Raw genomic sequence first — 115,343 nt, 5'->3', positions numbered from 1 at the left:
ATGGTTCTGTATTCTATGATTATGTATTAGTCAAAGGCATGCTAAATCGCCTTGATTATGCTGCAAGTGCTCATATTCCTGTGGAAAATAATAATAATTTTTTAGAAAAAGCATTAGAACATATGATGAGCTCTTGGCAGAAGAACAATCCAAAATCAGATTGGAATGCACTTCAAAAGTATTTAAAATCACATCAAGATGAAAACGTTATTGTAATTGCACAAACTGGAATGGGAAAGACCGAAGCTGGGCTCCTTTGGATTGGTGATCATAAAGGCTTTTTTACTTTGCCCCTTAAGACTGCAATAAATGCCATGTACAAGAGGATTTGCTCAGAGATTATTTTGAATGAACATGGACGTAGGGTTGGACTTCTGCACTCGGATACTTACAATGAATACAATATAAGCAATTTTTTAGAAGAAGATGTAGATGACTATTACAATAAGACGAAACAATTATCGTTACCACTTACAATCTGCACTTTAGATCAAATATTTGATTTTGTTTTTAGATTTAGGGGATTTGAGCCTAAATTGGCAACGCTCTCCTATTCAAAAGTGGTCATAGATGAAATTCAAATGTATTCATCTGATCTATTGGCATATTTAATTTATGGCTTAAAAATGATCACTCATATGGGCGGAAAATTTGCGATCTTAACAGCGACATTGCCTCTTGTGTTAGTAGATCTATTAGAATCTGAAGGTATTGAATTTATACCATCAAAGACTTTTGTCAATAATACGATCGTCAGACATCACTTAAAAACAATTCATAGCAAAATAAATCTTCATGATATTTTAAAATACTATAGATCCCAAAAAGTACTGATTATTTGTAATACTGTAAAAGAAGCACAGCGCATTTATGATGAACTAGTTGAAAATGAGGTCAGTGATTCTATCAATTTATTTCACAGTCATTATATTAGAAGAGATCGAAAACTAAAGGAATCACAGATTTTAGAATTGGGTGATAAACATTTTAATGGAACGGGCATATGGGTGACAACTCAAGTCGTGGAGGCGTCTTTAGATATTGATTTCGATATTTTATTTACGGAATTATCGGATTTAAATAGTCTATTTCAAAGAATGGGGCGATGTTATCGTGGGCGTGCATATGCTGGAAGCGCACATAACTGCTATGTCTTTGATGGTGGAGAACAATTCTGTTCTGGTGTGGGATTTGTAGTCGATCAAGACATTTTCAACATGTCCAAAGTAGCTATTTCTGGCTGGAATGGTATCATAACGGAATCGCAAAAAATGAATTTAGTGGAGGCCTTGTATACAACGAGCAATCTTAAAGAAACGGAATACTATCAAAAAATAGTGCTTAATTTGAAACATTTGAAAGAGATTGATGATCATGAAATGAACAAGAAAAAGGTTCAGGAAATTTTTAGAAACATCAATTCTGAAATGGTGATTCCTATGTCTGTCTATAAAGAAAATCGCTTGGAAATAGATGAAATTTTAGAGGTGATTACAACTAAAATTGAAAGAGATTTAGAACCTCAAGAAATAAAATTACTTAGAAAGAAAAAAGCAGATGCTAAAAATAAATTGTCGGATTTTACGACGAGCGTGGCAATGCATAAAATTAAAAATAGTGTTGATTTTTATTTAGAAGTGAGTAAATTTTGGCGGATACCGGTTATAGATTGTCAATATTCTTTTGAATATGGTGTTGAACATGTTAAGAGTAAGACCATTAATAGATTTATTGATGACGAAGGTTAATGTGAGGATGAGTTATGAAAAATATAACGGGTGTGATGATCTATTACAATTTAGTGTGCAAAAGAAAATTGTGGTATTTTTTAAAAGAAGTAACTTTAGAGCATAATAGTGACTTAGTCGGAATTGGTAAACTTCTGGATGAATCATCTTACTCGCGCGAAAAAAAGCATATTTTAATTGATGAGACTATTAACGTTGATTTTTTGAAAAATTGGGAAGTGATTCATGAGGTTAAGAAATCTAGAAAAATTGAGGTGGCTTCTGTATGGCAAGTCAAATACTACATCTGGTACTTGCAAGAAAGAGGTGTGGATATAAAAAAAGCTGTTTTAGACTACCCATTACTGAGGGTGAGAGAGGATGTTTTTTTAACAGATGAGGATGCAAGTAGAATCAAAGCTATTTTGGTTGAGATTGAAAGTATTAATGGTTTAAAGAGTCCACCTAAAGTTGCCGAAAAAAAGGCTTGTAAAAAATGTGCTTATTTTGACCTTTGCGCTGTATAGGAGGAGGTGATTGTATGGGTGAAACATTTTATATTTTGAATGATTGTAATTTGAAGCGTAAAGACAATAATATTGCACTTGATATGACATCGGGAGTAAAAAAGTATATAAAATCGGAAGTGACTGACGAAATTTATTTGTTTGGAGAAACGACTTTAAATACAAAAGCACTCAACTATATCTCTCAGCAGAAAATTATTCTTCATGTCTTTAATTACTATGGATTTTACTCCGGGACTTTTTATCCAAGGGAAAGCAATGTGAGCGGTTACTTGTTAGTAGAGCAAGTTAGAAAATATGATAATAGTGAAATGAGAGTGGAGATTGCAAGGGAAATAATAAGAACTGCAGCTCATAATATTTTTAGAAATTTGCGATATTATAATGGTCGGGGTCTAGATTTAGAGGATTCTATAAATAATATCCAAAAGCTTATATTAAGGGTTGATGATTGTAATAGCATTCAAGAAATTATGGGGATTGAGGGCAATATCAGAAAACAGTATTACAGTACATGGGATAAAATCATCAAAATTGATATAGATTTTACCAAACGCGTTAAACGCCCTCCAGATAATATGATCAATTCATTACTTTCTTTTGTCAACAGTTTAGTTTACACAACAGTATTATCAGAAATATATAAGACACAATTAAACCCGACTATAAGTTTTCTTCATGAACCAGGGGCTAAAAGATTTTCACTTTGTCTAGATGTAGCAGAAATATTTAAACCATTGATTGGCGAAAGAATGATATTTTCTTTGTTAAATAAAAAGCAAATTACAAGTGATGATTTTGAATCAAGTTCAAACGGACTGTATTTAAAAGATTTTGGAAGAAAAATAATTCTCAAGGAATATGATTCTAGACTTGAAAGAACAATTATGCATCGTGACTTGGGAAGAGAAGTTTCTTACCGTTATCTCATCAGATTAGAATGTTACAAGCTCATTAAAGACATAATTGGTGAAAAAAAGTATCAAGGATTTAAGATTTGGTGGTAAAATGAGGTGAGTAATGTATGTTGTGTTAATTTATGATATTAAAATGGACTTAGATGGTCCAAGGATCTGGCGCAGAATTTTTAAAATTTGCAAGCGTTATATGTCTCATATACAAAAATCTGTTTTTGAGGGTAATTTGTCCGAACTTGAATTGATGAAATTAAAAAATGAACTAGATCAGTACACTCGTATGGATAGAGATTCAGTCGTGATTTTTATAAGTCGAAATGAGCGATGGTTAGAAAAAAGATTTTGGGGTGTTGAGGATGAAAAAACCTCTAATTTTTTATGAAAGATCATTGTCGACCTGTAATAGCGTATATTTTCTAGGAGATCGACAATGTGATGTTTAAAGGTCTTGAAGATTAATAAGGAAATGTGGCGCTATTAAATGACTGTTATGGATACTCAAACTTTATGATCGACAATTTTAGTGCTTGAATGCCTGTCTTTTCAATGCGTAAAATGCGACGGGTCTTAATTGAACCATATTGGAATGTAAATTCTAAAATTGTGGAACAAATTGCAAAAGAAATGCATGTCTTAATTGAACCATATTGGAATGTAAATGATGGAATTAAGACGTTTGGTCCGGGTCTTACAGGGTCTTAATTGAACCATATTGGAATGTAAATTTCACAACAGCGTTATACCAAGTAGCCCCGCCAAATGTCTTAATTGAACCATATTGGAATGTAAATAGATGAATCTGTTCCGGAAAATTGCAAACTTATAAGTCTTAATTGAACCATATTGGAATGTAAATTTACTTCTCTATCTTCCGTAATAGCTTCATACAACGGTCTTAATTGAACCATATTGGAATGTAAATGATGTTATAGGAGATTTTAGAAACATGAATTTTGAAGGTCTTAATTGAACCATATTGGAATGTAAATAACACTCCTGTCACAGTAGATTCAATATCAATAGGGTCTTAATTGAACCATATTGGAATGTAAATTTTTATAAACCTTTAACGGGCATATCGCAAAATTACGTCTTAATTGAACCATATTGGAATGTAAATGTATGAATGTGGTTTGTTTACCACAATTGTTACATAGTCTTAATTGAACCATATTGGAATGTAAATTCTACCATTTCAATTCCTGTTTTAGGAAGTTTATCGTCTTAATTGAACCATATTGGAATGTAAATAAGAATGCTTCGTTGGCTACGCTATTAAGAAGTGTTGTCTTAATTGAACCATATTGGAATGTAAATATAGTTAAATTATCTATCCCCGTTGGTGTTATTCTGTCTTAATTGAACCATATTGGAATGTAAATTGAACTCGTTTTGTTATAACAGACTGCTTTACTGCGTCTTAATTGAACCATATTGGAATGTAAATGCAAAAAAAGGCCCCGGATCTATTGAAAACGGAATAGTCTTAATTGAACCATATTGGAATGTAAATAAGGTTAACGGATCAAATAAATTCCCAAAACTTAAAGTCTTAATTGAACCATATTGGAATGTAAATAAAGATGAGGTTAGTATCACTGTTAACGCACGTAAGTCTTAATTGAACCATATTGGAATGTAAATAACTATTGCCAGCATTGTGGGACTAAAATAGATTGGAGGTCTTAATTGAACCATATTGGAATGTAAATAATGTTTTGTCGTAATTGCTTGTTAACCATGAAAGTGTCTTAATTGAACCATATTGGAATGTAAATGAAATTTTCTTTGCTATTAGAAGATACGCTGTTGCAGTCTTAATTGAACCATATTGGAATGTAAATTGGTTAAAATATTCAAAGGAATGATCGGGTTGACTGGGTCTTAATTGAACCATATTGGAATGTAAATTTTATTATGCTTGTTCTGTCGTTTATAGCAGTTTATGTCTTAATTGAACCATATTGGAATGTAAATGTTGAACTTTATTAATATTCTTGATACATAATACTAGTCTTAATTGAACCATATTGGAATGTAAATATATTTTAGCTTTAAACTCATCAAACCATTTCTGTCGTCTTAATTGAACCATATTGGAATGTAAATACTTTTAGAAGGAATTATAACAGAAGCTCAATGGATGTCTTAATTGAACCATATTGGAATGTAAATTTCATTTTTACCTGTTTTTACTACTTGTGAGGCGTGTCTTAATTGAACCATATTGGAATGTAAATAGAGTTAAACGGTCTATAGACAAACTTGTTGAGTGCGTCTTAATTGAACCATATTGGAATGTAAATATAATAACACTGCTAAAGAATTGATCATAACAAATGTCTTAATTGAACCATATTGGAATGTAAATGCATTCACAAGGATCTTTTCAGCCACTTTTGACACAGTCTTAATTGAACCATATTGGAATGTAAATGACCTTAAAGGCTACCACGAACCCATCAAAAAAGCCTGTCTTAATTGAACCATATTGGAATGAACTACTTAAAACATTTAAGAAATTGGGATTACTGAGCAAAATGATCTAATCTATATATCAATAACTGATAAGGTTGTTGCTAAAGTAAAATTTTGAATTGTCATGTCAAAACTAAGTTCATCAAAAATGATTGAATTGAAATACAAGATGAAAAGAAACTTAAGATAATAGACTATGTAAATATTTATTGATGTAAACACAATCAACTTAGATTTTTCCCAACTCATGGATAGATTGTGCTAGTTATTGGGTAAGAATATTTTGAGACTTATGAACGTATAGAAAGGGAGGTGTACATGGAAAAATTATTTATACTTGGAGACAGTGGACTTGTGGGTAGTGCTATTATAGAGCTTCTAAAAGAGGACTATGATATTACGGGGGTTTCAAGGGATCAAATACCGAAAGCCAAGTGGAAGCATTTGAAATTTGATCTTGAATCGGACCAACTGTTGCCTATATTAGAGGCGACGCAGCCCAGTGTTATTATTTCATGTACAAGAGGCGATTTTGAAAAACAGTTAGAGACACATCGTGAAATTGTTAAATATGCATCTCAAACAAATGCAAAAGTGTATTTCTTTTCAACCGCAAATGTTTTTGATGGGATTCCTAATTCAGTAAAGATAGAGACAGATTTGGTTAATGCCACTTCTGCATATGGTCATTTTAAAATCAACTGCGAAAACCTTTTAACAGAGGGGTTGGCCCAAAATGCAATTATCTTGAGATTACCTATGGTCTTTGGCAAAAAGTCTCCTAGAGTTAAAGAGATTGTCGCAGCGCTTAGAAATGAAAAAAGCATAGAGCTCTACGAAAATTTGATTTTTACATCTATCTGGGATACACAAATCGCCTTTATGTTTAAGCACATATTGGAATCTGATTTGAGAGGCATCTTTCATCTTACCTCAAAAGATGTGATGGATCACACCACTTATTATAGAAAGTTCTTACACAATAATGTCTTAATAGAAAAGGGCAATATAAAACATCAAGAACCTTACTATCTAGCTCTAGGAAGCACTCGGCAGGAACTTGTGGATTATGAATACTCAAATGATGATGTGATTAGGAAGATCAAAAAAGCCCTTAAGAAGTTTAAGCAATGAAACGTGGAATAGATAAAAAATGAAAGAACAGAAAAGAATTAAAGTGATAGAATCTATTACTTTGCAATGGAAGAAGTATGAAAAAAAAATTCTGAAATAGAAGAAGAACCCTGAATGTTTAAGTCAGGGTTCTTCTTTTGTAAATCAAGAATGCAAATGATGACGCGGTTGCAAATCACGATTTTCATGGACTGATTCTATAAATTTTTTTTCATGGATTTTGAAAATATAAGAATGATTGAATAGATGACACAAAATCGTAAGAAGTAATGCATGCTGTAATTAATAATACCAGATGAAAGAGAAATCATGGAGTACTCTAAAAAATTATCTGTAGAAGCTATAAAGGCCATAAATAAAGCTAGCAGAAAAAAGAATCTTTTCCTTGTCTTTTCTGATTTTGCATTGTCATTTATCAAATGTTCAATGGCATCGTTAAATTTGAGCGCAACGACAAACATGATGGGGTATATCGTCAGCATAAAAACAATGTTATAGAGGTTGAAAAAATGCCGAGAAATAGCATAACAGTCCAATATAAAGAAAATTGATAAAGCAAAGAGGAGTATTTTAAGAATTTGCTTCTCCGCGTGTGAGTCTGATCTATCCATAGTGCCTCCGAAATTTATTGTAAATCCATTTATAATAAATCTATTATACTAAAAAGTTATGTTAAAGCCATAGCATTTGTATTAAAATTTGGCTACAAAACAAGTGGGCATGCGGTGCCATAAGCCTATTGAGCTTTTAAAACAACTTTAGCGAATAAAAAGACAATGCGCTGTACAGAAGTTGCCACTTTTATCAGGCATATATTTGTTCCGATAGACCTTGAATCTATTGAAATTTCAAAATATAATGAGTATGAAATACGACATGTCAAGTTAATTAATTTCAACCACATTAATGTGGCAAAAGGTGATTTAAATGAATGCTCGAGCAATAAAACTCTTAAAGCTATTAATGGAAAATGAAAGTTATACAACTGTGGAAGCGTTGGCTAAACAGCTGGGTGTTAGCAAGCGGTCTATTCGATATGATCTTGAAGCAATCAATGCATGGTTGGAGATGAATGACCTGCCAAAGATCGTCAGCACGCCCAGAAAGGGTGTTCTCTATGAGCTATCAGAAGCATTTCTTGAAAAACTAGAAACAAACCTGCTTCGAGAACATAGAGCAGAACCGGAACTCGATATCGATGCGAGACAGCAAATTGTCTTGTTTAATTTATTGATTTCAACAGGTGTTATTTCACTTGAATCTTTGGCAAAGAAAATCAAAGTGAGCAAGACGACCATTGCAAATGACATTAACGCGATTCAAGAACAGATTAAACCGCAAGGCCTCACCATAGAGAGAACTCGGGGCGTAGGGATTGAAATCAATGGCGATGAAGCGAATAAACGCAATAGTCTTGTGAAATTGCTCCGAAGTTTAGCCACCAAAGGTACGTTACAAGAGAATATGACGACTCTAGAAGATGCATTTCAATCCATAAAAGCCTATTTTCCCAAACTGGATATTGATTTTATCATAAAACTGATTGAAACACTTGAAAAGGAAAGTGGCTATCACTTTACAGCAGAAGGGATTATAGATCTTATTACACATATTGCACTTACCGTTGAGAGACTAAGATTTGATAAGAAAATTATTATTGATAAAGACAGATTGCACGAACTTCAAAAGAACCCATTCTATAGCTCTGCTAAAAATCTTGCAGAGCAAATAGAAGCACATTTTAAAATCAGAATCCCCCAAGATGAAATTGGTTATATTACAATTCATCTTATGAGTACAAAGCTTACAGGGATTGACCATATGGATGTTGGTTCAGATTCCCAGCATAATCTGTATAGCTTAATCTTGGATGTAATCAAGCGAATCAGTGAGTATTTAAGGGTTCAGTTTTTAAATGAAAAAGAACTGGCAGATGATTTATATTTGCATATGAGTTCTACATTAGAAAGGCTGAAGTCAAGACAGACTATTATAAATCCTATATTCGATGAAATTGTTCAAAAGTACTCCAGCGTTTTCAATGCCAGTAAAAAGGCCATTAAAATACTAGAATCTGCTTATGATGTGCATTTTACAGATCATGAAATATCATATGTCGCTATGCATATTGGGGCGGCCCTTGAACTCAAATCATATAAGGAACAATTGAAAATTAATGTTTTGTTGGTTTGTGCAAGTGGTATTGGCACTTCTAGGCTCTTGAGAACAAAATTGATATCTAATTTTACGAATTTTAATATCGTTGCAACGGTTTCTTACTTTGAAATGGAAAAATTTTTATGTGACCATACAATTGATCTGATCATTAGCACATTGCCACTGGATAGCAAGCATAAAAAATCGGTCACTGTAACGCCACTTCTGAGTGAAAAAGATGTTGAAAAGTTATCATCCTATTTAAAAGTGAACAGGCAGTCTGAAAAAAAATTAAATGAAGTAGAGCCTTTAATTGAAGATATGATGAAAATTATAGAGAGTCATGCACAGGTTCACAGCTCTGAAAATCTAAAACGAGATCTTGTCCAACTGTTAAATAAGCAGAAAAACAGAACGGCCAAATCGCAGTTAATAGATAAAGATCTGATCATGACTCAAGTTAAGTGCACAGACTGGGTGAGTGCCGTTAAAAAAGCGAGTGAGCCCTTTATAAAGCAACAATATGTGACGAAGTCCTATGTTGAAAAAATTATTGAAAACAGCACCACATATGGTCCTTATATGGTGGTGGCACCTGGTATCGCCATGCCGCATGCAGGCACAGAAGATGGTGTTTTTAAAACAGGCATTGGCATTATGACGTTAGAAAAGCCAATAAAATTTAATCATAAGAGCAATGATCCTGTTAAAGTTGTTATTTTCTTATCTGCGATAGACAATACGACTCATATTGGCCAACTGAGTTCTCTATTGGGTTTTCTATCAGAAGAGGGAGAATTAGATAGATTGTGTCAAAAAAAATCACGTGATGAAGTCATTGAGTATTTAAATCATAATGAGGTGTTTTATGAAATTTGATCTAATAAAAGAGAATTGCATAAGGGTAAATGTATCTGCCGAGGGCTGGGAGGATGCTGTCACAAAGGCGGGTAATCTTCTTGTTGAAGCAGATATTGTTGTGGAAAGGTATATTAAAAAAATGATATCGAATATCAAGGAAATGGGACCCTATCTTGTGATTGCGCCAGGCATTGCCATGCCACATGCAAGACCAGAAGATGGTGTTAATGAGAGTGGCGTCTCACTTATGACACTTGAAAAGCCCGTACGATTTGGTCATGAGATCAACGATCCTGTGAGTTTAATCGTAACCTTGGCGGCAAAAGATACCACAAGCCATATAGAGGCTCTGGCAGAGCTTATGGATTTACTTGGAGATCAGAACAAGGTTGAAAAGATGTTGAATAGCAAAAGTGAGGCAGAAATTATAGAGATTATTAGAAATTAGGAGGTTTTTAATCATGTTGAGAATATTAACAGTATGTGGTGCAGGCGTTGGCAGTAGCATGATGCTAAAGGTGTTCACACAGCAAATTTTAAAGCAAGAACAAATTGAAGCATCTGTCAATGCCACAGATATCAGTTCAGTGGATCCTAAAAGTGCGGATATTATTATTACAACAAGTGATTTTGCAAATGTGATCCGAAATAGTACCTGTCCAATTATTAGAATTGATAATCTGACAGATAAAGTTAATTTAAAAAATCAATTGCTTGAGACCATATCGAAGATTAAATAGTTTAAATAGGGGGCTTTTATGAAATCAATACTACTTTATATAGCAGGTTTTTTTAGTGAAGCCGTTTTTCTTATCGGATTTGTGGCTTTATTGGGGCTTTTATTACAAAAGAAAAAGTTTAATGAAGTGCTTTCTGGAACTGTCAAAACGATGATTGGTTTTCTTCTGATCACTAATGGCGCCCAAAGCATGGGGATGACTTTATTACCGATCCAGCCTCTAATTCAAAAGATTATGGGATTGTCGATATCAACTATTGATATAGGCGGTTCAATTGGTTCGAGTATGTCTGTTTTCGGGGCTTCTGCAACGCTCATATTCGCTTTTGGATTTTTGACGAATGTTTTGATTGCAAGAGTGACACGATTTAGATATATTCATTTATCTGCACATGTCTCATTTTTTTATGCAGGTCTTATATCAGCGCTATTAACTGTTGGGACCGATTTATCTGCACTTTGGATTACCGTGACCGGCTCCTTGCTATTGGGGATATACTTGACTTTTACGTGTGCCTATATTGCACCTCTAATGAAAAATATACCTGGCGGCGAAGGGTTTACAATTGGGCACTCTTCATCAATCGGATGCTGGATTTCAGCTCAAATTGGCAAGATTGTCGGTAAGAATAGCAAGAGCATCGAAGAGATTAATTTACCTGAATCTCTGAGCTTTTTAAGGGAAACCAATATTGCGTTGAGCGTTATAATGACACTTATTTTCTTCATAGCTTCACTATTTGCAGGTCCATCCTTTGTGCAGGAAAATATTAGTGGTGGGAAAGATATCGTTATATTCTCAGTGCTTAACGGGTTGATGTTTGGACTTTGGATGACTGTAATCGTAACTGGGGTAAGAATGATGCTTTCTGAAATAGTGCCTGCTTTCCACGGGATTTCAGAGAAACTTGTACCCAATGCAGTGCCTGGATTAGATGTGCCTTTACTTTTTCCACTACACCCAACTTCTGTCATAGTTGGATTCTTGTCAAGCTTGACCGCTGGGATTATAGGAATGTTGATATTAGGTGCAATCAAGTATCCTGTTGTGGTTTTCCCAGCATTGATTCCTACATTCTTTACTGGTGCTGTCACGGCGATTTTCGGGAATTCAACTGGAGGGAGAAGAGGGGCAATTATAGGCTCTTTTGTAAATGGGCTCATTCTCATCTTTGGTCAAGCATTGCTTATTCCATACATTGGAGGATTTGAACCAGTTATGAGAGTTCTCTGTGAAACGGATTATGCATTTTATGGCCCATTATTTGGCTGGATCATAGGGGTATTTTAATGGTTTTTAATAAAAAAAATTGGATTACTTTCTATATGACGGCAGATTATCCAAATCGGGACCGATTTGTTGAGGTCTTAGACATTTTAGTGGAACAGGGCATGGACGTGCTTGAACTGGGCATTCCAGTGGAAAATCCAGTATTAGATGGTGTTTTAGTGAGGGAAACACATCGAAAAGTACTCAATCAAGGATTTAACGGTACCACTTTAAGCGCACTTTTACAGCTCATTAGAAATCGCCATGTGACTTTAAAGGTGGTAGTGATGTCATATGAAGCAGGTGTTAAAAAGTACGATTTGCTCAAAGCGTCATCTCTCTATGATGCGTTGCTTTGTCCGGATGCATTTTATAGTGAAAATGGAGAGACGACAGCTCTTGTACAAATGTATAACACGCAGATGTCCGATCAAGAAATCGACTTGAGATTAAATAATAATTCTTTTTTTGCTTACGTGATGTCATATGTTGGCGTTACAGGAAGTTTATCTCATGAATGTGATGATGACTATGGCCTGCTGATAGAAAAGTTACAGCAGAGAACCGATATTCCTATTCAAGTGGGATTTGGCATTAAGACGCCAAGTCAGGTAAGCACATTGTTTAAAAGAGGGGCAGATGGTGCGATTATAGGCAGTGAATTGATCAAAATTATAGATGAAAATAATGATGAGAAGTTAAGAAACTATGTAAGTGCGATTTGTAGTGAAAAAAGATACCCCATAAAGAGGGAAGCCTAAATAGAAATGGGAAGACTCAGCAGAAACTTAAAATTCAGCAGAAACTTGAAGAATCATCAGAAATTTAAAGATTAAATAGCAATATATAAGATTAAATGTGAAATTGAAAATGGATTGTACTAAAAAACAAGTTATAACTTTTTAAGCTACTAATGCTCAAAAGTCATAACTTGTTTTATTTTATAGCATGGTAGATCGGGATGAGATACTTTCTTACTCAGCAGTTGTAAAGTCAGTAGTCTCAGGGGCTTCTTGGGCAGCTAAATCCAATTCCGGTGCCGTAGATTTTTGAACATCTGCATGTGCTTTACCCAAATAACTTGGGATATCAAGTCCAGCCATGTTAAACATTTCATTTAGCGGTGGTATGGATTGCATCATACCAGACATAAATTTAGCTGTATTTGTTTTGCCATCATCACCGCCGAGATTGTCCCAAACAGTGATTTTATCAATTTTAATGTTTTTAATGGCTTCAACTTGTTTTTCAATGAGTTCAGGTAATTTGTCAACAACCATTAATTTCATAGCTTGATCAGCATCTCCTGCGGCTTCAACGATAGCCTTGAAACCATCTGCTTGTTTGACGAGCATTTCGTTAATACCTCTAGCTTGCGCTTCGAGTTTTAGGTAGATGGCATCCGCTTCACCTTTAGCATTGATTCTAATACGACTTGCTTCTGCTTCAGCGGCAATTTCAACACGTTCTTTCTCAATTTTAGCTTGGACGATTTGATCGGCTTCACGTGTTGCTTTTTCAAGTGCGGCACGTGCATTTTCAGCATCTTTTTGAGCCACATAGGATTCTTCAAGCGCTTTGGCCTGTTGTACTTTTTCTGCAGCCACAGCGTGTTTATTAGCAATGGCTTCCATTTCACGACGTTTTGCATCCGATTCAGCAACTTTAATTTTAGATTGGTTTTCACCTTCTACTGCGGTTGCATTGGCGTCAGCGACTTTAACCCTTTGATCCATCAAGGCCTGTGCTTCACCGATAGAACCATCTCTTGTTTTTTGAGATACAGAAATCTTGGCGTCATTCACAGCTTTTGCAGCGGCTTCTTTACCAAGTGCATCTATGTAACCAGATTCGTCGCTAATATCCGTGATATTTACGTTAATAAGTCTCAAACCAATTTTCTTAAGTTCAGATTCAACATTTCTCGAAACTTCTTCTAAGAATTTGTCACGGTCTGTGTTGATTTCTTCAATATCCATTGTTGCAACAACAAGACGTAATTGACCGAAGATAATGTCTTTAGAAAGCTCTTGAATCTCTTCATTTTTTAGCCCTAAAAGTCTTTCAGCGGCATTTTGCATAATATCAGCTTCTGTACTAATACCTACGGTAAATCTTGAAGGTACGTCAATACGAATATTCTGTTTTGAAAGTGCATTTTGAAGGTTGACTTCAATGGACATTGGCGTTAAATCTAAATAGCGATAGGATTGAATAACTGGCCAAACAAGCGTTGCGCCACCATGAATACATTTGGCACTTTTACTGCCAGTAGAACTTGCACCAATGAAGCCGTATTTGACAAGAATTTTATCAGAGGGACATTTTTTATAGCGCGACAGAATTGCGATGAGCAATCCAAATATAAAAATTGCTGCCAAAGATGTAAATATGACACCTGAAAAATTTTCAATGAACATTTTTTTCTCCTTTATTTTTAATAGTTGGGGAATAAGTTTCGACCAATAGCTGATTTGTACCGAATATAGCTACAACCTTTATTTTGATTCCCGTTTTGATCACACTGGATTCATCCGTTATTGCTTCAAGTTCTTTTAATGAACCTTGAACAGCGATCATGACCTTACCTACACCTTGTCTGTTCGGTGGGATGGGAATATAAACTTCACCAACCTGACCCAGTGCGTTATCAAAATTCAAGGTACCATTACGCTGCATTTTACTGATGAGTAAAAACATGCCCATGGAAATCATAACGAATATAAGTCCAATGACAATGGAAAATAACAGAGTCAGTATAATAGACATATTTTTGGAGAGTAACCAAAGACCACTCCAACCAAAAAAAGTGAAAAAGGCAACGATGTTTCTCACTGAAAATATGGTTATATGACTTGCTCCTGTGATATCAACATCGCCATCGGCATCGAAATCAGCATCCACTTCTCCAGAAAGACCAAAGATTGTCATGAGTGTTTGTATGACTAAAATGAGCGATGCGGGAATAGCGACATATAGATATACGTTTTCCAATGTAAATTGCATAAAATAAATCCTCCTTTCTATGGGTTTACCATCCAAAAGTATGATACCATAATTAAGAGGATTTGATATTAAAATAGTATTAAGTTAGACTTAAACAAATTATAATCAAGAGGACTATTTAAATGTAGTTAAGCTACTTTAGGTGTATTTTAGCGTTTCACTCAAGCGTATGCTTTACCCAGTACGCGGAACCATTAGGTTTTCTAATGAGGTATCCAGATGTAATTAAGCCACGTCTTAACAAGAAATAATCATTGAAAGTGTGCGCCGATGCAAGGATCAGATTTATTTCGTGTTCCGTATAAATGCGATTTGGTTCTAGATGGGTTGCGAGGAATTTATAGATAATTTCTTGTTTAAGCTTTTTTGTAGGCCAGGTCTTAATGCGACCTTCAGCGTCCAAAAATCGATTTAAGATGATTTGTTCTTCTTTGCTGAGCATGTTGTCCTCCTTTATAAATGTATTGATTTGGTAAGCCCTAAAAGTGCATGAGCGTTTTGAGTGCATTCTGTGTCGCCAGTTACTGTGAAGAGCGTATCAAAACCCAGTTTATGCCAAAATTGAAGTCCTTTCCAGTTCTTTAAGCTGACACCGACACCTATTTTACTAATGGGGTATTTAATATAAAGGGTTTCCATAAAACCGATTATTTTTAAAGGTCCTTTTTTAGTCAGAGGTGTAAATGAAGGCGTTATGACTTAAGCCAGTATTCTGCGCCATCTTTGGAGCGATCCATAAAGCCGTATTCGATGAGATAGCGTCTTAAAGTAACAAAGTCAGGATAGATGGCTTTCAAAATGGTATTGAGTTCTTTTTCAGTGTAGTGTTTTTGGGGATCAAGCGTGGCTGCTATTTGTTTTAAAATGACGAGCTTTTTCTTTTCTTTTGTGGAGAAGGTCTTGAGTTTCAAAGGTTCCAGTGAAGTAAACATGTGCTTAAGAATATCATTGGCTTCTTCCGTGGTAACTTGGTAACGGTCATCAATCATTGTGGCATGTGCGTGAATTGGTAAGAGTTCTGGACTGGATGAGCTTGCTTCAAATGCCAGCTCGTAAATGGCAAGAAAAACTTTAGCCTGCTTGGCTTTTTCTCTCATGGTAAAGCGAATATGCCGTATGGTGGAGGGGGAAAGGTTTAATGATTTTGCAATTTCCTTGTCAGGAATGCCCGAAGCCATGAGCATTAAAATTTCCTTTTGATTGTCCGTGATGGAAGTGAGTTTTTTATCTAGTGTCAAAAGCGCTTTGAGCCTTTGACCATGCTCATGTAAAATATGGTATTGGATTGCTTTCTCGGCTGTGAAAAAACGATTTTCAATTGGGAAGATTTCACCTGATTCGAAAAGTGCACCGCAGGTTATGCACTCGTAGCCGTCTTGCTCTACTACGTAACGATATCCTTTTTTTATGTTTTCTATATTGGCATAATGGTCGTTAATGTTCATTGGATCACCTCTATTTTTTTTGGTCAAGCTGTGAACAGCTTGTAAAATGAATTATCTAAGAAAAATATGTTTAAAGAATAAGTATGATCAAATATTAAATAAGTTTTAAAATGAAATACGATTACAAAATATATAAACATATTATACTAAAGTTTATTAATTTGATCAACTTATATCTAAAAAAGCTTGTACAGTATCTTTTTAAGAGTGACGATGGTCTTGATCTGTAGTATAATCAGTTGAGGATGGACAAAGGGGATGTTGAGATGGCAAGAGATGAAAATCTTGAAGTGGCCTATAAGGAGGCTGCAGAGGCAAGTGGATTAGGAAAAAGTTTCTTGAAGAAAAAAGGATTTCTTTATGCGATAATGGCCTCAAGCATTTATGCTTTTAATTCGATTCTAGGCAAAATGATTCTTGTGGAAGGTGTTGAACCTCTGTTACTCAGTTTTTATCAATATTTGATGGGAACAATAATTATATTAGTTGCTATTTTGCTGGTCGATAAAGATAAGTTTAAAATTACGAGGGTACAACTTAAGCAAATGGCTATTCAGGGCATCTTTGGCGCCTTTGGAACCAGTTTGTTGTTTTACTTGGCATTAAATCACTTAAATGCTGGAATTGCTTCAATGCTTCTGTTTACGAATCCAGTTTTTGTAACTGTTTTTTTCGCTATTACAGGCAAGAAAAAACTTGGAAAGGCAAATTATGTTGCACTTGTCTTTGCGATGATTGGCATTGTTCTTGTTTTGGATATCTTTGCAGTGAAGGGTTCAGAATTCTCGGTAATGGGTGTTGTATTTGGATTAGCGAGCGCATTGACGTATACGTTTTATAACCTCTACGCGGATTTTAAAATGGTTAAGATAGATCATTATGCCGTGCTTTTTTATACTTCTCTATTTGGCTTATTTGCTTCATGGATTTGTGTGATGGGCATACATGGCGCTGTTCCAATTCTGAGTTTGCATGTCCTCAAGTACATATCTATCATCGCGATATTTGCAGGTGTTTTACCCGTTATGTTTCTTTATAAATCCATTGAGCTTATTGGTTCAGAGAGGACGAGTATTGTGGCAACTCTTGAACTGCCTATAACGCTGATTATAGCTTTTCTGGTTTTAAAAGAACATCTCAATGGGATGCAAATTGGAGGGGCTTTACTGGTAATCTTATCTGTGATCTTGTTGCATCGTGGAGATTAGAGTGATTTTGCATTAATGTTCGATATAGAATGGATGGTATTTATAGATCAAAGAACTACAATCAAGAGGCTTTAGATAGATTTTCATCATATCAATTACAACTTAGAAGTAGAAGGGATTCAAAAGAATGAGTTTAGAGAACAAGACAGTTCAATTTTCGGATGTTCAAAAGGAAGTGGACGAGGTTATCCTTGCACTTAAAAGGCGTCATATAGCATGTCGTTATTTTGAAGATGCAGAGGCGTTATTAGAATATATAAGTAAGGCCGTTAAAGGTAAAGTTGTCGGTGTTGGAGATTCGATCACGTTTGAGGAAATTGAACTATACGATTTATTGAAAGTGCACAGTGGACGGTATTTAAACAAATATGATGAGCGTTTAACGAAGATAGAGAAACGCAAGCTTTATAGGGAAAACTTTTCAGCAGAAGTGTTCTTTTCAGGGATCAATGCACTGAGTATGTCAGGTAAAATTTATAATCTCGATGGCAACGGCAGTCGTGTGGCGCCGATTATTTATGGACCGGATAAGGTGTTTTTAATCTGTGGTACGAATAAACTGTGTCGCACTGATGAAGAAGCCGTATTGAGAGTGAGACAAAAAGCGGCACCGATGGATGCCGTGAGATTGGGGAAAAAGACGCCGTGTGCCATCACTGGAAAATGTGTGGACTGTCGTTCAAAAGAACGTATTTGTAATTACATGACGATAGTTGAAGGACAGTTTGATCCTGACCGAATAGAAGTCATTTTGCTTAAGGGTAGCTATGGGTACTAAAATTGTTTATTAAATTATGATTACTAAATGGCCGCAAGAATTGAAAAAGTGAATGGTTTATGCTAGAATGACAAGGTTCGGTAGATTAAATGCACTGTAAAGGCAATATAGTATATGCAACATGAACGCACTGTAAATGCGACGTATGTATTTGAAAGGAGGTAGCCTATGGCTGAATTTAAACTTATATCCAATAACAAAAAAGCCAGACATGACTACTTCATAGAAGATACCTATGAAGCTGGTATTGAGCTTTTTGGAACAGAAGTGAAATCCATCAGAGGCGGTAAAGCAAGTATTAAAGAGGCTTATGCTGAGATTAAAAATGGTGAAATGTTCATCGTCGGTATGAATATTACACCTTATGACCACGGCAATCAGTTCAACAGAGACCCTCTCAGAACAAGACGGCTTTTGTTACACAAGCGCGAGATCATCAAAATGGAAGATCTTAAAACACGTGATGGCTATACGCTTGTGCCACTTAGACTCTATATTAATCCAAGAGGTCTGGTCAAGCTTGAAATTGCGGTTGCTAAAGGGAAAAAGAATTATGACAAGCGTGATACAATTGCAAAGAAAGATGCTGAACGCAAGATTCAAAAAGCCTTGAAAGAGTATAACAGATAGGCAAACTCATTCATGGGGCCGTCTAGGTTTCGACAGGGATGATGCACTATTGTAAGCGAGCCGTGTTTCTTGGTCTGGGGTACACGTTAATGAACTGGACTACTTAAATATAATTGCAAACGAAAATTTTGCACTAGCTGCCTAATCGCAGCGTCACCCCTAGGCCTTATCTCAGCCGCCTAGGATGCTGACCTAAACCCTGCTGAGGTCTCTGTATCAGATGCTTTTCTAATTTGATATGGTAGTATAATAGAAATAGCTTGCTAGCGTGTGTGTCGTTAAACGTGCTTGTGAGCGAATTTTATGAAGCGACTGCGCTCGGAGAAAGTGATAGGAATTTGTTTTTGGACAGGGGTTCGATTCCCCTCGGCTCCACCAATAAAGAACGAACCTTTGCAAATGCAAGGGTTCGTTTGTTTTTTTGTTTTAATTCCCGCATAATTCCCGCACAAGTTTTTAGAAGCTGATAATTTCACTTAGAAGGTCGATGGCTTCAACCTGAGATTGCTTGTCAACGTGCGTATATATTTGAGCGGTGGTTTCGATCTTTTCATGGCCCATTAAGACTGCAGCTGTTTTTAGAGGCACACCTTTTTCTGCTAGAAGCGTACAGAAGGTATGCCTTAAACCATGAAAGACAACGACAAACTCGAAATTGAGTTCTGCTTGTTTTCTCTTCCAGTAATCATTAAGATGATCACCTCTTATAGCTGTGCAAGTATTAGAGGTAAAGAAAAAATTAGAGGGTTCAAACTTGATCCCTAACTTAAAATGTTTTTTCTTTTCTCTCAATACATGCTCTTTAATGGGTGCGATTAGATTCGTGGGAATGGGGATTTCTCTAATGCCTTTTTTAGTTTTAGGGTTGCTGATAACAATTTGGCTTGATTTAGTACCGTCATCCGCATACATAGTCACGCGATTGAGGGATTTGGTAACATGGATCAGATTATTTTTTAAGTCCACATCAGCATGTGTCAATGCACACAACTCTCCAATCCTAAGTCCAGTCATGAGGTCAAAGATATAGATGAATAGTTTGGCATCGTCTTTGTAAGCTTCTAAAAGCTTTGTTCTATCTTCTCTTGAGATATACTTTTGAGACGCCTTAGAGACGTATTTAGGCCGATTGACATTATCCAGAGGATTGAAAACGATTAACCTTTCTTTGATGCAATATCTGAAGAAGGTCGAGAGTAAAAGATAAACTCGATCGGCTGTGTAAGCACTGGGTATGCTGTTGATAAACTTTTGAAGCTCAATCGTTTTGAGATTAATAATCTTTGTTTTTATAATGGCACTGCCTTTAATCCAGTTTCGATAAATGCCTTCATATCCGGTTATAAGTGTTTTGAGTTATGGTTGGTTTGTGGATGACTTCAAGCCACTCGATGAAGTAATCGCCAAAGCCGATTTTATCAAAATCCAGTCCAAGCCCCTTTTTAACGTTTTCAAGGTACTGATCCCGTTTTAACTCCGATTCTTTTTTGGACTTGCCTAAAAATTCTTTTCGAATACGCTTTCCATCTGCATCAAATCCAACTGTGGCACTGGTACGAAAGTATTCAAAACCATTTTTCTCATAATTCGTCTTCTTTGCCATATGATCAACTCCTTTCGTAAAAATACTATAATGGTGTATACATATAAATAGAGGGTAGGGAAGTGAGTACCAAACTTCTTTTATCATCAACTTTCCAGTAAAGCCTTTCAAGACTCATGATGGTGAACTTCATGGTGATCATTTCCTCTGTGACTTTAAATGCCAGGGCAATATCTGCTATAGAGACACCCTTTTGTGACTTTAGATAACCTAATAGATCATATGTAGGGATAAGGTAATCACATGCCCATCTAATCGCACGAGATTCGTTTCTGTGGGTATTAAGTATATCCAGATATGACGAATAAGGCGAGAGCGATTTAGTCGTGATAGTGGTGAAGTAGTGACCTAGTTCATGCGCTAGGACGTGACGGAACTCTGTTTCGTCTTTGATGTCTTCATTCATGACGATGATCTCATCGCCTAAGTCCTTATAATAAAACCCTCTGATTTTAGAGGGAGGATCGGGGCGGTATTCGATGTGGATGCCTAGGGTGGTTATTATGTCTAGTAGTTTGGTCATTGATGTGGAACCTCCTAAATAAAAAAAGAAACAGAACACACGTTCTACAAAAATGATACTCTTTTTCCAAATGATTGTAAACAGCAAACTTAAAATTGTGCCCAAAAACAATCAAAAGCCCATCATTGGATGGGCTATAGGTTTGCAGCATCATAATTTGTTATGATCAGTTCACCATCGATATCATTTATCACTTCAACTTTAGAAGGTTCCTTTCCAAGGTAAACCCACCCAGCACCGGTGAGGCGATGAGACTTGCAGACAGGGATATAAAATTTTATAAAGAAAAAATACAACCGACAGCACGGATATTCACCAACATACCGGGAGCACCAGCAGATGTGCAATATCAGTTCACTATCGGTTGTAAAGTACAAAATTGATAAACTTAAAGCTCTTGGTTATATTGATAATACAATAAAAAACCTCGAACGATTAAAATGTTGTAATTTTATTGTATCCAGCTTTGTGGGATTAGTTTTGTACCATCCCACCACTTTTCTAAGACTGCATCTTGAAAATATTCTTCATCAATGTCAGCATGATCAACTATTATTACTTGAAGTCCACCATTTAGATCATTGACTTTATCAAAGATAAATCTATAAATCTCACGGATTTCACTACTATCGACATTTTCATGTCTAGTTTCTGGCGGAAAATAGACTTGAGAAGGTTGATCTAGAAATAGAAATCCTGGAACAGGACGTTTGTATGAAATAAAATATTTATGGAACGCAAATAGTGTAATCAGATGACTTCCCAGCCAGTTTGCACCGCTACCTAACTGCTCTAGCGGAACTGGTCTATCTCTGTCGACAATAATTGTGAGCTTATTCATATCAAATCTATATGGGAATTCAGAGTGCTCTAAGTTAAGCTCTTTTGCCCATACATTAATCCAAGCTGAAATAATGCTATTGCAGGACTCTTTTCTTTCTAAAACATCTTCTTGACTCAGAGCTTTGTCGATCTCATTAATCTGATATTCAAGTTCGGCCAATCTATCTAAATCCGATTGTCCTATGGTTTCTATGACTACACTTTCTAACCATAGGCTAATTCTTCCCAAAACTTTACTACGACGAGAATTTAAGTCCTTCATACTAAGAGCGTCATTATTGGCATTATAAAATGCTTCAATTTCGGACATCAATCTATTTCTAGCTTCTTTAAAATTTTCTCTCGCATCAATTAAACCATCAATATGTTTTCTAATATTAGGTCTTTCAGTTGTTACTGATGAAAGGCTTTCTGAAAGTTGTTCAATTGAATTCTTAATATCATGTGTAATATTTATAGAAGCATCAGTTGGCCTAGAACAAAATGGACAATGATTTTCATTAAAGTCAAGAGCGTCAAATAATCCTATTGAGGCTAATCTGTTTTTTTGATGGAGAATTTCAGTATTATACCCTTTTACTTGTCCAAGGTATTCCTCAGAGTTCCGAATTTCAATACTGATACGATCAATATCAGCTTGTACTTTTTCTAACTCAGTTTGTAATGCGGATAATCTGTCTAGTCCAGCAATTTCAACATCAGTTGGTTCCCAGTTTTGAATATCCAGCAATACAGATCGTAAAGAATCAAAATCAGTGTAATCAATGATCGTTGTAGAGGATAATAAACCTACATTTCTTGCCTCTTCAATTAATTGAGTAGCTCTATTAAGTCCATTACCTCTAAGAAGTTCGTTTTCTCGAATACTTTTTTGTAGTAATGTAGTCTCTCTTTTCAATCGAGTTCGTTCGGATTCTAGGGTCATAGCATTTTCATTTATGATTCCCAAAAAGTAGAGGATAGTATCCTTGATTGCCTGTGGCTGAAACGGTTCAGATTGACGATGGAATATAAATTTTTGAGATGCAATTTCATCTTGATTTTGTAACAAATAATACATGGTATGTTTAATATTTGCAGATAATGGATTTCTAGTTTGATTACTTGCTGGGATAAACTGATTTTCTGAAATCCCAAGTTCTCTAGTGAGAACGTTTACAAGAGATTCATTATCAATAGGCGAGAGCAACTTAAGATCGGTTGGAACAGAACTCATGTTTAAACTATATAAACAGGTGTTTGTGCTTGAATGGCCCCTGCTGGGATTCTCACGAGCGATAAATAAATATTTGTCACCATGACACAGATGTAATCCATACCATGCAACAGTATCACGAACAACACCTTCAGCGATATTACATGAGTTTCTACCAAAGCAGTATTCAATAATATCTCCTATAACAGATTTGCCCGTCTTAGACATTCCAGTAATGATATTAACTTGACCTAATTTAAAATCTAATTGACGAACTTCATTGTTCTTACCATAAAGGACTAACGATTTAATCTGCACTAAGGTCTCACCCCCCAAGCTATATAAATATTCTCAACTGAATTCATTCGGTAAAACCATTTTGCAAGATGTGATGATTTGCTTATTATTGAATCAATTTCGTCATCATCTTTAGAGTATCTTTTTATACTTGTACCTAGACTTTTAATAATACTCATCCCGTCAGAATTAATTGTAATAACATTTAATCTAAGCAGGAACTCTATTGCTTCATTTGTATAAGAAACAAGGCTTTTTGTTCTATGAGAAAACCCTATAAGTAAATGAGGGTTGCTTTCTATCCAAACAGACATTTTAGTTCGAGAGTTTATTACGTCTCGAGTACTTTTATGAAGAATTATCGGTAAAACAAGATATGCCAATGGAAAAGGAAAACTCATTTCTGATACTTTCTCATACTCAATAATCACAGAATAGAGAATCACTGAACAAAAAGATGGGTTTAATAGGTTTGCAACTTCTGGCGAGCGTTCATTCCAATCAATCATTTAGGACTCCTTTAGCAAGTGACATAATCTTTCATAGAAATCAAGATTCCAGCCTACTTTTAGTTTGTTGGATAGGGCATGGTATGTTCCACGCATTATGAATGCTTGATTTACTTGAGGTCTTATAGGTTTATTAAGATCTTCAACAGTTTTCAATAATTGTCTACCAGCTCTAGTTTTATCTGTTTCAGTGATACTATCACCATAATCTTCTAAATCTTCTTTCATTATTAGAAATAGACGTTTCCATTCATCTACTAATAAGTTTTCATATTTTGATAAATCATCGAGGTAAAGTAGGCTCTCTCTTACCCAGCGACTTCTTTGCATATAAGCATTATAATAATCTCTAATACATAATTTAAGACGATCATTTGAAACTGAAATTAGTTTTAACTGTTCAATGAATATTCTGTCCTGCTCAGGTAATGCACTTAAATCTTCTGCAGTAGGCTCGTAATAGATATCAATGTCAATTGGAAGAGAATCTGCCTTATATTCGCTTCCAATATCAAAAATTTGTTGCTGGAGCATGCTTTGGTGAATAAATACAGGCGTATCTGAACAAAGACCTTTAATCATCAGATTTATCCACCACCCAATCAGTTTATCGTATACCTTGGATTGGTATTGGGGAAGTGTGGCATATTTTACATATTTCAGTATTTTCTTTTCGATACCAGTAATATTTACTGATGAGTCGTGTATATGCATATTTGACACAAATTTTTCTTTGGTTTTATCATCAAGATCAGAAAATCTTTTGTAATAACTTAGATTTGTTTTAGATGTATTTGTTGTTGCAATTGTAATTAAATCAGCTAAAGCTTGTTGCGTATTTCTTGATGGATTATCTGTTAGATAATATGGGATTGAATCAAGAGTAGATTTAGCCGTTGTAACTATAACAAATTTTGTATTCTCAACATCAGCACTTGTGGACGAAATGTAATCACACCAGCTGTTTATTGTTCTCCAAAGATCGGTACTAGTATTGGTTAAAGTACCTATTCTATTAATTTGGTGCTTGGTTTGAACCAATGTTGAGGGGATATCATCTTCTCCGAATGAAACATCGTCAAACTTTTCAATGCATAACTTCGAGTTTGGGTTGACTTCTTCCAGAAGCAATAGTAAAGCCATGTATAATTGATATAAGTAGCCGATCAACTGACCTGATGCATCATGAGTAATATTTGACATATGCTTCTCCTTTCTTACAGTATTTAAAGATATTTTGATTATACCAGAAAGAACGAACGTATGTTCTTTTGATTTTAAGAAAGGATATACTTATTTTTTCTTTGTTGCTATTGTCACATCATATCCATGTCGGTTGAACATGTGAATCAACTCAGCGCCACTTATCAAAGTTAAAGGCTTGTCTTTTACAAACTCGATTGAGTCTTTACCATATGTGGATGTAGTAACTAGAATGCCCTTAACAGCGCCTTCATTCATAACGGTACCATATAAATCTCTAACAGCACTTACTCCAACTACGTTATTATAACGTTTTGCCTGGATGACATACTTTCCACCTTTAATTGGATCTGGATCAAAGATGATAGCATCAACTCCTGCATCTCTAGACGCCTGAGTGACTTTAACATCAACACCTTCGCCAGAGAATCCTTTCGCGAAAAGATCACGGACAAGAACCTCAAATTTTTGCCAGTCCATTTCAGCCAAATTATTAGAAGGATCTATACCGTCAATTACCTCATCAGATTCAATGATTCTGTGATCATTTCTATCAAGTTGGAGAATTGGTTTAACCGGTGCCAAATTGATAAATTCACTTGCAACAATACCTTTAAGTCCATGGATGCAATCTCTAGCAGATACATTTTTCAGATTTAATGAATTAAAATATTCTTTCTCAGCTTGAATTGACACGATACACGAACGCACGTCTTGACCGGTTTTTGTGTCTATGCTATCCACATAACCATTAAAAACTACAAAATCAAGTGCATCAATGTATACGGATTCAAATACTTCATGGATAGTACGAATCGTAATTTGAGAAACAACTTCATCGTAGAGTATTTTGAAATCATTTTTTTTCATTACTTTTTCTGTAATTTCATTCCTTGACGCCACGTATTTATACTCAATCACTTTAGGTAAGGTATCTGGATTAGGTAAATCCACATTTAAAATTACTGTTCGGCGATCGGGAATATAACTTATATCGTAATTAAGTGATAGTGACTCAGGATATACAGAACGAGAAAAAACTTGATCCAAATAGTGTTCAATAGCCTCTGGATCATGTGAATCAAAAGCAGCTTGAAGTTTTTCAATATCATCATTATGCTTTGCTTGATCTTCATAGTACTCAGACTTCTCTAAATCATGGGCTTCTTTTGCTTTTTTCTTTTCCTCATCATACATTTTCAGATCATTAAGATAGTTTTCTGCAGCTTCAGCTTCAAGTTTTTCTCGTTTAATAGTTTTAGATTTAAAGAGGATTTCCCAAAAACTTTTTTTAGGAACATTTAAGTAATATGAGCTCTCAACAGGAGGTGATATTTTATAGTTGAAGTTCTTGAAACGAGTAAAGTCCTTCAGCTCATCCCAGTCAAAGCGATCGTCAATACTAAGTGTATCCATAAGAATATTGTTCAAAGCGTAAAACTCGTCATTTGCTTGTTGCGTAAGTTCAGCTGCTTGACTCAAACCATTTTCTTTAGTCTGTTGTTTCTGCATTCTTTCAGCACGTTTTCGCCAAGATTCATATTTGTTTGCTTTTCGAGTCTTGAAAGTAAAAAGATCATTAGACTTGATTAATGCAATTTCTCCAGTGTAAGGATCGCGTATTTTTTCCTCAAAATTTGCCATAAAATCTCCTCTTAAAATTTATATAATTGTGCCTAAGTAAAAATGACCATAACAATCCGTACCCATTCCGGTGTACGACACCAAAAGAGGTACTTTATTAAGAGTGCTTATTCTCAAAGTGGTTCGTATATAGTGGTATAGTTGTAAAAATTAAGTCAATTACACAAATTAAACCATATATAAGGATAAAAAGCTTAAATATTCCATTGGCTTTATTTAGTGATTGTTCTGTATTAAAAGTAAATATGAATGTATTTGAATTTTCTAATATCATATTTGTAAAAAATAGCAAAGAAGAAAATATTATGCGTTTTAAATTTAACCCTAAAGTGCTTTTTATAACGGACAATTTTTCTTTTAAAAGATCATCATCAGAACATAATTCATAATACTCTTCAAATTTCTCAGATGAGGAAAAAATAATTGTTAGTGCTATTGCCCAAAATGTGCATAAGGTAATGTTGAAAATATTGTAGTTATTAATTAATTCTAAGTTAATAATTGAAGGATTAATTATAATGAGGGAAAAACTTATTAATAACACAGCAAATACGTCAAACAGTCTACGACCAAAAGTTTTTATGTTTTTTAGAGTGAATAGTTTTTGATGAGGTTTTATCATACTTAGCAAAAATTCTTTTAATAAAGGGATCATATGTTACTCCTTTATAATATCAACTATTTTCCCGAAAACTTGAATGGCTTTCTTATCTTTATTTTTAAAAGCTTCTTGAATGTCGTCGTCCCCAATTATTTTTTGGATATGTTTTTCACTCTCAAAGGTAAATCGTTCTTGATCCTTTATACCTATCATTTTCCACCGACCACCACCATTAGCTATATATTTTATAGCGTCTTTAAGCTCTTTATTTTTGTCTTCAATACACAATGATTCGGTTTTGTTTTTTAAACTTATATTAGAAAAAGTGTTATTATATTTCTTTTTTATAGCTTTCAAAAAATCGTTTGTAGAGAGCCAACCTTCAAATAAATTAGGTGAATTTAAACTCATTGATAGTTCATTTATTTTTTCAAATGTTTCTACAGACGCCCAAAAGTCATCTTCAACAAGCATAGGATTTAAGGTGACTTCATAGGAGTAAAATCTCGCTTTTTCATTTAAAAACAAGGAAATAATATTTGCGCAAATACCAGTATATTCAAAAATCAAGTAATTATGTTCAATCAAAAATATTTGTTTTTTGGTATCAAGTAACACATTGACATATGGAAAATCAGGTACATTCGATTCTTCAATGTCTCGTTCTTTAGGTTCATGAAGTTCTATTTCTTTTTCTTTACAGATTTTTAATAATTGATATCTATCGTCAAAAGCATCAATACTGTATATCCAATATGATTTGTTATGATAAATGATCTTTTCTTTTATTTCAATTTTTAAATTAGAAAAATAGTCGATAACTAATTGTTCTTTTTTTTCAATTGGATATTTTCCACTTATGTAATCAATGGAGATTTGATCATTGCAAGGAACTATAAAATATCTGTAGGGATTAAATAGCATTTTTGATACCTCCAGTACTACTGAATTAAATAGTTAATAATAGCAAATATAACCATGAATAACTTCAGAAAAAGAGCCTTACAGCTCCTATTCTCAATTATTAAATTCTATTTCTTGCTCAAGTTCTTATCACGCATGTTTTGGATCATCTGATGAACCAATTTGAGATCATCTTCTGTTAAACCTTCAGTAGAGTTGAAAGCGAGAATATCTTCGGTATATTTCTTAATATCAGTTCGTCCCAAAAGATAATCAAGTGACACGTCAAAAAAATCAGCTAATGATTTTAATGTATCATTATCAGGCTGCCTTTTATCAAGTTCATAATGAGCATTAGTCCCACGAGGAATTTTTAGCAATTGAGATATCTCATTTTGGGTTAAATTTTTTTCATTACGAAGTTCTCGAAGCCTTGTTCCTAACATATTTTCACCTCATATATAGTATAAATAATAGAGTCGCAAACTGCAACAAATGTAACAAAAAGGAATAAAAACTGATTTACAGTAGCTAAAAGCGACATTGCAATAAAATTGCAGTAGTGTTTTGGAACATTGAAAGGAGGGGGGATACTTAATCTTGAAGAGTTAAGAGAAAAGATGGAGTTGACTCAAAAAGAAGTGGCAGACGGTTGTGAGATATCTAGAAACTATTATTGTCAGATCGAAAATGAAGTTCGAAAACCATCTGTTCCTGTGGCAAAAAAATTGCTGAGTTTTTTAAAATTGAGTAGACCTTTTTTAAAATTAGAATTGTAGCGTATTGCGATAATTTCATAATAAAAGGAGGTCGATAAAACCATCCACTTCTACAAACTGTTGAAGTTCGCAAGGGATAAAGAAGGTCTTTCACAGGATGTTAGTTGGGCATGAGTCAGAGCAATTACAGTAAGTGTGAGCGCGGTACTCAGGAGTTTCCATCTGATTTAGTCGAAAAAGTCATAGAAATTGTGAGAGAGGCGAGGTTAAAGGTTGAATATACCACTGATAGAGAGCTTGGTCTTTTTAATATGCCACTTCTTGAATAATGTGGATGAAAATTATACCACTGTTCTGGATTGTTTGATCGAGGAAATGAAAAAGGCGAGTGAGAGTGCTAAGGCGATCAAGAAGATGACGAGAAATAAGAGGGCTTGTCAATATTTGTCGGTGAGTGAGCAGGATGATTTTTTTTATCATCAGTTACAGATTGCTGATCTACATATGGCACTGAGTTTTAATTTCTTGAAGGCTGCTGAGGTGTTTGATCTTGATTTGACGAGGGTTCAGAAAGAGTTGGTGATGAAGTATAAGGATAGGCGGTGTTATGCTGAAGAGTAGGAGATTTGAGCGTTTGCTTTATATGTTGATTTTAGGAAAAAACCAACGTTGACAGATACACAAATTATTGACTCAAATGTAATATTCAAAATAACTCAAAGTAAATACAAAGAAATTTTTTATAGGTTGATTGAGTCAAATAGAATCAGAATTCTTGTACATTCATTCCAAATCTAAGAGTGTTAATGAATATTATTCAAACACTCTTAGATTTGGAATGAATGAAAATGCTGAGTTTTACAACTATTCTTCGATTCCTTTTTTAAACGAGTATGAAGCAAAGGAGAGAATTCATGTACAAAAGAAAATGATTGATGCGTTAGCACAAGGAACATACAAGATTGACTCAAATGATATTATTCCGCTACATAAGGAATACTTGAATGAAATTCTCCTTATAATTGGAGAACTGAATTTAAAAACTCGAAAAACTAAGACAATGCAAGTAAATTCAAGTAAAAGGCTAGACTTATATATGAACCATAATTACATAATAGCCGGAAACTATTTTTAGGTTATTATTAGTCAAAAAAATAAAAATAAGGTATAATATGATCATATTATACCTGTTGCATTGAACAGTTTTTTGATAGATTGGAGTGACTAAAATGCTTCTAAGTGAAATATTAGAAAAAAAAGATGAAATTCATAAAATAGTCCAGAAGAACAAGGGAAATCAAGTGAAAGTTTTCGGTTCAACTGTTAATGGTAATGCAACTGATCAAAGTGATTTGGATTTTTTAGTGAAGTTCAGAGACGATGCCTCATTATTTGATCTTGTCGAAATCAAGCTTGAGTTAGAAGAATTGTTTAATAAAAAAGTGGATGTTGTCTCTGAAGATGGGCTAAAGGACAATGAAATCGGTAGAAATATTAATAGGAGCGCTTTGTTAATATGAGTAGAGATTTTGTTTATATCGGACAGATATTAGAAGCTATAGATAAGGTTCAAAAGTATACCATTGAAGGACGGGATGTTTTTTATGAAACGCTCATCATCTAGGATGCAGTTATTTGGAATATCGAAATTATTGGAGAAATTGCCAAAAGGATATCAAGTGAGTTTAAAGACAATTACAATGAAGTCCCTTGGAAAAAATGGCAGATATAAGGGATGTATTGATCCATGATTATGACAGTATTGATATGAGTATTGTTTGGAATGTTATTTCAATAGAGCTTCCTAAAATCAAAGAGATACTCAACAATATTAATTTGATAGAGAATGATTTATAATATATGATTCATCTTTTCACCGTTTGTGCAAAAGTTGGGAGCCCCTCGGCTCAATCAAGAAAGACGGTCAAGAAAGCTAACATGGCTAAAGCGCCACTGTTATCAAGCTTTCTTGGCCTTTTTACTTTAATTTACGAATTTTAAACTGGAGTCAAATAGTTAGCTCTGATTCTATGGAAGTTAAATGTAAATATATGAATTGGTATTGGTGGGCGACACCAGAAGAAGCAAAAATTATCTTCACAATTTATTAAACAGACATCATGGACTCAAAAACAATTGCCAGTATAATTAAGCGACAAGTCTTAGTTTGACTTAACAGTCTACAGATTTGCCGTTTTTTTTTGACTCAAAACAGAAAGAGAGGAAAAAGAGATGGCTAAATTTTTATATATGATTTTGAATTAAAGTGCTAGGGCAGTTTTACTCATTCTACCGTCTTGTTTAAAAATAATCTTCAATCAGACTCTCCTATTTTTGTTAAGATATGCTGCATTAAATAACACAATAAGTAAAAGATTTGTACTATAAAGTGGTTTTAATGTGTTAAATGCATTAAAACCGCTTTTTAAAAATATCATTTGACTGTATAATTAGCCCTACTAAGAAGTAGGCTATCATTTATTTAGGATGAAATATTTTAAAGCCTTGCAATATAAGGAGAGAAAAGATGATCAAATTGAATTTAAAAAAGAAATCTACCCCAGATAATTTTTCTGTTTTGTTGATGGTTTTGATTTTAGCACTTTCACTTACAGGCTGTGGCAAAACATCTGAGGAATATCTCGCTGAAGCACAGTCATTCTACGATGAGGAAGATTACGAAAGAGCACTACCACTATTGGAGCAAGCTTTCAAAAAGGATAACACAAACCTCGATGCAATTTCTCAACTTACAGAATGTTATATCATGCTCGACAGATGGCAAGATGCGGCACCAGTCATGGAAAGTGGTGTAAAAGTAGACCCTGAAAATTTTAGATTCTGGTTTAACCTTGGTTCAATATACAAGTATCTTGGAAAATACAGTGAAGCCGTCAACGCTTTTGACAAGACAATCTCGCTTGATTCTTCAAAAGCTGTTCCGTTTTACTTAAAGGCAGATGCACTGTTCCAGCTTGAAAATTACGAAGGGGCATACCAAGCAAGTAAGAACGCATATGAAATAGATCGCAGCTTCACTGACAATATAAAGCTCTATGTATACACTTCCATTTTGACTGGGAATCCCAATGACGCAATCTTAGATCTAGAGCTTTACGCTTATGGCACGGACGATTTGGATCTTCTGGCAAAGTTGGCACATGCTTATCTTATGTCAGGCGATTTTTCAAGTGCATCTACAATATACTTTGAACATCAGTCTGATTTAGATGAAGCCAATAATGCTTTTAAGGACATTGTTCTAAACGATATTGAGCGATTTAAGAAAAATGGCATTGATCATGAGGACTTCGAAAAAGTAATTGAAATCATGTCTGGAAATCCTATTTTTGCAAAAGTGGATGAAAATGAACTTGGAAACTTGGCTAGTACACAAGATTATCGAAGTAGTATGATCCTCAAGCCTGATATCACATACCTTTTTATGGATTTAGAAGGGTATACTTATCTCTACAAAGTTGACAATAGTTCCCAAACTTTAACAGCCTTTTCGACATCTCCTCTGAAAGGATATTCTTCGGATTCAGCACTTGTAGGTGCTCATCTGATTACAAATGATAGAGACGGCATTGCTAAAATTAGCCGTTCAGCATCCGGAGTCTTTTATGAAAGTACCCTTGTAGAGGATTCTCAGATAGAAAGCATTTTGGCAATGGGAAGCCGAGTCTATTTTTCCAAGAAATATGATGACAAACTAACTATTGAAAGCATCGACTTGGATGGACAGAACCAAAAAATATTGAAGGAATTCGGTAATGATGACTATTTTGCACCAACTTTGATTACAATTATTGGTGACAATCTTTTCTATACCTTGTCGAGAGATCGATTTTTAAAGTTGAATCTTAAAAATGGTAATGAAAGCGAATTCATTTTAGGCGACGAAAGGGAAGGCTATATCTCACTTTCTAATTGTGCATACAGCGATGGTTCACTTTATTTTACTCAGGAAATCATCAGCGATGATAACTTGATAAAGATCAATGGTGTCTATTGCACCGTTAATAAGCTTTATAAATATGATTTAGCCTCTGGCAAAACGACCTATCTCAGTCAAATAAATCTTCCGGCAAAAGATGTTGAAGATGATGGTTTCTTTATCAGCTTTTATGATGAAGAGATTGATCACATTTATAATGCCGGCGAGTATATCTATTTCACAACTGAGGACGATAATCTATATGTTATGAAGAAGACTGGAGAGGGATTGACTTATCTCGGTAATTCTGAAAACTTCGACTTTGTGTCTGACAACCAATACCTCTATTTTACAGAAAATGATGGCACTAAAAATATCCCTTACCGCGTGAAAAATGGTTCGACATTGGATAAAAAGGAAGCCTTGATTGTAAAATAATTAGATTGACCTGATAAAGTATTTTTTTCGCAAAACAAAAAGGATATTTCAAAGAAATGTCGAATAAGTATAATAAGAAACCTTATTGAAAGGACGTTTATTATGCTTATACTTGACTATCCAAACTGGGAACAGCCCACACTATTTGAAGAATTTTTACCGAAGGCTCTTTTTGAACTGACACCTGAATTATCTGAAATAGACCAACTGCTTCAGAATCCGGTCTTTGAAGAGCCTATTATAGAAAGATATCATACTGCTCTAGGCAGACCAACGGTTCCAGTCCGTGTGTTCATTCGTATGATGGTATTGAAGTTTTATCTTTGTATAAGCTTTGAAGATCTATCTGTGGTCGTGACCAAGACACCGATGTATAAAAAGTTTTGCCATATTCCAATGGATCAAGAAGCGCCAACAGACACTGCGATGATGAAAATTACCAAGAAGTATGGCGAGGAAATCATACAGCAGCTCAATGAAAACTTTATTTTGGAGCTTCGAAAAAACAAAGTGATCAAAGGCAAAAGAGTCAGGGTTGATTCTACAGTTGTAGAATCAAATATTGCCTATCCGACTGATGCAGAACTTCTTTTCAAAGGTGTCCAAAAGCTTGAAAATCAAATGACACAGGTTAAAGAGCGATGTGGTCACAAAGTTCGTAAATCAAGTAAAAAAAAACGAAAGAAATGAAACAAACACTCTTGAGTATCAATAAGATAGTAAGACGCAGAACAAATGAAACCATCAAAGAAGTTAGGGATATTACAGGGAAAATGGCTGCGATGGCAAAAGACACCCTGAAGCAAGCAACTGCATTGCTGAAAACACTCGTCCCAGAAACAAAGTCAGATGAAAAACTCAAGCTAGATTTAATTGAAACCGTTCAAACAGTGGATCAAATCATTGAACAAACTGAGTTTGTAAATTCAGGTGGTAAGCCAGAAAATCGAATTGTCAGCATAATTGATACAGATGCAAGACCCATTTCCAAAGGAAAGCTTGGGAAACGTGTTGAATTCGGCCATGTTCTTCAATTGGAAGAAATCTCAGAGGGCTTAATCACGGGCTATAGCGTCCATCAAGGGAACCCTTCTGATAAGACCCTTCTCATAGATGCAGTTGAACATCATATAGAGATATTCGGGAAGGCACCGACAGAAGTAGCGGGTGATCGTGGTTATTACTCTTCGTCAAACGAAACCACGTTGCAGGAATTGGGTGTTAAACATATAAGCATTCCAAAACCCGGCAAAAAGACAGCCAAACGTCAAGAACAGGAGCAAAAACCGAAATTTAAAAAGCTACAAAAGTTCAGAGCAGGCATTGAAGGTCGAATTAGTTGTCTAAAACGATCCTTTGGCCTACGCAGAAGCTACCTAAGAGGTTCCAAAGGAACCTCTACTTGGTGTGGGTATGGTATCTTCACTCACAATCTGAGGAAAGTAGCTCAGATAAATTTGAGCTAAGAGGCATGAAAGCGAGGGAAAACACCTTCGACTGATTGTCGAAATACAACAAATTCCTGAGGCGTCTCAAATTATGATGCTATTTATCAGGTCAATCTAATTAAAGTCCCTCAAAGTGAATTTGATATTAAAGAAAATAATCTTGATAAATGAAACATAAGAAGGATCATATGAAACAATTTTTAAAATGGTTGAGCAATTTAGGAAGACAGAATAAAACCGATGATATCAAAGATGAAATGAATCAGATCACAATGGAAAAAAAACGAACGCTACTCCCCTTAATCCAAAACTTTATGGTTCTAACTGAATCTGCACGGTATCAAGGGTTGTTAGAGTTAGAGAATTTCACTAGAAGTCCTGAAATGCCAATGCTTTTAAGAAAAGGTCTTAAATTGGGGATTAATGGCATTCCTACAAAAGACGTTGTACGTCAGCTTAAAGAAATGGCAAAAGCAGATAAAGGAACTTCTTACGAACAATTAGAACAAATTCTTATTATTGAAGGAATTGAAAGTATTTTAGAAGGGACTCCACCTGAAGTATTAAGAGAAAGATTAGGGGCTTACCTTGGTTCAAGTCTTTATAATGATTTATTGACTTTGGAATGCCCAGAAGAGTTGACCGCCTATGGATATACCTGTGATAAAAATCTTAAGCAACCGAAAACAGAATTTGAATTTGAAATTAATAATTTAAATATATACATGATCTGGGATGATGAAATGTTCGCTCAGTTTTTAGAAAACATGTTTGATGATCCTATAGCAGTACTTATAGCAGTGGCAGATGCACCTTTAAAGAAAAAAATATTAGACTGTCTCCCACTAGAGAGACGGGCGGTTTTAAAAAGTGCTTCTGGAAATTACAACCCCTATCTAAAACAGGTACAACAAGCAGCAGATGCATTATCACAAGCGATGAACGAGTGGCCTCCAGTACAGACCATTAAATATGAAGTTTATGTGGATGATAACTATGAAAATTTCAGCTGTGACGGTGGCAGTGGTCAAGCACAAGTTGGTACTTATGATTCCTTGGAGGAAGCGGTTGAAACGTGCAAAAGTATTATCGATAAAAGTCTTAAAGAAGGTTTAAAGCCCGGTGTTAGCGCCGAATCCCTTATGAACAGCTGGAAGTTTGGTGGACCAACAGCTTTCATAAGGGGAAATAGCATTTTTAATTCAGATGAATATGTAAAAAGATGTGCAAAGGAAATTAGTGAAGGTCAAAAAGTCAGATGAATGCAAAATATATAGGGTCAAAAAGGAGTGCAAATTCAATGAACGAGGAAAATATAAAACAGCTAGATGAGTATTTTAAAGTAATTGAAAAATATCCAAGCAACACTGTATCGCTTGCTTTTATTCAATTATCCATTCCCAATAGAATTGTAGCATTAACGGTGGCCCCCATCAGTTTGTATAAAAAATTTGTGAATCAGCTCTCATTAGAGGATGTCATCACCTTGACCAAACACCTTTACAGTGAATTGATTAGATACGAGGATAATATTATACTTGGCGTATATGGACAGCTTCTGAGCTTAATTTTACCTAATGATACGATTGAGGAAAAAGAGCAGAAAGCTGAAATTTTGATCAATTTATATCATGCTATTGACGATGAAGATAAAAAGCGCTCATTGCTCGATGTTTTAGAAGTAATGAATGTGGATGCAGCAGAGGTGATTCGAGAGTCTGTTATAGATGAGAACACATTTATTGATTCTGATGATCGGTCAATTCAGAGATTGATTCGGGAAATCGATAATTCGGAGCTTGCAACATACTTATCTAGAGGGTCTGAGAGTTTAAAAGAGAAATTTTTAACCAATATGTCCTCAAGAATGGCAGAAATGTTGAGAGAGGATATGATATTTTTAGGTGGCGTTTCAGATAATGCATACAAGAAATCTTCTGAGAATATTTGTCGCATTTATAGTTTACTGGTTGAAGCCGGAGAAATCATTAAAAATAAAAGAATGAGCGGGGGTTAAGAATGAATAAATTAGAGTGTCTAAATGAAAATATCGTATTTGGGGATGTTCAGGAAACCATTAAGGCGATAAAAATTTGTGCAAAAGAGGCTCGGATTTCGGGACTACTATCCATGGACGATCTGATAACCAATACACCAGAGGCCCCTCTTCTTTTTAGGATTGGAGCCCAGTGTGTCATAGATGGGTTAGAACATAAATCCATCAAAGCAGTATTGACCAATCCTGTGGAAGCTGAAAATCTTCAGGGAGAAGAATTGGTAGAATCAAGAGTGATTATTACTGGACTCCTCGATATTCAACAGGGAGAACATCCAAGGCATATTATTGAAAAATGTACTTCACACCTCGGTATAAATGCATATGTGGCTGTTGTACAAATAACGAATTGGTTTACTCAATTACCCGAATCTCGGATTGAAATATTAGAGGATACTTTGTTTGGCGGTCTTTTTACTGGGTTTTGGAATGATTAGATGTTTAACACCTAATTCCTGTAACGTGGTTTCGTTTGACGAAGAGTAATTGAAGGAGCAATAGAATGAAAGGTTCACTGTTTGAATATCGATTTGTTTTGGCAGTCATGGGGGCTGTTTTTTTATTTGCTATTTTGGAATGGCAGAAGTTTAAGGGTATTTTGTATCGGATGTTGGAGAAGTGAATTATAGTTTATAATTCACTAAAATAGCTTTATAGCCATTTTTTAAAATCGCAATAGAACATAAAAAAATAATAATATCATATGGGTACGATTAATAATCAATTTTTGTTGTAAATAGATACAAAGATAGATAAAATTGTTTTAAGCATAAATTCTGAATTGACAGAATTATACTTAAAATATTGAAAAGAGAGATGGCTATTGATGCTTAACATTGAAAAGTACTTAAAAATAATGAATGACTACCCCGAATTTTACGTTGAGTCAGAAAATCTAAAAATTATAAAAGATGAAAGTATCATTATCGAATATCAAATTAAAAATAAAATAGATTTGGGGATCATTTACGAAAATGAATATTTTTTCATTATTAATGACTTAGTGGAAAATAGAGCACAGATAAGGTTCCCCTATTTTAGGTTGATTAATAAAGCGGGATATAATGGTGTAGCAATAATTCCGATGTATGAAAACAAGTTTGTTCTATTAAAACACTTCAGGCATGGCACGAGAAATGTCGAGTATGAGATTCCTAGAGGTTTCTCTGAAATAGGCTTATCGATAGAGAATAATGCAAAAAAAGAAATTTTTGAAGAATTAGGAAGCAAAGTTGCAGATATACAATCACTTGGGTCTGTTATTTCAGACTCTGGATTATCTGGTGGTGAAGTCTTTACATTCTTATGTTCATTAGAATCTATCGGAAAAATTAATGAGATTGAAGGTATTGAATCATATGTTCTAAAAACAAAAGGAGAACTGAAAGACATGATCAATAAAAATATCATAAGAGATGCATTTTCACTATCTGTTATTTGTAAACTATTTTGTAGGGAGGATTAAGTCATGTATTTGGATCTGTTCGATACTGTAAAAACATCACCATTATTTAATTCTTCTTGTAAATTAAATGATAATTTTGAAAGAAGTGAATTATATTTGCTTTATATGTTGATTTTAGGAAAAAAACCAACGTTGACAGACACACAAATTATTGACTCAAATGTAATATTCAAAATAACTCAAAGCAAATACAAAGAAATTTTTTATAGGTTGATTGAGTCAAATAGAATCAGAATTCTTGTACATTCTTCCAGTAGTAGTGTTAATGAATATTATTCAAACACTCTTAGATTTGGAATGAATGAAGATGCTGAGTTTTACAACTATTCTTCGATTCCTTTTTTAAACGAGTATGAAGCAAAGGAGAGAATTCATGTACAAAAGAAAATGATTGATGCGTTAGCACAAGGAACATACAAGATTGACTCAAATGATATTATTCCGCTACATAAGGAATACTTGAATGAAATTCTCCTTACAATTGGAGAACTGAATTTAAAAACTCGAAAAACTAAGACAATTCGAGTAAATTCAAGTAAAAGGCTAGACTTATATATTAACAGTACAATAGATTCCGTTATTAATGATGTTCGTGAGACTGAAACTTATGAGTTGTTTGAAAGAATTAAGCGACTTAATGGTGAGAACCGAAGATCAATGTATTATAATTTTCTGTCAAGTCTAAAGAACGAGTATAGGTCTGATTCTTTAGAGTATGCAAGGGAAATCATAGATTTTAGCTATAATACTATAAGATCTGAAATGATTTCTGATGTCGAAGGTACAAAACTCACATTACCAACCTTGGTTAGTAAAAATAAGATTAATCATGAACTAGAGAACAAATTGTTTCCAATAGAGAAAAATATAATAACTGAAAGCGCCAATACACATTCTGTAACATGGGAAAATATTATAGATATATTGGATGACTTGGAAAGTATAGAAAAAGAAATGGCATGTACTAGAAGAGAGGCAATTGACATATATATTGCTAAAATATCGAAAGCGCCATTCTTACAAGTTGGGAAATATATTGGAATAACTGCTACTACAATTCCATTTTTGGGATTGCCCATTTTTGAAATAATACCAGATCTAGTGACAAATGTTTTTGGTGACGCGATTAGCGAAAAGTATAAAAAACCTTCAATATCCGAGATTATAACTACATTTAAAAATACTGATGATCAAAAGCGCATAATTAGAAATGCGGATATGTTTGATTCAATTGTATTTGGCAATGAGCATAGTGACTAACTTAAGAAATTGTTGTAGATTTGTTCTTTAATAAATGACAGATTTTACGGAAAGTTATAAAATTAATCCGACAAAGTTGATAAAAATCAATTTCTTTTCACCGTTTTTGCAAAGGATCATGAACATGGCTATGTTTTGGCTAAAACCAGTGACAATGAACTCCTCTATGGTACTCTTACAGATGGGTATTTTATTGAGGCAGTTGTGTTCGATATCATCTTGTTTATGAAACTCCTCAAGGGTGGATTAGCTTATGGATTTTAAAGATAGGAGGCAAAAATGAGTGCAGTAACAATTGGCATAGTGCTACGGAAGCAAAATCTTGATATAGAGCGGCTTGAGGAAGGCTTAAAGGCGAAGAAATGGAATAGCTACATGATTGATCTCAATGAGGATTCAGAAGCATTGCTCTTGGATTTTCAAAAGATCGAGTCTGAAGAGGCTTTGGTTTGGATATCGAAAGAACTCGGAGTGCCTGCCCTGTTATTTTACGAAACGGATTTTAGTTGGGGATTTGAGCTTTATCGTGATGGAGAATTGGTATCTATCATGGAGCTGTATTATGAGACAGGCATGATAACCAGTCATGAATCCGTTATAGATATAAAAGAACTGATAAAATTGGGATGCGATAAGAAAGCGATCCATGAGTTTCAGCAGATGATTATTGAACGTGAAACCAATTCAGAAGCCTTATACGACACCTGTGAGAAGTTTGTTGAAGCGTTTAAGCTTGAACGGTTAATGAACCTATATTACACCAATGTGAAAAATGAATCCAAGGCCTTTTTAGATAGCTATGGCATTCGCGTTATTCATAAGGAGAAAAGGGTAAGGCCACAGAGCCTTGTAAAACGTATTTTCAAAAAACCACTTGCAGCAAAGGGCTATACTATGATAGAGCCTAAAGTTGATTTATATGATCTTAAGTTCGTTAAAATCAATGAGGGACAACCCGTAGGGATTATGTTTAGTTTTAATGGACGGGGAAGTATTCAAAGAAGTTTAAGCATCCCAGATGAACAGGACCCTTTGCGTTTATACAAGCTGTTTCCATCTGTGCGATCGCATGATGGTGATATGTCACAAGAGGAAACGGAGGCAATTTTAAACGAGTGGTTATCCATTTTTCTAGATTTTGTAGATCCTTATATAAACGAACACTGGATACAGCCGATAGATTATGAACGCGTCAGACGAGAGTATATAGATATTGAGATGAAGAAGCGTGGATTTGACCGAGTGGCGTCAGATGATCAAGAGAATATCATTGATACTCAGTATACGGATGGAAAACGGATAATAGGGTGGAAGCGGAATGTGGAAGGAAAAATGTTTTGCAATATGATTGAAGGTGAAAAAAAATATTTCATTAGTTCAGAGCTGCATCAAATCTTAAAAGAGAATAACAATGAGTGGATGAATCACTACGTGAGGAGTGATTCAGATTTCAAAACAGTTGTTCAAAGACTCTTAGAATATATGGATGAGTATTATTTTTTTAAATAATATCCAATTTTAAATTTGAAAAATGATCCAACACATGATAATGGTTTAAATAGAAGGGCAGGTGACCAATCGAATGAGTGCAGTAACAATTGGCATAGTGCTACGGAAGCAAAATCTAAATATAGAGCGGCTTGAGGAAGGCTTAAAGGCAAAAAAATGGAATAGCTACATGATTAATCTCAATGAGGATTCGGAAGCATTGCTCTTGGATTTTCAAAAGATCGAGTCTGAAGAGGCTTTGGTTTGGATATCGAAAGAACTTGGAGTGCCTGCCCTGTTATTTTATGAAACGGATTATAGTTGGGGATTTGAGCTTTATCGTGATGGAGAATTGGTATCTATCATGGAGCTGTATTATGAGACAGGCAAGATCACCAGTCATGGATCCGTTATAGATATAACCGAACTGATAAAATTGGGATGCGATAAGAAAGCGATCCATGAGTTTCAGCAGATGATTATAGAACGTGAAACCAATTCAGAAGCCTTATACGATACCTGTGAGAAGTTTGTTGAAGCGTTTAAGCTTGACCGGTTAATGAACCTATATTACACCAATGTGAAAAATGCATCCAAGGCCTTTTTAGATAGTAATGGTATTCGGGTCATTCATAAGGAGAAAAGGGTAAGGCCACAGAGCCTTGTAAAACGCATTTTCAAGAAACCACTTGCAGCGAAGGGCTATGCTATGATAGAGCCTAAAAATGATTTATATGATCTTAAGTTCATTAAAATCAATGAGGGACAATCTGTGGGAATTATGTTTTATGTTAATGGATTGGGAAGTATTCAAAGAAGTTTAAGCATCCCAGATGAACAGGATATTTTGCGTTTATACAAGCTGTTTCAATCTATGCGAGAGCATGATGGTGATATGTCACAAGAGGAAACAGAGTTAATTTTAAACGAGTGGCTATCCATTTTTCTAGATTTTATAGATCCTTATATAAACGAACACTGGATACAACCGATAGATTATGAACGCGTCAGACGAGAGTATATAGATATCGAGATGAAGAAGCGCGGATTTGACCGAGTGGCGTCAGATGATCAAGAGAATATCATTGATACTCAGTATACGGATGGGAAACGACTAATAACATGGACACGGCATGTAGAAGGAAATCTGATTTGTCACATGAATGATGGTGAAAAAAATATGCCATTACATTAGAAATGAATCGGTTAATGTATGAGAAATACAAGAAGTCGATGAATCACTACGTGAGGAGTGAATCGGATTTTAAAACAGTTGTTCAAAGGCTTATAGCCTATATGGATGAGTATTATTTTTTAAAATAATATTCAAATTTAAATAGGTTATAACACATGTGAATTGAAGTAACTCTTAAATTTTTTAATCCCAATTTCCTTTGAGAACCCCATGTTCATCTAGGTTGTTTGGGTTGACAATGACATTAATACGCTTTCCTTGATTTTCAATTTCAAAGACGTAACCATAATTAATAACTTCGTAAAAATGAATAGATGTGAGCATAGATTTGGGTCTTAAATTAAGAATTTGCTCTTGATTATAAATTTTTAAAATTTCTGCTTTGGCATCTTCATAAGTATATTTTGGAAACAGTAAAGCGGTTAGTAATATTTGAAGAAGAATGATCCCCAGTAAAATCATAGGGATATGTTTTTTTATGCGCGAAGTAAAAACCATAAAAAAAAGAAAAAGGCATATAATATATAATAGATTTAATGTTCCAGCATAGATAAATATATCCATAAATATACTTCCCAGTGTAACTAGAGTTATCAGAATATAAACTAATTTTTTTTGCATTTTTTTCCCCTTTTAACTAAGATGTCGTTATTCGTTCAAGAGTAATGTATGATATTATATTTTCAAACAATCTTCCTAAAGTAGAAAATACAATAATTATTGTAACATAATGGAATTGTATATTATTTACGCATATTTATCAACAGAGAATAAAGGAATAATATAAAAAATCAAGTACAGAGTCATATAACCCTCTAAAAAATATATATATTTGTATAAAAAAATATGCTTTTGAAGCCAGTTACACGAAAAATAAGTTTATAGTTGACTTAATAATTTGTGTATAGTAAACTACGTTTAGACTATTGGTCATGAAGACTAAAGAGACTTGTGAATTACGGATTAGATTATAAGATAAAACGAACCACGAAGGTTGATAATTCTGCAGAAGCAGATATTCATCTGACGTGGTTTTTTGTTGTAAAAACACAATCTTCATTTTATAAATAAGGAGAAAAAATTGGATATTCAGAATAGGATTGAGAATTATTGGGAAGATGCAGCGCCATCATTTAACAGCTGGATTCAATATGAGTTGGGGAGTTTTAAAAAGAATGCATGGATGAAATTGATTTCTAAAAATATCCCAGCGAATGATAGGCTTGAAGTCCTTGATATTGGAACGGGACCTGGTTTTTTTGCCATTATCATGTCAGAAATGACACATCATGTTACTGCAGTGGATTGTTCACCAAATATGATTCACTACGCTTCTCATAATGCAAAACAAGCTGGCGTCAGTCCTAAATTTCATATGATGGATTCTCATATGTTGGACTTTCCAGATAACCAGTTTGACGTGGTAATGTGTAGAAATTTGACTTGGACTTTAAAAGAGCCTGAAAAAGCATATGGTGAATGGAAGAGAGTCTTGAAGCCTGGGGGGACACTATTGATTTTTGATGCCAATTGGTATTTGCGTTTTTTTAATAGTGAATTAAATGAATCCTTTAAGGAAGATATGAGAAGGATTGAAGCCATGGGATTGATTGATCCCTATGATTATGAGGACACGCAGGAATGCGACAAGATCAGTTTGGCACTTCCTCTCAGTAGACAATATAGACCGCAATGGGATTTAAAAGTATTACAAGAATGTGGATTCACAAATATAAGGCAGAATCCTGATATCACAGAGCTGGTATGGGATGAAGATGAAAAAATTCGTTATAGAAGCACACCATTATTTATGGTGAGAGCACAAAAATAAATTTTAAAGAAAGTTGGGGATAAGATGAAAGTTTTGTATTTTGACTGCTTTTCCGGAATCAGCGGAGATATGGCAATAGGGGCCTTAATAGAATTAGGGATTGATGTGGAAGCGTTGAAAAAAGAGCTACAGAAAACTAATGTTACAGGATACGAATTGCTGGCAGAAGAAAAACTGCAAAAAGGCATAAGTGGAACAGATGTAACTGTATTATTGGAATCTGAACAGATGCCACATGACCATCACGATCATGACCACCACCATGAGCATGACCACGATCACAGCCATGAGCACGATCACAGCCACGATCACGATCACCATCATGGGCACAGCCATGACCACCACGATCACGACCATGATCACAACCATCACCATCATCATGATTCAAGAAATTTAAGAGATATCGAAACAATTATAGAGAAAGGCGAATTCAGTGACAAAGTAAAAGTGTTGAGCAAGAAAATTTTCAGAGAAATTGCTGCTGCGGAAGCTAAAGTACATGGGAAGGATATTTATAGCGTACATTTTCATGAGGTTGGCGCTGTAGACTCCATAGTGGATATTATTGGAACTGCCATCTGCCTAGATATGCTTGGCATTGACAAAGTTTATGCTTCACCGCTACATGAGGGCAGAGGCTTTATAGAATGTCAACATGGGTTTATGCCTGTTCCAGTACCAGCAGTCATGGAAATGCTTACAGATACCAACATACCGTTGATACAGGAAGACATCAATACTGAACTCATTACACCAACAGGGATGGCGATTATCAAATCCATCTCATCTGGATTTGGCAATATGCCTACAATGCATACCCAAAAAGTAGGATATGGATTGGGTAAAAGAGAAACGGGCAGACTCAATGCCTTGAGAGTTGTGCTCGGTGAAATGCCTGATGAGAACTAGAAATAAGATTGTTTAAGAAAATAAGATCATATAAGAAAACTAGAGTAGAAAATTTGAGTGCGTTTTTACGTTGTGAAAGATATTGTGATAGCATAATGCTATCACAGTATTTTTTAAGGGGTATATCCGCATTTCAGGTTGATATTTTATGGGCGCATTTCAAAAGAATCACTTTAACACAGGAAGGAACATAGAAATGGAAAAAAAAATAGAGAACAGAGTGATGGACTATTGGACAGAAAGAATCGAAGAATTTGGTAAGGTAAGAAAAAATGAGCTCAAAGATGGTTTGGCAGAACGTTGGTGTGACGTGCTGGAAAAGTATTTACCTGCCCAAAAACCCCTAAAAATACTTGATGTTGGCACTGGAATCGGTTATTTCTGTATTTTGCTGGCCAAACGCGGACATGAAATGACTGGCGTTGATTTGACACCTGTCATGATTGAAGAAGCTCGAAAATTGGCTGATAATGAAGGCCTCAAGATCAGCTTTGATGAAATGGATGCTCAAAACCTCTTATTTGAAGACGAAAGTTTCGATGCGGTTATATCTAGAAATCTCACATGGACTTTACCTGACCCGGAAAGGGCTTATGGCGAATGGTTCAGGGTTCTAAAAAAAGAGGGCGTACTCATCAATTTTGATGCCAACTATGGCAGCGGCATACTTTCACATAAAGCCGAAAAGAAAGGTGCTGGCAATGAAGTACCCTATGGACATACAGGTGTAACACATGAGTTGGAAAAGGAAAACCGAGAGATCACACTTGCCATGAAAATCAGCCGGGAAGAACGTCCCACTTGGGATACAGCCGTTTTAAAAAAGATTGGCTTTTCCTTCTGCACTAGTGATGTTCATGTTGGAAAATCTATTTTGGGAGAACTCAATGATCCAGCTGCACCCATTTTTCTTGTGGCGGCTAAAAAGTAGGGGATCTAGAGCTGGATTAGATAGAAAACATTGAAGAAGACATCAAGAGTTAGATATTAAAAAAGGATATCCCAAATGGGGATCTAAAATTTAAATGAGGGAGATCTACCACATGAAAAGGTATATTTTAAACAGAATTATTCAGTTGATTCCTATTTTGGTGGGAATTACACTGTTTTCTTTTTTGCTTATGAATATAGGGTCGACAGATGCCGTCGATGTAATCGAAAGTAACACCGGGGGCGCTATGTCAGCTTTGGAAAAATCTCAACTCAGGGCAGAACTAGGACTGGACAAGTCGCTGATGGAACAATATGTGGTCTGGCTTAGCAATGTCCTCAGAGGCAATATGGGGACATCGTTTATATCTTCAAAGCCTGTGATGCCCATGTTTTTATCCAAACTTCCAGCAACGATTTACTTGGCATTCACGTCTATCTTGCTTACCCTGATGATCTCCATCCCCATGGGGATATTTGCGGCAGTTAAGCAAAATAAATTTTCCGATTATCTCATACGTTTTTTGTGTTTTTCTGGAAATGCTTTGCCAAATTTTTTTGTATCGTTACTGTTAATCTATTTCTTTGCTATAAAGCTAAAACTATTTCCTGTTATGGGAAATAACGCTGGATTCAAAAGCGTGATATTACCCGCACTTACACTTACTATTGCCATGGCTTCTAAATACACTCGAATGATTAGAACGACAGTTCTTGAAGAACTCAATAAGGATTACGTACAAGGTGCTCGAGCTAGAGGCATTCATGAACGCAAAATTTTATTTTTTAGTGTATTAAAGGCATCTATGCTAACCATTGTGACTTTAGTTGGCCTTTCAATGGGTTCGCTTCTTGGCGGCACAGCCATTGTAGAATCTATTTTTATGTGGGATGGTGCTGGGAAGATGGCCATAGATGCTATTATCATGCGTGATTATCCAGTGATTCAGGCTTACGTGATTTGGATGGCCATCATTTATATCATGATCAATCTTTTTACAGATATAATTTATCATTATTTAGATCCAAGAATTCGTCTGGGACAGGAGCATGAATGATGGAAGAGAGAAATGTGACTATACGCAGTCAAAAAATTGAAAAAGATTTTACGAAACAAAAAGTGCTACTTTTTGGGATGATGGTGGGATGTCTCCTTTTGGTGGCGGCATTTGCACCGCATTTGACGCCTTATGATCCTTACATACAAGATTTGGAGAATTCTCTTAAACCACCGAGTGCAAACCATCTGATGGGCACTGATCTATACGGAAGAGATATGTTTTCTCGCGTGATTATGGGCTCTCAGACAACAATTTTTGCGACTCTTTTTCTCGTAGCGATCGTTTCAGTAGTTGGCAGTGCGATAGGGGTACTCTGTGGTTATCACGGCGGCAGATTGGATTCTATTTTGATGCGGTTTTCCGATGTATTTCTATCTTTTCCAGGCATGGTGTTCGCCATTGCAGTTGCAAGCGTAATGCGTGGTGGTCTCATAAGTGCTATTATAGCACTTTCATGTATCTCTTGGCCCAAGTACGCCAGAATTGCAAGAAGTCAAGTCATGATGATTAAGAATACAACTTATATAGCGGCGGCCAAACTTGCTGGATCAAGTACAGGCAAGATTATTTTTAAGCATGTGCTACCGAATATTGTCAGCACGATTATAATAACAGCTGTTTTAGATATTGGCACCATGATGATGGAAATCGCAGGATTGTCTTTTCTGGGACTTGGCGCATCACCACCTGTTGCTGAGTGGGGCTCTATGATGAGCAATGGAAGAAGTATGATTCAAACGGCACCTTGGACCATTATGGGAACCGGATTAGCGATCTTTCTTACGGTTATGGTTTTCAACCTTTTCGGTGATGCAGTGCGTGATGTGCTTGATCCAAGACAGAAAAAAGGAAAGTGGTGAATATGATGACAAAACCATTGTTGGATGTACAACATGTTGAAGTCAGCTATTCAGGAAGGCCAGTCGTTCATGATGTGTCTTTCCAGATGAAGCCAGGAGAAGTCCTTGGAATCGTCGGTGAGTCGGGTAGCGGTAAAAGCACCCTCATCAAAGCGGCCATGGGACTTTTGGGGAATAATGGCGTGATCACAAAAGGGGACATTTACTATAAAGGTCATAATGTGATTGATGCAAAATATGATGACATTCGAAAAATGAGAGGTCCTGAAATGGGCATGATTTTTCAAAACACAGAAGCCGTACTCTGTCCTATCCGTACTATTGAAGAGCAACTTTATGAAAGCGTTACTCAGCATGAAAGAGTCAGCAGAGCAGAAATAAGAACGCGTGCACGTGAGATTTTTGATAAAATGAATCTCACTGACAGCGATCGAATTTTAAAAAGTTATCCATTTGAGCTCTCAGGCGGCATGAACCAGAGAGTGGGGATTATGATGGCCATGATTTTAAAGCCAGACTTACTATTTGCAGACGAGCCCACCAGTGCACTGGATGTAACTGTGCAAGCGCAAATCGTACGAGAGATGATGAAGATGCACGAACTTTATGGTATGGCCATTGCAATGGTTACTCATAATATTGGCGTGGTGGCACATATGGCAGACAAAATTGCTGTGATGTATCAAGGCCGATTAGTTGAATATGGTAAAAAGGAGGATGTTATTTATCATCCACAAGAACCGTATACAAAGAAATTAATTGGAGCGGTGCTTCGCATAAATAGAGGAGAAGATTAACTTGGGGGGCAACATGCAGACGGTTTTAGAAGTAAAAGATCTTAAAAAAACATTCTATAAGAACAAAGTCCCTTTTGTGGCAGTAGATGGCATAAGCTTTGATTTAAATAGGGGTGAATGTCTTGGCCTTGTGGGCGAGAGTGGCTGTGGAAAAAGTACTATTGCCAGAATCATTACACAGCTCACGGTTCCAGATGCAGGCAACGTGTTTTTAGATAAGCAAGAAATCCTTTCTTTAAAGGGGCGAAAAAGGCGTGAAATTTACACCAAGATACAGATGGTGTTTCAGACGCCTCAGGATTCTTTTGATCCCAGATGTACGTTGGGCGATGGCATTATGGAGAGTATGATCAATAATGGCATTAGGAGAAAGCAAGCCAAAGAGCGTATGTACCAATTGCTTGATAGGGTAGAACTGACACCTGAGTATGCGATTAGATATCCTCATGAAGTCAGTGGTGGTCAGTGTCAGAGGGCGGCCATTGCCAGAGCGCTTGCGGTAGATCCCCAGCTAATTATTTGTGATGAGGCGACTAGCGCGCTGGATGTAACTATACAGGCTCAGATTATGGCGCTTCTTAAAAGACTTCAAAGAGAAAAGGGACTTTCACTGGTTTTAATCTGTCATGATTTGGCTTTAGTGCAGAAGGTTTGTGATCGTGTTCTTGTAATGTATAAGGGGAGAATTATAGAACAGGGCGTACCAGATCAGATCATTCAGCATCCAAAGGCGGATTATACGAAAATTTTGGTGGATTCTGTTTTTTAAGCGATGACATCTTTTGAGCGTTGGTTGTCGTAATTTCAAAAACATTGCTAGAAAAGCATGTAAATAGGAGGACATAATATAATGAAAAGCAAACATTTATTGAAAAGAGTGAGCACCGTTTTATTGGCAGTAGTTTCGATTGCATTGTTAGTGGTGGGTTGTAGTTCGTCAGAAGCTAAAGGCAATTCTTCTGAGAATCAGACGGGAGAAGTCGATACAAAAATTGCAGAAGAGAAAATTTTCACTTACGGAGACACCACATTTAATGCGGAAAATGATGAGGCAAATGTAAATCCACATAACGGTTATGCAGGATGGGCTTGCATTCGATATGGTATTGGAGAGACACTTTTCAAGTACTCTGACACAATGGCATTAGAGCCTTGGCTTGCAACTGAATATAAAAATGTGGATGAGAATACTTGGATGATTACATTGAAAGATGATGTGACGTTTAGCAGTGGTCGAAAGTTAGATGCAGCAGCAGTTAAAGCATGCATAGAGGATCTCGTTGCCGTTCATAAGCGTGCAAGTGGTGACTTAAAGATTCAAGAAATTATTGCAGATGGACAAGTTTTAACGATCAAGACCACAAGTCCTGTTCCAGCGTTGATGAATTACTTATCTGATCCATATGGCTGTATTATTGATATGGAAGCAGGGATCACAGAAGACGGTAATGTATCCGGTACTGGTCCGTATATAGCAACGAAAGTTGAGACGGATAAAGGGGTTACTTTAATAAAAAATAAAAATTATTGGAATGGGACACCTAAACTGGATACCATTTATGTAAAGACGATTAGTAATGGCGATACTTTGACGATGGCAATGCAGTCTGGTGAACTAGACGGTGCTTATGGACTGCCTTATGCAAGTTTACCATTGCTATCTAATGAACCCTATAGCATTTCTTCAGTTGCAACTTCAAGGTCGTTTTTTGGACAGATCAACTATAAGACAGAGGCGCTACAAGATGCGAATGTACGTGCAGCCATTGCAGGCGCCATTGATAAAGAAAGTTTTACGAAGGTTTTATTGAATGGAAATGGCACAGCAGCTGTTGGACCGTTTCCTGCAAGTTTTGCCTTTGGAGATTCCACAGTGAAAGCACAGCCATATGATTTAGAAGCCTCAAAAGATTTGCTTTCAAAATCAGGGTGGACAGACACGGATGGAGACGGTTATGTGGATAAAAACGGTGAGAAATTGACAATCAGATGGTTGACCTATCCGAGTCGTCAAGAGCTTCCGTTGCTGGCAGAGAGTGTACAAGCCTCTATGAAAAAGATAGGGATTGATGTAGTGGTGAACTGTACAGCTAATTCTAAAGATGTTCTTACTAGTGGAGATTGGGATATCTATGCAAGTGCGTTTGTATGTGCGCCAACAGGAGATCCCGAGTATTTCTTTACCACTCACTGCTTGGATACGTCCACCAAAAACCGTGGTGGTTACCATAACGATGAACTGGAAGCGTTGGAAAAACAAATGAGCTTATCCTTTGATGATGCTGAACGAGAAAGACTTGCAACCCAAATGACTCAGATCCTCTTGGATGATAACGGCTTTATTTTCGCATCTCATTTAAAGATGTCCATCGTATCGGGTAAAGGTGTTACAGGTTTAGTTGCACATCCTTGTGATTATTATGTAATTACAGCGGATTTGGATAAGAATTAGAATGAATTATTGAAAATTAGTCCTGTTATTATATGATCTATAATAAGAGGGACAATGTGATCTGCAATAAGAGATACAATTGGATATGGATTACCCCTGAAAAAAGGCTTTAAGAGTGTGCATCTTAAAGCCTTTTAGCTGTTTGTATAGATATAGATATAGATATAAATATAAGCTATAGATGTAAATATAAGTAATAGAGTTTATCTCTTAAGTGAGTATGGGAGAAATTCTGTAAAGAGAAAATTCTCGATGTCCTAACTTTTCAGCCACAACTTCTTCACCTTGGCAAACTCGTATCAAATGGTCAAATAGGAGCTGCCCGCCCTGTTCCACAGAAATTTGACCCTGAATAATAGAGGTTAGATCCACATCGATATTTTCTGACATCACAGTTGCAACGTGTTGGTTTGCAGTTATTTTGATCATAGGCGCTGCCGCAAATCCCATTGGGGTTCCACGTCCTGTGGAAAACAAGATTACCTGTGCACCACCAGCACAAATGCCTAGGCTTGCAGCCAAATCATTACCGGGGGTATCCATAAAAGAAAGACCAGGTTTGGTTACGGATTGTCCGAATTCAAGGCCATCCACAATAGGTTCTTTACCTGCTTTGCAGATGCCGCCTAATGATTTTTCCTCTATGGTGGTCAATCCGCCGTCAATATTGCCAGGAGACGGTTGTGATCCGCGTAAATCCACTTTCATATCCAGTGCTATTTGTTCAACTTTTAAAATTTTATTGCGAATAAATTCAGCTGTTTCAGGAAGCTCACACAGTTCGTCTAGAATATCTTCTGCACCCATTAACTCTGTAGTTTCGCCAAAAACAGCCTTTGCACCCTCGCGGATAATCATGCCGCAAGCTACTCCTATTGCAGGGTTTGATGCGATTCCAGAAGTATAATCTGATCCGCCACACTCTAAACCGACAGTCAGAGCGGAGAAGGGGGCATCCACTCGTGGTTGACATATAAGCTTAGCAGCCATTTCTTTGCAAAAGGTAGCACCTGTTTCTTTCGTTTTTGTAGTGCCGCCAACTTCTTGAATCACAAGAGATAAAACAGGTTTTCCTGATTCAGAAATTTTCTCTCCAAGCGTTTTGGCGTCGATTTCTTCACAACCAAGGCCGACAACGACAACTGCACCAACATTAGGATGTATGCCCATCTTATAAAGCATATCAAAGGACAATACGAGGTCAGGTCCAAGTTGGTCACAACCATATGGATGCGTGTAGGCATCTGCCAATTCACAACTATTTGCAATCAGTTCAGCTACATGATTTGCGCAAGCTACCGTGGATAAAACTGCAATTCGATTTCGAATGCCAAAAGTACCATTCTCCCTTGCAAATAATTTTAAGTTCATTGCAAATCACCTCTACCTCTTAAGCTCTCCAAGTTATGCGTATGCACGCTTTGACCTTTTAAAATATCTTGTGAGGCACATCCTATTACATATCCGTATTTTCTAATCAACTGCCCTTGCTCAATATCTTGCAAAGCAATTTTATGGCCTTCATCTATTTGCTCCAATGCAATCAATTGCTGATAAATGAGTCCAGCCATATCAAAAACAGAGACCGCATCATTTTCCATGATATTTTCCATGGCAGTTGCAACCGTATCGTTTGGATGTAGCAATAACATTTTTTTCATAGTTTTCCCCTTAAAAAAATTCAATAAATATGTCTATACACGATAGATGCCTGTCTATATACTAGAGGCCGAATGCCTTGTGGAATGATAGAAGGCGTCCATCTTGATCAAATTCGAATTCTTGTAGTTCTGAAAGTACTTCAATATTTTTGTTGTCTTTGAGTTGCTCATAAAGAGCCTCTGATACAACCATTTCTTCCAAACAGTTGGTATTGCGAATATAGATCAGAGTGGCGCGAGAGGGGTCATCCAATCCAACCGTTTCCACTGCCGCAGCTATGGCAGCACGGTCATTTTCCACAATTACCGGAATTCTGCCTTGTTCTGGCGCAGATGCCATGACGCAATTGAAACTGGTGTCTACAATATCCATAGCGCGGAATACAGGCATAGTCGTGTAATCTGCCAATCCCATACCCATATAATTACCATGAGTGGCTTCTGTTAGACCAAGTACAGAGATTCTACCGATTTTAGGGTAGTCGGGTTCCTTTTGACCTAAAATCATGATTCTTCCAATAGTTTTGGTATCCATACCAGTGCCGGATACGTTTTTCCCCATCTCCGCGACGATCAAAGCATCTAATGCTTTTACTGGTAATTTAATGGTGTTTTCCTTTACTCTAGCCAGTGCAGCCTTTTCAGTTTCCAAAATATTTTCTGGTAAAACAGCCTGCACATAATCAAGTTGACTTTTCCAATTCTCAGTGGTCATCACTCCAAACAAAACGGGTAAATGAGCCATCATATAAGCTGCAATTTCTCGAATTACTTTACCATGTCCCTCAGTCAATGCTTTTGTATGAATTGCTTGCGCACCTTGAGGATTACCAATGCCAATGGCGAATATTTTTAGCAAGCCACTTTCTGTGATATCCGTAAAATCAGTGTGTGGCTTAACGCGGTTAATAACAATTAATCCTTCCAGTTCATCCACAATAGAATTACAGTAAACATCGTAGCCATGGCTAGGTGTTTTCCCCATGTATTTGCTTTCACCGCAACAACGAATAGGGACTTCCATGGTGTCTTCAGTGATGCCTAGAGATGCCAGCATAGCAGCTTGTCCCTCCGAAGTGCCGCCACCTTGAGTTCCAATGGCAGCAAAAATAAAGGGTTTGCCACCATTTGCTTTAACAAAATCAACTATAGACTTTACCAACTGTGGCAGTTGATCCAATCCTCTGCTACCTACAGCGATTCCAATCGTTTTATCTTTGATTTTATCAGAATCAATTTTGAGTGAATTCATGGCGTTAAAAGCTTCCGCATAGGGATTTGTCAAAGCTGGAGTAGTAGCGATGTTTTGCCTTATCAACAGTATTTTTGGTAACATATAGATTTCCCCCTTGAAAAAATGATGCAATTAAATATATGTAGTACAGTGTCTTTAACTAAAGGTCTTTTGAATTCAAATTGAGCATATTGATCATATCATATTTTTTATTAAAAAAATGGGTGATGTTAAGCGCAGAACGTCGTCTTACTTCCTCTAATGCATCCTCTGAATAAAAACCTACATGAGGCGTAATGATGACGTTATCCATTTTGAAAATTTCACTGTCAAAGCATGGCGGTTCATCTGCAAGAACATCGAGAGCCGCGGCGCGAAGAATGCCCTTTTTTAGCGCTTCAATTAAATCCGTTTCATTCACAACTTTGCCTCTTGACGTATTGATAAAAATGGGATTCTTTTTCATCCTAGAGAATGTTTGTTTATTAAAGAAATCTTTTGTCTTTTCTGTTAACGGCATATGAGATGAAATAATGTCAGATTCTCTTAATAGTTCGTCTATGTCAACAGGTTTGACATTATGGGCATTAATAAAATCCGCTTTAATGCTTGGACTATAAGTAATTACTGAAAGACCAAAGGCCATTGCACGTAAGGCTACCTTTTGGGCTATTTTACCGAACCCCACTAGACCCAGAACCTGACCATTCAGTCTTTTCATAGAGGGTACAACGTCAATATCCCATAAATTTTCTCTTACAGATCTGTCGTATTGGACGATGTTTCTATTGGCCGCCAATAATAAAGCTATTGTATGATCTGCCACCTCATTTATGCAATAGTCGGGTACATTTGCTACTGCAATATGATACTCAGTTGCTGCTTTGATATCAATATTATCAACACCAACTGCAGTATTGGATATAATCTTACATTTTTTCATTTCTTTTAGAACGCTTCGGGTAAATGGCGCATATTCAGATAATACGGCATCTGCATCCCTACATACCTCTAACAACTCATTTTCAGTTTTGCATTGACAGGCAATCACTTGAGCTTCTCTTGGCAAAAACTTTTTTTCTATATCGATTGAACCCCAACTGCAATCCGCAATGACAATTTTCATAAATATACCCCCTATATTTTATTGGTCACATTTTAGCTTCTGATGGATAGTTATTATAATTTTAGCATTGAAGCGCCTTGAACTGTCGAAGAAGAAGCACGCCTAAACAGTCCCAATACGCCATCCATATCTTGCTTAGGGCGTTTCCAAGAGAGGCGTCTCGATTCTAAAATGGAATCTACCTCTTCGAGAGACCTATTTGTTTTTTCGATTCCAACAATATTCAGAGCTCTATTGTTTATATCCAGATGAATCAGATCACCTTTATTGACAAGTGCCAACGGCCCGCCCTCAGTAGCTTCAGGGGATACATGACCGATTGCGGGTCCTCTTGTAGCACCTGAAAAACGGCCATCTGTAATTAAAACTGTGGTTGACACCAATTCTGGACGGTTGTATATGGCTTCAGTTGCTTTAAGCATTTCTGGCATGCCGGCTCCTTTTGGTCCTCTATAGCGGATGATAATCACATCACCCGGATCAACTTGACCATTTGAGATGGCATCAATCGCTTTTTCTTCTGAATCAAAAGGTTTGGCAGGACCAGTATGGACGTACATTTCAGGTGCAATTGAGGCCTGCTTGATAACGGCGCCTTCTGGAGCGAGATTACCATAGAGAACAGCCAATCCACCCTCTTTTTTATAAGGGTGATCCACCGTTTTCAATATATCTTCAGGTTTTAGATTATAATTTTTTAAATAGGCAGCACCTTGCTTAAAAAAATCGCTTCTTTCAATTTTTTCGAGATTCTCCCCTAGAGTATATCCGGTTACCGTCATCGCATCAAGATGCAAATAGGATTTCAGTGCCAGCATGATGCCAGGTACACCGCCAGCAAACCAGAGTAATTGTGTCGGCCAATCCCCGGAAGTTTTAATACCTGCAAGTACGGGTATTTTTCTACTCACTTTGTCAAAATCACTGGGTGTTATAGAAACGCCTACCTCTCGAGCGATTGCAGGCATATGGATAATGGCATTTGAAGAGCCAGAAACAGCGGCATGAACTATTAAAGCATTCTCAAAAGCCTTTGGCGTCAGAATGTCCAAAGGCGTCAGCCCCTTTTTCAACAGATTCAGTACTGCTTTTCCAGCATCTTCCGCCATGAGTTTGATTAGATTAGACCAAGCTGGCATTAGAGCATTTCCTGGCAGGGACATTCCCAATGCTTCTGACATGATTTGAAGTGTACTGGCGGTACCCATATATTGGCAAGCACCGCAGGTGGGGCATGCGTTTTTCTGATAAAAGAGCTGTTCTGTATCAGTCATTTTGCCGAGCCTAACTCTTTCATTGGTTTCATAGCATATTTCTGCTGACATAAAATCTGGACCAGGCATCATTGAGCCGCCACAAAAATGGACAGCTGGAATATTCAATCTCGCCAATGTCATCAAATGACCAGGTGTTGCCTTATCACAAGATGCGAAAGTCACAATGGCATCAAAGGGAAGGGAACGGGCATGGATTTCAACCATGGCAGATATGATATCTCTAGAAACAAGGGAATAGTTCATGCCGCCATGTCCTGTAGCAACACCATCACAGATATCGGTAACCGTATATTGCGAAGGTTTTCCGCCATGTTTGTAGACACTGAATTTTGTCATTTCGACCAGTTCATTGAGATGTCGGCTGCCTGGATGACTATCGCCCCACGTGCTTTCCAGTAGGATTTGTGGCTTTTTCAAATCTTCAAGCGTCCATCCGCTCCCCAGCCATATGGGATCAATTTCAGGCCCAACAGCTCGGCTTTTCTGACTGTTCAATTGTTTTGCACCTCACTTATCAGCATTAAATATGTTTTTTACACTTCCAACATTCTGAAACTTTAATACCCTTTAATTTTTAAATTCTGTTCTTATGCTTCAAATCCTATTCCTTACAAGCCATACCTCTGATTAAAATGGCTAATGACTTCATATCTCCAACAAGATAATCTTCTGCTACATCCACAGATCGAACTTCCCCTTGGCGATTAATCCAGCAGGAGGTGATTCCCAATTCGTGAGCTGGAACTATGTCGTATTTGAATCCAAAGGCAGCATGCCAGACTTCTGATTTATCCAGACCTAGACGATTAAGAGCATAGTGAAAACCCTTGTGGCTTGGCTTGTAAGCACCTACATCTTCAGCAGTGATAATATCATCAAACTTAACCCCTAAATTTTTTTCAGTTTCTCTGATAATCGCATTCTCTGTATTTGTCAATGGAATAACTTTTGTATATTTTTGTAGTTCGATGATTGCATCTCTTGTGTCTGGGAATGCAGCCCATTTACCCATTGATTGTGCAAAAGTTTCGCAGTCCTCATCTGTGAATGGCAAGTTAAATTTATTAAAGGCCATAGGTAAAGTGTCCTTTAATATTTGACGATATGGGCGATATTTTTCTTGAATATAATCAAATTGAAGCATTTCCCATTCCCTTTGAACCGCTTTGTAATCAACATTTTTTACACCGTGATTGTCGAGAATGCCTTTAAAGAATTTTTGGATTTCGCCTTCCCAGTCGACCAATGTACCATAACAGTCAAACGTAATTGCCTTTGGAACCTTAGGTATTTGCATAATAAAATCCTCCTGTATAGTGTGGTAAGCATTTAGAACGTCATTCCTATATTTAGAACAACGTTCTAAATAATTATACTGCTTCAAAATGAAATTGTCTATATGATTATGTCATTATTCTTGATTTTCTTTTATGTGGCCCTAAACAATTAATGTTGTAAACACAAAATTATCGTGTAGAATAATAAGTAACTTAATAGTGTCTTTACAAATTTATAAAATAGTAAACCAAGGAGTCGTAAAAATGGATAAAAAACCAAATTACCCTGTATTAACGCTGGCTAAATCATTAGAAATAATTGATCTTCTTTCCAAGGAGTCAAACAAAAGGGGGCTTGGTATCAGTGAGTTAAGTCGCCAATTAAATATGGGAAAAAGCACTGTACATCGTATTTTGGACACGTTGGCTTATTTTAAATATGTTGAGAAAAATGACGAAACTGATAAGTACAAATTGAGTTGGGGATTGTTTTACGTAGGTCAAGTTGTTCCAGAGCAAAATCAACTCTCTCAAATGAACTATCAAATACTTGAAGAGCTCAGCCATCAAACAGGTGAAACTGTCAACCTTAGCGTTCGTTCTGGAGATGAGTCGGTCATTATTTATCAATACGACAGTAAAACAAATTTAAGAGCGGGTCATCAAGTGGGGGGACGCGAGCCTTTATATGCCACTGCACTGGGAAAAGTCTTGATTGAAGATTTAGATAGAAACAAATTGACAAAAATATTGGGAGATCAGGATTTTCTTGCCTATACGCCGAATACAATTCAAAACATGGATGCGTTAATTAAGCATATTGAAAAGGTTAAAATACAAGGGTATGCCATCGATGATGAAGAGCATTGTCTTGGTTTGAAATGCATTGCGATGCCTTTAAAGAACTATACCGGAGAGATTGTGGCAGCTGTTAGTGTAAGCGCACCTGTCGTCAGGATGAGTGACGATAAACTGCTTGAAATAAAAGAAGCACTCGAATTAGCTTGTAAAAAAATATCAACATTTCTTGGAAAACAATAGATGAATGGTATAGAGTGACAATGTGATCTGCAATGAGAGATACAATTGGATATGGATTACCCCTGAAAAAGGCTTTAAGAGTGTGCATCTTAAAGCTTTTTTGTTTGAGTTTCAAATCTAATATGTTATATAAATATGCTTTTTCATAAAGGAATAAAGCTGTTTTGTCAAATGAATTGATTATTTTTTTTAAACTCATATACTAAAAATATAATGAACCGTTTTTTTAGCGAATGAATATATAAAAAGGAGATCCTATTATGAGAATGATGCACACAAAACTTCATGATTTTTACCAAAAGATCATCGATGCCGGTAAAAAAATTCGACCAAATACAGAAGTAACCTTTCGTGGATTGGAAAGTTTTCAGACTGGAAAATTACCTTCTTTAAGGGTTGGACGTGTTGAAAATGAGATTGTAGAGATTACGCAGGATCCGGGTGTAGAAAAAGTAGAAGTCATTATTATTCCTCGTAACACAGAATCATTCCATTCAGTTATTATTAAGGGCATCCAAAAGGATGGAACCTGTAAAAAGGCGATTTTAGAGAATATGCACATATCTTCTCCAGGAGAGGATTATTACCTTCACGATGTAGAAGAAATCGATGACCGTCGAACTTCTTTATAAAAGTGCTTGCGAAAAAGAAAGGGGCGATATTTATCATGAAATTAGCATATAAACTTGTACCAAAAGGAGCAGGAAACGGTGTTGTACCGCTCAGTTTAGCTTTTATTGATAAAAAGGATATTGACAGTGTGGGCGTTTCTTATAGAGAGGCTTGCCAAATGGTTGCCAATAATCATAAAGAAGATGCCATCTCTATTAACGTCATTGATTGTGACGCTATTACGGTTACCAGTGATGGCATAATAGCAGATGGTGCTGTAGTTGCGTTTGCTTCTGCTGATCGTGGAAAAATAAACAAAGACTTTGGCTATATGACTGTTAGTGAGATCCCTTATTCGGAAAAAACAATAGCTGAAGAACCTCACATGAAGCAATGGAATACGCCGTTCTACCGTGGCAGACGTCTTCATCGAGGGCCTAATGCAGAAGATAGAAAACCGCTAGAATCGCACAACGAAAACATGACGATGACGGGTCGTATGACGAACAACAACACAGGATCTGAAATGATGAATGTGGTTGATATGACAGAGATTTTAGTGCCTTTCTTTGGTCAAACAGAAATTATAAAGGATGGCAATTTACTTTTAGGATTGGCAGGTCCAGTAATTTCTGTAGGGATTGGTATGATTGTAAGAGAACGTCAAGGTCGTATTTTTGGTTGGAATTATGGTGCTGGTAAAACTGCACATAATTCGGGTGAATTTGCTAAGACGGTTAAGAGTGATTATCCAGCACTTGCAGCTGATAAGAAAGTGCTTGCCGAATATATTTTACGTGCCTTGGATATAAACATGGTTCCAGGGCGCGACATTGGCTGTTCACCTGCGGTTTTAAGCCTTGCTAAAGCTTATGGCAAACCGATTGCATTTGATAATATTGAAGAGAGTGCTTGGGTTGAGCTAGAAAGTGTTGGCTTCTCTCGAGAAAAATTGGAAGCACCTTCAAAAGTAATGTCACGTGATGAAATTATTGCAAATGCTGATGAAATTATACCTGGCATGGAAGATGGTATAAAATACAAAGCTTCTGAATTAGTTGAAAAGAGATTTGCTGAGAAGTAATATTTTTCAAGTAGTGATGTGTTAAAGTGATTTTTTCAGAATATTCATATATGCATATATTTGCTTAAAAGTGGGAGCTTATACGTGTATCATACTGTGAATCAATAGATGAGCTTCCTGTAAATTGAGAAAAAAAGTGATTTGGATTCTTAATATACAGGAAGCTATATTGATTTATAAATTTAGAAGAGGGAAAGGCAAGGTTATGGATCAAGAATATATCATTGCCCATGCAGATAAGTCCGTAATGAAGATTTCTGGATTGCGGGTAAAAGGGCTGAATACAAAAAAACTGGAGCAAATATTAATGGAAAAATTGCACACCGTTGTGCGTGTGATTGGTGTTACTGGCGAATCTATAGAAATGGATGCGTATGATATTGAACCAGATCAAGTTCGGAAAAATGAAAAAGGATTAATTGAAATATTAGCTTTAACAGAGGGGATCACTGCAACTGAAGTTGCACAGATTTCTTGCAGTGAAAAAATAGTAGAAGTCATATATGATCAAATTCCTGAAAAACCCATTTCAGCATGTGCAAAGGAAAGGTGGATAAAGCGATCATGAAGAAGGTTTATATACTTCCAACAGGAGATGAAATTCAAAATGGCACAGTACTCGATTTGGATTCAGTCGAGATAATGAGCCAAATTATTTCAATGTATCCAAAAGCAGAGGTTACTAGGATCTCCCCTCTAAAGGATGAAGAGGATGTCATATTTCAAAAAATACAGTCATTGGTAAAATTAAAGCCTGATCTGCTGATACTCATCGGTGGAAGCGGAGGTGGCCATCGACATAGCAATTCTCTTGGAAAAGATTTTACGCATACTGCACTCGATCGTTATCTGGATCAAAAAAGTTCCAGGGAAATCTACGGTAAAAACGGGCATCTTTGGTGTAAGCTGGTCTGTGGTAAGAAAGAATCCACGCTTATCATAAATGTTCCAGGACCTTATGAGGAAGCAAAAGCAGCGACTGAGGCTTTCTTGAAAGCTTTTTCAGAGGCGTATAGTATAGAAAATATTTGCAAGGCAATGGCGCAAGCTGTCTATGATCAATACCCTGTAGGAGTTTGAAATTTATGGGAACTTCAGAACGTGAAGAGATAAGTGCAAAACTTGAAAAGGTATCTTTAAAATTGGAAACTAAAGAGGGTTATAGATTAGCAATTGGAGGCATTTGTTTAGCAGGAACTCAAGAATATTGGAAAGAAAAATTTACTGAGTTGACACAAGTACAGATATGTCGTGATAATATTTATATGATTGATTATACCATTGCAACTGCATTACGGGATTTGGCGGAAGCATCACTCTATTTTGTAGGTTGCTCTTTGGATACACAGGGCAAGCTAAATGATAATGAAAGAACAGGCGGTATAGTTGGTTGTCCAAATGAGCCCATTGAGTCTGCTGCAAGTTGTTGTGAGATTTTCCCAAATGGATTTTCAATGTATTCAGAACCCGGTGGTCCCGGAATGGTCGCTTTGGCAGATCCAGAAATAACGATGCAAGTCGTAAAAAAAATAAAATCGATCAAAGAAAAAGAATTGGAACAAGAAGTATTAAAAGTAATTCAACAATCAGGAATTGACAGTTTTATTTTAGTTTTTGACGGCAGTGGAGATAGGGCACAAGGTATGCTTATTGTATCTGTCTCAAATGCTATGACTATTATTTCTTTAAAAGAAAATAGGGTTTGGAATATTGAAAAATGAGAAAATATGTTATACTTACTTATTATAGCTAAGAAAAAATTTCAATAAATAAGCATATGATAAAGAAGGGTTGCTATGACAGAATTTTCTCAATTTTTTTCTCATGCACCAATTCAAGATGAACGGGAATCTTCACTTTATGTTCTTGATGCAAGTCATCGGAAATGCAAATCTGAGTATCAAATCGGCCCGAGAACATTTGATTTCTATAGAATCTTATTGGTTGTTAAAGGCAAGGGAAAACTAATACAAAAGGATAAAGAGTATACAATTTACGAAGGCGATGTATTTATTCTCTTTCCAGAAATGGAACAATCTTATTGTGCTGATCACCTAGACCCTTGGGAAATCATTTCTGTTTCCTTTCAGGGCAATTCATGTGATGCCATTTTGAACTATATAGGCTTTGCACCGGAAAAACCGATTCTTCATCCGCAATCGACCGAAAGGCTCATCCACTTGCTAACACATATACTTTCAGATTTAGAGACAAGCACTGATGCATATGCACTTAGGGCAGTCGGCTTTTTATATGTTTTCTTTTCAGATTTAGTATATTTGACAAAACAGAATAGAGTGTCTGGAAAAATAAATACTAAAAATGATCCTATGAAGCGAGCGCTTGTTTTTATTGAATTAAATTACCAGGAACCGTTAGATGTAGATACGATTTGTCGTCAAGTAAATTATAGCAGATCCTATCTATCGAGACTTTTTAAAAAAGAAGTTGGTCTTACCATTCTTGAATATATCAATGCAGTGAGGATACGAAAAGCAAAGTCTTTATTAATTGACACAAATTTGAGTATAAAAGAAATTGCCAAGCAAACAGGATTTAAAAATCAATTTTATTTTTCTAAAATGTTTAAAAAAGTACAGGGACAAGCCCCCTCAGTTTATCGTGCAACCGATTTGCTGGAAAAAAATAATTTTAGATGATAAAGACATTTTTTAATTATCCCCAATGGGGCCTTATAAATAAGGTTTTATAAAGTGTTACGGAAGGACTCAAACGCATATGATGGAGAAGAAATCTGTTCGGCGTTTAGGCATTTTAGGGGGTACATTTGACCCCCCACACTGTGGGCATATGGATCTAGCTTGTTATGTGAGAGATACTTTGGAATTAGATGAGGTTATTTTGATTCCAACAGGTGATCCACCGTATAAAAAGACAAATGCCTCAGCAAAAGACCGCTACGAAATGGTTAAACTCTCTGTGGCGCAATATGAAAAAATCGAGAGTAACGACTTGGAAGTGGTTCGTTCCGGTACGAGCTATACAGTTAAAACCCTCCAGGATTTAACTCAGGCATATCCCAATGCGAGACTCTATTTTATTGTAGGTGCGGACACAGTGGATACTTTATCATCATGGTATCAAATAGAAAAGATTTTTCAACTTTCTGAGATTGTTATCGTATCTCGGAAAGGTTATAATGGTTTACAGAAAAAAATTGAAATTTTAAAAAGCCTGTATTCTTTTGAGCCTACTATTTTAGATGAGTTTGTTGTGGACATTTCCTCTACTCAAATCAGGAATAGGTTAGAAAAGCATTTTTCCACTGCCGGGTTAGTTAAACCATCCGTTGAGGCATATATTCAAAAAAGAAAGTTGTACACGAAAAATTCTATATAGAAAAGGCAATCCTATAAGCGACAATGTGTGAATTGAATTCAAAAGTGACCGTATACTGGATTCAAACTTAACATATATTAGATAAAAGCTCTCCTTTACATTTTGTATTGGAGGGCTTTTAACGTTATGTCAATATATTGTTTCAGAATCTTATTAGACCGTGAAGAAATCTCTTAAAACTTGAATTCATACTTTTGTAACAAAATATGAATTGACAACCTATGAAAGAAACATTAAAATATAGATACACCCCGTAGGTAGGGGGGTAAAAATAACTGAGAGGCATGCCAAAGCAAACAACTTTTGATGATGCCTAAAAATAAATTATATTATATGAGGTGGTTTATATGGAAAAAATTATTATTATTGGTGGCGTGGCAGCAGGTGCGACAGCTGCTGCAAAAGTGAGAAGACTTTCAGCAGATGCTCAAATTACGATTCTTGAAGCCGGTGCAGATATATCATTTGCAAATTGTGGGTTACCATACTATATTGGTGGAGACATTAAAAGTCGATCAAAATTGATTTTACAGAGTCCAGAGAGTTTTAATGATCAGTATCAAACGACAGTTCATATCCATACCACTGCAACGGCAATTGATAGAGTCAATAAAGTCGTGCATACAGCAGATTCACGTACAGGGAAAAAGAATCAGTTTGAGTATACTAAGCTGATTTTGGCTCAAGGGGGCAAACCGATAGCACCACCACTTCCAGGTGCAGATCAAGATCATGTTTTCCAACTTTGGACGTTGGAAGATATGGATAAGATAGATTCATTTATAACGAAAAAGCAACCTAAAACAGCAGTTGTTGTTGGGGGTGGGTTTATTGGACTTGAGATGACGGAAGCCCTTGCTAAAAGAGGCATGAAAGTATCTGTAGTGGAAATGATGCCACATGTTATGGGCATTATGGAAGCTGAAATATCGGGTTTTATTCAAGAAGAATTGACAGCTTATGGCGTTGATTTATACACTAATAAAGCACTTTCTGAAATCCATGCTAACACTGTGCTTCTCAACGATGGGACAAAGATCAGTGCGGATATGGTGCTGTTATCCATCGGCGTGAGACCCACTTTAAAACTTGCACAAGAAGCAGGCCTTGAAATGGGACCAGCAGGCGGTATATTAGTGGATTCAACATTAAAGACAAGCGATGACGACATCTATGCTGCTGGGGATATGATTGAATTAGAGCATCGTGTACTCGACAAAAAAGTACGTATTCCTCTTGCTGGGCCTGCGAATCGCCAAGGTAGAATTGCTGCAGAAAATGCACTTGGCAAGAGACACGAGTATAAAGGATCAATTGGTACATCCATCGTAAGAGTTTTTGAGGCTGTGGCGGGTATTACTGGAATTTCTTTAAAAGCTGCGAGGAAGGAAGGCATTGATGCAGATGCAATTGTGATTCATAAAGAGAATCATACTTCTTATTATCCAGGTGCAGAGCTTGTGACTGTTCTTGTGGTCTATGATAAGAAAACAGGCATTGTGCTGGGAGGGCAAACGGCAGGTTACGCAGGAGCAGACAGGAGACTTGACGTTTTAGCGACAGCTGTGGCTTCAAAACTTACTGTTTCAGATCTTGCAGATATGGATTTTGCGTACTCACCACCACTTGGTAATGCAAATGATGCGATCAATATGGCAGCTTATGTTGCTGAAAATAGAATTTCAGGTTTTTCACCAGCACTTACAGTGAATGAATTGGATACCTATTTAGAAGGAAAAGATGCACTTTGGATAGATGTGAGAGATGTCTTTTCATTTGAAAAATCACATGTTGAAGGTGCTGTAAATATACCGCTTGAAGTGCTTTTGCCATCATTGAACAAGTTGAATAAAAATAGGTTAACTTTTGTTTATGATCAAACAGGTAAAAAAGGCCATCAAGCATTGCGTACTTTAGTAGGTGCCGGCTTTACAAATGTAATTAATGTGAGTGGCGGTTTTATAAGTCTTTCCAATTACGTAAGAGCCGTTGAACCATTGAATTTTGTATTAAATTTACCCGTACCAGAAGCTAAAAAAATCGGAGAAACCGATGCTGATGAAAAGGCTAAAGACTCAAAAGAAGCCGTAAAAGTGGTGAAAGAAGAGGTTACAAGTGGGCCATTGATTGTGGATGTTAGAACCGAAGAAGAGTACGAATATGGTGCTTATCCAGGTGCAATCAATATCCCTCTCGATGAACTTGAGTACAGAGCAAGCGAGCTGCAAGACAAAGATAGAAAGATTATACTTTACTGTGCATCTGGTGCTAGAAGTGCTTATGCAGTACAAATTCTTGCATCATTGGGTTTCACCAATTCTGAAAATGGTGGTGGATTGGCAAAAATGATGTCTCGTTATAGAAATATGGCAAAATAGAAAAAATTGAACGCCTTGGCTTTATTGCTGAGGCGTTTTTTTATAAATAGAAAGACTAAAATCATAAGTTTTTTAGTGAATGCGTTCTTTTGTCAATCAGAATTAGATATAATAGAAATTGAACCTTTGACTTTATACATTGATAAGAACAAGAGTCAATCATTGATAAGAACAAGAGTCAATGAAGAAACATCATTAAAAATAGGATGTGAAAAACAGAAAGCTATTTCTGAGTGTATAAAGTCAAAAGATATTTCTGAGAAAGGATGACGAAATTTATGAAGAGAAAGAGAAAGTATTTAGGTGTTGTCATTGTTGCGTTTATTTTTTGTATTTTAGCCATGATATATCAAATATCTGACAGAAGTGATGCCACAGCAGACAATGCTTCTACTAAGATGGCAATACATAAACAGGCCTTGGATGCCGAGAACTTTTCTAGAGAGGATTCAAAGAATCAGCTTATAGAGCCTAATACACATCATGTGGAGGATATGGCTCAAATCATAGAACAAATAGACTATTCACCATACTATAAATACCGCTATTATACATTTTTAGAAGCATCCACAGTGGTAATTCAACTGGATCTGTATAGGAATGATTCAACGTATGATCTGGATAAAGCAACTTCTACTAGTATTTTAACAACTAAACGGGATGATATAGATATGTTTCGCCGCGACGCAAAGCTTATATTTTCATCCATGGAATATGTAAAAAAAATTACTTTTAATATTGGGGTGTTTATAAATTTAACTTTTACTAGAGAATGGGCAGAGCATGTAGTTGATGAAAAGCTAACAGCAGATAATTCAACGGAAAATATGCGGACAGAAGGCACACCATTAGAGGCCTTACTATCAGAGGACGGCAAACCAACTCAAGACACTTTAACTGTAGATGCTTTTGAATCAGACACTTTGTTGTATCAAGGGAATGGACCTCTTATAGGCTTTATATCAGATGAACAAAGTGATTTTTTTGATGTGTACGCGAAAGAAAATGCGACTTATGTGACAAGTTTGCCCATGAGCTTATTCAGCAGTCTTTATAAAGAAAATAAATCCGGATGGATAGAAGACGCAGATGTGTATTATGGAATAACCGATGACTTTTCTTGGGGTGTAATTGCCACGGCATCAAATCTGGGGATGGGTAACGTTAATGTGTGTACATCATTAAACCGAGGAGAAAGTTGGTGGATTGGAGAACCGGATTCAATGATTTCAGGAACAGTAACGGGTGCTGGATTTGCATCAAAAGATATTGGCTTTTTAAGTTATCGGTATTTTAGAGACAAAGGCCCTGAAATTGCGAGAACACTCGATGGCGGCAAAACTTGGAGTCCCATGAAAGTAGAAGTGCCTAGTCGTCCAGAAAATGAACGCTTTACACCTCTAAATCCTATTTTTAAAGGTCTTAAAGGTATATATCCAATAATGGAGTCATTTAATTCAAAATTGTTATACCTTATCACAGAGGATGGTGGACTGACATGGTGTTGGCAAAAGGACAATTTAGAAGAATAATTAGAATCAATATATTGCATCAAGCTATTTAAATACTATGGCTGAGAGGTTGTCAATGAGTACTGTATGTATTAATGTAAATTTGATGCACTTTAATGAGCTCTTTTCTCTCTAGATTGGTATGCACAAAGATAGTGAGTTTCACAGGTTTCTTATTCATAAAATAAATCTCCTTTGTATTGTCTATTTTACTATAAAATAGATAAATGTCAAATAATTGAAATTTAAGGTGCTGAGAAAATGCGTTACAAAATTAAGTCTATGATCTATAATGATAGTAATGAGACCGTTTAGAGGTGATTTGATATGAATGAAAAACAAAAGAGAATTTTTATGACTATTGCAGGGGTTTTGATTACAGGATTCAGTGTGGGGATTTTCAATCTTGCCCTATTTGGAATGGATCCCTTTCAAGTATTTGCTCATGGCGTTTGGAATCATACCTCTATTGGATTTGGCACTTTTTATACAATTGTAAATTTGCTGATGCTTATAGGTATATTCTTTATAGATAGAACCAAAATTGGACTCGGTACAGTGATCAACATTTTCTTGCTAGGCTATGTGGTTCAATTTTCGTCGTGGCTATTCAATATTTGGATACCAATGCCGTCTTTGATTGTCAGAAGTGTTGCACTGGCAATAGGGATTATCGTCATCTGCTTTGGATCGGCACTTTATTTTACAGGTGATCTTGGTGTCTCGACTTACGATGCGGTTGCACTGATTATGACGGAAAAGAAAGTGGCAAAGTTTCAGTACTGTCGAATCGCTACGGATTTAGTCTGTACCATTACGGGATTCCTGTTAGGAGCCACAGTGGGGGTAGGGACATTGATTACAGCACTTTTCATGGGACCAATCATTGCCTTTTTTAATAGGACAGTTGCAATACCTTTTAGATATGGCAAGAATGTACCGATTGATTTAAAATGATAGTGATGAACCTTGGAGCGTATTATAAATAAGTGCTGTTTCGTGGCTTCAATTGCATATATTTATGAAAAATAATCTTGTCTATAGAAAAAAGGCACTCTTGCTCATCTAGCTCCATAGATTTGCGAGGGTGCCTTATTTTTTTGCGATTTAAAGTGCGGGTTATTATTCTATATGGTTAGGGTGTCAAAAGTCAGTTTCGCATTAACCCTCTACCCTATGCTGTATCGTGTACCTCCCGTAAAAGACATCATAAGGTAGAGGGTTGCTCAACTTTTGGATTTGACACCCTAACTTTATATGGTAAATTTGAATCTGTCTCCCACTGTAAAATGGCGAGAACTGTGAATCTGTTTGTTATTAGCATCTACTGGGCAAGTTGTAATGCATAATAGAGGATACCCTTCCTCAATATTTAGATAAAGGGTCTGTTCGTAAGTTGCAAATACAATTTCAACAGTGGTGCGATTAAATTCTTTTTATGAGTAAACCCGATAAGATGCAATCGTATTGGAGGGCGAAGGATAATGCAATGGCTATAAAAAATGCGATAAATCCTGTAGAAAATGAATTAAGTCAATTAATCGACCTTTTTCAGACAATTTGGGTATGGTAAAATTTTGAAAACAAGTGTGCCTATACGAATACTTTATATTTGACTCAGAGATAATAAAGTTTTTGGAGGGCAGCTGAAATCATAATAATGGGGGGAGAATTATTTATGAGTACAAATCAAGTTTTTAATCAGGTATCAAGTCAAGAAAATAATCACTCTGAAGATATCAAAGCATTGATGAATGCTGCAGAGATGTATTTATCTTTATTTCCAATTGATTGTAGTGTTGTTATAGGGGATAAAGATGGTAATATTGTCAAATATATTCCTGCTAAAAGTTTTGATCTAGGTCTAAAAGAAGGTAATAAAGCTGTTCCTAATAGCGCTGTGGATAAAGTTCTCAAATCCCAAAAAGACTATATGCATTTGGTTCCAAGAGAAAGATTTGGAATTCCAATTAAATCTATTGGAAAACCAGTTATTAAAGATGGCATACTTATTGGCGCCATTATTCTGGTAATGACCCTAGAGGTTCAGAATACGTTACATGAATCGGCTCAAGCCATCACAGATGGGACAGAAAAAACCACTGCTATGATGGAGGAACTTGCATCTTCTGCGAGAGTACTTTCTAATAATATTGGGACTTTAAAAGAAAAGGGAAATCGTGTGATTGAGGGCATTAATAGAACCGATGAAATTCTAAAATTTGTGAGTTCAGTTGCAGGCAATTCGAATTTACTTGGGCTTAATGCAGCCATAGAAGCTGCTCGTGCTGGCGAGCAAGGACGAGGATTTGCTGTAGTTGCGCAAGAAATTAGAAAAATGGCGGATGAGAGTGTTCTTGCTGTGGATAATATTAAAGAAACACTGGTTTCAATTAGGCAAGAAACCAGCGATATCATGAGTGCTATAGAAGAGACATTGGTATTGGGAGATCAGCAATTAAAAGCGTCTGAAGAAGTGGCTCAGGATATGGAAGAATTAACTCAATCTGCGTATGAGGTTGAAAAAATAGCAAATAAATTATAATGCATAGCATATACTCATAGTGTATAATGATATTGAAATAATCATTATGATCATTTAAGAGGTGTAGAGATGGGTAACAATTATGAGAGCATTACCTCGCACAATGCTAGAAGAATTCCGATGGTATTGCAGAGTATTTTAATTGGTGCACTGGCTGGCGGCATAGTTGTTTTTTACAGGCTTATTTTAACAAAAGCTGAAAATTATGCATTTAGCATGTATAAATATGTAGGTGAACACATTAAATTTATTCCAATACTATTTGTAGTACTCATATTGGCAGGTTTTTTGTTATCCTATTTGACCCAAAAAAATAAGATGATTCGTGGGAGCGGGATTCCTCAAGTTAAAGGTATTTTAATAGGGTATTTTGATCAAAATTGGTTGAGTACTCTTTTGTGTAAATTTGCAGGGGGCACGTTAGCAATCTTAGGAGGACTTTCGCTTGGACGTGAAGGGCCATCTATACAGTTAGGTGCAAGCGTTGCAGAAGGTATTGGTAATAAAACAGGCAAGAGTCGCATGGAACGAAAAATTTTAATAGCCAGTGGTGCTAGCGCTGGTCTTGCAGCAGCATTCAATGCACCCCTTGCAGGTGTTATGTTCGCTCTTGAAGAGATTTTCAAATATTTTTCACCTATAATTCTTCTATCGACAATGGGTGCCGCAGTTGTGGCCGATTTTATTTCTAAAAATTTCTTTGGTCTAGAACCAGTATTCCATTTGGAAGTGACGGGATTATTGGGTTTACAGGAGTATTGGCTCGTCATTGTTTTGAGTATTGTAGTTGGCATCTTGGGTGCATTTTATAATACCATTTTGATTTATTCACAAAAATTGTATCAAAAAGTGCCTTTTTTAAAAGATAACAATAGAATCGTTGTACCATTTGTCTGTGCAGGACTTGTTGGTCTCTACTTTCCTAACATTTTAGGAAGTGGTCATCATATGTTCACACTTTTGTCACCAGATTCCGGAATTCCATTTTTGATTATTTTATTGGTTTTAAAATTTATATTTTCAATGATTAGTTTCGGATCAGGTGCACCGGGCGGGATATTCTTTCCGCTCTTAGTACTCGGCGCTACAATAGGCGCTATTTTTGCGAAGATTAGTATTCTATATTTTGGTTTATCGCCCGCTCTTTTTGACAATGTCATTATTCTGGCGATGGCAGGATTTTTCGCGGCGATTGTGCGTGCGCCAATAACTGGGATAGTCTTAATTATGGAAATGACAGGTTCATTAAGCCATATGTTATCGTTGACGATTGTTTCAATGGGAGCAGTTATCATAGCAGATCAATTGAAGAGTCCACCTATTTATGACGCACTTTTGGACAATCTCACTGCTGGACATAAACATGATGCACATGAAGAACACTCTAAAAAAATTGTCATTGAAAGGGTTGTGTGCCATAATTCTATTTTTGAAGATAAGGCTGTACGTGATGTGCCTTGGCCTAGAAATTGTTTGTTAGTGAGTATCAAACGTGGTGAGAAAGAGTTCATTCCCAATGGAAATACGCTCCTAAAGGCGGGAGATTACATGTTCATTCTAACAGATATTAACAATGAATGGCAGAATCGAAAATCCTTAGATAAGATGAACAGTTAAGCAGAGAAGCGTTTAGGGTTAAGGTGTTTTTAAAGTTTAGTTTTTGCTCAGTAATGATTTACCCCATAAAAGCACTGATGCACATAATTTTTTATGCAAAGTAGAAATCGGGTACATTCTATTTTATGCAAACATATTTAGAGTGTGCTATAAAAGAATGAAATTTATGATAGAAATCCGTTGAACAGATAGATATGATGTGTTCAACGGATTTCTTCTATTTAACACAACAAGTTAGAACAATAAGAATGAGCTGAAAGATTTTACTGAAGTATCAATTGGAAAAATTGTCATCAAAAATGGTCTTAAGGTAGTGGTATGTGCCTAAAATATTGCTTGATATAGATTTGTTATAATCATAAAGACGTGTATTGAATAATGTGCATTCACAGTTAAATGTTCTTTCATCCAAATCGGAGAGAAGAATAAGGAAACGAAATGTAAAAAAATGTTAAAAAATTGTTGATTTATTGTAACAACTTGTGATATACTTAAAAAAACATAATTGTTATTAATCGACAATGGTGATAATGAGATTATGTAAAGGTTGTAAAAAAGATGAGATCAAAAGGAGGCGTAAAGATGGCAAGAGCATATATGGAAGAAAAATTTAAAATACTGATCATGGAAAATATATGTTATAAAGGAGAAGAACGGATTGAGGATGAAGGGACAAATCTGTTTATGGGCATAAAGCCAGATATCTGTAGACATATTCATAAAAAATAGAATCTTATAGAGATGCTTGTGCGAAATTATTTTTAAGCGTGTCTAAAATTAAAGATCAAAGGTAGATGTAATAGATTTTTATAATCTAAATTGCGATGAAAAAAGCGTAAGACCTTCAGAATATTATTTTAAATAGCCAAAATAAAACACTAAGTTGTGGGGATAAACATTGGAGAATATTTTAGGGAAAATGATTGTAAAAAATTGTTAAACAGTTATTGATTTATTGTAACATTTTGAGATATACTTTAAAAAGCACACTGATTACCAAATGACAATGGTAATAACACAACCATATGGCGCATGTGATAAAAAATGTGATTAAAAAGGGAGTAGAGATGGCAAGGGCGTATATGGAAGAAAAATTTAAAATATTGATCATGGAAAATATATGTTATAAAAGAGAGAAATGGATCGAAGATGAAGGTAAAACGCCATTTGTAGACATAAATTCAGACATACATAAACACATTCACAAGGAATAGTATCTTATAGAGATGTTTGTATGACATCTCTTTTTTTGGCGTGTCCAAAATGAGAATTCAAGAGAAGATAAAAAGACGATTAGAATCTAAAATGTGATGAAAATGGAGTGGAAAATGAAAAAAAAGATAAGAGAAATAGGCAAGATAAGAATGATAAGAATGACAAAAATGACAAGAATGACAATGAAAGCAGATTTACAAATGACTGAAGCATCCAAAAAACGCTTTTCTTATAGAGCGCACTTGATTTTACCAGTGCTCAGCATTGTATTATTCATATCAAGTGCTGTGGTTGTGGCGCCACAAAGTTATGCAGATGCATTGCCAACAGACATCCAAGGTCACTGGTCAGAAACCTTTGTGAAATCACTTGTGAATCAAGGCGTGATCTCGGGTTATCCCGATGGCACGTTCAAACCAGACAAAGCGATCAGCAATGTTGAATTTCTATCCTTAACGCTTAAAGCTATGAATGAAACTGTACAAAGCGTAAACATGGGTGAAACTTGGGATATGCCCATCATGAAAAGAGCGTTTGAACTTGGTCTTGTGAAAATGGGTGAACCGATGACTAATGCCACAAGTGAAATCACAAGAGAGCAAGCCGCTGCCATTCTTTATAGAGCATTACAAATCAAAGAGGGCGTTCGGTATGACCAGTGCTACACTTCAATACTGGACCAAGTGATATTCGACCATGACCAAATTGAAAGCGCATACAGAGACAGTGTTTACTCAATGCTTCAAAAAGGGGTGTTTACTGGTAATGATAATCACTTTGATGCCAAAGGACTTATGACGCGTGGTGCTTCGTGTGTGGTGATTGAAAGAGTGATTGATAAGGGGAAGAGAGCGAATCCAACAAAAACAAAGAATGGATTTAGGGTTTTTGTTGATTTAAAAATTCCTGTTGAAAGTGAGAAGAGTATTCAAATGCCTTTTGAAAATGGTAACCCTATCATTGATACGGAAAAAGTAATCACAGAATTGAAGCAACATGAGAACAATGTCTTTACAGGATCTTTATACGATTACTATTACTATGATGATTTTATTAATTTGGAATGGTCTGGTGGAAGATATGTTACTTATGAAGCTAAAAAAGAACGTGTGGATTCCATGATAAATATCGGCATTGAAGCCATGAAGGTTTTTTACAATTATGATTATCGAGAGGATATGAAGTCTTATCAAAAATCACTTGAATGGGTTTCTGCTACAAATTATCCTAAAAAAGATAGAATTGAAAATTTAATTCATTCGATTCAAAATAATACTTTAATCATGGAAAGTCAGTTTATAACAGATAAAGAACTTTTCTATAATAGCTCTGATGGGAGTAAAAGATTGAGGGGACGTTTATATTTTTATTTTAAATCCCCAAGTCAAAAAGCAGAAATGTTTCAAACACATTTTAATGATGGCGTTGTGAATCTTAAAGTAGATCAATGGTATTATATTGACCTCGAAGCATTAGTGGGTGATTATGGTGGGCATAGTGGCGTTGAATGGGAACACAGTACTCCTAACTATGCTAATAATTATTATATTACAGATTTTATCCCTGTTATGCCCTCAAATTAAGGAGTCGATAAACGATGAAAAGAAAATTAAGCATTTTTTTAATATTAGTGTTGCTTACAAATTTGATAACGCCGCTTGATTTTTCAGAAGACGATGTAATCAATCCATACAACGACGAAACAAACGCATTTGATTTCGTAACAGATACACCAACAGTAAGCACGGGCACGGCCTTTAGAACAGTTGGTTTTAAAGCCTATTTCACACAAAATGGTAAGAATTATGAAGCTTACTTTTTAGGGGGAAATCATGACTTTCTTGAATACAAAGATGAGAAAGGTCGAACATGGGCGAAAAACTTTTTCCACGTCCCCATGAGCCCCGACAATACCATCCAAAATGAAGGTATCCCCTCCATCTACGAAGCTTTTGAGAAAACCTATAAAACCTCAGCAGATCGGGTAAATATTGCTGAATTTTTTGCAAAAAAAAATGTTCTTAAACTAGATGCCGTTTTTGCAAAAGTAATCAATACTGTGCCACAAGGCTCAATCTCCATTGGCGCAAATGGTGAATTGATCCCCCAAGGTACAATATGGAAAACAGAGTCAGAATTTTTAGGTTCGGGGATTGATTGGAATCCAGACACACTTACGGCTGTACACAGGGATTATTACGGGATACCGTTAGGTTTTCCAGCACAACCCGTAGGCATCCCCAACCCAATAATTAACGGTACTGTGGATGGTATAAGGGCTATTAGATCAGAGCATATCTTCAATGAAGGCCAAAATATCGCTCTTGATGCAATTGACAGTACCTTTCCCAATAAGAGTCTCCCTCTTATTTACAAATGGAAATACAGAAAAGTTGGCACATCTACGTGGACAACGGTGATTAAGTCAAGTTCGGGAACGCCATTTAAAAACAGTCTTGAAGTTGGGACATATGAAGTGGAATTGTCAACTGCGGCAGTCTGTTTTAGAGCGTGGTGGAATACTTCTGTTGAAGTGCCATCTGAAGCACCTGCAACTACTCGAATCACCATTGTGAAGACCTTAGAACCTTTAACAGAGGCAATCCTAACGTCACCATCAGAAATCAAGCTCGAGGACAATCAAAAGTTAGTGAGTGTTCCAGTCACATTAAATAACAAAATATCTAACGTAGAGCAAAGTGATATTTTATCTGTGGAACTCCAAATCTCCACCTATGAAAAAGATCAAAATAGATCCCAATTTTTTTACCCAAGCCTTAATCAAACCATGACACATATTTTTTCAATTCCCTACATAGATAACCCTAAAACGCAGCTGTTTGAAGGCAAGGCCATTGTTACTTTAAAAGGTGGTGGGACAATAGAATCTCCTCTGGCAATAAGCTTTACCTATCTTTACAAAACCAATAACAATCTGCCTCCAATGGCGATTATAAGAGCACCAAGCGAAACCATGACGGGCAATGTTTATATCTCTGGCGCAGATTCACGTGATTTCGATGGTCATATTGTCTCATATGACTTTAGTATACCTAAGATTGGATTCTATCAAGAGGATACTCGATCTTTTTGTATGCCTAATCTAAAGTGGACAGGCCTATATCAAGTGATACTAGGGGTTACAGATGATGATGGCGCAAGAAGTGAAACCGGTGCATTTATAAAAGTGATTCCAACACCCCCTAATGTAGAAATATACAGTAAGGATTTTTATAAAGAAAATCGGAAAATCACCCTTAAAGCCACGAACTTGACAGAGTTCGTGAGTCCAGTGCGGGAAAACTATCACTGGACGATTGTGCCAATGGATGTGACCAATCCTCAAAGCAATGTCAAGATGGTATCATCTTATGGCAGTCAAATAGACGTTTTAATGAAAGTAAAAGGCAAGTACCTTGTCACCTGTACAGGGACAAACAGTTATGGCGTATCCGACACAGAGACGAAGATCCTCAACGTGCAAGCAGATGAAGCCCCAGTCATGCTTTTGAGCAGTGAAGAACCTCATCATAGAGATGGAACCCGAATGGCCAAGATCATGGTCTACGACCACTCCGACTCAACAGACGGCGACTTTATAAAGCGCAGAGTGTGGTCTTATCGTTTTGACTCTGATAATGATGGTCTCTTTACAGATGAATCCAGCGTCGCTTTAAAGACGACAGAGGATTATGCAGATAACCAAGTTGAATTCAATGTGGGTTCAGTGGGCAAATACGAGATTTCACTAGCTGTTACAGAAACTTTTGGACAAGAGACGATCCCACAGTTCATCACACAAGCGGATTACAGAACAGGTGCAATAAAGCAAGTGATCACAGTGGACAATTATAAGCCCTCAGTAAGCTTCATGGCGGTTAATGAAAAGAAGATTGATATTGATGTAATGACGGATTATGAAGGTCAAGACCTTCTTGACCTTGAAACAAGACTTAATACGATGGTGAATGAAGGTTACGAGGATTTTTTAAATGTGAATTTCAACATCATATCAGGTAAAAAATATATAGGGCGTTATCTTGATAAAGATGCGACGGATTATAGACCTGTTTTGGATGAAGATTCGCCAAAGTATACAGTAGCCTCATGGAATGAATTAGCAGAATACAGTGATCATTCATACACAGTAAAAATGAGTACATCACGTATGTGGCCAGATAATGTGACGATCACAACAAATGATTTTTTCCCGTCAAGAATTAAAAAAAGTATGAAATATAATTCTAATAGAGCCATAATTTGGTGGCTTGAAAATGGGGATGTATATTTTGCAGGAACAAACTCAAAGATGAACCGAGATTCTTCTTTCTTATCTGCATTTGCATTGAAACCTACTAAAATTTTATCAAATGTCACTCAAATAGAAGGGGGGAGTGCATCCGCTGAGGATCGATATTTCTTATTGACTAGCCAAGGCGAAGTTTATTGGCTAGGGAATACCGTTAAGGGGGATGAAAAGAGCCAATATGGCCCTTATTTCACATCCGTTAATAATACGGTTAACTTTGCAGAGACCCTTCCAACAGAAGTAGACGAGTGTGGTTTAAATCCGAATATTAATAATGTTCTAAACAATTTTTCGGGTTATAGCAGTGCTAAAAAAATACCTTCAATTGCTAACGCTGAATATATTTGGAGTAATGGCATGGCACTCGTTTATAAGCGAAATGATGGCAAGTGGTTTGGTTTTGGAAGTGGCCTTAACGCTTTTGGTCTTTCAACAGGCTTTGAGAATCAACCGAGAGCAAGTTTAATAGAATACAATGGAAATGATATGTATGAGGATTCAGTTTTACCGTATACAACATCTTACTATTTTGATAATCAGAATACAGTAACAGAGCTTAAAAACTTATCTGACCTTGATCAAACTTTAGGTGGTATTGTAAAAGTAGAACCCAATATTGTTTATGCCAAAAATGGGATGAAATACAGCATTAAAGAAACGCCTTTTAAACTTGTAGGGGGTGAATATTTTGTCAATATTGAGGAAATCCCTAAAGATGGTAGAGTTTACGAGACTGTATTTGCTTACCCCAATTACGATGGTACAGTAAGTGCAACGATCTATTATAGATTGCAAGTCCTTGATAGTACTTTTGAATATCATAAAATAGGCACATGGGAAGATCCGCCGAATAAGGAGAGGATAGCATATTTACCAAATTATTCAGTTAGTCAAATTCTATTAGAAGGAGTGGATAGAGCACCTTATCTTAAATATATTGATGAACCTCTTACTGGTGGAGAATATATTGTCCCTAAACCGATAAAACATGGGACTGACATTCCAGTGGTCAATGATGTTGTTGTTAATAAGTGGCTTTCTTCACCTAACTCAACTTTTTTTGATTACAAATATTTATCTTACTTTAAAACTTACACCTATTCACATAAAGTTGAAAAATCTAGTTTAACCTACACAGAATTGGTTAGATCTGGAAAGGATAATGATGGTGATTGGGAATATGAGTGGCAAACATTCACTGGGCCGGGATGGGATTATTATTATGATGTAACCATTAGTGACAAAGTTATACAGGGTGTATCACCTTACCAAGCAGGTTGGAAAAGTTATGGTGTAGATGCATCAAAAATCACAACAAGCACTCATCGGGCTGGGGCAGCTAAATATCTCTTATATTTAGCTAAAAACGATTCTTTTAAAAAGGTTAGTAAAGATATCGAGAATTATATTAAAGACGAGGATATGTCTGTCAGAGTATCTACAAAGGCATCTTATGTAGATGACTATGCCATTAATCCCGATTTAGAAACGAACCTTAGAAATTTGATGAATGCTAACACCAAAGGCAAGCAATATGGAGAGGATGCAATTGAACAGATGGTCGCTGATATTTTGGCAGAGAATAAGGTCAAATTGGCTCCTGATGGCGGCACATATGTGATCTTGGGAGAAGATACAATCTCTTATGAGAAATTTTACAGAGACTATGAAAATGACCCGAAACTTTCAGAAAGCTCCAAAGTAATTCATGAAAAAGATTACTATAAAAACTCAATGGGGTTATCGGCGTACCATAATCAAACGCTCTCTGTCCCACTAACCACCTTTGATAAGGTGGGCAAATATGAAATTGAATATAGAGCTACAGATAAGCCGAGTACCAATTACAGATTTGCACAGTACAATCGGACCTCAGACCCTGCAACATTAAAGGTATATGTACACAGACGTCCTATAGCAGACTTTGACATCGATTACAATTACCAAACTTCAAACATAGGCATAAATATGAAGAACCAGTCTTACGATCCAGACCATCAAGGAGAATGGGGAAACGGCATTGTCAAATCCACATGGGCTTATCGTAAAAAGGGTGACATTCAATGGACAACTGGGACGCCTTCTACACTTAATTACAAAGATGCCATTGAGATTGCACTCACTGTTACGGACCTAGAAGGAGCCACTTCAAGCAAGGTGAAAAGCTACACTATGCCAGAAGAAACCCCACTGGTTTTAAGCTGTGAACTCAGGCCAGAGCGCAATGAATTTGACATAAATGCCATACCGGCTTCAGAATCCCTTAGACTGACAGACATTCTTGTGAACAGAGCCTTGCCGCATGGGATTGAAATTTCAATTAAGAGTGATGATGGTCGCATAAACCAAAAGTATACGGCGTATACCAACAGCAACACCAGCGCTTACACAGATGCAAATGGCATGAGAAGGTGGCATGATGTGATCATCTCACTTCCAGAAGCGTACAGAGATGGTGGATACAAAATAGAAGTGAAACTGAAGGCTCTTAAAAAAGTAAACGGCACAAGTTATCAGATTAAAGCAGGTGACCAGATAAGTGAAACCCTTGGCTTTAATATCATCACCCCAGTGAAGATCAGCGCCAGCATCACCGCGCAGAGTGGCAATGCCTATGCGCTGAGAGGTATCACAGGCAGATATTCTAAAGAGACCACAGTGAAACTCTTTTCAGGCACAAGCTATGAGAAGGCCTTCAGTTTACCCAAGACCTCGGCAACACACCAATCAAATCACTTGCTAGATGAAGCCACATGGCTCAGAGATATTCAAGTAACTGCAACGGATGTGGTCTCAGGAACGGGTACATCAGCACCTTCAGGCACATACCTAGCGAGATTTGAAACCCGGACAGCATCAGGTAAGCGGGCTGTAGCCAGTGTGCCGTTTGAATACCAACCCGTAGTGGTTAAAACCTTTGAAGCCAGAGGCTACTGGAATCATTGGAGAGGACAGACCACACTTAAGGGAGAAGTCACCACCGTAGAACCGCATCGTTTTTTATCACATGAATGCGTGATCTTTGAAGCAGTGATTCAAGGGGAGATCGAAGGGGCATTATTAAGACTCAGCCCTGAACTGGAAGCCATGACCTACTGGGATAAATACAACAACGTATATCGATATGAAGACGATTTTCATAAGAGAGTTTACTTTCCCATACATCTAAAACGTGTAAAGCAAACCGCAGAAGGTGTGCTCTGGCAGTCTGAATATGCCTTGCCTTATGCAGATTCCACACAGAGCTATGAGAATCAACGGTTAAAGCCAAGTTATAAAGCGACACTATATGTGATTCCCAAAGGTGTGGACTGGCATGGGGATTACACCACAGAGGGGTTAATCCAAATGGAGATAGATGACATCGACATCACAGGCAATATCTATGACCTTTTGTACATTGAGCCAGTTAGGGGGAACATTTCTGAGAGGGGACAATAGAGGGCTGCAAGGCCCTCTTTCAGTATAAGAGAATATTTAAAAAAGCTTGCTCAATAAAAAGTATGAAGGATGGGATTAGAAGGTAGTTTATAGTTATTGTGAAATAGAATTGAACAATAGCGCTAATAGCTGTTGCCTAATTCTATTTTTTTATAAATAAAAAAGTTGAAAAGTTGAAAAGTTGAAAAAAGGGGACGAGTGTGATAAAATTATAAAAACCGACCAGACGGTTTTTATAAATAGATAGGAAGGACGTGAGATTATGAAAAAATATCATACAGAAAGACTTGTATTAAGAACTTTAGAAAAAGATGAGCACGATTTACTCGTGAATTATCTTGAGAGAAACAAAACTTTTTTGGCGCCATGGGAACCAAAGAGAGAGCAGAGCTACTTTGAAGCTGAAAATATAGGTCGAATGCTTGAAAATGAATGCAAAAATAATGAATTGGGAACAGCATTAAGTCTTTATATTTTTAAAAAGGATAGCGATGAGATCATTGGAAATGTGACTTTATCCAATATCATATATGGTCCATTTTTATCGGGATTTATCGGTTATAAATTGGATCACAACTTGGAAAAACAAGGCATTATGACAGAAGCACTCAATAAGATGATAGAGATTGCTTTTAACGAATATCATTTACATCGATTAGAAGCCAACATAATGCCGAGAAATATCGCTTCGATTAAAGTGGTGGAAAAGCATCATTTTGAGAAAATAGGTCTGAATAGAAAATATTTAAAAATTAATGGCAAATGGGAAGATCACTGGACTTATGTGCTTTTAAATGATGTGGATGAAGGGCTTTAAAATGTCTAGATTAAGTGAAAACCAGCTCAATAAACGCAAACAAAATATTATAGAAGCTGCCTTTGAAGTTTTTGCAGAGAAGGGCTATAATGCTGCAAGCATGGCTGATATTGTCCAGAAGAGTGGTGTCAGTAAAGGTGGCATCTATCATTATTTTAAGAGTAAAGAAGATATATTTTTTGCAATAGGTGATCAAAGATTTGAACTTCGAAAGAATGCTTTAGAAGCATATGGTGAGCATGAGAGTGTTCAAAATACAATTAGGCTCTATTTGACTCAAGCTTTTGATAATATGAAAAGTCCAGATACCATTATGAGTGCAAAATTTTCCTTTGAATTCTGGACAGTCTGTACAAGAGATGAAGCAATGATGATAAAGGCTCAAAATCGGTATGAAAAATATGATGCTATTTTTGTAAATCTTCTAAAACGTGGTGTGGAAAGCGGAGAAATCAAAAAGGCAATAGATCTAAAAGGCATTGCATTTCTCCTATTATCAACACTGGATGGTATAACCTATACACATGTTGTAATGGGTGCGACTATACCAAAATCAGTGATCAATATGTATGTGGATATGATGATGCATACGATTTTTGATCAAAAATAAAGCTTAAAGCGTCTCAAGAATAAAGTTTAAAGGGTATACAAAATAATATATTATGATACAATCTTAAGGAAGTCCAAATAAAGAGACTTCCTTGTTTATATTTTAGAATCAAAATGGGTTCATTGATTGAATACATAGCAGAGTGAAAATGTAGAAACCAAAATATAATTTTGATATAAAATTTAGAGAATTGCAGAAGTGCTATAGAAGAAATGTTATATTATAAAAGTGATATATTATAGAGGTGCCATAAATGAAAGGAAATTTGTAATGAAAGAAAATATGAAACCAATAAAAAAACCAATAAGTCAAAAAAATAAAGCGATTATAGCAATGCTCATATCAGCATTTTCTTTTTCGATCATGGGCATTGCCGTGAAGTTAGCTGTGGATATACCCGTTTATGAAAAAGTGTTTTTTAGAAATTTTGTGACGCTTTTTTTTGCTTATCGAATTGTCAGAAAGAACAATGTGCCTATTTTTGGAACAGCAGAGGGCCGACCGTATCTAATTGGCAGATGTATATCGGGCGTTCTGGGCATTATAACAATGTTTTATGCGCTTTCTAAAATTGATGTTGCCACGGCCACCACAATTCAAAAATTATCTCAATTTTGGGTATTGATATTTGCAGCGATTTTTCTTAAAGAAAAGATTAAACCCAAGCAATATCTGTATTTAGTGTTTGCCCTTGTGGGTGTTATTATTGTTTCTAAACCCTCTGCACCAGATATTTTAATACCGACACTCATCTGTTTTTCATCATCCATTTTTGCTGGAATTGCATATACATTCCTCAGCAAATTAAAAAACTATGAGCATCCTTCTACAGTTGTCTTCTTTTTTTCTTTATTTTCAACGGTAGTGATGTTTATTCCAATGATGATAAATTTCAAATGGTTTACTCTTTATGAATTTATACTTTTGGTTTTAATGGGGGTTGGAGGCCTTGGTGGGCAAGTTTTTATAACGAATGCCTATCACTATGCTGAAGCTTCAGAAGTCTCCATTTACGCCTATGCCAATATTGTTTTCAGTGCAGGGCTATCACTCATGATTTGGGGGACTTTGCCAGATGCATGGAGCTTGGTGGGCATTGTCATTATTATCAGTGCAAGTTATCTGAATTATAAATATGTAAAAAATGGCATGGATAAAGAGTCCGTATCCAATTGAAAGGATCGCTAGAATGAATGGGAAAAAGATAGGCTTAATGAAGACATTAAGTCCTAAAAATAGAGCTATTATTGCGATGCTCATATCGGCCTTCAGCTTTTCAATTATGGGGATTGCGGTGAAGCTTGCAGTGGATGTACCGCTTTATGAGAAGGTGTTCTTTAGAAATTTTATCACGCTTTTTTTAGCGTTTTACATGGTAAGAAAAAAAGGGGGATCTTACTTTGGACATAGGGAGAGCAGGCCTTTTTTACTTGCAAGGAGCATTATTGGCGTGTTGGGGGTGGTCACCTTCTACTATGCGCTTTCAGAAATAGATGTTGCCACAGCAACTACAATTCAAAAATTGTCTCAATTTTGGGTCCTAATATTTTCAGCCATATTCTTAAATGAAAAAATTCGGTTAAAACAATATCTCTACTTGCTGATTGCACTGATAGGTGTGATTATTGTATCAAAGCCAACGCATATAGGGATATTGTGGCCAACTTTAGTTTGCTTCGCCTCATCTGTTTTTGCAGGAATTGCTTTTACTTTTCTCAGCAAACTGAAGACATATGAGTCGCCCTCAACGATTGTATTCTTCTTTTCATTTTTTTCCACTGTGGTGATGATTATTCCAATGATTTTGAGTTTCAAAATGATTACTTTTTATGAATTAATAATATTGCTGCTGATGGGATGTGGAGCGCTAGGAGGGCAAGTTTTTATGACGATTGCCTATCATGAAGCAAGTGCATCAGACGTTTCCATATATGCTTATGCCAATGTCTTTTTCAGTGCAATACTATCCATGATGATTTGGAATACATTGCCTGACATTTGGAGTGTAATGGGTATTTTACTGATTATAGGTGCAAGTTATATGAATTTTAAAGAAGTTCAAAGATATGAGCTAGAAGAAGGACAATCGTGTTGTGATCATGTTTCCAACTAAGCTTTTAAGCTCAAAGACTGCACAGACCTCCAAAAGTTATAGTTGAGGTCTAACGATTAGAGGGCAATACAGTCTTAATGGCGCGTTTTTTCATAGCAATTACAAATAGGTGGATAAAGCTTCCCTTTCTTTAATTTTGCCACTTCTCATATCAAAAGGATTATTTTTTACGGCAGTTAAAAATAAATAAGGATAATCCACCTGTAGATGTGACATATAAGAAACCCATTCCTCAGAAAGTGACTTGTATACGCGCTCTATGTCAACTTTGAGATGATCTAAATCAAAAGCATCTAGAGCTTCAATAGGTCGATGCTTTAATTCATCAGCAAGATGGAAAAGGCTCATTAAAACTTCAGAAAATGCACCGTGTTCATGAATTGCAGGGTTTGAAATTAAATTGACAATGAGTGACTTTTGAAGCGTTAGCTTTTCATCAATTTTGAAAAGATCGATATGAGACATATTGACATGATATTTATGTGCCATAATATGTTTGGCCAATTGTTCATATTTGCTTTCATCCCAGTTAAAATCAATAGTAGCATCAAACTGATCACTTTTGAGATCATCGTCTGCGGATGTTAAGTGCATCAAAATATGATTGCCAACTTCTTGATAAAACAGGCCAATAAGCATATTGAGCTTTTTAGTAATCGAACGTTCATCCCTTTTTTCAATAATGCGTTCCAATACAACGGATACAAAGAAGACTTCCAGTGGGATGAAGGCAATATCTGCAACAAGAAATATCATAATATGGTGTATATCCCTGAAAATGGCGTAGTGTATAGCGTGAAGCACTACAGATAATCCAATAAGTGCGGTACCAAGCAATAGGGTTTGACTATGTTTTTTCATTTTTTTCCTACTCTTTCTAAAATAATCATGGTCTATTATATCTTAACTGTGAACAAATTTCAAAAGAATTAAGCTTCTATAAACGCATAGATTGGCCTTTTTGTCCTGTGAGGGGGCTGTATATTTTTCGTAAATGATAGCACAGTGAAGAAGGACGTTCGAGTTTTGACTTTTAACGTGCTTAGGATCTGTGATAAAATAGTGTGAATAGAAATGAACTCTACTAAAGGATGATTTTTTATGACGACTCGGGAAATGGTAGTGAATCAATTTTTGAGACAAGTAAAACTTGGCAATCATATTATTGGAGTTGCATCAGGTGCGGGCATCACTGCAAAATATGCTGAGCAAGGAGGGGCCGATTTTTTATTGGCTTTGAATGCGGGTAAGTTCAGGCAGATGGGGCGAAGTTCTGCAGCTGGTTTTTTGCCTTTTTGCAACAGCAACGAAATGGTGATGACGTTTGCATCTAGGGAAATAAAACCAGTGATCCAAAAGATTCCAGTTTTCTTTGGTCTCAATGCAACAGATCCCACAATCGATCTTGACCGATATATTGAAAATATAAAGCAATTAGGGTTTGAGGGGATTAATAACTTTCCAACTGTGGGGCTCATTGATGGTCAATATCGTGAAGCACTTGAGGAAACTGGATTTTCATATGATTTAGAAGTGGAAGCAATTCGGATTGCTCATGAAAAAGATTTGTTCACAGTGGCTTTTGTCTTTGACGAAGAGCAAGCGAAAAGCATGTTACATGCTGGCGCTGACATCATCTGTGCTCATTTAGGCTTTACAGCTGGGGGGATGCTAGGCGCAAAGAAAGTGCTCTCTTTAGAAGCTGCAAAGCTCAAAGTCCAGAGAATCTTTGATGTCTGTGATGCAATTAGGCCTGATGTGATCAAAATGATATATGGCGGTCCTGTGAAGATGCCAGTTGATGTGCAATATATGTATAGCAATACCAATTTAATGGGCTATATAGGCGGATCATCATTTGAGCGCATTCCTTCAGAAAAAACAATTACCAATATTACACGCGCCTTTAAGACCACTGGAAATTTAAGTGAAAGTGATCTCATGGTCAAAATGCTTGAAGGGATTACCAAACATTATGATTACGTCCAATTTGTTAAAAAGTATGTTGCTGAACATTATATGCAAAAAATATCTTTTATAGATTTGGCACATGTTGCCTATATTTCAAGGAGTCATTTGAGCGCTTTGTTTAAAAGGGAAGTCGGTTGCAGTTTTCCTGTATACTTAGTAAAGTTTAGAATGAATAGAGCAAAAGAGATTATAAGTGCAGAAGATGACCTTAAACTGTCTGAAGTAGCTGAGCTTGTGGGCTATTCAGATTATGCTCAATTTAGCAAGATGTTTAAAAAATATGTTGGATTGACACCTACTCAGTTTAAAAGCAGACATAAACACGAATGCTAAAGACATAGACACATTTACTTTGAATTTTAATAACAGTATGATTAGGTTAAGTTAATCATACTGTTGTTTTGTATATACGGAATCAACTTAGGACTTTAGATCTGATCAATCTTGAGTCAGCCATTGGAGGTAAAGAGATGAAAACTGTAGCAATAGCAGGAACGTTTGATTCAAAAGGTCAAGAATATGCTTTTGTCAAAGAACTTATAGAGGGGCTTGGCCTAAAGACATTTACAATTCATACGGGGGTGTTTGAGCCTGCATTTGAACCGGATGTATCCAATGCAGAAGTAGCAAATGCATATGGTGCTGACATCAAAGAAATTGCAGAAAGGAAAGACCGTGCATATGCAACTGAAGTATTGTCAAAGGGCATGGAAAAACTAGTGCCAGAACTCTATAAGGCAGGCAAGTTTGATGGCATTATTTCATTTGGTGGTTCAGGAGGCACTTCGCTTGTTACGCCAGCGATGCGAGCACTTCCAATAGGTGTGCCAAAACTCATGGTTTCAACTGTGGCATCTGGGAACACTGCGCATTATGTTGGTACAAGTGACATCATGATGATGCCATCGGTGGTAGATGTGTCTGGACTCAACTCAATCTCCATGAAGATCTTTGAAAATGCGGCTTTTGCAATAGCTGGGATGGTCAAGTTCGAAAGTGAAATGGTCATTGAAAAGAAACCGCTTGTGGCGGCAACGATGTTTGGTGTGACTACGCCTTGTGTGGACTACGCTAGAATGTATTTAGAAAAACGCGGCTATGAAGTGCTTATCTTTCATGCGACGGGCACAGGTGGACAATCAATGGAAGCCCTCATAGAAGATGGCTTTATAGAAGGTGTGTTGGATTTAACGACAACAGAATGGTGTGATGAAATTGTAGGTGGCGTTTTAAATGCTGGCCCCAATCGGCTAGACGCAGCGGGCAAAAAGGGCATTCCACAGGTGGTTTCCGTTGGCGCAGTGGATATGGTGAACTTCGGGCCTCGTGAAACAGTTCCAAAACAATTTGAAGATCGGAAATTTTACAAGCATAATCCTACAGTGACTTTAATGAGAACAAATGTAGAAGAAAATATAAAAATTGGTGAAAAGATTGCTGAAAAACTTAACATGGCAAAACACGATGCTGTGATGATGTTGCCTTTAAAAGGCGTGTCCATGATAGATGCTCCAGATCAAGCTTTTTATGGAAAAGAAGAAGATGAGGCACTTTTTAACGCCATAAGATCGCATATTGATCAAAATATTGTAACACTGAAAGAATTGCCAAATCATATTAATGATAAGGCCTTTGCAGAAACGGCTGCACAAATATTGATTGATATGATGAATCAGAAAAAGATTTAAAGCGTAAATCGGTTTAAAAAAAGGTATGACTTTTCAGGAGGTTATTCACATGAATAAGATGACAAGATTAGAAATTATGGAGATGTATAGAGCTCAAATCGCTGAGGGTAAAATATTGGTAGGTGTTGGTGCAGGTACTGGTATCACTGCAAAGAGCAGTGAAAAGGGCGGTGCAGATATGCTCATTATCTACAATTCTGGGAGATATAGAATGGCTGGACGCGGTTCTTTAGCAGGTCTTATGGCATATGGCGACGCCAATGCCATTGTAGTTGAAATGGCTTCAGAAGTGCTTCCAGTAGTTGAAGATACTCCTGTGTTAGCTGGCGTCTGTGGTACAGATCCTTTTAGAGTAATGGATGTGTTTTTAAAACAACTTAAGGACATGGGCTTTAGTGGAGTTCAAAATTTCCCAACTGTGGGATTAATCGACGGCGTGTTCAGACAGAATTTAGAAGAAACGGGTATGGGATATGGCTTAGAAATAGAGATGATTCGAAAAGCACATGAACTCGATCTATTGACCACACCGTATGTATTTGATCCAGAGCAAGCCAAGGCAATGGCTGAAGCTGGCGCAGATATTCTTGTGGCGCACATGGGATTAACCACAAAGGGTTCCATCGGTGCGCAAACCGCATTGACTTTAGATGAATGTATCGTGAAAATTGAAGCGATTATTAAAGCGGGACGAGAAGTCAATCCAGATATCCTAGTGATCTGTCACGGTGGACCAATTGCCGAACCAGAAGACGCAGCTTATGTGATTGAGAGAACCAAAGGTATAAATGGCTTCTTCGGAGCATCTAGCATTGAACGCTTTGCAGCAGAAAAGGGCATAAAAAGTCAAACAGAGGCTTTTAAAAAGATAAGCAAATAAGCAAGAGAATAAACACATTTTTTTGAAAGATGTGGGGATAAATATAGGGATATGGTATAATTATGGAAAGCTTCAGCGTGAATCATGCTGAGGCTTTCTTTAAGAAAAATGAGGGAGGCAGATTCATATGAGCATGGATGTCATCATTAGAAATGTGAACAAAACAGATTTAGAAGCCATTGTGGAAGTTGAAAGACAATGTTTTCCTGCGGCGGAAGCAGCAGAGGAAAAATCGATTAAAGCAAGAATGTCTACTTTTCCTGAGAATTTTTTCGTAGCAGAAATTGAAAAGCAAATCGTTGGGTTTATCAACGGTTGTACGACGAATAGTCCTGTCATTTACGATGAAATGTTTCATGATACAAGTCACCATATCCCTTCTGGAGAAATTATCGCGATATTTGGATTAGATGTCATAGAATCCTATAGGAGAAAGGGCATTGCATCTAAGTTGATGAAGACCTTCATTGAAAATGCTCGGAAGCAAGGGAAAAAGGCGGTTATTTTAACCTGTAAAGCTCATTTGATTGCCTACTATGAAGGTTTTGGGTTTGTAAATGATGGCGTATCAGAGTCCACACATGGTGGTGCTGTTTGGTACGATATGACATGTCCTCTTTGATAAAAATAATTCAATAACAACATTTGTGTCATCTCTGATGCCCCAAAACGATTTTCGCTGACGCTGTTTGAGGGTGAATATTCCTCAGCACAGCTTTCGGCTCAAATCTTGCATATAACAACATTTGTGTCATCTCCGATGCCCCAAAACGATTTTCGCTGACGCTGTTTGAGGGTGAACATTCCTCAGCACAGCTTTCGGCTCAAATCTTGTTGTTTTAATAAAAAGTCAATCCAAATCATTTATAAATCAGATTTGAATTGACTTTTTTCATTATACGAACCTATATATGAACCTATAGAGCCGTTTCAAGTGAACACATATGATTAAAATAAGATGAATCACATAGAGCTATAACTTAATCTTTGGGCTCTAATGCAACCTTTTCTTCATCATTTCAGACATGTAGCCGCCCCTAAAAAGTGTTGGCTCATAGAATACGATAAAAGCACTGGGTTCATATTCTTGAATCAAACATAATAGTTCTTTTTCTTTAGTGCGCTTGGTTAGAATGTCAAGGCGAAATCGAGTGCTTTCACGGCCTTCACCTTCAAAAATGGTAACGCCAAATCCCTTTGCTCTCAAAGTGTCAATAAGTGATTGATTTTTATTCCTGATATTGACAACAGCAGAGGTGTAGCCAATTGCAATTTTGTTTTCAATCTGAATGCCCACGATGAGGCCAAGACCAAAGCCAACGGCATAAACCACCATTTCGACAATGGTTTGCTCACCTGTTAGAACTAGAGAGAGTCCTAATACATAAATGAGGCTTTCTAAAATACCGAAAATAGAGGTCCACAAAGTTAGTTTTTTCACCATACAAATGGTGCGTAGTGCCAACATGGGGACATAGATGAGCTGTAAGATAATGATGAGTATAATATCCTTCATTTGCAATCTCCTTTACATGATGTGTTTATACAATGAGGTCATTTGTTGTTTGAAACTAGATGAAAAGTGACCATAAAATAAATTCAATCATGGTCATGAAATAGATTCAACTAGGATATTATATGCTTATATTGTGAGAGATACAATCTAATTTTTTAAAGATTATTTATTAAATTTTAAAAGCAATTTTATATAAATTTATAATGGGTTAATATGCCTTTAAGCGCTTGATCAAAGTCAGTAATAACCTTATCGAGCCATTTTTTTTCATCTGGCATATAGAGTTGTTCAAAATCCTTTTTAATGCGCTTAAAGATCGGATCTGTTTCTCTATGCATATGATGTACACTGTTTTCTTCTAACATAATTCGAAGGGATTTAATTTCATCAAGTATGCTCATACCAATTGTTCCAAATTCAAAGCAAGTGGCGTAATCTGTCGCTTGAATAAAGTCGTTGATGTAATTGACCATATCACCATTAATTTGATAAAAATCATCACCATTGGCATTTTGAATCAGTGGGTAGTTAAAGGCTTTCTTTAATTCGGAGACCGATCTTTTTTCATTAGGTGAATTTACAATGCTCATTTGATACTTAGGACCATAACCTGTGTGAAGATCGATAAATAATCGTTTGTTATACGGGAAAGAAACTAATTTTTGATACAATTGAGCGAGTATTGCTGTGGATTTTTCCATGTGATCTCCCCCATAATAAAATCCATTTGGAAACTCATATTGCCCAAGTAATGCGGCCTCTCTAAATTGTTCATGTGGAATTGTAAAATAGAGTTTAGCAGTTCTGATGTAAAATAGAATATTTTCAATAAGATAAGGGTTTTTTAGTTTTCTTGGCAAGAAAAAAGATGCATTTGTCTTGAAGCCTTCATTGGAGTGTAAAGTGTCAAAAGAAGCGTTGAAGTTTCGATTTAGATCCACACTATTTTCATTAGATTTGCGTTTGTATTTCATTCCATAGGGGTTGATCGCGTGGACTAAGATGACATGTGTATCTTCTAAATTTAATTTGGGGAGAAAACAGTCAACAAATTCTTGAAGGACATAATTGCCAGCGTAACCTTCTATTCCATGCAATCCAGATGTTAAGCAGAGCAAACGTTGAGGCTTATCAGGTTTAATTTCCAATACATCCATAAATAGCCCCTCGATAATTTCATGTGAAGTGAGCTGAACATCTAAACTTTGACCTGTCATTTGCTTGATTTGATCCGTAAACGCTAAAAAGGCTTTTCGCGCAGGTTCATACTCTTTATAAAAAGTAGCCATAATAATCTCCTTTAGTAACCTAATTGCAACCCTATCCATAAAAATAGGATGGATAATAAGCCGATAATCAACTGAAATTTGAAGACCCATTTAAACCATTTGACATAGCTTACACCAGCGAGTCCAATGCCGATTAGTAAGACTGCATTTGTGGGATAAAGTATGTTGGAGAAACCATCTCCAAACTGAAAGGCAAGTATAGCCATTTGTCTACTGATGCCCATCATATCCATAAGAGGTGCTATGATGGGAATGACGATGAAGGCTTTAGCACTTCCTGAACCAATGAAGAAGTTGAGGGCAAATACTAGTAAATAGACCAATAAAACAGCCGTGAACGGGGAGGCATTTGTGACGGATTCAGAAGCATAATAAAGGAGACTGTCCATGATATTCCCTGTTTGAATTACATGCTTTACACCTGTTGCAAGAAGAATTAGAATGACGCCGGGCAGCATAGCTGTGGCACCGGATTTAAAAATTTTTAAAGTGCCGGCCACACCGCGATCTGAAAGCAATCCACTGCCAATGCCAGAAATGAGGAATAATAGGCCTATGATCGGTAAATTATAAGCACTGATCAAGGGAACAAGTGGTGAGAGCAAGATGAGGATCACCATAATAGTTGTGCATATTAAAAACCAAAGAACAGCTTTTTTGGAAGTGCCTTCAATGTTATCAAAATCTGAATCCGTAGGAATCTCAATGCTTTTGGCATACTTAACCAGCATTGAAGAAAGTACCGTATAAGTGATGAAAAAGATGACAAGTCGATAACCCGCGCCAGAAAACACGGGGATATTTGCAATGCGTTGAGCAACACCAATGGTAAATGGATTGGATACAGCAGCGGCGAAACCAAATCCTGTGGCCAGTAGACTCATACCCAGTCCAGTCATGACATCAAATCCTAGCGCTAGACTCAGAGAAATGAGTAAGGGCACCAACGGGATGACTTCTTCAAAGATGCCGATAAATGCCCCTAAGGACATAAAAATGAACACAATGGCCCAAATGAGATGGTATTTTTTATGCCTGAATTTTTGAACCACTTGAGAGATGATGCTGTTGAGTACTTTGACTTCATTGAGAATGCCAATAGCGCCACCAATGATTAGTAGGAAAAGTATAATCGTGATGATTATAATGCCTTCACTTGTGAAAAGTACTTCGATAGGCGCGGTAAACCACTTATAAATGGGAAGGGGTGCACCTTCAATTTCATGATAACTGTTAGGAATGATTGTCTTTGAAGTGGACGTAATAATGTAATTGTAGCTTCCCATAGGAATAACACGCGTAAGTATACCAGAACCAATTAGTAGTAGTATGAGAATCAAAGCAGCTGAGATAAAAGTCTTGGTACTGATATTGAGCGCATGGTTTGAACTATGGTTTAAACTATGATTTGAATTAGGGGCTGAGTCATGATTATGCATTGGAACCTCCTTTGAGCCAATACTTTTCAAGTAAGCTGGATAGCGTTGAAATACAACTGGTGAAGTCAAGACTGCCTGACTGAAAAACTTCATTAAAGTTGGATAGTAAAAGAATGGTTTCAATTGCACGATCAGGTGTCAAGAATAAATAGGCGGCTGCATTTTTGATACCCATTTCAAATGAATTGATCAGCAGTAGAAAAAGAACATTATTTGTGCTTTGACAAAGGGTGTGAAAATAATTGAAAAAAGAGTCACATAACATTTGCTTCATGTTGTCTCTATCGAGGTTATAGGGATTTAAAGCTGGAGCATACTGCTTAGTATGGATGGGGCTATCGATCATTGAGTTCATGTGAGACATTTCTTGAACGCGTTTGTCAAGCGATTCATTAAAGGGAAAGTGACTTGCTGTTTTGCATATGAGTTCAATCTGTAGCATCATAAAATGAATCATATTCACCTTCAGTTCCGTGCTGAGTTCTTCACGGTCAAAATCAATCAAGACATCCAGCAATTTGAAATCTCCTGTGTTCATATAGTCGTTAACGGTCACACCTTGTCTTGGTATGATGGTCACTAATCCTAAATTTGAGAGCTTTATTAAGCCATTATGCACTGTTTGTCTAGAACAGCCAAATTGTTTTACCAATTCGCGTTCTGGGGGGAGCTTTTCACCGGTCTGCCATGTGCCTGATACGATGTGACGTGCCATTTGCTTTAAAAATTGAGATTCTACAGTCATTTGAGCCTCCAATCACATCGTGGACTGTCCACGATACAAAAAGTATAAATTTTCTGATAATTCATGTCAAGTTATTTATCTGAAATGAATAAAAAAAAGATTAAGCTCTCGAAAACTTAATCCTTTTTCAACATCATATTTTATTCATACACAATTGAAAGACATTTGGTGACAGACTAAATGCGTTTCATCACACCTAAGGGTTCAAAATAGATTATGTAATCATCAACGACCACGTATTGACCGTAAATTTGCATATATGTATCTACGGTTTCTCTTAAAAATTCATTGGTAACCCCAATTCGCTCTGAAACCTCGTATTGATCATGGCATCCATATTTAAAACAATCGATGAATTTTTCAAGAGGAATGAGCTTTTTATGTGCCCATCTGCGTGCCATTTTTTCTTGCTTTATATTTTTAAGGCTTTCTTGATCTAATATATTGCCTGCCGAAGTTTCGTAGTGTCCAATCTCTTCTGCAAGGATACAAGCCATTTCTGCTTCTGTCTCTATTTGAGTTTGATCTAAAATAATGGTCTCATCGAAATAGAGTCCTTTGACATCTTTAACAGGAATTTTATGTTCCACAAAAGCGATGTTCTTTTTTTCAATATGATCGAGTAAATTTTTAATCATTCTTATCCCTCTGTGATTTGATAAATTGAGCAAATTCTAAGACTTTTTTTTGCTCATCTGTAGTTAAGTCTGAGAGCGCATGAGCTGCAATGGTGTTGATATCTGAGTCATCTTCGCCCCAGTCCATAAGATAGTTTGGGGTTACTTCAAGTGCATCTGCCAGTCGTTTTACTTTGTCATTTCTCAAATTTTTGATCTCGCCACTCTCATACCTTTGAATGGTAGCAGCACTTACGCCGACCCTTTTCGCCACTTCTTCTAATGTCAAGTTGAGTTCTTGCCTCTTTTTCTTAAGTTTGCTTTTAAAATCCATTTTACACCTCCTCGATGATTTCCCCTAAAAATAATATATCACAAATTTTGCGTAAATGCAAAATATATAAGATTAAATTACGGAAACGTATTGACAATGTTTTTCATAAAGCGTAATATTAATTTACGTAAACGCAAAAAATAATCGATTTGCACTCTGTTGCATCTTTTATGTGTTAAGCTATCAGAGTAGAAAAATAGGTTATAAGCAGAGCAGAAAGATATAGAATTAGAAGAGGAGTCCTTATTATGACAACAGTTGAAATTAAAAACATGCTCAAAAGTTACAATACCATTTGTGGTGAAATACATCATTTAAATCAAGAAATTCTTGAACTATCAGAAGTGGCAGCTTCTCATAGAGAGTTATCTGCGATTACATATTCAGATATGCCAAGAGGCAATCAGATTTCTGATCCAACTTATGAAAAAGCTCAAAAAATTATTGATCTATACACGCAGCAAGTGGAAAAAATAGAGTCCAAAATTGAGCTTTTATTTGCCAAAAAGAATTATGTGGAGGCTTTGTTGTCCAAATTACCCGATATTGAAACAGAAATTATCCGGTTGAGATACTTTAAAAAATACCGCTGGGAGATGATCTCAAATGTTGTTTCTTACAGCAGAAGACAATGTATTAACATTCACGACAAAATCCTTGAAGACCTTGCAGAGTAACACTGCACTCTATTGCATTTTTTATGTGTTATGATGTTAGTGTCGAAAGATGTCGATAACGAATGACCCAATAAAGCGAGTCCAAATTGAATATGAACAAGTTCTAAAGCACATGTCGTATAAAAATGACATTTGCTTTTTTTTATGCTCAAATTTTGGAGATGTCGTTTCAGTGAAAGCCAATACGAGATCATAAAGCTATTTTATTGTTGATCTTCTGAGAGGGGTGATGCCTATGGTGATGATGTGTTAAGGATGTAAGTATGAAAGGAGTACGAGATGACTGAAAAAGCGTACGAGCTTGTAAAACAAAAGTTACAGCTCAATTTACCAACTATCCAATGGGTGGATGAAGTCATTTGGCCAGCCGATGAATCAAGACCTTGTTTTCAATTGAAGACACTTTCGTCTGACCAAAATATGATTTCAAGAGATTTAATGGCAGTAAAAGTAGCCATTCAATTGGTCTATTATGGACCTAATTCTACTGCAAGTCATGATGAACTTGTGGCCGTTTCAAATCAAGTGTTGAATCTTTTTCAAAATGCATTTGAAACTTTAGAGGATCAAACACGATTTGAAACATCTCAGATTGGGTGTGAAATTAAAGAGGGATTACTCCATTTTAAAATCACATTAGAAACTCAACTATCAAAAGTATTAGAAGTCTATCCAGTAATGGAAAATTTAAATTTCAGGGAGGTATAAATTATGGGTTTACCAGGTATTAATATTATTTTTACGAAAAAAGCTGCTCAAGCGATTAAAAGTGGTTCTGAAGGCACTGTGGCATTGCTTTTAAAAGACGCAAGCGTTACGAGTGGTGTACAGTACTTTTCATTAAAAAGTATTGTAGACATGCCAGAGACACTTAATGCGATCAACAAGAAATCTGTTGAAGATGCTTTATTAGGGGCGCCATCGGAAGTTAAGCTCGTTGTGATTAATGACGGAGCAACGAATTACAATGAAGGGCTCTCTTATTTAGAGACGATTATCTATAACGTACTTACAGTTCCAAATATCATTTCAGATGATGTCTCAACTCTTGCAGCATGGGCAAAGACACAGAGAGCAAGCGGTAAAAGATTTTTAACCGTGCTACCTCAATGTGTGGGAGATCATGAAGCCGTTATTAACTTTACGACATCAGATATCGTCGTAGGTGAAAATACGTACACAGCATCTCAATTTGTGGCGAGAGTAGCTGGTCTGATTGCAGGCTTACCACTTACTGTAGCGCCTACTTATCAAGTTTTATCTGAGGTAAATGATGTGCCTCATATGACGAAGTCAGCTGCGGATACTGCAGTGGATAATGGAGAGTTCATCCTTTATCATGATGGTGAAAAAGTAAAAGTGGCTAGGGGCGTGACTTCTTTGACAACGATTACAGAATCTAAGCCTTCTGAATATCAAAAGATTAAACTCGTCAGAATTTACGATAAAGTGGCTACAGATATTGAGAGAACTATTGAAGATAACTATATTGGTAAGATTCAAAACAGTTATCAAAACAAATTGCTCTTGATCTCTGCAATCAATGCTTATTTGGAATCACTTGAACAACAAAATGTCTTGGACAGTGGCAAAAACTATGCGGCAATCGATTTGGTTTCTCAAAAGACTTATTTAAAATCCGTTGGACAAGATGTGGATGCCATGAGCGAGCAAGAGATTAAAGAAGCCAATACGGGTTCAAATGTGTTTATCAAAATCAATGTCAAAGCACTTGATGCAATCGAAGATGTGTCAATCACAATCATATTATAAGAAATCAGGAGGAAAAGCATATGTCATTAAATCCAAATAAAGTTATCAGCGGTACTTTCGGTAGAGTGTGGCTAGATGGTGCACTGATGGGAGAAGCCTTTGGCCTACAAGCAAAAATTGAAATTCAAAAAGATGAATTCCCAATTGCGGGTTCACTCGTTCCCGGCGAAAAAATCACGGGTTGGAAAGGAACTGGCTCATTGAAATTCAGAAAAGTAGATTCAAGGTTAATCAGTATGATTGGCGAAGCCATTAAAAGAGGCGAGAATTTGGAATTTGAAATCTTAAGTGAACTTGCGGACCCCACTGCATATGGTGCAGAACGCATTCTATACAAGCAAGTTTCATTTAATGATCTTACATTAAGTGAATGGGAAGTTGCCACAAGGGGTGATGTTGAGGCACCATTTACTTTTAGAGATTACAAATTCTTTGATTTGATTCAACCAGTTTAATATCTGTTTCCCCCTCTAAATTAATGTAGAGGCAAAGTTTTAGAGGGGGTGTATTTTGCCTCAGAGTATATTTAAAAAATAAGGAGAAATGATTATGGCAGCAACAAATAAAGCGAAAAACGCATTGAGTTTATTGTTAAATTCAAAGATGGAGATTGTAGATTTACCGAAAAAGAGTATTGAGATTCCAAGATTATCACAAGCTTTTGGTGAGAAGATGACCTTTACAATCCGTGCGCTCAACAATAAAGAGTTTAAAAATATTCAAGATTTGGCAATAAAATTTGATAAAAAGGATGCAGATATTGATACGAATTTAGTTCAATCCATGATTCTCATTGAGGGTATTGTTGAACCAAGTTTGAAGGATAAGGAGCTCAGAGATAAATTTGGCGCGGCTACCCCAATAGATTTACTTGAAAAACTCTTATTGCCGGGTGAAATTCTACACCTTTACAATCAAATTTCAGAGTTGTCTGGATTTGGGGATGACTCCATTGTCCAAATAAAAAACTAATTGAGACAGACCCAAAGGTGGGGATTATGTATTATATGTGGTCAAAACACGGAATATTCCCATCGGAGGTTTATGAAAGGCTTGAAGAAAATCCAGGTGAGCTTGACGTCATGATTGCTTTTTATCAATACAGGATGAAAGAAGAAGAAAAATGCGCTAAGAATAACATTCCTGGGTTTGTCTCGATATGACCCTTTAAGAGATGACCCCACTTCTCAAAGTGGGGGGCGTATTCCTAATTCATTGGGCGTCCAAACGTCCAATGAATGCAATCCTAATGGATTGCTTAAGGGTTACGAAGGTAGCGAAGCGGACTGAGTATACGTTTTGAAAGGAGGTGTGGACACATGGATGATATGATTCAAGCAATAAATAGTAATAAGAAGGCATATATAAGTGCAATGGCAAAAGAAAATTCTGCAACTGAAAGGTTAAATAAGACACTAGATAAAACAATAAAAAAATTAAATGTGATGAAAGCCTTAATGCTTAGCACTGAGGTCGTTTTAGTAGTCGACGCTACACCAGTTAATAAAGCAGCGGTTCAAGTAAAAAAAGCGGGTGAAGAAGTTGAAAAATTGAAATGGACATCAATAGGACTATTCGTTAAAATGCAAACTGGATTTAGACAAGTTGGATTTGAAGCTGAAAAATTAGGATGGTCTGCCTTAGATCTATTTACGAAAATTAAACTTGGTATTAAGTTGTTTGATGGTAAAAAAATAGCATTGAATTTAAAAGACCGTACAACTACAGGTTTAAAAAAAGTATGGCATGGCATTCAGAAAATTAATGATAAGCGCATTGAAATTAAAGCGACTATAAAAGATAATGTACTTCGTAAAATGGATGCAGCTATTTTAAAAGTAAAAGAGTTGAAATCAAAGGTCAAAGATAAAATTCTTTTAGCCTTTGATATGAAAGCAGGCGTTTTGCCTAAGCTCAAATCAATTGGTAAAGCAATTAGCCCCCTAAGAAAAACGGTTAATATCGTTATTAAAGCAAAAGATAAAACTCAAAAATCACTGGGGAATATTGGGAAGAAATTGAAGAAGTTTGTACTTGGTGGTATTGGTAAATTAGCAGTAGCTGGTCTAAAAAAAGCGGTAGATATTGCAGGTATAAGTTTAAACAATGCAATCAACAAGCAAGCGAAAAAAACTGGAATAGAAGCAATCGTCAGCCAAAACAACAATGGCATGAGCGAAAAAGATGTCAAAGCCAAGAGTGATGCCTATATGAAATCACTCAAAGCCAATTCAAATAAAAGTGTTTACTCAGAAGGTGAAGTGCTGGATGCAGGTTCAAGTGCACTTAAAATGGCAAAGGGAGATACTGGAGAGGCAGAAAAATTTCTAAAACTTGCTGAAGATATGGCTGGCTCTAATTCAGGTAAGACCTTAATGGAGGCAATGGATGCACTGACAGAAGCTCAATCAGGCAATTTAGATGCCCTTAAGGCGTTCGGTGTAAATGCAACGGAAGAGAGTCTAAAAAATGCTGGTGGCAATATTCTCAATATGAAAAATGACTCTGGAAGCACTATGACGGAGCAATTTAAAGGTGGTGCCGAAGCAGCTGGAAAGACAATTCCAGGCCAAATTGCCAAACTAAAGGGCATCGGTGAAACGATTTTGACAGACATTGCGTCCACCAGTCTAGATGGCATAAGTGGTATTCTGGGAAAAGGTGTAGAATTTTTGTCAGCAAACCAAGAAAAATTTACGCAATTCGGTTTAACTATATCCCGAGTGGTTGGAGATGCTTTTAACTTTATTTTTAGAGCTATTCAGTCTTTGAAACCAATAGTGGATACTTTTATGGGTTTTATTCTCTCTAAAAAAGATGTTTTTATGGAGATGTTTGGCAATATCATGGGTATTGTAGATCAATTTAAAGCGGCATGGGTTGAAGCATGGCCAGTGATTCAAGATATGTTGGCTGGTGTATGGGAAATGATAGAACCCATCTTAAGTGTATGGATAAACTATATCAGTGCTCTAATTGGTTTTATTGCGCAAGTGGCAAGGATTGCTATAAAAGTGTTTGTTGGCGTGGTTTTACCTGTAATAAAGAGGGTTTTTGATTTTATTCAGCCCATTGCAACTAGAATAATAGGTTATGTGCTCAGTTTCTATGAAGGCATTATTGGGCTCTATAACCTCATAACAGATTTTCTGAAAAATATTTTTAAAGAAGATATTCCAGAGAGAACGACGTCTAATAAAGCTGAAAATGCAGGTAGTGTTGACATGATAACAGGGGCTTCTCCAATGGGTCAAACCTTTATGGGTACAACGACTGAAAATTTAGATTTGGTAAATTTAGGTGCAAAGAACGCGTTTTCTATGACAAACATGCCAGGAGATAAAGCTGTGCTTGGTGAAATTCAAGATGCAAGTTATGTCTCTTACAGTAAATACGCAAAAGATATAAATCAAGAGAAAATCGCTATAACCCCAAATGATTACAACTCATTTGGATCGAATAAAAACAGTAATCCAATAACCATAACGATTCCGAAACTTGCAGACAATATCAGCGTGTCGGATTCGAAAGATGTAGAAAAATTGCTCTCACGGTTAGAAGAAAAATTGATGTCAGTGGCATTGAACATGGGGGTGGTATGATGCAATTTAAGCTCTTCTATACTGATTTTAGGAAGATGACGTTACCCGTAAATCCAAGTCAATTTAGAATAAACGAGGGACAAAACATTAAGACTTCAGAAGTTGTCAAACGTGGTGAAATCAATCAGATTGGCAATGAAAAGCTTAGAACGATTGAAATCACCTCGTTTTTCCCCAAGAATTATTCTGGATACTGTAATTATAAAGATTTTAAAGAGCCCTATGAGTATGTAAGAATCATTAAAGAATGGCAAAGCTACAAAGAACCCATTCGGCTGGTGATCACAACAACGCCTATCAATATGGTGGTGGCAATTCAAAATTTCAGCTATTCTGAAGTTGGTGGCTCTGGCAATATAGAGTACACGTTGAGTTTGGTGGAGTACAAATGCTTAAAAGTTAAAAGCCTTGCAGAAGATGTCAAAGCGCATTTAAGTGATCGCACTGAACTCATTATGCCACCTTCCAAGACGAACCGAACAGAAACTAAAAAAATTCCCAACTCATACACGACAAAGCCTGGAGACACCATTGCATCTATTTCTAAAAAACTAACCGGCACATTCAGCAATGCCAAAATAATATACGAGAACAATAAGGATAAGATTGAATTTGTGGGCATCACAGATACATTTAAGATCCAACCAGGAACCGTCATTATTATCAATCCAAAAGCCGTCAAAAGATATGACACTTTAAATGCCAATCACACAACCCTATAGATGAGGAGATAAAAAATGAAAATGATTGTCGTCAAAAACAAAAAAACATTTGATATTTCTGATCTTATTCAAAATTTATCGTGGGGAGGCAGTATTAACCAAGTTGCACGGAAGCTAACTTTTCAAATGATTTATGGCAGTGATTATTACACGCCAAAATTTGTTGTTAGCAATGGTGATTTTATAAAGTTGTTGGATCAGAATGATCAATTGATCCTATCGGGTGTTATATTCTCAAAAGAAACTGACAGAGCAGGAGGGACCATAAGCGTAACCGTTTATGATCCCTTAATTTATTTAACAAAGAACTTGACAACAAAAGTTGCAAAAAAAGTCGCAGTAACTCATTTTATAAAAAGTTTGTGTGATGAATTTGAAATTGAAATTGTGAGAATGCCAGATATCAGCACGACTATAGATGGCATTTTTCGAGATGTCTCTGTTTATGATTTGATAAAAAAAGCATTGGTAGAATGTTCTAAGCTAAACGATATCCAATATGTCATGCGCTATGAGGGAAATGGCATTGCCATAGATGCACTCGGAACACATGTCAATACTATGGACTTGGTGAGTGGGGAAGATGAAATCTATACCTTGAACATCTCTGAAAGCATGGAAGAACTTAGAAATACAGTGGTAATCAGAGGCAAGGGAGATGGTGTCTTAGTAACCGTAAAAGATGACGAATTGATCAAAAAATATGGACGTATGCAACATCAATCTTCAGAAGAAAAAATGACCAAAGCGCAATCACAAATTTATGCGACAAAACTCTTAAAAGAATTAGGTCAAGAAACTCTCGAACTCAGCATTCAGATGAAGGGGAATACAAAGATAAAAGCGGGAGATTTAGTGAATTTTAAAGATGAGGAACTTAGGTTAAATCAAAGTTTTGTTATTGAAGAAGACAACCATAGTATGAACAATAGTGATTATACGATGGATTTAAAATTGATGAGGAGGTGAAAAAGTGGCAGGTGAAAAATTAATTCGATTTATCAAAAATCAAGATAAAGGCAAAACGGAGATTGAAATTGGAACTGTGCTCAGCGATCCGCCCAATGTCAGTGTCAAACTCGATAATATGAAAGTTGCAATTCCAAGAAAGTTTTTAGTACTGGATTACAACTATGCACAACCACCCGTCAAAGAAACATATGTAGGGCATCGTGTAGCTGTGATGAGCTTAGAAAATGGGAATCGATACTACTTGATAGGGAGGGTGGTAGAATAATGGGTATTTTTCCGGAAAATTTAAATTTCATGGATACAGACTCTATTGCAAATCAGTCAATGGATTACGGTAGAGAATGGGCGTTTGATTTTGATAAGAATCAATTCATTATGAAAAATGGAACGCCTGTTATTGTTACAGGCATCGAAGCACTCAGAATCTTTATTATAAAGACCTTGAAAACTGCTAGATATCGCTATTTAATACACAGTTGGGAGTATGGGTGCGAAATTGAAGATGTTCTAGGACAAACACTTGAAAGAGATGTTATTGAAAGCATTATCAAAAGTATGATTACAGAAGCTTTAATCTATGATGCACGTATTAAATCAATTTCAGATTTTGAGATTGTAACTGAGGACAGCGAAGCCAAGATAAAATTCACGGTACTGACAAATTTAGAGGATGAATTGGAGGTGAGTACAAATGTATGAAAATGAAACTCAAGAAGCGATTCAGAAACGAATGAGTGAACAAGCGGCAAGTACGATTAATGTTGATGAAGGCAGTATGTTTCATGTTGCCACTGCGCCAATGGCCGTGGAACTTATGCAGGCCTATTTTAATCTTGAAAGAGTCCTCGAACTTGGATTTGCAGAGACAACCAGTGGCGCTTATTTAGATATGAGGGCGCGTGAGCATGGCATAGAACGCAAATTGCAGACAAAGGCAAAAGGCAAGATTAGAATTGAAGGCAGTATAGGTACTGTCATCCCTAAAGGCAGCTTATTTTCAACGGAAGATGGTCTGACTTATATTTCGGATGATGAAGAGGTAATGGATGCTACTGCTGTTGAAGTGAATATTACAGCAAGTGAATATGGCAAACTCTATAACACTGAAGCCAACACCGTTATCGTTCTACCTATGTCTATTTCTGGTGTAACTTCAGTGACTAACCCTCAGCCTATTACGGATGGCGTCAATGAAGAATCCGACGAGGCTTTACTTGAAAGATTATTATCACATATTAGAAAGCCAGCAACCAGTGGCAATATATATCAATATCAACAATGGGCTGAATCCCTTGCAGGGGTAGGTGGTGTGAAAGTGATGCCGCTTTGGAATGGCCCAGGTACAGTTAAAATCGTGATCATAGATGAAAATAGATTGCCAGCAAGTGAAAATTTAGTTTTAGAGGTATCTGAATTTATTGAAGATCATAGACCTATAGGTGCGCAAGTGGATTATGTGAGTGCAACAGGCGTTACCATTGATGTTGATGCAAATGTCGTCATATCAAAAGGGCATACGCTAGAGGAAGTGGTGAGTCAATTTAATACGAATCTAGCGCAGTATCTTAAAAATGATGTGGCATTTGAAGTGGATTCGAAAAACGTACCGGTTCAAGTGTCCATCGCTAAAATCGGTTCCATTTTGATTGAGACTGAAGGTGTTGAAGATTATTCAGAACTAAAAATAAATGGTGATACCAAGAGTATCACGCTTAATCTAGATGAGGTACCGATGAAGGGGTCGGTGAATCTTTATGAGTAGATATACTGAAATTAGGCAATATGTCCCTTCTTTTTTAGAAGAAGCTGAGCCTTTAAAATCAATATATAAAGCCACAGGTGAAGAAACAGGTGCCTATTTTGATCAAATTGAAGCGGTACTGGATCAGATGTATGTTGAAACAGCCACTTGGGGCTTATTTCTTTGGGAAAAAATGTTGAATATCAAAGCACCAAGTGAACATACCTATGCCATGAGACGAGAAATCATTATTTCTAAACTCAGAGGCATTGGAACAACCACGAAAGAGATGATTAGTACAATGGCAGCTTCATTTTCAGGCGGTGAGGTTGAAGTTATTGAAATGCCAGAACAATACAAGTTTTTAATCAAATTTGTGGGGCCCTTGGGTACACCAAAGAATATGGAGGATTTGAGTCAGGCCATCGAAGATGTCAAGCCAGCACATCTTTGGTATGAATATGCCTTTCGATATTATCTTGTATCTGATGTGGAGGGTATGACCATTGAATTTTTAGAAAATCAGATCTTGGACAAATTTGCATTTTAAGGAGGTGACTATATGAGTATGTTGACACAATTTTTGAACCTGTTCAAAGTGGAGCCGCTTGTGGATGGCAATATGCCTTTTAATATCACGACGATGCTCAACGAGAATTGGGACAAAGTAGACAGCACTATGAAGACACTTGACGAAGAAGTAAAAGATCTAGCAACAAGTGCATCTTATTTACAAGAGGAAGAACCTACAGAAACAAACCCATCCACCGTGTGGTATGCAATTGGGAGTGAGGCAAATTTTAATATGGGTGGTGGCATCGTTATCAATAATGCTGAAACCAGTGAAACACCACCTAACTCAGAAATATGGTTTCAAACAACTTAAGGAGGTAGAAAAATGGCAAATGTAAATATTCAAATCAAACAAAGAAACGGTTCTATCTGGGATGATTTATTTCCAAAGACAACGGCAGAGAATGTGATTGAAAGTACAACTAAGCAATTTGTAAGTGCCACAGAAAAAGCGGCTTGGAATGCAAAGCAAACGGCTTTAGGCTTCACACCAGAGAATTTATCAAAAAAAGGTGTTGCAAATGGATACGCTGGACTGGATGCAACTGGTAAAGTGCCTTCTGCGCAGTTACCATCCTATGTGGATGATGTTTTAGAGTATGCTTCTTTAGCTGATTTTCCAACCACAGGTGAGAGTGGCAAGATTTATGTATCTCAAGATCAAAATTTGAGTTACAGATGGAGTGGCTCAAGTTATGTGGAGATCAGTAAGTCACTTGCACTTGGAACGACCAGCAGTACAGCACATCGCGGAGATCACGGCAATACAGCCTATGTACACAGTCAAACTGCACATGCGCCTTCAAATGCTCAGAAGAACAGTGACATTACAAAAGCAGAAATTGAGGCAAAATTAACAGGCGCCATTACGTCGCATACGCATACAGGCCTTACACCGGCATCTCATGGTGCAAGTCATGTCACTGGCGGAGCAGACGTTATTCCAAATGCTGTAGCAGGTGGCGCATCTGGATTAATGAGTGGCGCAGACAAGTTAAAGCTCAATGGCCTTGTGAAGGTCACAGTGGATGAAACTGCACCAACAGCCCCTGCTTCAGGAGATCTTTGGTATTCAATCGTTTAGGAGGTGAAACCTTAATGTCAACTTATAATACAGTAATAAAAAAACGAAATGCTCAAAATAATGGTTGGGATTCGATTTTGCCAATGACGACTGCGGAAAATGTTTTGGTAGATTCTGAAGGCAAATCGGTGGCAGATCATGTGGATGATTTTGTAATGCATCCAGGAGATGGCGGTACAACAGCGGGCACTGCAACTGCATATACCTGTGCGAGTTTACCCGCTCCCATAGCATATACAGATAGGATGGGACTTATCGTAAAGGTGCATGCTGATAGTGGGGTAAACCCTACGATCAACTGGAATGGGCTTGGTGCCAAAGCGATCAAGAAACCCAATGGTAATGCCGCAATTTTAAAATCAGGTGGCATTTATACACTAAGATACAATGCGACAACAGAGGCTTTTATATTACAGGGTGAAGGCGCCAGTGGAAATGCCACAGCATCCGACCTTCTCTCTGGTAAAACAGCAAGTACGGATGCAGGGGATATAACAGGGAATATTCCAATAAAAAGTGCTGCAACCTATACACCTACCGCTTCAAATCAAACAATCCCAGCTGGGCAATATTTGAGCGGGACTCAAACCATTTTAGGGGACGCAGATTTGGTCTCGGCAAATATCAAAGCAGGTAAAAATATCTTTGGTGTGGCTGGGAATGCAAATGTAGTGGACACCTCAGCAGGAGATGCCACAGCAGCACAAATCTTGAACGGGAGAAATGCATATGTGAAGGGTGGTAAAGTAATTGGTACAATGCCAAATCATTCAGCTACACCACATACAACAGGCTCAATGGTTGCTGCCGGAGTCTTTACATCTGGAAATCCTAACTCTAGAGTATATGTAAAACCAGCGGAAGGTTATTACAATGGTGAAGTTTGGTCAGCATTTGATATGCCGGATTTAGTACCTCAGAATGTTAAAAGTGGAATAACTATAGGCGGAGATGGAGGCAGTTTTACGGGAACATTTACTTCTGATGCCACCGCAACATCGGGACATATTTTATCAGGGAAAAGTGCTTATGTGGCTGGGAATAAAGTAACTGGGACGATACCAAGTAAAGCAGCAGCAATTTATACGCCAAGCACAGTAAATCAGACGATTTCATCAGGATACTATTTATCTGGCAATCAGACAATAGCAGGGGATGCAGATTTGGTTTCGGCGAATATCAAAGCAGGTAAAAATATCTTTGGTGTGGCTGGGAATGCAAATGTAGTGGACACCTCAGCAGGGGATGCCACAGCGGCACAAATCTTGAGTGGGAGAAAGGCTTATGTGGATGGTGCATTGGTGACTGGAACGATTCCGAGTAGAGGCGCAGCTACGATTACACCGAGTACGGTGAATCAGACGATAGGCGCAGGACAGTATTTGAGTGGTGCACAGACAATTGCTGGAGATGCGGATTTGGTTTCTGGTAATATTAAAGATGGTAAGAATATTTTTGGTGTTATAGGAAATTTTGCTGGTCAATATGCTACTGTAAATTATTACGCCAATTCTGGACAAGTGGGTCAAGGTGGCAACCTTACAATCAATTTCAGCATTAGCGGAATAGGTTTTGCGCCTACTAGCATGTGGTATGTTTTTTTTACCATATTTACAGGTGGGAATATGCAATTTGAAAGGCAACCATATTTCACATCAACAAAAGATTTTACCTTTAGTGGGGATACTGCTTCAGGTTCAATTAATTTAGGAACTAATAGGTTCTCCACTAGAGTTACTGCTTATATGTCAGGAGTTCTATTTACAGCATTTTAGTATGAAAGAGAGAAGAAAATATGAAAAAGGGAAATTTAGTAATATACGATAAAACAGGTAAAATATTTTCACAAACAGGTGAAGCAGAAGGTGATGTTTTACCACATGTATATCCAGAGGGCATTCCATATATTGAAATTCCCTTTGGAACAATGGCAACAAAAAAACTTATCAGTATTGATGTATCTGTAATACCGCATCAACCAATATTTGAAGAAATAGAAATTAAGATGTCCGATGCAGACCGCATTGCAGAACTTGAAGATCAGTTACTAATTCAAGCAGAAGATACAATAGGAGGGTTACTATGATCAAAGAAGAAATTGTAAAAATAGTAGCGAAAAGAATCATGAACAATGGTGTCAATCCTAAAACAGGTAAGCCCTATGTGGCTGACGACATTACCAACAAGGATTATAAGAAGGCAGTCAATCGTTTTATCCAAGAAAACGCAAAAAACGGTCTAAAAAAAATTTAGTGTAGCAGTTCAATAAATAAAAAGAGGCGATAAAACCAGTGGATATCATAAAACTATCAAACACCATCACCACAATCGGCGCAGGCACAGTCGCCATAGGCATCCTCTTTTGGATCTTCCTAAAAATGTTCAACGGCATCATTGAAAACAACACCAAAGCCATGCATGAAATGTCCCGATCAAATGACAACGTCGCCCAATCACTTGAAATGTTAAAATCAAGTATTGAGAACAGTTATGAACTGCAAAACAGGACAATTACAATGCTGGATCGGCATGATGTCAGAGCAGAGCGCATCGAAAATGAACTCATAAAAGTGAGTGAACGCACCAAAAAATAAGCTAATGCAAAACAATTACAGAAAGAAAGTGAAAATATGCTAAATAAACTCAAAATCATAGGGGGTGTTATTCAAAACAAAGAAATCAATAGTATCCCCCTCATAACCCAAATCGTCACGCCAAGCGGCAATCACAACGTCAGAACCCAAATGCCCCTTGAACTGGAAACAGCATTGGGCATTACCAACCACAACACAGGCAACACTGCACCCACAGCAAGTGCGAACATGCATGCTAAATGGATGCAAAATGTGGAGAATGCAGATGAGACCTACGTGGGGGCACATTTATTTGTGGACGAAAAGAGCATCATACAAGTGCTTCCCATAAACGAAGTCGCCTATCATGCAGGGGATGGCAAAGGCAATGGCAACATGAAAACCATTGCCGTAGAAATCTGTGAAAACGGCAATATCTTAAAAGCGGAAGAACATGCCAAACAATTAAACGCCGCACTGATTCTGACCTATCCACATTTTAAAATATACAAGCATCAAGATTGGTCGGGCAAGTATTGCCCAAGAGTGATCCTCGGGCGCAAATCATGGGATGCATTCGTTGAAGACATCCAAAAATACGTGGCAGAGGCAACATTAGAAATGGCATCCAACGTAAAATCAGATTCAAATTTAAATTCGGTTTCAGAATCAGAATCAATAGAATCAGAACGGGAATTGGATTCAGAAAATCACCCTATTGAAGCGTGGAAACTTAAAGGCATCCATTTTGCCATTGAAGAAGGCCTCATCACAGATTACAATTACTGGCGTGATCGACTTGACGACGAAATGCCGGCTTGGGCACACTTCATCATCATGGAAAAAGTCGTCGAAAAATTGCGAGACGAAATGGCGAGCATTTTGGAGGAAAAACTAGACGAAATTTACAGGGAGGCGCAATAACATGACCAGAGAAATTGCAATGGAATATGGGTTAATGATAGCAGTCGCAGGGGCTGTTTTTTTGTTTGCCCTCTTAAAGTGGCAGCAAGTCAAAGTCATTCTATTTAGATTGATGTTAACCGCTAAAAGCATGGCAAAAGATGCTATTCTAAACAGTGGGCAGGAACAAGAAGAATGGGTGCTTGAAAAAGCTTATCAACATTTGCCGCTTTGGATAACGCTTTGGATGAGCAAAGAAAATATGCGCAAATTAATTGCCTATTTGTACGAGCTCGCAAAAGATTATTTAGACGACGGCTTGATCAATCAAAGCCAGAAAAGTATTAGATAGAAGAATAAATTAAAATAAGCCGATTAGAACATATTTGATTAAGTCTTTTGAAACGACATCTTTCATATTTGCAATAAAAAATGCAAGGATAGAGAAAACATATTTTTTCTATGCCTTGCATTTTTTATCTTTTGTTTTTGACTGCATTTTTTTTGCTTAAAGTGAAGCATTTCAATAAGTATAGCATCTAAATCATTTTGTAAATAACTTTGATATTGTGACATGCTGGATTTTGTAAATAAGTTTCCATTTTTTCAGAACACCAAAAAGCATCATCTACTGTATCCACCGTGTCTGAGGGTACTTCAACCACATAAATTGATGGCAGAGCTGAGAGCAAAAGACACTTGGAATCATCAAGTTGCCATTTATGAGAAATCAGACTCATAAAATAGAATTTCATCTCTAAAAGTTGGGCAGGGATTTCAAAATAATCTGTCAGAGATTGAAATTGCATATCAGAAGCTTCAGAGAGTGTTCTCAATAAAAGTTCATTGGGTATTAAGTAGTCACAACTCCATCGGATGGCCCTAATCTCATCCCTCTCTGTATGTATGATATCCAGAAATGAATTGCTCTTATAGTGAGGTTCCGTTGTAAAATAGTGTCCAAGCTCGTGACTGAGTACGGCCTTAAATTCAACTTCGCTTTTTATGGCATTATTGATGACAATAATATCATGAACATCATCTCTATAGTAAAATCCATTCACACTTTGTGGCAATGCATTTGTAATTTCAAGTTGGATGCCTAATGACTTAATCCTATTGAGTAAAGTATCCATAAATGCAACGACTCCTTAAAATGATAAAATAGCATAAAGCTTGAAAGTGGCACCAATCAACATAAAAAGAGCACAGATCAATGTAAAAAAGAGCATACGCTCTTGTAGCAAAAATTATTTACTTTGTAGATTTTTATGCTTTAAGGTTTCGATGAGATCCTTAACTAATTTTAAATCATCATCCGTTAAATGTTCAGTCGTATTAAAAGCTAAAATCTCTTCAGAATAGCGTCTGATATCACTTCTGCCAAGAAGATAATCTGTGGAGACATCAAAAAAATCAGCAATAGTGGATAAAATTTCGTTATCGGGAGAACGTTTTCCAGTTTCGTACATAGCAATAGACCCCTTGGAAATGTTGAGTTTATCTGCCAATTCCTTTTGAGTTAAATCTTTTTCCTTTCGAAGTTGTTTGAGTCTACTTTCAATCATATGACCACCCTTAATGCACTCTCATTTTAGACCATAATATCACATAAAGTGAGCAAAAATAAAGGAAAAGATTATTACAAGATAACAAAATAACGAAAAGTGAATAAATAATTGACAAAAGTAACCAAATGTGATATTTTTTAAATAATTCAAAAGGATAATAGGAGGTCTAATTGAACAGAATTGCCCAATACAGAACAGAAAAGAATTTGTCACAGAGAGCACTTGCGAAAAAATTAGGTGTTTCAAGTGCAACTGTGGCCATGTGGGAAACTGAAAAGAGGACACCAAGGTTAAAAATGGCAAAATACATAGCGCAGTTTTTTGAGACAGATATTGAAACTATTTTTTTTGACCATAAAGATAACATTACGTGATCTCGCTTTGCGTTGAACATTTTTAGATGTGAAAAAATATAAAAAGAGAAAGAGGGGGATAAAATGAGCAAAATAGGCAATTTGAGAAAAGTAGATGAACTCGGAAGAATCGTCATTCCAGCGGGTCTAAGAAAACATGCAGGCATTGATATTGGAGAGACATTAGAAGTTGCTGCAAAAGGAGATATGATTTTACTCAAAAGGTATAGTGAAGCCTTTTGTGTTTTTTGTGGTTCACAGAGTAATCTAGAAGCGCACTTAGGAAAAAATATTTGTTTGGATTGTATAGCGAAAGTTCAGCAACTAAATCGTAAGTAATTTGTAAAAAATGCAATGTAAAAAACTTATTGAAAAGAAATCAATGTAAAACCTTCAAAGAGAACAGCATAAATTGTGAGGTGAGTGTATTGAGACTCTATGTCTGCAATTCGTTAGAGGAATACAAGAATTTGATTAGAGCATATCAGATTAGCGGGAATATCATTACGTTATTTGATCAAGAACACAAATATGTGAGCAGTGGTATTGTCACCTTTATTACTGAGCAGGCTTTTATCATTCGTGAAACTTATAATACAAAAGTAAAGGTCTATTTTCAGGATATTTTAGAACGTAAACATTTTATAGGCTGAATCACATTTTTTTTATTCAACATCGATAAAAGCCCCTTTTTATTGTATAATGAGAGTGTACATAATATATGAGGAATTTAAATAAGATGAATCTGAATATGGACAATTTAAAGCCTTGAAAGGATGTTGATAAGATGAGAATAGAGCATATAGCCATTTGGGTGTCTGATCTCGAGAGATCAAAAAAGTTTTATTGTCAGTACTTTGGCGGCAAAGCATCAGAGCTGTATCATAATCAAACCACAGATTTCATGTCCTATTTTATCCGCTTTGAAGAAGGTGCGCGGCTTGAAATTATGAAGAGACCGGATGTATCGAGTTTAAAAGAACATACGCATCTCGGACTGGCACATTTTACTTTTTCAGTGGGCAGCAAGGACGACGTCATAGCACTCACAGAACAACTGCGTTTGGACGGTTTTAAAGTCAAAAGTGAACCAAGGACCACAGGAGATGGGTATTTTGAAAGTGTTGTACTGGACTTTGAAGGCAACGAGATAGAAATTACACTATGAAAACATTAAAAGCGATTAAATCAAAAATAATTGAATTTGCAAAACGCCTTAAACTAGAAATTACAACATTATATGTCCTATACAAAGAAAGACAATTAAACGCGGGTCTTCAATTACTCACAATACTTGTGCTAGCATATGCATTGAGTCCAATTGATCTCATCCCTGATTTTGTCCCCGTTTTAGGTTATTTGGATGATTTTATCTTGTTGCCCCTTGCGATCAAAGGTCTCTTGAAATTGATTCCAGACCATTTATATCGTGAAAGTAAAATCAAAGCTCAATTTTTAACTAAAAAGGATTTGCCTAAAAATTGGGGGTTTGCAGTATTTGTTGTGATTATTTGGCTATTGCTCATTTGGACTCTTTTCAGAGTCCTTTTTTAATTTGTGGAAATAGAGTATAATTAAAAGGTTAAGGGCCGGTACGTTCAGTAATCCATGAGGAGGCATCATGAAGTATAACTTAAGTCGTTCTATCATTTTGAATTTAACTGGGAAACCTCAGATATTCTCTGCGGGTCTGTCTTTATATCAAAATGGGAAAGTATATATAACAGAAGGTGTTGGGGCACAAAATATTGTTAGCATTGTTATGGAAGGGCAGTCTTTTGACGTAAAACTCAAATTTTCTAAACTGGGAGATCTTTTGACCTCTAAATGCAGCTGTCATAAAACGATGAAACCTTGTAGGCATATTGTGGCTTCGCTTTTGCAGTTAATGGATGATGGCGAGTTGTTGGAACGTGTAGATACCATGGAATTGCCGTGGCCATTTAATGACAGTACAATATATGATCAATCCAAAATAAAAATTAAGAGAACGGAAGCAAATGAAGTAGCCGTTGTGGACAAACGCAAGGATGTCCAACCTAGAATCGGTATAGAAAAAAAGGTTATACACAGTGATTTCGATGGGATGATCAAAAGTTTTAGACAAAAGCATAGTGTAGAAAAAAAGGGGATTCATATTGTGCCGTATCTTGAATTTACAATGCCGAATACGCCTAATGAGTATCCTGTTCGAATGTCCTTTAAAATCGGTTCCGATTACCTCTATGTGGTTAAAGATGTCTTGCAATTTATGGAGGCTTACACTTCAGGCGAGAGTTTAAAATTTGGTTCTCAATTTACTTTGCAATCACAGGAGATGTCGCTTTCAGATGAGGGACAAAAGCTTTTTGATCTATTAGAACAGTTTCGAGAGGAACAAAAATTTTATGGTATACCCGTTATCAAACATAGTATGGTGCAGTTAACACATCAAAACTTTATTAGGGTGATAGAACACTGCAATTTGGATTATCATGATAAAAAGACAAATAGAAAAATAAAGATAAAAACACAAGCGCATTTATTTCACTTTGAGCTCATTAAGAATGCATCTCATTTGGAATGCAATGTCCTCAATCCTGCAGAGGTTAAATTATTGGGGCATCACATGCATTACGTCTTATTAAACCGTGAAAAGCCAACTCTGATTCAAACTTCAAAAGAGCAACGTGAGGTACTGAATATACTATTTCCACTCAAAGTAATCGTCCCTAAAATGGTGTTTAACAAAATGCAACTCCAAAAGTACGTGGACTTTATATTGCCCAATCTAGAAAAAATAGGCGAAGTGACCATACATCCAGATCTTAAAAAACTGTTTATTGAAGCGGAACTTGTTTTCGAAGTGTACTTAGATTATAACGGTGGCGCAATTCAAATTGAGGTTTTATTCCAGTATGGACATGTCAAAATCAACGGTTTAACTGAAGATAACCATCAATCGGATTGGATCGTGGCACATAGAGATTATGAAAAAGAAGCTGCGTTTATGTCACGTTTTGATCGCTATCCCTATCATAAGTTAGGAGATCACATTAAAGTTTTAAGAGATCACGAAATCTTTGATTTTTTAAAATTTGAGTTGTTAGAGATAGAGAAGGATGCAACGCTATTCAGGACGGAGCGATTTTCAAAACGCCGTATTATTCATGGGGATAAGATCAAGCAAAGCATAAGGACAAACGCGTCCAGTAATCTGCTAGAATACGAAATTGAAATCGATGGCTTTGAAAAAGAGGATGCTTTAAAGTTGCTTAAAGCTTATCGAGAAAAAAAGAAATATTATAAGCTGAAAAATGGTGATTTTTTAGCGCTTGAAGAAGGACAATTTGAAACCATTGAAGAATTGACAAATTTATTTCAAGCTAAGATGAATAAAGCCACTCAATTAATTGCCTTACCCAAAGCCTCGGTGTACTATCTATCTCAGCTTAGAGATGAAGGGCGACTGGATGCTGTTGATATTTTGGATGATACTTTGCTAGTCAACCATGAAAAAGCGATGGTACCACTTGAAATTCCAGAACATTTGGTCACGATATTGAGACCTTATCAAAGCAAAGGCATTTATTGGTTAAATCAATTGACGATGTACGGTTTTGGCGGCATTCTAGCAGATGATATGGGGCTTGGTAAAACCCTTCAAATGCTGACCTTTATTAAAATAAGACAGACTATGGGCTTGGGTAGAGTTCTCATTGTAGCACCAACTTCACTTATTTATAACTGGGCAAATGAAATCGTTAAATTTACAGACTCTTTAACTTATGAAATTATAGAGGGCACAAAGGAAAATAGAGAAAAAATGATCGAGCAGAGTGAGGCTCATATTTTAATCACTTCTTATGGAGTCCTCAGAAAGGATCAAGAGTTATACGAGCAATGTGATTTCGATATGATTGTGCTGGATGAAGCGCAGCATATTAAAAATGAGGGTTCTTTAATCTCTAGGGTGGTAAAACAAATCCCTGCAAATCATAAGTTTGCGCTTACAGGGACGCCGCTAGAAAATCATTTAGGCGAACTCTGGTCTATTTTTGATTTT

The 115,343-nt window shown here is 36.5% G+C and carries 120 protein-coding genes, 1 other RNA gene, 1 pseudogene and 1 CRISPR repeat array (2 of these 123 cut by a window edge); of the genes and pseudogenes, 90 read left to right on the top strand and 32 right to left on the bottom strand.

Annotated elements, in window-relative coordinates; all coding sequences use genetic code 11:
- The 5 genes from cas3 to ISU02_RS12815 all read left to right on the top strand — a co-directional run.
- Window positions 1-1,748, top strand: the 3' portion of a protein-coding gene (cas3, locus tag ISU02_RS12835; RefSeq protein WP_207736298.1) for a CRISPR-associated helicase Cas3'. The gene continues 481 nt to the left of window position 1, outside the view; only the last 1,748 of its 2,229 coding nucleotides appear in the window; its start codon lies beyond the left edge, outside the window; it ends in the stop codon at window positions 1,746-1,748.
- Between the two features lie 14 nt (window positions 1,749-1,762).
- Entirely contained in the window at window positions 1,763-2,254 is a 492-nt protein-coding gene (locus tag ISU02_RS12830; RefSeq protein WP_194702233.1) for a CRISPR-associated protein Cas4, read from the top strand.
- Window positions 2,255-2,268: 14 nt separating this feature from the next.
- Window positions 2,269-3,261 carry a type I-B CRISPR-associated endonuclease Cas1b gene (gene cas1b / locus ISU02_RS12825; RefSeq protein WP_194702232.1) on the top strand — a complete coding sequence of 331 codons (993 nt, stop codon included), beginning with the start codon at window positions 2,269-2,271 and terminating at the stop codon, window positions 3,259-3,261.
- 13 nt (window positions 3,262-3,274) lie between these two features.
- The gene (gene cas2 / locus ISU02_RS12820) at window positions 3,275-3,553 is read left to right on the top strand and encodes a CRISPR-associated endonuclease Cas2 (protein WP_194702231.1); all 279 of its coding nucleotides are present in this window, start codon (window positions 3,275-3,277) and stop codon (window positions 3,551-3,553) included.
- Window positions 3,554-3,735: 182 nt separating this feature from the next.
- Window positions 3,736-5,675: a CRISPR direct-repeat array (repeat unit 30 nt; unit sequence GTCTTAATTGAACCATATTGGAATGTAAAT).
- Window positions 5,676-5,967: 292 nt separating this feature from the next.
- Window positions 5,968-6,783, top strand: a complete 816-nt coding sequence (locus ISU02_RS12815; RefSeq protein WP_194702230.1) for a sugar nucleotide-binding protein — start codon at window positions 5,968-5,970, stop codon at window positions 6,781-6,783.
- A gap of 197 nt (window positions 6,784-6,980) precedes the next feature.
- Here the strand turns inward: ISU02_RS12815 and ISU02_RS12810 are convergent, their stop codons facing one another.
- Window positions 6,981-7,394 (bottom strand): hypothetical protein, encoded by a 414-nt coding sequence (locus ISU02_RS12810; RefSeq protein WP_194702229.1) that lies wholly within the window; start codon window positions 7,392-7,394, stop codon window positions 6,981-6,983.
- Between the two features lie 316 nt (window positions 7,395-7,710).
- Between ISU02_RS12810 and ISU02_RS12805 the strand changes: the two genes are divergently transcribed.
- The 5 genes from ISU02_RS12805 to trpA are packed head-to-tail and all read left to right on the top strand — an operon-like array spanning window position 7,711 to window position 12,571.
- Window positions 7,711-9,819, top strand: a complete 2,109-nt coding sequence (locus ISU02_RS12805) for a BglG family transcription antiterminator (protein WP_207736293.1) — start codon at window positions 7,711-7,713, stop codon at window positions 9,817-9,819.
- Window positions 9,809-10,249 carry a PTS sugar transporter subunit IIA gene (locus ISU02_RS12800; RefSeq protein ID WP_194702227.1) on the top strand — a complete coding sequence of 147 codons (441 nt, stop codon included), beginning with the start codon at window positions 9,809-9,811 and terminating at the stop codon, window positions 10,247-10,249. Before ISU02_RS12805 ends, ISU02_RS12800 begins: the two co-directional genes overlap by 11 nt.
- 13 nt (window positions 10,250-10,262) lie before the next feature.
- Window positions 10,263-10,541, top strand: a complete 279-nt coding sequence (locus ISU02_RS12795) for a PTS sugar transporter subunit IIB (protein WP_194702226.1) — start codon at window positions 10,263-10,265, stop codon at window positions 10,539-10,541.
- An 18-nt stretch (window positions 10,542-10,559) separates the two neighbouring features.
- Entirely contained in the window at window positions 10,560-11,831 is a 1,272-nt protein-coding gene (locus tag ISU02_RS12790; RefSeq protein WP_194702225.1) for a PTS ascorbate transporter subunit IIC, read from the top strand.
- On the top strand, window positions 11,831-12,571 hold the full coding sequence (gene trpA / locus ISU02_RS12785) for a tryptophan synthase subunit alpha (RefSeq protein ID WP_194702224.1): 741 nt from the start codon (window positions 11,831-11,833) through the stop codon (window positions 12,569-12,571). The genes ISU02_RS12790 and trpA overlap by 1 nt, the downstream gene beginning before the upstream one ends.
- A 213-nt stretch (window positions 12,572-12,784) precedes the next feature.
- On the opposite strand, the gene ISU02_RS12780 is transcribed toward trpA, so the two are convergent.
- The 4 genes from ISU02_RS12780 to ISU02_RS12765 form a co-directional block, all read right to left on the bottom strand.
- A complete protein-coding gene (locus ISU02_RS12780; protein WP_194702223.1) occupies window positions 12,785-14,230 on the bottom strand; it encodes a flotillin family protein in 1,446 nt (481 codons plus the stop codon).
- Window positions 14,220-14,816 (bottom strand): hypothetical protein, encoded by a 597-nt coding sequence (locus ISU02_RS12775; RefSeq protein WP_194702222.1) that lies wholly within the window; start codon window positions 14,814-14,816, stop codon window positions 14,220-14,222. The genes ISU02_RS12780 and ISU02_RS12775 overlap by 11 nt, the downstream gene beginning before the upstream one ends.
- A gap of 157 nt (window positions 14,817-14,973) precedes the next feature.
- Window positions 14,974-15,258, bottom strand: coding sequence for a DUF2087 domain-containing protein (locus ISU02_RS12770; protein WP_194702221.1), 285 nt, complete (start codon window positions 15,256-15,258; stop codon window positions 14,974-14,976).
- Window positions 15,259-15,508: 250 nt separating this feature from the next.
- A complete protein-coding gene (locus tag ISU02_RS12765) occupies window positions 15,509-16,261 on the bottom strand; it encodes a DUF2087 domain-containing protein (RefSeq protein ID WP_194702220.1) in 753 nt (250 codons plus the stop codon).
- A gap of 266 nt (window positions 16,262-16,527) precedes the next feature.
- Between ISU02_RS12765 and ISU02_RS12760 the strand changes: the two genes are divergently transcribed.
- The 4 genes from ISU02_RS12760 (at window position 16,528) to ssrA (ending at window position 19,255) form a co-directional block, all read left to right on the top strand.
- Entirely contained in the window at window positions 16,528-17,469 is a 942-nt protein-coding gene (locus ISU02_RS12760; RefSeq protein WP_194702219.1) for a DMT family transporter, read from the top strand.
- 127 nt (window positions 17,470-17,596) lie between these two features.
- Window positions 17,597-18,247, top strand: a complete 651-nt coding sequence (locus ISU02_RS12755; RefSeq protein ID WP_194702218.1) for a lactate utilization protein — start codon at window positions 17,597-17,599, stop codon at window positions 18,245-18,247.
- Between the two features lie 168 nt (window positions 18,248-18,415).
- The gene (gene smpB / locus ISU02_RS12750) at window positions 18,416-18,877 is read left to right on the top strand and encodes an SsrA-binding protein SmpB (RefSeq protein WP_194702217.1); all 462 of its coding nucleotides are present in this window, start codon (window positions 18,416-18,418) and stop codon (window positions 18,875-18,877) included.
- Window positions 18,878-18,891: 14 nt separating this feature from the next.
- Window positions 18,892-19,255: a transfer-messenger RNA gene (gene ssrA / locus ISU02_RS12745) on the top strand.
- A 78-nt stretch (window positions 19,256-19,333) separates the two neighbouring features.
- Here the strand turns inward: ssrA and ISU02_RS12740 are convergent.
- The 10 genes from ISU02_RS12740 to ISU02_RS12695 all read right to left on the bottom strand — a co-directional run bounded on the left by ISU02_RS12740 (window position 19,334) and on the right by ISU02_RS12695 (window position 28,644).
- Complete coding sequence (locus tag ISU02_RS12740; protein ID WP_407646439.1) at window positions 19,334-19,891, bottom strand: tyrosine-type recombinase/integrase; 558 nt, start codon at window positions 19,889-19,891, stop codon at window positions 19,334-19,336.
- Window positions 19,892-20,207: 316 nt separating this feature from the next.
- On the bottom strand, window positions 20,208-20,480 hold the full coding sequence (locus tag ISU02_RS12735) for a hypothetical protein (RefSeq protein WP_194702216.1): 273 nt from the start codon (window positions 20,478-20,480) through the stop codon (window positions 20,208-20,210).
- 25 nt (window positions 20,481-20,505) lie between these two features.
- Window positions 20,506-21,003 (bottom strand): ImmA/IrrE family metallo-endopeptidase, encoded by a 498-nt coding sequence (locus ISU02_RS12730; RefSeq protein ID WP_194702215.1) that lies wholly within the window; start codon window positions 21,001-21,003, stop codon window positions 20,506-20,508.
- A 451-nt stretch (window positions 21,004-21,454) separates the two neighbouring features.
- A complete protein-coding gene (locus tag ISU02_RS24345) occupies window positions 21,455-23,359 on the bottom strand; it encodes a DUF3732 domain-containing protein (RefSeq protein ID WP_194702214.1) in 1,905 nt (634 codons plus the stop codon).
- Window positions 23,359-23,847, bottom strand: a complete 489-nt coding sequence (locus ISU02_RS12720; RefSeq protein ID WP_194702213.1) for a three component ABC system middle component — start codon at window positions 23,845-23,847, stop codon at window positions 23,359-23,361. The genes ISU02_RS24345 and ISU02_RS12720 overlap by 1 nt, the downstream gene beginning before the upstream one ends.
- Entirely contained in the window at window positions 23,848-25,050 is a 1,203-nt protein-coding gene (locus ISU02_RS12715; RefSeq protein ID WP_194702212.1) for an ABC-three component system protein, read from the bottom strand.
- A 90-nt stretch (window positions 25,051-25,140) separates the two neighbouring features.
- Window positions 25,141-26,694: a restriction endonuclease gene (locus ISU02_RS12710; RefSeq protein ID WP_194702211.1), complete on the bottom strand. Its 1,554-nt coding sequence runs from the start codon at window positions 26,692-26,694 to the stop codon at window positions 25,141-25,143.
- 97 nt (window positions 26,695-26,791) lie between these two features.
- A complete protein-coding gene (locus tag ISU02_RS12705) occupies window positions 26,792-27,349 on the bottom strand; it encodes a hypothetical protein (RefSeq protein ID WP_194702210.1) in 558 nt (185 codons plus the stop codon).
- Window positions 27,350-27,352: 3 nt separating this feature from the next.
- Window positions 27,353-28,219, bottom strand: coding sequence for a hypothetical protein (locus ISU02_RS12700; RefSeq protein WP_194702209.1), 867 nt, complete (start codon window positions 28,217-28,219; stop codon window positions 27,353-27,355).
- A 107-nt stretch (window positions 28,220-28,326) separates the two neighbouring features.
- Window positions 28,327-28,644, bottom strand: a complete 318-nt coding sequence (locus ISU02_RS12695) for a helix-turn-helix domain-containing protein (protein ID WP_194702208.1) — start codon at window positions 28,642-28,644, stop codon at window positions 28,327-28,329.
- A 129-nt stretch (window positions 28,645-28,773) separates the two neighbouring features.
- On the opposite strand from ISU02_RS12695, the gene ISU02_RS12690 reads away from it, so the two are divergent.
- The 16 genes from ISU02_RS12690 (at window position 28,774) to ISU02_RS12615 (ending at window position 42,207) form a co-directional block, all read left to right on the top strand.
- Window positions 28,774-28,977, top strand: coding sequence for a helix-turn-helix transcriptional regulator (locus tag ISU02_RS12690; protein ID WP_228727813.1), 204 nt, complete (start codon window positions 28,774-28,776; stop codon window positions 28,975-28,977).
- A gap of 110 nt (window positions 28,978-29,087) precedes the next feature.
- Window positions 29,088-29,246, top strand: coding sequence for a hypothetical protein (locus ISU02_RS12685; protein WP_194702206.1), 159 nt, complete (start codon window positions 29,088-29,090; stop codon window positions 29,244-29,246).
- Between the two features lie 46 nt (window positions 29,247-29,292).
- Window positions 29,293-29,538 (top strand): hypothetical protein, encoded by a 246-nt coding sequence (locus ISU02_RS12680; protein WP_207736291.1) that lies wholly within the window; start codon window positions 29,293-29,295, stop codon window positions 29,536-29,538.
- A 608-nt stretch (window positions 29,539-30,146) separates the two neighbouring features.
- A complete protein-coding gene (locus ISU02_RS12670; RefSeq protein ID WP_194702203.1) occupies window positions 30,147-30,437 on the top strand; it encodes a nucleotidyltransferase family protein in 291 nt (96 codons plus the stop codon).
- An 84-nt stretch (window positions 30,438-30,521) separates the two neighbouring features.
- Window positions 30,522-30,668 (top strand): hypothetical protein, encoded by a 147-nt coding sequence (locus tag ISU02_RS23965; protein ID WP_228727822.1) that lies wholly within the window; start codon window positions 30,522-30,524, stop codon window positions 30,666-30,668.
- Window positions 30,637-30,774 (top strand): HepT-like ribonuclease domain-containing protein, encoded by a 138-nt coding sequence (locus ISU02_RS24340; RefSeq protein WP_228727812.1) that lies wholly within the window; start codon window positions 30,637-30,639, stop codon window positions 30,772-30,774. The genes ISU02_RS23965 and ISU02_RS24340 overlap by 32 nt, the downstream gene beginning before the upstream one ends.
- 670 nt (window positions 30,775-31,444) lie before the next feature.
- Complete coding sequence (locus ISU02_RS12660; RefSeq protein ID WP_194702202.1) at window positions 31,445-33,295, top strand: tetratricopeptide repeat protein; 1,851 nt, start codon at window positions 31,445-31,447, stop codon at window positions 33,293-33,295.
- A 102-nt stretch (window positions 33,296-33,397) separates the two neighbouring features.
- Entirely contained in the window at window positions 33,398-33,985 is a 588-nt protein-coding gene (locus ISU02_RS12655) for a transposase (protein ID WP_194702201.1), read from the top strand.
- Window positions 33,982-34,761 (top strand): transposase, encoded by a 780-nt coding sequence (locus ISU02_RS12650; RefSeq protein ID WP_194702200.1) that lies wholly within the window; start codon window positions 33,982-33,984, stop codon window positions 34,759-34,761. Before ISU02_RS12655 ends, ISU02_RS12650 begins: the two co-directional genes overlap by 4 nt.
- A gap of 170 nt (window positions 34,762-34,931) precedes the next feature.
- Window positions 34,932-36,005, top strand: coding sequence for a MotA/TolQ/ExbB proton channel family protein (locus tag ISU02_RS12645; RefSeq protein WP_194702199.1), 1,074 nt, complete (start codon window positions 34,932-34,934; stop codon window positions 36,003-36,005).
- Window positions 36,006-36,043: 38 nt separating this feature from the next.
- A complete protein-coding gene (locus tag ISU02_RS12640; RefSeq protein ID WP_194702198.1) occupies window positions 36,044-36,760 on the top strand; it encodes a FliG C-terminal domain-containing protein in 717 nt (238 codons plus the stop codon).
- 2 nt (window positions 36,761-36,762) lie between these two features.
- Entirely contained in the window at window positions 36,763-37,236 is a 474-nt protein-coding gene (locus ISU02_RS12635; RefSeq protein WP_194702197.1) for a hypothetical protein, read from the top strand.
- Between the two features lie 389 nt (window positions 37,237-37,625).
- A complete protein-coding gene (locus ISU02_RS12630) occupies window positions 37,626-38,264 on the top strand; it encodes an NUDIX hydrolase (RefSeq protein WP_194702196.1) in 639 nt (212 codons plus the stop codon).
- 3 nt (window positions 38,265-38,267) lie between these two features.
- A complete protein-coding gene (locus ISU02_RS12625; RefSeq protein ID WP_194702195.1) occupies window positions 38,268-39,524 on the top strand; it encodes a hypothetical protein in 1,257 nt (418 codons plus the stop codon).
- A 279-nt stretch (window positions 39,525-39,803) separates the two neighbouring features.
- Complete coding sequence (locus ISU02_RS12620) at window positions 39,804-41,033, top strand: hypothetical protein (protein WP_194702194.1); 1,230 nt, start codon at window positions 39,804-39,806, stop codon at window positions 41,031-41,033.
- A 73-nt stretch (window positions 41,034-41,106) separates the two neighbouring features.
- Entirely contained in the window at window positions 41,107-42,207 is a 1,101-nt protein-coding gene (locus tag ISU02_RS12615; RefSeq protein WP_194702193.1) for an SGNH/GDSL hydrolase family protein, read from the top strand.
- A 183-nt stretch (window positions 42,208-42,390) separates the two neighbouring features.
- On the opposite strand, the gene ISU02_RS12610 is transcribed toward ISU02_RS12615, so the two are convergent.
- Window positions 42,391-42,828 (bottom strand): hypothetical protein, encoded by a 438-nt coding sequence (locus tag ISU02_RS12610; protein WP_194702192.1) that lies wholly within the window; start codon window positions 42,826-42,828, stop codon window positions 42,391-42,393.
- 460 nt (window positions 42,829-43,288) lie between these two features.
- Between ISU02_RS12610 and ISU02_RS12605 the strand changes: the two genes are divergently transcribed.
- The 8 genes from ISU02_RS12605 to ISU02_RS12570 all read left to right on the top strand — a co-directional run bounded on the left by ISU02_RS12605 (window position 43,289) and on the right by ISU02_RS12570 (window position 51,047).
- A complete protein-coding gene (locus tag ISU02_RS12605; RefSeq protein ID WP_194702191.1) occupies window positions 43,289-44,038 on the top strand; it encodes a class I SAM-dependent methyltransferase in 750 nt (249 codons plus the stop codon).
- A gap of 24 nt (window positions 44,039-44,062) precedes the next feature.
- A complete protein-coding gene (larC, locus tag ISU02_RS12600; protein WP_194702190.1) occupies window positions 44,063-44,947 on the top strand; it encodes a nickel pincer cofactor biosynthesis protein LarC in 885 nt (294 codons plus the stop codon).
- A 196-nt stretch (window positions 44,948-45,143) separates the two neighbouring features.
- Window positions 45,144-45,878, top strand: coding sequence for a class I SAM-dependent methyltransferase (locus tag ISU02_RS12595; RefSeq protein ID WP_194702189.1), 735 nt, complete (start codon window positions 45,144-45,146; stop codon window positions 45,876-45,878).
- A 112-nt stretch (window positions 45,879-45,990) separates the two neighbouring features.
- Window positions 45,991-46,935, top strand: a complete 945-nt coding sequence (gene nikB / locus ISU02_RS12590) for a nickel ABC transporter permease (protein ID WP_194702188.1) — start codon at window positions 45,991-45,993, stop codon at window positions 46,933-46,935.
- Window positions 46,935-47,798: a nickel transporter permease gene (nikC, locus tag ISU02_RS12585; RefSeq protein ID WP_407646438.1), complete on the top strand. Its 864-nt coding sequence runs from the start codon at window positions 46,935-46,937 to the stop codon at window positions 47,796-47,798. The genes nikB and nikC overlap by 1 nt, the downstream gene beginning before the upstream one ends.
- A gap of 2 nt (window positions 47,799-47,800) precedes the next feature.
- Window positions 47,801-48,595 carry an ABC transporter ATP-binding protein gene (locus ISU02_RS12580; RefSeq protein ID WP_323985043.1) on the top strand — a complete coding sequence of 265 codons (795 nt, stop codon included), beginning with the start codon at window positions 47,801-47,803 and terminating at the stop codon, window positions 48,593-48,595.
- A gap of 13 nt (window positions 48,596-48,608) precedes the next feature.
- Complete coding sequence (locus ISU02_RS12575) at window positions 48,609-49,364, top strand: ABC transporter ATP-binding protein (RefSeq protein ID WP_194702186.1); 756 nt, start codon at window positions 48,609-48,611, stop codon at window positions 49,362-49,364.
- 81 nt (window positions 49,365-49,445) lie between these two features.
- Complete coding sequence (locus ISU02_RS12570; RefSeq protein ID WP_194702185.1) at window positions 49,446-51,047, top strand: ABC transporter substrate-binding protein; 1,602 nt, start codon at window positions 49,446-49,448, stop codon at window positions 51,045-51,047.
- 210 nt (window positions 51,048-51,257) lie between these two features.
- Here ISU02_RS12570 and ISU02_RS12565 read toward each other — a convergent pair whose 3' ends face one another.
- The 6 genes from ISU02_RS12565 to ISU02_RS12540 form a co-directional block, all read right to left on the bottom strand.
- Window positions 51,258-52,418, bottom strand: coding sequence for a UxaA family hydrolase (locus ISU02_RS12565; protein WP_194702184.1), 1,161 nt, complete (start codon window positions 52,416-52,418; stop codon window positions 51,258-51,260).
- The gene (locus ISU02_RS12560) at window positions 52,415-52,708 is read right to left on the bottom strand and encodes a UxaA family hydrolase (protein WP_194702183.1); all 294 of its coding nucleotides are present in this window, start codon (window positions 52,706-52,708) and stop codon (window positions 52,415-52,417) included. The genes ISU02_RS12565 and ISU02_RS12560 overlap by 4 nt, the downstream gene beginning before the upstream one ends.
- Before the next feature lie 61 nt (window positions 52,709-52,769).
- A complete protein-coding gene (locus tag ISU02_RS12555) occupies window positions 52,770-54,044 on the bottom strand; it encodes a nickel pincer cofactor-dependent isomerase, group 22 (protein WP_194702182.1) in 1,275 nt (424 codons plus the stop codon).
- 58 nt (window positions 54,045-54,102) lie between these two features.
- Entirely contained in the window at window positions 54,103-55,068 is a 966-nt protein-coding gene (locus ISU02_RS12550; RefSeq protein WP_194702181.1) for a C-terminal binding protein, read from the bottom strand.
- Window positions 55,069-55,121: 53 nt separating this feature from the next.
- A complete protein-coding gene (gene ilvD, locus ISU02_RS12545) occupies window positions 55,122-56,840 on the bottom strand; it encodes a dihydroxy-acid dehydratase (RefSeq protein WP_194702180.1) in 1,719 nt (572 codons plus the stop codon).
- A 106-nt stretch (window positions 56,841-56,946) separates the two neighbouring features.
- Window positions 56,947-57,642 carry a haloacid dehalogenase type II gene (locus ISU02_RS12540; protein ID WP_194702179.1) on the bottom strand — a complete coding sequence of 232 codons (696 nt, stop codon included), beginning with the start codon at window positions 57,640-57,642 and terminating at the stop codon, window positions 56,947-56,949.
- A 244-nt stretch (window positions 57,643-57,886) separates the two neighbouring features.
- Between ISU02_RS12540 and ISU02_RS12535 the strand changes: the two genes are divergently transcribed.
- The 11 genes from ISU02_RS12535 (at window position 57,887) to ISU02_RS12485 (ending at window position 68,565) form a co-directional block, all read left to right on the top strand.
- Window positions 57,887-58,663: an IclR family transcriptional regulator gene (locus ISU02_RS12535; RefSeq protein ID WP_194702178.1), complete on the top strand. Its 777-nt coding sequence runs from the start codon at window positions 57,887-57,889 to the stop codon at window positions 58,661-58,663.
- Between the two features lie 260 nt (window positions 58,664-58,923).
- Window positions 58,924-59,295 (top strand): hypothetical protein, encoded by a 372-nt coding sequence (locus tag ISU02_RS12530; RefSeq protein WP_194702177.1) that lies wholly within the window; start codon window positions 58,924-58,926, stop codon window positions 59,293-59,295.
- A gap of 35 nt (window positions 59,296-59,330) precedes the next feature.
- Window positions 59,331-60,359: a hypothetical protein gene (locus ISU02_RS12525; protein ID WP_194702176.1), complete on the top strand. Its 1,029-nt coding sequence runs from the start codon at window positions 59,331-59,333 to the stop codon at window positions 60,357-60,359.
- 169 nt (window positions 60,360-60,528) lie between these two features.
- Window positions 60,529-60,927 carry a hypothetical protein gene (locus ISU02_RS12520; protein WP_228727811.1) on the top strand — a complete coding sequence of 133 codons (399 nt, stop codon included), beginning with the start codon at window positions 60,529-60,531 and terminating at the stop codon, window positions 60,925-60,927.
- Window positions 60,924-61,439 carry a molybdopterin-binding protein gene (locus ISU02_RS12515; protein WP_194702175.1) on the top strand — a complete coding sequence of 172 codons (516 nt, stop codon included), beginning with the start codon at window positions 60,924-60,926 and terminating at the stop codon, window positions 61,437-61,439. Before ISU02_RS12520 ends, ISU02_RS12515 begins: the two co-directional genes overlap by 4 nt.
- Window positions 61,440-61,444: 5 nt before the next feature.
- Window positions 61,445-62,080 carry a hypothetical protein gene (locus tag ISU02_RS12510; RefSeq protein ID WP_194702174.1) on the top strand — a complete coding sequence of 212 codons (636 nt, stop codon included), beginning with the start codon at window positions 61,445-61,447 and terminating at the stop codon, window positions 62,078-62,080.
- 75 nt (window positions 62,081-62,155) lie between these two features.
- Window positions 62,156-63,019 carry an AraC family transcriptional regulator gene (locus ISU02_RS12505; protein WP_194702173.1) on the top strand — a complete coding sequence of 288 codons (864 nt, stop codon included), beginning with the start codon at window positions 62,156-62,158 and terminating at the stop codon, window positions 63,017-63,019.
- A gap of 79 nt (window positions 63,020-63,098) precedes the next feature.
- Window positions 63,099-63,719, top strand: a complete 621-nt coding sequence (gene nadD, locus ISU02_RS12500; RefSeq protein ID WP_194702172.1) for a nicotinate-nucleotide adenylyltransferase — start codon at window positions 63,099-63,101, stop codon at window positions 63,717-63,719.
- Window positions 63,720-64,066: 347 nt separating this feature from the next.
- Window positions 64,067-66,097, top strand: coding sequence for an FAD-dependent oxidoreductase (locus ISU02_RS12495; RefSeq protein ID WP_194702171.1), 2,031 nt, complete (start codon window positions 64,067-64,069; stop codon window positions 66,095-66,097).
- A 278-nt stretch (window positions 66,098-66,375) separates the two neighbouring features.
- On the top strand, window positions 66,376-67,629 hold the full coding sequence (locus ISU02_RS12490; RefSeq protein WP_194702170.1) for a beta propeller repeat protein: 1,254 nt from the start codon (window positions 66,376-66,378) through the stop codon (window positions 67,627-67,629).
- Between the two features lie 306 nt (window positions 67,630-67,935).
- Window positions 67,936-68,565 carry a YczE/YyaS/YitT family protein gene (locus ISU02_RS12485; protein ID WP_194702169.1) on the top strand — a complete coding sequence of 210 codons (630 nt, stop codon included), beginning with the start codon at window positions 67,936-67,938 and terminating at the stop codon, window positions 68,563-68,565.
- Between the two features lie 296 nt (window positions 68,566-68,861).
- Here ISU02_RS12485 and ISU02_RS24470 read toward each other — a convergent pair.
- Window positions 68,862-69,020 (bottom strand): annotated as a pseudogene (locus ISU02_RS24470) (hypothetical protein); the annotation flags it as partial.
- Between the two features lie 266 nt (window positions 69,021-69,286).
- Here ISU02_RS24470 and ISU02_RS12475 point away from each other — a divergent pair.
- The 10 genes from ISU02_RS12475 (at window position 69,287) to ISU02_RS12430 (ending at window position 84,275) form a co-directional block, all read left to right on the top strand.
- A complete protein-coding gene (locus tag ISU02_RS12475; RefSeq protein ID WP_194702168.1) occupies window positions 69,287-70,153 on the top strand; it encodes a methyl-accepting chemotaxis protein in 867 nt (288 codons plus the stop codon).
- Between the two features lie 69 nt (window positions 70,154-70,222).
- Complete coding sequence (locus ISU02_RS12470) at window positions 70,223-71,770, top strand: ClC family H(+)/Cl(-) exchange transporter (RefSeq protein ID WP_194702167.1); 1,548 nt, start codon at window positions 70,223-70,225, stop codon at window positions 71,768-71,770.
- A 582-nt stretch (window positions 71,771-72,352) separates the two neighbouring features.
- The gene (locus tag ISU02_RS12465) at window positions 72,353-72,499 is read left to right on the top strand and encodes a hypothetical protein (protein WP_194702166.1); all 147 of its coding nucleotides are present in this window, start codon (window positions 72,353-72,355) and stop codon (window positions 72,497-72,499) included.
- Window positions 72,500-72,837: 338 nt separating this feature from the next.
- Window positions 72,838-72,984, top strand: coding sequence for a hypothetical protein (locus ISU02_RS12460; protein ID WP_194702165.1), 147 nt, complete (start codon window positions 72,838-72,840; stop codon window positions 72,982-72,984).
- A gap of 114 nt (window positions 72,985-73,098) precedes the next feature.
- Entirely contained in the window at window positions 73,099-74,568 is a 1,470-nt protein-coding gene (locus tag ISU02_RS12455) for an S-layer homology domain-containing protein (protein WP_194702164.1), read from the top strand.
- Between the two features lie 14 nt (window positions 74,569-74,582).
- Entirely contained in the window at window positions 74,583-80,735 is a 6,153-nt protein-coding gene (locus ISU02_RS12450; RefSeq protein ID WP_194702163.1) for a hypothetical protein, read from the top strand.
- 262 nt (window positions 80,736-80,997) lie between these two features.
- Window positions 80,998-81,552, top strand: a complete 555-nt coding sequence (locus ISU02_RS12445) for a GNAT family N-acetyltransferase (RefSeq protein WP_194702162.1) — start codon at window positions 80,998-81,000, stop codon at window positions 81,550-81,552.
- Window position 81,553: 1 nt separating this feature from the next.
- Entirely contained in the window at window positions 81,554-82,162 is a 609-nt protein-coding gene (locus tag ISU02_RS12440) for a TetR/AcrR family transcriptional regulator (RefSeq protein WP_207736290.1), read from the top strand.
- A 270-nt stretch (window positions 82,163-82,432) separates the two neighbouring features.
- Window positions 82,433-83,338 carry a DMT family transporter gene (locus ISU02_RS12435; protein ID WP_207736289.1) on the top strand — a complete coding sequence of 302 codons (906 nt, stop codon included), beginning with the start codon at window positions 82,433-82,435 and terminating at the stop codon, window positions 83,336-83,338.
- 13 nt (window positions 83,339-83,351) lie between these two features.
- Window positions 83,352-84,275, top strand: a complete 924-nt coding sequence (locus ISU02_RS12430) for a DMT family transporter (protein ID WP_207736288.1) — start codon at window positions 83,352-83,354, stop codon at window positions 84,273-84,275.
- 99 nt (window positions 84,276-84,374) lie between these two features.
- On the opposite strand, the gene ISU02_RS12425 is transcribed toward ISU02_RS12430, so the two are convergent.
- A complete protein-coding gene (locus ISU02_RS12425; RefSeq protein ID WP_194702158.1) occupies window positions 84,375-85,136 on the bottom strand; it encodes a hypothetical protein in 762 nt (253 codons plus the stop codon).
- A gap of 240 nt (window positions 85,137-85,376) precedes the next feature.
- Here ISU02_RS12425 and ISU02_RS12420 point away from each other — a divergent pair, with 240 nt between their 5' ends.
- The 4 genes from ISU02_RS12420 (at window position 85,377) to ISU02_RS12405 (ending at window position 89,436) form a co-directional block, all read left to right on the top strand.
- Entirely contained in the window at window positions 85,377-86,579 is a 1,203-nt protein-coding gene (locus tag ISU02_RS12420) for a phosphoenolpyruvate hydrolase family protein (protein WP_194702157.1), read from the top strand.
- Window positions 86,580-86,716: 137 nt separating this feature from the next.
- Window positions 86,717-87,934 carry a Tm-1-like ATP-binding domain-containing protein gene (locus ISU02_RS12415; protein ID WP_194702156.1) on the top strand — a complete coding sequence of 406 codons (1,218 nt, stop codon included), beginning with the start codon at window positions 86,717-86,719 and terminating at the stop codon, window positions 87,932-87,934.
- 49 nt (window positions 87,935-87,983) lie between these two features.
- Window positions 87,984-88,814 (top strand): phosphoenolpyruvate hydrolase family protein, encoded by an 831-nt coding sequence (locus tag ISU02_RS12410; protein ID WP_194702155.1) that lies wholly within the window; start codon window positions 87,984-87,986, stop codon window positions 88,812-88,814.
- A 127-nt stretch (window positions 88,815-88,941) separates the two neighbouring features.
- Window positions 88,942-89,436 (top strand): GNAT family N-acetyltransferase, encoded by a 495-nt coding sequence (locus tag ISU02_RS12405; protein WP_407646437.1) that lies wholly within the window; start codon window positions 88,942-88,944, stop codon window positions 89,434-89,436.
- A gap of 372 nt (window positions 89,437-89,808) precedes the next feature.
- On the opposite strand, the gene ISU02_RS12400 is transcribed toward ISU02_RS12405, so the two are convergent.
- The 6 genes from ISU02_RS12400 to ISU02_RS12375 all read right to left on the bottom strand — a co-directional run bounded on the left by ISU02_RS12400 (window position 89,809) and on the right by ISU02_RS12375 (window position 94,754).
- Window positions 89,809-90,330, bottom strand: coding sequence for a DUF5698 domain-containing protein (locus tag ISU02_RS12400; protein ID WP_194702154.1), 522 nt, complete (start codon window positions 90,328-90,330; stop codon window positions 89,809-89,811).
- Window positions 90,331-90,518: 188 nt separating this feature from the next.
- Window positions 90,519-91,619 (bottom strand): M14 family metallopeptidase, encoded by a 1,101-nt coding sequence (locus ISU02_RS12395; RefSeq protein ID WP_194702153.1) that lies wholly within the window; start codon window positions 91,617-91,619, stop codon window positions 90,519-90,521.
- An 11-nt stretch (window positions 91,620-91,630) separates the two neighbouring features.
- A complete protein-coding gene (locus tag ISU02_RS12390; RefSeq protein ID WP_194702152.1) occupies window positions 91,631-93,058 on the bottom strand; it encodes an AbgT family transporter in 1,428 nt (475 codons plus the stop codon).
- The gene (locus ISU02_RS12385) at window positions 93,051-93,803 is read right to left on the bottom strand and encodes a FadR/GntR family transcriptional regulator (RefSeq protein ID WP_194702151.1); all 753 of its coding nucleotides are present in this window, start codon (window positions 93,801-93,803) and stop codon (window positions 93,051-93,053) included. Before ISU02_RS12385 ends, ISU02_RS12390 begins: the two co-directional genes overlap by 8 nt.
- A gap of 176 nt (window positions 93,804-93,979) precedes the next feature.
- Window positions 93,980-94,441 carry an ImmA/IrrE family metallo-endopeptidase gene (locus tag ISU02_RS12380; protein ID WP_194702150.1) on the bottom strand — a complete coding sequence of 154 codons (462 nt, stop codon included), beginning with the start codon at window positions 94,439-94,441 and terminating at the stop codon, window positions 93,980-93,982.
- Complete coding sequence (locus ISU02_RS12375; RefSeq protein ID WP_194702149.1) at window positions 94,434-94,754, bottom strand: helix-turn-helix domain-containing protein; 321 nt, start codon at window positions 94,752-94,754, stop codon at window positions 94,434-94,436. The genes ISU02_RS12380 and ISU02_RS12375 overlap by 8 nt, the downstream gene beginning before the upstream one ends.
- Before the next feature lie 248 nt (window positions 94,755-95,002).
- Between ISU02_RS12375 and ISU02_RS12370 the strand changes: the two genes are divergently transcribed.
- The 21 genes from ISU02_RS12370 to ISU02_RS12270 all read left to right on the top strand — a co-directional run bounded on the left by ISU02_RS12370 (window position 95,003) and on the right by ISU02_RS12270 (window position 109,726).
- Complete coding sequence (locus tag ISU02_RS12370; protein ID WP_194702148.1) at window positions 95,003-95,431, top strand: BAR domain-containing protein; 429 nt, start codon at window positions 95,003-95,005, stop codon at window positions 95,429-95,431.
- 279 nt (window positions 95,432-95,710) lie between these two features.
- Entirely contained in the window at window positions 95,711-96,139 is a 429-nt protein-coding gene (locus ISU02_RS12365; protein ID WP_194702147.1) for a phage tail terminator family protein, read from the top strand.
- 3 nt (window positions 96,140-96,142) lie between these two features.
- The gene (locus ISU02_RS12360) at window positions 96,143-97,204 is read left to right on the top strand and encodes a phage tail sheath subtilisin-like domain-containing protein (protein ID WP_194702146.1); all 1,062 of its coding nucleotides are present in this window, start codon (window positions 96,143-96,145) and stop codon (window positions 97,202-97,204) included.
- Window positions 97,205-97,224: 20 nt separating this feature from the next.
- Window positions 97,225-97,659 (top strand): phage tail tube protein, encoded by a 435-nt coding sequence (locus ISU02_RS12355; protein ID WP_194702145.1) that lies wholly within the window; start codon window positions 97,225-97,227, stop codon window positions 97,657-97,659.
- A 94-nt stretch (window positions 97,660-97,753) separates the two neighbouring features.
- Window positions 97,754-98,176 carry a phage tail assembly chaperone gene (locus ISU02_RS12350; protein WP_194702144.1) on the top strand — a complete coding sequence of 141 codons (423 nt, stop codon included), beginning with the start codon at window positions 97,754-97,756 and terminating at the stop codon, window positions 98,174-98,176.
- A 26-nt stretch (window positions 98,177-98,202) separates the two neighbouring features.
- Window positions 98,203-98,367: a hypothetical protein gene (locus ISU02_RS12345; protein WP_194702143.1), complete on the top strand. Its 165-nt coding sequence runs from the start codon at window positions 98,203-98,205 to the stop codon at window positions 98,365-98,367.
- Between the two features lie 156 nt (window positions 98,368-98,523).
- Complete coding sequence (locus ISU02_RS12340; protein ID WP_194702142.1) at window positions 98,524-100,806, top strand: phage tail family protein; 2,283 nt, start codon at window positions 98,524-98,526, stop codon at window positions 100,804-100,806.
- Window positions 100,803-101,528: a LysM peptidoglycan-binding domain-containing protein gene (locus tag ISU02_RS12335; RefSeq protein WP_194702141.1), complete on the top strand. Its 726-nt coding sequence runs from the start codon at window positions 100,803-100,805 to the stop codon at window positions 101,526-101,528. Before ISU02_RS12340 ends, ISU02_RS12335 begins: the two co-directional genes overlap by 4 nt.
- Window positions 101,529-101,543: 15 nt before the next feature.
- Window positions 101,544-102,497, top strand: coding sequence for an XkdQ/YqbQ family protein (locus tag ISU02_RS12330; protein ID WP_194702140.1), 954 nt, complete (start codon window positions 101,544-101,546; stop codon window positions 102,495-102,497).
- A 4-nt stretch (window positions 102,498-102,501) separates the two neighbouring features.
- Entirely contained in the window at window positions 102,502-102,765 is a 264-nt protein-coding gene (locus ISU02_RS12325; protein ID WP_194702139.1) for a hypothetical protein, read from the top strand.
- Window positions 102,765-103,199: a DUF2634 domain-containing protein gene (locus ISU02_RS12320; RefSeq protein WP_194702138.1), complete on the top strand. Its 435-nt coding sequence runs from the start codon at window positions 102,765-102,767 to the stop codon at window positions 103,197-103,199. Before ISU02_RS12325 ends, ISU02_RS12320 begins: the two co-directional genes overlap by 1 nt.
- Complete coding sequence (locus tag ISU02_RS12315) at window positions 103,192-104,262, top strand: baseplate J/gp47 family protein (protein ID WP_194702137.1); 1,071 nt, start codon at window positions 103,192-103,194, stop codon at window positions 104,260-104,262. The genes ISU02_RS12320 and ISU02_RS12315 overlap by 8 nt, the downstream gene beginning before the upstream one ends.
- The gene (locus ISU02_RS12310) at window positions 104,255-104,791 is read left to right on the top strand and encodes a putative phage tail protein (protein ID WP_194702136.1); all 537 of its coding nucleotides are present in this window, start codon (window positions 104,255-104,257) and stop codon (window positions 104,789-104,791) included. Before ISU02_RS12315 ends, ISU02_RS12310 begins: the two co-directional genes overlap by 8 nt.
- Window positions 104,792-104,803: 12 nt before the next feature.
- The gene (locus ISU02_RS12305; RefSeq protein ID WP_194702135.1) at window positions 104,804-105,127 is read left to right on the top strand and encodes a hypothetical protein; all 324 of its coding nucleotides are present in this window, start codon (window positions 104,804-104,806) and stop codon (window positions 105,125-105,127) included.
- Between the two features lie 12 nt (window positions 105,128-105,139).
- Window positions 105,140-105,898 carry a hypothetical protein gene (locus tag ISU02_RS12300; RefSeq protein ID WP_194702134.1) on the top strand — a complete coding sequence of 253 codons (759 nt, stop codon included), beginning with the start codon at window positions 105,140-105,142 and terminating at the stop codon, window positions 105,896-105,898.
- A 14-nt stretch (window positions 105,899-105,912) separates the two neighbouring features.
- Complete coding sequence (locus tag ISU02_RS12295; protein WP_194702133.1) at window positions 105,913-107,673, top strand: hypothetical protein; 1,761 nt, start codon at window positions 105,913-105,915, stop codon at window positions 107,671-107,673.
- A gap of 20 nt (window positions 107,674-107,693) precedes the next feature.
- A complete protein-coding gene (locus ISU02_RS12290) occupies window positions 107,694-107,984 on the top strand; it encodes a hypothetical protein (RefSeq protein WP_194702132.1) in 291 nt (96 codons plus the stop codon).
- The gene (locus ISU02_RS12285) at window positions 107,981-108,151 is read left to right on the top strand and encodes a hypothetical protein (RefSeq protein ID WP_194702131.1); all 171 of its coding nucleotides are present in this window, start codon (window positions 107,981-107,983) and stop codon (window positions 108,149-108,151) included. Before ISU02_RS12290 ends, ISU02_RS12285 begins: the two co-directional genes overlap by 4 nt.
- A gap of 38 nt (window positions 108,152-108,189) precedes the next feature.
- Complete coding sequence (locus tag ISU02_RS12280) at window positions 108,190-108,492, top strand: hypothetical protein (protein ID WP_194702130.1); 303 nt, start codon at window positions 108,190-108,192, stop codon at window positions 108,490-108,492.
- 36 nt (window positions 108,493-108,528) lie between these two features.
- Window positions 108,529-109,395 carry a peptidoglycan recognition protein family protein gene (locus ISU02_RS12275; RefSeq protein ID WP_194702129.1) on the top strand — a complete coding sequence of 289 codons (867 nt, stop codon included), beginning with the start codon at window positions 108,529-108,531 and terminating at the stop codon, window positions 109,393-109,395.
- Between the two features lies 1 nt (window position 109,396).
- Window positions 109,397-109,726, top strand: a complete 330-nt coding sequence (locus ISU02_RS12270) for a hypothetical protein (RefSeq protein ID WP_194702128.1) — start codon at window positions 109,397-109,399, stop codon at window positions 109,724-109,726.
- Window positions 109,727-109,913: 187 nt separating this feature from the next.
- Here the strand turns inward: ISU02_RS12270 and ISU02_RS12265 are convergent, their stop codons facing one another.
- Together ISU02_RS12265 and ISU02_RS12260 are read right to left on the bottom strand one after the other, a co-directional pair.
- The gene (locus tag ISU02_RS12265) at window positions 109,914-110,510 is read right to left on the bottom strand and encodes an ImmA/IrrE family metallo-endopeptidase (protein ID WP_194702127.1); all 597 of its coding nucleotides are present in this window, start codon (window positions 110,508-110,510) and stop codon (window positions 109,914-109,916) included.
- Window positions 110,511-110,624: 114 nt separating this feature from the next.
- Window positions 110,625-110,942, bottom strand: coding sequence for a helix-turn-helix domain-containing protein (locus ISU02_RS12260; RefSeq protein ID WP_194702126.1), 318 nt, complete (start codon window positions 110,940-110,942; stop codon window positions 110,625-110,627).
- 173 nt (window positions 110,943-111,115) lie between these two features.
- On the opposite strand from ISU02_RS12260, the gene ISU02_RS12255 reads away from it, so the two are divergent.
- The 6 genes from ISU02_RS12255 to ISU02_RS12230 form a co-directional block, all read left to right on the top strand.
- A complete protein-coding gene (locus ISU02_RS12255; RefSeq protein WP_194702125.1) occupies window positions 111,116-111,319 on the top strand; it encodes a helix-turn-helix transcriptional regulator in 204 nt (67 codons plus the stop codon).
- A gap of 63 nt (window positions 111,320-111,382) precedes the next feature.
- On the top strand, window positions 111,383-111,637 hold the full coding sequence (locus ISU02_RS12250; protein ID WP_194702124.1) for an AbrB/MazE/SpoVT family DNA-binding domain-containing protein: 255 nt from the start codon (window positions 111,383-111,385) through the stop codon (window positions 111,635-111,637).
- Between the two features lie 89 nt (window positions 111,638-111,726).
- Complete coding sequence (locus tag ISU02_RS12245; protein WP_207736287.1) at window positions 111,727-111,951, top strand: hypothetical protein; 225 nt, start codon at window positions 111,727-111,729, stop codon at window positions 111,949-111,951.
- 134 nt (window positions 111,952-112,085) lie between these two features.
- Window positions 112,086-112,466 carry a VOC family protein gene (locus ISU02_RS12240; protein ID WP_194702122.1) on the top strand — a complete coding sequence of 127 codons (381 nt, stop codon included), beginning with the start codon at window positions 112,086-112,088 and terminating at the stop codon, window positions 112,464-112,466.
- Complete coding sequence (locus ISU02_RS12235; protein WP_194702121.1) at window positions 112,463-112,852, top strand: YkvA family protein; 390 nt, start codon at window positions 112,463-112,465, stop codon at window positions 112,850-112,852. The genes ISU02_RS12240 and ISU02_RS12235 overlap by 4 nt, the downstream gene beginning before the upstream one ends.
- 67 nt (window positions 112,853-112,919) lie before the next feature.
- Window positions 112,920-115,343, top strand: the 5' portion of a protein-coding gene (locus ISU02_RS12230) for a DEAD/DEAH box helicase (RefSeq protein WP_194702120.1). Its footprint extends 882 nt past the window's final position; 2,424 of the gene's 3,306 nt are visible here — the first part of the coding sequence; its start codon is at window positions 112,920-112,922; its stop codon lies beyond the right edge, outside the window.

Origin of the sequence: Fusibacter ferrireducens (assembly GCF_015352425.1) — a bacterium.
Taxonomy (GTDB): domain Bacteria; phylum Bacillota; class Clostridia; order Peptostreptococcales; family Acidaminobacteraceae; genus Fusibacter_A; species Fusibacter_A ferrireducens.
This window is presented reverse-complemented; position numbering and strand designations above follow the sequence as displayed.

What these genes read in the sequence shown, in the direction of transcription:
- ISU02_RS12250 (WP_194702124.1), top strand. Translation starts at nt 111,383, where the DNA reads ATGAGCAAAATAGGCAATTTGAGAAAAGTAGATGAACTCGGAAGAATC.
- ISU02_RS12345 (WP_194702143.1), top strand. Translation starts at nt 98,203, where the DNA reads ATGTATTATATGTGGTCAAAACACGGAATATTCCCATCGGAGGTTTAT.
- ISU02_RS12400 (WP_194702154.1), bottom strand. Translation starts at nt 90,330, where the DNA reads ATGAAGGATATTATACTCATCATTATCTTACAGCTCATCTATGTCCCC.
- ISU02_RS12645 (WP_194702199.1), top strand. Translation starts at nt 34,932, where the DNA reads ATGAAACAATTTTTAAAATGGTTGAGCAATTTAGGAAGACAGAATAAA.
- nadD (WP_194702172.1), top strand. Translation starts at nt 63,099, where the DNA reads ATGATGGAGAAGAAATCTGTTCGGCGTTTAGGCATTTTAGGGGGTACA.
- ISU02_RS12705 (WP_194702210.1), bottom strand. Translation starts at nt 27,349, where the DNA reads ATGATCCCTTTATTAAAAGAATTTTTGCTAAGTATGATAAAACCTCAT.
- ISU02_RS12760 (WP_194702219.1), top strand. Translation starts at nt 16,528, where the DNA reads ATGGCAAGAGATGAAAATCTTGAAGTGGCCTATAAGGAGGCTGCAGAG.
- larC (WP_194702190.1), top strand. Translation starts at nt 44,063, where the DNA reads ATGAAAGTTTTGTATTTTGACTGCTTTTCCGGAATCAGCGGAGATATG.
- ISU02_RS12730 (WP_194702215.1), bottom strand. Translation starts at nt 21,003, where the DNA reads ATGACCAAACTACTAGACATAATAACCACCCTAGGCATCCACATCGAA.
- ISU02_RS12295 (WP_194702133.1), top strand. Translation starts at nt 105,913, where the DNA reads ATGTCAACTTATAATACAGTAATAAAAAAACGAAATGCTCAAAATAAT.
- ISU02_RS12310 (WP_194702136.1), top strand. Translation starts at nt 104,255, where the DNA reads ATGAGTAGATATACTGAAATTAGGCAATATGTCCCTTCTTTTTTAGAA.
- ISU02_RS12315 (WP_194702137.1), top strand. Translation starts at nt 103,192, where the DNA reads ATGTATGAAAATGAAACTCAAGAAGCGATTCAGAAACGAATGAGTGAA.
- ISU02_RS12625 (WP_194702195.1), top strand. Translation starts at nt 38,268, where the DNA reads ATGTATTTGGATCTGTTCGATACTGTAAAAACATCACCATTATTTAAT.
- ISU02_RS12575 (WP_194702186.1), top strand. Translation starts at nt 48,609, where the DNA reads ATGCAGACGGTTTTAGAAGTAAAAGATCTTAAAAAAACATTCTATAAG.
- ISU02_RS12505 (WP_194702173.1), top strand. Translation starts at nt 62,156, where the DNA reads ATGACAGAATTTTCTCAATTTTTTTCTCATGCACCAATTCAAGATGAA.
- ISU02_RS12425 (WP_194702158.1), bottom strand. Translation starts at nt 85,136, where the DNA reads ATGAAAAAACATAGTCAAACCCTATTGCTTGGTACCGCACTTATTGGA.
- ISU02_RS12365 (WP_194702147.1), top strand. Translation starts at nt 95,711, where the DNA reads ATGACTGAAAAAGCGTACGAGCTTGTAAAACAAAAGTTACAGCTCAAT.
- ISU02_RS12655 (WP_194702201.1), top strand. Translation starts at nt 33,398, where the DNA reads ATGCTTATACTTGACTATCCAAACTGGGAACAGCCCACACTATTTGAA.
- ISU02_RS12380 (WP_194702150.1), bottom strand. Translation starts at nt 94,441, where the DNA reads ATGATTAAAAATTTACTCGATCATATTGAAAAAAAGAACATCGCTTTT.
- ISU02_RS12405 (WP_407646437.1), top strand. Translation starts at nt 88,942, where the DNA reads ATGAGCATGGATGTCATCATTAGAAATGTGAACAAAACAGATTTAGAA.
- ISU02_RS12335 (WP_194702141.1), top strand. Translation starts at nt 100,803, where the DNA reads ATGATGCAATTTAAGCTCTTCTATACTGATTTTAGGAAGATGACGTTA.
- ISU02_RS12580 (WP_323985043.1), top strand. Translation starts at nt 47,801, where the DNA reads ATGATGACAAAACCATTGTTGGATGTACAACATGTTGAAGTCAGCTAT.
- ISU02_RS12490 (WP_194702170.1), top strand. Translation starts at nt 66,376, where the DNA reads ATGAAGAGAAAGAGAAAGTATTTAGGTGTTGTCATTGTTGCGTTTATT.
- ISU02_RS12485 (WP_194702169.1), top strand. Translation starts at nt 67,936, where the DNA reads ATGAATGAAAAACAAAAGAGAATTTTTATGACTATTGCAGGGGTTTTG.
- ISU02_RS12340 (WP_194702142.1), top strand. Translation starts at nt 98,524, where the DNA reads ATGGATGATATGATTCAAGCAATAAATAGTAATAAGAAGGCATATATA.
- ISU02_RS12540 (WP_194702179.1), bottom strand. Translation starts at nt 57,642, where the DNA reads ATGCAAATACCTAAGGTTCCAAAGGCAATTACGTTTGACTGTTATGGT.
- ISU02_RS12395 (WP_194702153.1), bottom strand. Translation starts at nt 91,619, where the DNA reads ATGGCTACTTTTTATAAAGAGTATGAACCTGCGCGAAAAGCCTTTTTA.
- ISU02_RS12390 (WP_194702152.1), bottom strand. Translation starts at nt 93,058, where the DNA reads ATGCATAATCATGACTCAGCCCCTAATTCAAATCATAGTTTAAACCAT.
- ISU02_RS12595 (WP_194702189.1), top strand. Translation starts at nt 45,144, where the DNA reads ATGGAAAAAAAAATAGAGAACAGAGTGATGGACTATTGGACAGAAAGA.
- ISU02_RS12270 (WP_194702128.1), top strand. Translation starts at nt 109,397, where the DNA reads ATGACCAGAGAAATTGCAATGGAATATGGGTTAATGATAGCAGTCGCA.
- ISU02_RS24340 (WP_228727812.1), top strand. Translation starts at nt 30,637, where the DNA reads ATGGCAGATATAAGGGATGTATTGATCCATGATTATGACAGTATTGAT.
- ISU02_RS12670 (WP_194702203.1), top strand. Translation starts at nt 30,147, where the DNA reads ATGCTTCTAAGTGAAATATTAGAAAAAAAAGATGAAATTCATAAAATA.
- ISU02_RS12775 (WP_194702222.1), bottom strand. Translation starts at nt 14,816, where the DNA reads ATGCAATTTACATTGGAAAACGTATATCTATATGTCGCTATTCCCGCA.
- ISU02_RS12565 (WP_194702184.1), bottom strand. Translation starts at nt 52,418, where the DNA reads ATGAACTTAAAATTATTTGCAAGGGAGAATGGTACTTTTGGCATTCGA.
- ISU02_RS12465 (WP_194702166.1), top strand. Translation starts at nt 72,353, where the DNA reads ATGGCAAGAGCATATATGGAAGAAAAATTTAAAATACTGATCATGGAA.
- ISU02_RS23965 (WP_228727822.1), top strand. Translation starts at nt 30,522, where the DNA reads ATGAAACGCTCATCATCTAGGATGCAGTTATTTGGAATATCGAAATTA.
- cas1b (WP_194702232.1), top strand. Translation starts at nt 2,269, where the DNA reads ATGGGTGAAACATTTTATATTTTGAATGATTGTAATTTGAAGCGTAAA.
- ISU02_RS12660 (WP_194702202.1), top strand. Translation starts at nt 31,445, where the DNA reads ATGATCAAATTGAATTTAAAAAAGAAATCTACCCCAGATAATTTTTCT.
- ISU02_RS12240 (WP_194702122.1), top strand. Translation starts at nt 112,086, where the DNA reads ATGAGAATAGAGCATATAGCCATTTGGGTGTCTGATCTCGAGAGATCA.
- ISU02_RS12685 (WP_194702206.1), top strand. Translation starts at nt 29,088, where the DNA reads ATGAGTCAGAGCAATTACAGTAAGTGTGAGCGCGGTACTCAGGAGTTT.
- ISU02_RS12755 (WP_194702218.1), top strand. Translation starts at nt 17,597, where the DNA reads ATGAGTTTAGAGAACAAGACAGTTCAATTTTCGGATGTTCAAAAGGAA.
- ISU02_RS12795 (WP_194702226.1), top strand. Translation starts at nt 10,263, where the DNA reads ATGTTGAGAATATTAACAGTATGTGGTGCAGGCGTTGGCAGTAGCATG.
- nikC (WP_407646438.1), top strand. Translation starts at nt 46,935, where the DNA reads ATGGAAGAGAGAAATGTGACTATACGCAGTCAAAAAATTGAAAAAGAT.
- ISU02_RS12440 (WP_207736290.1), top strand. Translation starts at nt 81,554, where the DNA reads ATGTCTAGATTAAGTGAAAACCAGCTCAATAAACGCAAACAAAATATT.
- ISU02_RS12470 (WP_194702167.1), top strand. Translation starts at nt 70,223, where the DNA reads ATGGGTAACAATTATGAGAGCATTACCTCGCACAATGCTAGAAGAATT.
- ISU02_RS12535 (WP_194702178.1), top strand. Translation starts at nt 57,887, where the DNA reads ATGGATAAAAAACCAAATTACCCTGTATTAACGCTGGCTAAATCATTA.
- trpA (WP_194702224.1), top strand. Translation starts at nt 11,831, where the DNA reads ATGGTTTTTAATAAAAAAAATTGGATTACTTTCTATATGACGGCAGAT.
- ISU02_RS12515 (WP_194702175.1), top strand. Translation starts at nt 60,924, where the DNA reads ATGAAGAAGGTTTATATACTTCCAACAGGAGATGAAATTCAAAATGGC.
- ISU02_RS12555 (WP_194702182.1), bottom strand. Translation starts at nt 54,044, where the DNA reads ATGTTACCAAAAATACTGTTGATAAGGCAAAACATCGCTACTACTCCA.
- ISU02_RS12735 (WP_194702216.1), bottom strand. Translation starts at nt 20,480, where the DNA reads ATGGCAAAGAAGACGAATTATGAGAAAAATGGTTTTGAATACTTTCGT.
- ISU02_RS12445 (WP_194702162.1), top strand. Translation starts at nt 80,998, where the DNA reads ATGAAAAAATATCATACAGAAAGACTTGTATTAAGAACTTTAGAAAAA.
- ISU02_RS12680 (WP_207736291.1), top strand. Translation starts at nt 29,293, where the DNA reads ATGAAAAAGGCGAGTGAGAGTGCTAAGGCGATCAAGAAGATGACGAGA.
- ISU02_RS12780 (WP_194702223.1), bottom strand. Translation starts at nt 14,230, where the DNA reads ATGTTCATTGAAAATTTTTCAGGTGTCATATTTACATCTTTGGCAGCA.
- ISU02_RS12285 (WP_194702131.1), top strand. Translation starts at nt 107,981, where the DNA reads ATGATCAAAGAAGAAATTGTAAAAATAGTAGCGAAAAGAATCATGAAC.
- nikB (WP_194702188.1), top strand. Translation starts at nt 45,991, where the DNA reads ATGAAAAGGTATATTTTAAACAGAATTATTCAGTTGATTCCTATTTTG.
- ISU02_RS12260 (WP_194702126.1), bottom strand. Translation starts at nt 110,942, where the DNA reads ATGATTGAAAGTAGACTCAAACAACTTCGAAAGGAAAAAGATTTAACT.
- ISU02_RS12495 (WP_194702171.1), top strand. Translation starts at nt 64,067, where the DNA reads ATGGAAAAAATTATTATTATTGGTGGCGTGGCAGCAGGTGCGACAGCT.
- smpB (WP_194702217.1), top strand. Translation starts at nt 18,416, where the DNA reads ATGGCTGAATTTAAACTTATATCCAATAACAAAAAAGCCAGACATGAC.
- ISU02_RS12355 (WP_194702145.1), top strand. Translation starts at nt 97,225, where the DNA reads ATGTCATTAAATCCAAATAAAGTTATCAGCGGTACTTTCGGTAGAGTG.
- ISU02_RS12265 (WP_194702127.1), bottom strand. Translation starts at nt 110,510, where the DNA reads ATGGATACTTTACTCAATAGGATTAAGTCATTAGGCATCCAACTTGAA.
- ISU02_RS12475 (WP_194702168.1), top strand. Translation starts at nt 69,287, where the DNA reads ATGAGTACAAATCAAGTTTTTAATCAGGTATCAAGTCAAGAAAATAAT.
- ISU02_RS12620 (WP_194702194.1), top strand. Translation starts at nt 39,804, where the DNA reads ATGAGTGCAGTAACAATTGGCATAGTGCTACGGAAGCAAAATCTTGAT.
- ISU02_RS12550 (WP_194702181.1), bottom strand. Translation starts at nt 55,068, where the DNA reads ATGAAAATTGTCATTGCGGATTGCAGTTGGGGTTCAATCGATATAGAA.
- ISU02_RS12275 (WP_194702129.1), top strand. Translation starts at nt 108,529, where the DNA reads ATGCTAAATAAACTCAAAATCATAGGGGGTGTTATTCAAAACAAAGAA.
- ISU02_RS12370 (WP_194702148.1), top strand. Translation starts at nt 95,003, where the DNA reads ATGACAACAGTTGAAATTAAAAACATGCTCAAAAGTTACAATACCATT.
- ISU02_RS12455 (WP_194702164.1), top strand. Translation starts at nt 73,099, where the DNA reads ATGAAAAAAAAGATAAGAGAAATAGGCAAGATAAGAATGATAAGAATG.
- ISU02_RS12375 (WP_194702149.1), bottom strand. Translation starts at nt 94,754, where the DNA reads ATGGATTTTAAAAGCAAACTTAAGAAAAAGAGGCAAGAACTCAACTTG.
- ISU02_RS12815 (WP_194702230.1), top strand. Translation starts at nt 5,968, where the DNA reads ATGGAAAAATTATTTATACTTGGAGACAGTGGACTTGTGGGTAGTGCT.
- ISU02_RS12640 (WP_194702198.1), top strand. Translation starts at nt 36,044, where the DNA reads ATGAACGAGGAAAATATAAAACAGCTAGATGAGTATTTTAAAGTAATT.
- ISU02_RS12810 (WP_194702229.1), bottom strand. Translation starts at nt 7,394, where the DNA reads ATGGATAGATCAGACTCACACGCGGAGAAGCAAATTCTTAAAATACTC.
- ISU02_RS12720 (WP_194702213.1), bottom strand. Translation starts at nt 23,847, where the DNA reads ATGATTGATTGGAATGAACGCTCGCCAGAAGTTGCAAACCTATTAAAC.
- ISU02_RS12450 (WP_194702163.1), top strand. Translation starts at nt 74,583, where the DNA reads ATGAAAAGAAAATTAAGCATTTTTTTAATATTAGTGTTGCTTACAAAT.
- ISU02_RS12805 (WP_207736293.1), top strand. Translation starts at nt 7,711, where the DNA reads ATGAATGCTCGAGCAATAAAACTCTTAAAGCTATTAATGGAAAATGAA.
- ISU02_RS12410 (WP_194702155.1), top strand. Translation starts at nt 87,984, where the DNA reads ATGAATAAGATGACAAGATTAGAAATTATGGAGATGTATAGAGCTCAA.
- ISU02_RS12800 (WP_194702227.1), top strand. Translation starts at nt 9,809, where the DNA reads ATGAAATTTGATCTAATAAAAGAGAATTGCATAAGGGTAAATGTATCT.
- ISU02_RS12770 (WP_194702221.1), bottom strand. Translation starts at nt 15,258, where the DNA reads ATGCTCAGCAAAGAAGAACAAATCATCTTAAATCGATTTTTGGACGCT.
- ISU02_RS12530 (WP_194702177.1), top strand. Translation starts at nt 58,924, where the DNA reads ATGAGAATGATGCACACAAAACTTCATGATTTTTACCAAAAGATCATC.
- ISU02_RS12415 (WP_194702156.1), top strand. Translation starts at nt 86,717, where the DNA reads ATGAAAACTGTAGCAATAGCAGGAACGTTTGATTCAAAAGGTCAAGAA.
- ISU02_RS12630 (WP_194702196.1), top strand. Translation starts at nt 37,626, where the DNA reads ATGCTTAACATTGAAAAGTACTTAAAAATAATGAATGACTACCCCGAA.
- ISU02_RS12635 (WP_194702197.1), top strand. Translation starts at nt 36,763, where the DNA reads ATGAATAAATTAGAGTGTCTAAATGAAAATATCGTATTTGGGGATGTT.
- ISU02_RS12435 (WP_207736289.1), top strand. Translation starts at nt 82,433, where the DNA reads ATGAAAGAAAATATGAAACCAATAAAAAAACCAATAAGTCAAAAAAAT.
- ISU02_RS12360 (WP_194702146.1), top strand. Translation starts at nt 96,143, where the DNA reads ATGGGTTTACCAGGTATTAATATTATTTTTACGAAAAAAGCTGCTCAA.
- ISU02_RS12715 (WP_194702212.1), bottom strand. Translation starts at nt 25,050, where the DNA reads ATGTCAAATATTACTCATGATGCATCAGGTCAGTTGATCGGCTACTTA.
- ISU02_RS12330 (WP_194702140.1), top strand. Translation starts at nt 101,544, where the DNA reads ATGAAAATGATTGTCGTCAAAAACAAAAAAACATTTGATATTTCTGAT.
- ISU02_RS12570 (WP_194702185.1), top strand. Translation starts at nt 49,446, where the DNA reads ATGAAAAGCAAACATTTATTGAAAAGAGTGAGCACCGTTTTATTGGCA.
- ISU02_RS12235 (WP_194702121.1), top strand. Translation starts at nt 112,463, where the DNA reads ATGAAAACATTAAAAGCGATTAAATCAAAAATAATTGAATTTGCAAAA.
- ISU02_RS12525 (WP_194702176.1), top strand. Translation starts at nt 59,331, where the DNA reads ATGAAATTAGCATATAAACTTGTACCAAAAGGAGCAGGAAACGGTGTT.
- ISU02_RS12385 (WP_194702151.1), bottom strand. Translation starts at nt 93,803, where the DNA reads ATGACTGTAGAATCTCAATTTTTAAAGCAAATGGCACGTCACATCGTA.
- ISU02_RS12305 (WP_194702135.1), top strand. Translation starts at nt 104,804, where the DNA reads ATGAGTATGTTGACACAATTTTTGAACCTGTTCAAAGTGGAGCCGCTT.
- ISU02_RS12740 (WP_407646439.1), bottom strand. Translation starts at nt 19,891, where the DNA reads ATGACTGGACTTAGGATTGGAGAGTTGTGTGCATTGACACATGCTGAT.
- ISU02_RS12695 (WP_194702208.1), bottom strand. Translation starts at nt 28,644, where the DNA reads ATGTTAGGAACAAGGCTTCGAGAACTTCGTAATGAAAAAAATTTAACC.
- ISU02_RS12560 (WP_194702183.1), bottom strand. Translation starts at nt 52,708, where the DNA reads ATGAAAAAAATGTTATTGCTACATCCAAACGATACGGTTGCAACTGCC.
- ISU02_RS12790 (WP_194702225.1), top strand. Translation starts at nt 10,560, where the DNA reads ATGAAATCAATACTACTTTATATAGCAGGTTTTTTTAGTGAAGCCGTT.
- cas2 (WP_194702231.1), top strand. Translation starts at nt 3,275, where the DNA reads ATGTATGTTGTGTTAATTTATGATATTAAAATGGACTTAGATGGTCCA.
- ISU02_RS12710 (WP_194702211.1), bottom strand. Translation starts at nt 26,694, where the DNA reads ATGGCAAATTTTGAGGAAAAAATACGCGATCCTTACACTGGAGAAATT.
- ISU02_RS12765 (WP_194702220.1), bottom strand. Translation starts at nt 16,261, where the DNA reads ATGAACATTAACGACCATTATGCCAATATAGAAAACATAAAAAAAGGA.
- ISU02_RS12610 (WP_194702192.1), bottom strand. Translation starts at nt 42,828, where the DNA reads ATGCAAAAAAAATTAGTTTATATTCTGATAACTCTAGTTACACTGGGA.
- ISU02_RS12650 (WP_194702200.1), top strand. Translation starts at nt 33,982, where the DNA reads ATGAAACAAACACTCTTGAGTATCAATAAGATAGTAAGACGCAGAACA.
- ISU02_RS12420 (WP_194702157.1), top strand. Translation starts at nt 85,377, where the DNA reads ATGACGACTCGGGAAATGGTAGTGAATCAATTTTTGAGACAAGTAAAA.
- ISU02_RS12350 (WP_194702144.1), top strand. Translation starts at nt 97,754, where the DNA reads ATGGCAGCAACAAATAAAGCGAAAAACGCATTGAGTTTATTGTTAAAT.
- ISU02_RS12510 (WP_194702174.1), top strand. Translation starts at nt 61,445, where the DNA reads ATGGGAACTTCAGAACGTGAAGAGATAAGTGCAAAACTTGAAAAGGTA.
- ISU02_RS12830 (WP_194702233.1), top strand. Translation starts at nt 1,763, where the DNA reads ATGAAAAATATAACGGGTGTGATGATCTATTACAATTTAGTGTGCAAA.
- ISU02_RS12615 (WP_194702193.1), top strand. Translation starts at nt 41,107, where the DNA reads ATGAGTGCAGTAACAATTGGCATAGTGCTACGGAAGCAAAATCTAAAT.
- ISU02_RS12320 (WP_194702138.1), top strand. Translation starts at nt 102,765, where the DNA reads ATGGGTATTTTTCCGGAAAATTTAAATTTCATGGATACAGACTCTATT.
- ISU02_RS12460 (WP_194702165.1), top strand. Translation starts at nt 72,838, where the DNA reads ATGGCAAGGGCGTATATGGAAGAAAAATTTAAAATATTGATCATGGAA.
- ISU02_RS12700 (WP_194702209.1), bottom strand. Translation starts at nt 28,219, where the DNA reads ATGCTATTTAATCCCTACAGATATTTTATAGTTCCTTGCAATGATCAA.
- ISU02_RS12430 (WP_207736288.1), top strand. Translation starts at nt 83,352, where the DNA reads ATGAATGGGAAAAAGATAGGCTTAATGAAGACATTAAGTCCTAAAAAT.
- ISU02_RS12290 (WP_194702132.1), top strand. Translation starts at nt 107,694, where the DNA reads ATGAAAAAGGGAAATTTAGTAATATACGATAAAACAGGTAAAATATTT.
- ISU02_RS12300 (WP_194702134.1), top strand. Translation starts at nt 105,140, where the DNA reads ATGGCAAATGTAAATATTCAAATCAAACAAAGAAACGGTTCTATCTGG.